Source organism: Sphingopyxis sp., from assembly GCF_035686825.1.
GTDB lineage: Bacteria > Pseudomonadota > Alphaproteobacteria > Sphingomonadales > Sphingomonadaceae > Sphingopyxis.
Window position 1 is genome coordinate 456,581 of record NZ_DASRYZ010000007.1, and the last position, 109,602, is coordinate 566,182.

Sequence of the window (109,602 nt, forward strand, 5' to 3'; positions counted from 1 at the left end):
CCGGGCCGCCCGCGACAAGGCTGGCGCCTTCCGCGATTCCGGCTTCGATCAGCTGCTGGACGCGCCTCCACTGCGTTTCGGAGACGACCGGGCCGATGGTCGCGTCCGTCGCCGGAGCGCCCACGCTGATCGCAGCAATAGTCTCGCGGACGATTTCGACCACCTCGACCATGCGCGCGGCGGGGACCAGCATACGGGTGGGCGCGTTGCACGACTGGCCTGAATTGTTCAGCACCTGCTTCAGGCCTGCCGCCGCGGCTTTCGGGAAATCGGCGCCGGGAAGCAGGATGATCGGCGATTTGCCGCCCAGTTCCTGCGCCACGCGCTTGACCGTCGGTGCTGCGGCGATCGCGACGGCGACCCCGCCGCGGGTCGAACCGGTGAAGGAGACCATATCGACCTCGCGATGCGATGCGATCGCCGCGCCGGTGGCCGCGCCGCCATTTACCAGGTTGAAGACGCCCGGCGGTACGCCGGCGGCGTCGAGGATCTCGGCAAAGATCACGGCGGAGAAGGGCGCGACTTCGGATGGTTTCAGCACCATCGTGCATCCCGTTGCAAGCGCCGGGGCGACCTTGCACGCGACCTGGTTCATTGGCCAGTTCCACGGCGTTATCAGCCCGCAAACACCGATCGGTTCCCTGCGGATCCGTGTCGTGCCGCGCTGGTCCTCGAACGAATAATCCTTCAATACCGTGATCGCGGCTTCCAGATGCGAGAGGCCGCTTTTGGTCTGGCCGCCCTGCGCCAGCGCCAAGGGAGCCCCCATTTCCAGCATGACCGCCTCGGCAATATCGCCTTCACGCCGCCGATATTCGGCCACGATCCGTTCGAGAACATCCAGTCGTTCCTGACGCGACGTCGCCGACCAGCCGTCGAAGGCGCGCCGCGCCGCGGCGACGGCACGGTCGACATCGATCGACGCTGCTTCGGCGACCTGGCCCGCAACCTGTTCGGTCGCGGGATCGATCACGTCGATCGATTGCACCGTGGCAGGGGAAACCCATTCGCCGTCGATATAGAATTTCAAATGCGCGCGCACGGCGGACTCCTTTGCTACTTGGGAGAGGGATTAGTTTGTAACGGGACTGGAACTGCGCCGCGCCGACCACAGCATGCTGATCGCTGCATAGGCGACGACCAGAATGACCAGCCAGCGCAGCCAATCGAGCGGCAGCGATTTGACGATATAGGCAGCGATCAGCACAGCGGGCACGCCGCCGAAGGCAAGGCCGAGCGCGGCGCGCAGATTATAGCGGCCGGTAGACACAAAGCGCGCGCCGCCGATCGGCATAAGGAAGGCGCAGCTTCCCATCATGATCGGGAATGCAACGAGCGGGTTCATGCCGAGCAGGCTGACGAGGATCAGGCAGGGGGCGTAGAGTCCGACGCCCAGCATCATCAGCGCGCCGAGCAGAAAGCTGGCGCAGATGGCCAGGGCAAGCTTCGCGCCGGCCAGTCCCTCGGCCGTGCCGCCACCGGGCATCCATCCCAGCAGGCTGACGAGGAACAGCAGCGCGGCAGCGAGCAGCGCCACGCCCATGCCAAGCTGGATCGCCCGGCGCGGCAGGCGCGCGACATAACCGACACCCAGCCATGCGCCCGCGACCGCGGCGGCGATCATTCCCACGAGCGTTAGCGGTTCGACCGAAACGATCGAGATGAAGATGAGCGCCTGCGCGATCGTCGGCAGCGCGTGGCCGACGTTGAGCGTGCCGGGGATATCCTCGTCCGCGACCCGGCCAGACAATTTGAACGCCGCGGTCGTCGGGGCGAAGGAACCGATCCCCAGCGTGTCGAAGAAATTGGCGACGAAGCCGATGAGAAGTTCGACAGATCCGGGCGTGCGGTTCCCGGCGGCTGTGGTGCGTCGTCGTTCCACTCGCCACCAGCGCCTGATGAACCACAGGCTTGCCACGACCAGCGCGGCAAGGATCAGGGTTGTGATCGACAGCTTCATGCGGGCGTCCCGTCGGGCAAAGCGGTGCGGGCGTGCTTGACGGGGGCGGTTTCGGGCAGCGCGAACATCGCCACCAGCCCGACGATGACACCGCCGATCATGTACCAGGCGGGTGTCATCGGGCTTCCGGTAAGCTGGGTCAGCCAGGCGACGAGGAACTGTGCCGATCCCCCGAAGACCGACACCGCGAGCGCATATATCAGGCCGAGCGCGCCGGATCGGACGCGTTGTGGCAGCGATTCGGCGATGACGACGAAAAACACCGATGACGCAAAGGTCGATGCGGTCGCGAGAATGGCGCAGGCCAGATAAAGCGCTGCTGCCGATCGCTGGTGCTCGAGCAGTTCGAAGCAGGGAAAGACCGCCAGCGCCAGCAGGATCCACGGCGTCAGCATGACCGGCCTGCGTCCGATGCGATCCGACAGCGCACCGGCAAGGGGGGCGCATATCGCGCCGCAAAGACCGACGACGACCGTCGCGCCGAACGCGAGCTGCGTCGACATGCCGAGCGTCGAGCTGGCATAGGTGGTCATATATTTCAGCAAATAGTTGGTCGTTGTCGCTGCGGCCACAAGGCAAACCCCCGCGATCGCGACGCGGCGATAGCTGATGCCGGGTGGAACATCGTCCGCGGCCTCCGCCGTCGGATGCAGTGTTTCAACCAGCGTACGGCGCAGGAGCAGGCCGACAGGAATGATCGCGGCCCCGAGAAGCAGCGCGATGCGCCAGCCCCACGCATCGAGCGCGGCGTCGCTCATCACGCTCGACAGGATCAGCCCGATCATGCCCGCCGTCAGGGCGGAAATATCGGCGCTCATCGCCTGCAGCGAGGTATAGAGGCCGCGGCGGTTGATCGGAGCGGCTTCCATCAGGAAGGCGGTGGCCGCGCCGACTTCGCCGCCGACTGCAAAGCCCTGGATCAGGCGGCACAGAACGACCAAGACCGGCGCTGCGATGCCGATTGCGGCATAGGACGGGATGAGGGGCAGCGCGAGCGATGCAAAGCCCATCAGCGCGAAAGACACGAGCATCGCGGGCTTCCGCCCGGCGCGATCGGCGAAACGACCGAGCAGGATCGCGCCCAGCGGACGCGTGAGAAATCCGACCCCGAAGGTCGCGAGCGACGCAAGCAAACTGAGGCCCGGCGTATCCGAAGGAAAGAAGGTGCGGCCGATCTGCGCCGCGAAATAGGCATAGGTCACGAAATCATAGAATTCGATGGCATTGCCAAGACATACGCCGCCGATCTGCCGTTTCGAGACGGGCAGCGTTGTTGTTGCGACCATGTTCCTATTCCCCCCAGACGGATTCGTAGACGCGCAGCCAGTTGTCGCCCATCAGCTTGCGTAATTCGCTGTCTGTCCAGCCGCGGGTGGCGAGGCCGTGCACGACGTTCGGAAGTTGGGCGATATTTTCGAAGCCCTTGACGTAGTACCAGGGTGTTTCCTGGCTATAGGCCTCGGGCGCCATCAATATCTGGTCCTCGGGGGGCAGTGTTCCGGCATCCCGGTTTCGACCTTCCAGAAAGTCGGGGCCGATCCCGATATGGTCGACGCCGACAAGGCGCTTCAGATAGTCATATTGGTCGAGATGCCGGTCGAGGCTGGCCTGCGGCGAGCGGGGAATCGCGGCATCGCTGGCCTTGCGAACATGAAAATCGCTGAAGGCGGATAAGCCAATGACGCCGCCCGTCTTGGCGATCGCCTCGAACATCGCGTCGCTGTTGCAGCGCGGATTGTCGTTGAGCGCGCGAACATTGCTGTGGCTGCAGATAACGGGCACGCCAGCCGACATCGCGATGGCCTCGAAAGAGGTTTTTTCGTTGGTATGCCCCGCGACGTCGAGGAGCAGGCGTGAGCGATGGACCTCTTCGACCAGCCGGCGTCCGGCACGGGTCAGGCCGACATCGGGATCGAGGCAGCCGCCGCCGAATGGATCGGCTACATTGTAGGATATGCCGCAAATCCTGAGGCCCAGCTCGTAATAGACGCGCAGATTGTCCAGAGCGGGCTCACCATCGACAAGCAGTCCGCTCGCCGATTGCCAGCCAGAAATATGCGCAATGCGCCCATCGCGGTGGAGGCTGCGGATGTCCCGGACGCTTCGCGCCGAAGCAATCTGCGTGCCATTGGCATCGAAGAACCGCAGCAGCCGGGAAAAAGCAGCGAAGCTGGTACCCACGCTCTGGTGCCAGCAGGTAACACCGCCAGCCTTCAGCATCGACAGATAGTCGGTCGTCAGGGCAGAAGGATCGAGCCCGTTGACGACTATGGCGTTGCGCGAAAGCGCCTTGCTTGCTGCGCGGGCAGAACGCGAACGGCCGAGTGTCGCGCCCATGGCTATTCCGCCCGCCAGGACCGCGCGGCGGCTCGGATCAACAGGCACTGGCAAGGTGCCGTCCCTCATCGGCGACGAAACCCATGGCGCGGCAGGGTTTGGGCCAGGCAAAGCCTATCAGCATCGACGTTTCCCGCCGCCGCGGACTGGGCATTCGAGTATATCGCCGCCCGTCAGGTCGAACGCCGCTCCTGATTGGAAGAACGCAGCCCGTATTGACATATGTATCCTACCTCCCGATCCGCCTGTGCCAATGCCCCGCTTCCTCGCGCTCTCTTGATACCTACCGTACGAAAAAGGCACCGGAGAAATTTTCGTTTGGCAATTGGATAAAATGTCCTAAATGACAGTTTGCGTTTTTCATAGGGGGATTGCCATGTCAAGTCTGCGCGAAATGAAATGCTCCGCCCGGCAGGCCGGATGGATGAGTTCGGTCGCGACAGCGGTGTTTTTAGCCGCCCTGATTCCGGGGCAGGCGGCGGCCCAAACCCCGGCAGACGAAGCCGAGGCGAGCAAGAATGAAATCGTCGTAACCGCGACGCGCCGCACGACGACGGTCCAGGAGGCTCCTATCAATATCGCGGCGGTGACCGGGGCCGAGTTGGAGCGGCAGGGCTTGGGCACAATTTCGGAAGCGGTGCGTTCGATCCCCGGCATCAATATCGTCGACCAAGGCGGACGTGGGGGTAGTCAGATCATCGTGCGCGGCCTCAACGCCGAACCTCTGGTGAGCAATGACAACAGCAATGACGGCGGCGGTACGGTCGCGACCTACCTTGGTGAAACGCCCGTTTTCATCGAATTGAAGCTCAACGACATGGAGCGTGTCGAAGTGCTCCTCGGCCCGCAGGGCACGCTTTATGGCGCGGGCACGCTGGGCGGCGCAATCCGCTATATCCCGCGGCGCCCTCAGTTCGACGCGCGCACGCTGGATTTTCGCGGCGACATCTATGGCTACAGCGCGGCTGGGTCGGCCAGCGTCGATGCGGGGGCGACGGCCAATCTGCCGATCACCGACAACTTCGCGCTCCGGGCGTCGGTCGACCGCCTCGCCGATTCGGGCTTTATCGACCAGCCCTATGTGGTGATCACCCCCGGGGTCTCGCTACCCAATGGGCTGGATAGCGAGGCATCCCGGGCCGCCAATTTCCGCCGCGTCAAGGATGTCAATTATGAGGACACCTGGTCCGGCCGCGTCGCGGCACGCTGGCAGCCGTCCGGCGCGATTGACCTCAACCTGACCTATTATTTCCAGTTGCAGGAAACGGGCGGGAGGCAGTCGTCTTCGCGGCGGCTGACAAATCTGCCGGTCACGCTCGGCAAATATGAATCGGCGCTCCGGATCGAGGAGCCCGCTAAACGGGACAACCATCTGGTCGCTCTGGAAGCCAGCTTCGATTTGGGCTTTGCCCAATTAACCTCGGCGACGAGCTATTCCAAATATCGCCTGCACGCAAACCGTGACCAGACAGACCTCGCGATCCAACTCGGCTTTGGCTACGAGAACTTCAATCCGCTGATCGACATGACCGACGAACGGATCAAGGAAGAACGGATCAATCAGGAAGTACGGCTTGTCTCGTCGGGGGACGGTCCGTTCAACTGGACGATCGGTGGATTCTACAATCGGTTCAAGCGCAGGGTCGATTATGCTGAACTGCTTCCAGGTTTCTACACTGGCGACCTGCGCGACTATATTTCCATCGATCAGAGCAGGCGCAGCGAATATGCCGCCTATGGCGAGCTATCCTATGACCTGACCGATGCCTGGACCGTGACGGTCGGCGGTCGCTATTACAAATATGATCTGGAGACCGCGTCGCAGTTTGCTTTCGGTCCGATCCCGCCTTCGGGGCCGACTTTTTTCCCCGCCACGCCGGGCGGGCAGAAGGACGACGGCGTGCTCGGCAAGTTCAACATGTCCTATGAATTTTCGCGCGATATCCTTGGCTATTTGACGATCAGCCAAGGTTATCGCGGGGGCAATTCGAACAGCGTCTCGGCCTGTCCGGTGCCGCTGCCGCCTAACACTTTCGTCTGCGGCCAGCCGAACGAGCTTCTCTATACTCCCGATACGACGACCAATTATGAGCTTGGGTTGAAAACGCAGTTCCTCGATCGCCGTGTGACACTGAACGGTTCGATCTTCTATATTGACTGGAAGGATGTGCAGGTCAGTTCAGCCACGCAGGTCGGGCAGGTCGGCATTACCGTCAACGGCAAGGGGGCGTCGAGCAAGGGCGTCGAGTTGAGCCTCGATGCGGAGGTAGCACAGGGGCTGCGGCTCCAGGGCAGCTATGCCTATACCGACGCGCAGCTTGACGAATTGTCGCCCGATCTCATCGCGACGATCTCGCCGCCGGGTTTCGGCACCGTCTATATCGATGGGCAGAAGGGCGATCGCCTGCCGGGTTCGGCGAAGCATCGCGGCAGCCTCGGCCTGTCCTATGTCGCACCGGTCAGCGACGGGCTCGATCTCGATCTTGGGTGGAACACCGTATTTTCGGGCAATGTGCTCACGACGGTTGGTGGCCGAGGTGGCGGGCTGGTGCTGCCGTCCTATTCGATCAGCAGCGCGCGGATCGGGCTAGTCAGCAAGGAGGAGGGCTATTCGGTCACGCTCTATGCCGACAATATCTTCGACGAATTTGCCGAGGTCGGCGTGCGTAATTCCCCGCTCTATAATCAGAATGTGATCAACGCGAGCGGCGACACGGTCTATTTCCGGCGTTTTTCGACCAGCGTGATGCCGCCGCGGCGTGTCGGCGTTCGCTTCACAAAATCTTTCTGAACATCGTCGCACCGGCCAGACCCTGACATTGGGCGGCCGGTGTGCCATGACCCGCCGAGGAGAAATTCGTGAAGCGCGGTACGGTCCTCATCTCGCTCGCAGCGCTCGTCGCTACCGGCGTAGCGGCGTTAGGGTTCGCACCCTATCTCTATGTCGAGAGCTGGCCCTATCTGAATACTCCCGCCGCGATGTCCGACGCGCCGGTCAGGCTTGTGAAGGGGCGGATGTTCGACGACTATTTCGCCATCCAGGATCTGGGCGACGGCGCCCATGCGATCGGCGAGCCGCGTTATTATCAGGCCAACTATTCCTATCTGATTGTCGGTGAAAAGCGGGCACTGCTGTTCGATGCGGGATCGGGAACGCGCGATATCCGGCCAGTGGTGAAGAGCCTGACGAATCTGCCCGTCACCATATTGCCCTCGCACCTTCATTACGATCATTTTGCCGGCCTTCACCCTTCCGACCGTCTGGCGCTTGTCGATCTGGCGTCGACGCGCGCGGATGTCGTCGGCGGGCGCTTCAGTCCGGGCCGGTACGAGTTTCTTGGCATGTTCGATGAACTGACCAGGCCGTCGGTTCCCGTCGCGGAATGGATCAAGCCCGGCGCGACGATCGACCTTGGCGGACGGACGCTGCGCCTCCTGTCGACCCCCGGGCACACGCCTCAATCGGTGTCGCTCCACGATCCGCAAGGACGGCGGCTGTTCACCGGCGATTTCATCTATCCTACCATGCTCTATGCCTTTCTTCCAGGCGCCGATCTCGGTGTGTATCGCCGTACCGCCGATCGGTTGCTTCTGGACTTTCCGCCGGACACCCGGCTGTGGGCGGCCCATTGCTGCCGCCGTAACGAAGGCTATGCGGCGCCTTGGCTCGGGATGAACGATCTTGCCGATCTCCATCGTGCGCTACAGGAGATCGAGGCGGGTGAGCGCGCGTCGACGGGCTTTTTTCCGCGCCGCTACCATGTCAACGATCAGATGGACATCGGCACCCCGCTTTTCTCGTTGGGGCATTGAGCGCCGCGCGTCAGAAGCGCGTGAGACTATATGGCGCCATATCGAAAGGCGTGTCTTCCCCGGCCATCAAATTGCCGACGAGTTTTGAGGTAATTGCAGCCTGTGTAATGCCCAGATGCTGATGGCCGAAAGCATAGCCGATCGCTGGCGCATCCTTGAGTATTCCGATTGCAGGAAGTGAATCGGGCAGGGAAGGGCGGCTTCCTATCCAGACCGTCGGGCTGGACGGTTGAAGGGGGGCGGCGAAATATCGCTGTGCCGCGACCGCCAGGCGATGCGCGCGGCGCCAGTCGGCTGGTGCGTCGGCAGCGGTGAATTCTACTGTTCCCGCGAGCCGAAGCGTGGACCCCATCGGCGTCGCGACGCAGGATTCGCGTTGGAAGGTAACCGGACAGCCCAGGCGGTTGCCCACGTTGTGCAGCGCGAGGTGATAGCCGCGCTCGGCTTGCAACGGGACTGCGGCGCCAAGCGGGCGCAACAGATCGCCGGAGGACAGTCCCGCCGCCACGATGATCTGATCGACGACCCGCTTGTCGCTTTCGATCAGAAGTTCGGCGCCGCGTTCGAGCGGCCGGATCGCCTTGGCGCGCTGTCCGATGACGGTGCCCCCCGCCGCACGAAAGCGTCGAAGCAATATCTGGCTAACGCCAAAGGGTTCACCGATATCGGCGTCGCTCTCGTGCAAGAGCCCGCCGATCACTGCATCGCTAAGCGCGGGTTCCAGCGTTTTCAATTCCTGCTCGTCCAAAAGGCGCGACGGCAAGCCATGCCGGGCCAGCCGTTCGCCCGTCTCGATCAGTTCGTCCAGGTCGCATTTTTCGCGGATTAGCCGGATCATGCCCTTTTCGCGCAGCCTGCCGGGCGCGCCGCAGAGAGTCAGCAGATCGCGCCATGCGTCGACCGCCGCGCCGTTAAGCGCGACCAATCCGTCCACAATCTTCCGCTGCCGGGCCGCGGAAAGCGTTGTCGCGGCGCGCAGCATCCAAGGCATAAACTGCGGAAGTCCGCGTAACCGGATAACGGCAGGTGCATCGCGCGCCACCAGCATTCGGGGCAGGCTGGCCAGCCGTGCTGGCGTGATCAACGGATAGATTTCCGACGCCGCGATTATGCCCGCATTGCCGAAGGAACAGCCCGTTCCGGGATCGGCATGATCGAGCAAGGTGACATGATGGCCGCGTCGCTGCGCATCAATCGCACAGGCGAGCCCGACGATTCCTGCGCCGATCACGAATATCTGCTTCTCACTCACCGAGTTTTTGCCAGACGAGCGTGGCGGCAGCGAGGTCGGCGAGGGCAGTGCCCACCGATTTGAATAGCGTCCGCTGGTCGGGGGAATGTGAAGTCGCGCCGGTGAGGAGATCGTGGATGTCGCCCGCGATTATATCCGGCCCGACGACTTTTCGTTCGATGGGCGACCGAATGTCGCCGGCTTCGGCGAGAACGCCTTCGATCGTGTCGACATAGACGAGGGATTGGGTGAGGCCCCGATCGTCGATTTCGCGCATGTCCGGGCGGTAGCCGCCGACCAGGTCGACGTGGGTGCCAGGGCTGACCCATGCGCCCTTGAGGAGCGGCTCCGTCGCGCGCGTCGCGACTGAAACAATGTCAGCCCGGGCAACGGCAGATGCGAGCGCTCCGGCGATCGTAACCGACAGATCGGGTCGGCGCCGTGATATATTCTTTCGGGTTGCTTCGACCTTTTCGGGTGTTCGGCCCCAGATCTCGATGTGGCTGATCGGACGAACTGCCGCGTGAGCCTCGGCCATATAAGGAGCAAGGTGCCCGCTTCCGACTATAAGCAGCCGGCTGGCATCCTCTCGCGATAAGGCGCGCGATGCAAGAGCCGACACGGCCGCGGTCCGGCGCGCGGTCAATTCGTCCGCTTCCATGAGTGCCAGCGCTGAACCGGTGCGCGTATCGATCAGCATGAAATGTCCGCCGATCACAGGCAGCCCCTTCGCGCCATTGCCGCTGGTCACGGTTAATATCTTCACGCCGGCGAACCGGTCATCCATCGCAGGCATCACGAGCAATTCCTGTCCCGTTGGCGCCGACAGGCGAAGGCGCAGTGGCGCCGCCGCCACTTCCGTCAGCGCGGCGCCAAGATGGTTGATAAGCGCCCAAAACGGTAATGCTGCCGCGACCTCGCGTGTCCCGATCGATTTGATAGTCACTGCTTCACGCCCCAGAATGCTGTCATCCAAAGGCTTTAGGGATTTTTGGATACAAAATCCAATAGCAATTTAAGTCGGTGTGAATGTTGCTCAGGCGACGGCCTCGTCAGCCTGAACCTCCGCACTTTCGCGTGCGTCGAGCATCCGCAGAAGATCGGCCCCGGTGCGTTCGATGTGATCGCGGGTCAACGCAACCGCCTGGTTGACCAAGCCTCGTCGGCAAAGATCAAGCAATCCGCCATGATCTTCCTGCGCCTTTTCAACGCCGTAACCGAGGGTGAGGACAAGCCGGGTATAGCGATCCGCGTTCACAAGCAAACCCCGAACGATATCCAGCGTTTTAGTCCGCCCGGATGGGGCATAGAGAGCCATGTGAAAGCGTCGATTCAGGTCGCCCCAACTGTCCACATCGTCGGTTAGCAATGCCGCGTCATACTCTTCCAAGATGGTTGCGGCGGTTGCGAAGTCGTCAGCGGTCATGTTCGGGATGGCGCGGCAGATCAGATCGGGTTCAAGCATGCCCCGCAGGTCGAACAATTCCTCGATGTCATTGCGCGACAGACCCGTGACGACATACCCCCGATGCGGGAAACTGGCGACAAGCCCTTCACTTTCGAGGCGCGATAGCGCCTCGCGTACCGGAATCCTGCTCGTGCCCATCTGTTCGGCCAACGCATCTTGCCTCAGGGGCGCGCCATCGACGATCTCGCCGGACAAAATGAGTTGGCGTATTTCATCGGCAACGGCGTCTGCAATCTTCAGCCTGGTCACCGCTTTCGGTCGCCTGCCGGACTCTTTCTCCACGTTCGCTCCCCGCACGTTTCTTGCTGCGAGGATAGGCGGTGATGCCCCCTTTCGCAATTGGATAAAAAATGATTGCTGTCTGACTTGCCGGCGACGGAGCCGGCTCATCTACTCGCGCGGCCTCGATCTCGCCGATCCGTCATGGGCGACGCCGATCGGCGCAGGGGTAAGGTCTGCGAGCGAGCGAACTGCTTGCAGCGGGCTGTTCCGCCGATCGGCAGGGCCGTGGCCATCGATCAGAACCGGAGCACCTTGGCCCCATATCCCGTGGCCTGACATGATCCCCCTTTTTCGCGGCGAACCGACTGGAAGGTCGCTGGTGCGCAGGGAGCCGATCGGCGAAGAAACGACGGGCGAGAGAAATCTTACCATCTCGGCTTCAGCGCTGCGCCACTCGCGATGAAAACCAAAAATATTGCGACAAGAGCCGCCAAAGCGAGCGGTCGAGGCCGTCGGGACAGCGCAAATTCTGGGGTGACGGCGCGAACGAGCTCGTAACCGGATACCGGTGCCTGCGTCGTTTGGCCGGTGATCCGAGCTGTCCGACTGGATTGACCCGGACGGCGTGCCTCGCCCCGCCGTCGTTTATGGTCTCGTGGCAACGGATTTCGAGGGCATCGAGCTCGATCTCCATCGCCACGCGAAGGGGCAGATCATGCTTGTCCAGCGCGGTGCGCTCAGCTGCGAAGTCGAGGGCGGGCTCTGGGTGGTTCCCCCCGGCAGCGCGGTCTGGATTCCCGGCGGGGCACTCCACAGTGTCAGGATCGCGGGCGCGATCGAGGGCTATAACGCCTTCGTCGCATCATCGATCGGGCTGCGCATGCCGGTGACCTGCTGCGCCGTCGCGGTGTCGCCGTTGCTTCGCGAACTCCTCGTCCGTTCGTCACAGCTACCGCTGCTCTACGATGAGGGCGGGGCCAACTCGCGGTTGATTGATGTGCTCGCCGACGAACTCGCGGTGGCCGAGATCGAGAACCTGCATCTGCCGATGCCGATCGATCCCCGGCTACGCCGAATCGGCGCCAAGATGCTGGAGCGCCCGGGAGAACGGGGGACGCTGGGAAGCTGGGCAAAGCACGCCGGAATGAGCGAGCGGACGCTCGAGAGGCGGATTGGCGAGCAAACCGGGATGAGCTTTGGCCGTTGGCGCCAGCAACTCGCTGTCGTCCTCGCGGTCAAGTGGCTCGCCGGCGGCGCTTCCATCCAGAAGGTGGCAGCCGATCTGGGTTACGAAAGCGTGCCGAGCTTCGTAACAATGTTTCGCAAGGCGCTCGGCACGTCGCCCGGCCGCTATATGGCGGAGCGTCACTCAAGCAGAAACTAAGTTCGGGTCAGTGCAAGCGCTTCGATATCAAGGCGTTCAACGCCGTCGTGCTGAACGATGGCGTCGTGCCGTTGGCGCTACTGCGCAAGAATGTGGAGGCATGGATCGCCAGTCAGAAACGATAGCTGAGCGCGATCCGTAGACGTCGACTGTTCGTATATCGCGCCGGGAGAAGACAGGCCGCAACTGGCCACTACCGCCCGCTGCAAGCTCGTGTCAGAATTCACTGGCAATCGCCCCGATCAGAACGGTCCAGACGCCCAGCGACAGCGCATGAGCCAGAATGCAATCTCCGCTTTCGCGAATGACAGCCCGCATAAATCGTCGTCTACGTCCCGCCTCGACATCGGTCCCGCCGTCTGGCGGTGGCCGGTCTTCGAGCCGCAAGGCGTATTTGCCCACAGCAGCAGGTCCCGATGCCGCCACCTTGTCACCCATTAAGGCGCATAACGAGCGTGAAATTCATCCCCGATTTGGTAGGGACTTGCTAGTAGGGCCGCGTAGTGGTGGTCGTCGACGACAGGAAACGCGATACGGAGCCAAATGGCTTGATCGTCACTCGGTGCGCTCGCAAGATGCCGCCATGGCACAGAATATTTACGACAACGCCAACTTCTTTGCTGGTTACAGCGGCCTTCCGCGGCAGGTTCGCGGCCTCGACGGCGCGCCGGAATGGTCAACAGTCAGCAGGCTATTCCCGAGCCTCGTTGGAAAGCATGTCCTCGATCTCGGCTGCGGTTTCGGTTGGGCATCGCGCTGGATGCGCGCGCAGGGAGCGGCATCGGTAATCGGAATCGACCTGTCGGACCGGATGATTTCGCGGGCCCGCGCGGACACGAACGACGCCGCGATCGACTATCGTATCTCCGATCTCGATGCGCTCGATTTACCCTCGGCCACCTTCGATCTGGCCTTCAGCTCGCTTGCCTTCCATTATGTCGAGGATTGGACGGTGCTCGTCAGCCGACTTGCCGCGGTCCTGAAACCCGGTGGCGACCTCATCTTCACCATCGAACATCCGGTTTATATGGCGCCCGCCCTTCCGGAATGGACCGTGGACGGCGATGGGCGCCGAAGCTGGCCGGTGAATGCATATTCCGTCGAGGGGGAACGACGCACGAACTGGTTCGCCGACGGTGTGATCAAATATCACCGGACTTTCGCCACCACGTTGAACGGGTTGATTGAGGCCGGATTTTTGCTGAACCGCATCGATGAATTCGTTCCCACGGCGGAGCAGATAGTGGCAGATCCCGCGCTATGCGAAGAGGTCGATCGGCCGATGTTGCTCATTGTCTCGGTATCGCTTCGGGAACGATGAGGCTAATCGCGTCGTGATCACGATTAGCCCACTAAAGCCTCCACGTTATGTCCTCAAAACCGCAAGCTGACTGACCGCTACCGGCCAGAAGTGCTAGAGTTCTGCTTCCATCACAGCTTTGAATTCAGTCCGCATCGGTTGGTCGCTGGACCCCGGCGATCACCCATGAACTTTTTCGTGTCGCTCGAGCATCGCGACGAACTCGGCGATTTTGCGCGCTCTCGTCTCCCTCTTCTTCACAGTTCCTATGCGATAGAGGATCGCATACCGGTTCGAACCGGTCAGCGTTGCAAAGAAGGCTGCCGCCCCAGGGCTCTGATCCAATGCTGCTTGGAGGTCGGCGGGCACCTCGGCCTTACTTGCGGGTGCGTAGGCGGCTTCCCACCTGCCGTCTGCCTTGGCAGCCTCGATCTGTGCCAGCCCGCGCGCATGCGTCCGTCCAGCTTCGAGAAGCTCGGTTGCGCGGGTGCGGTTTACTTGGGACCACTTGCTGTCCGCCTTGCGCGGTGTGAAGCGGACAAGCCAGTGTTTATCGTCGTATTTGTCGAGCTGCCCATCGATCCAGCCGTAGCAGAGTGCAGCGTCGATTGCCTCGGGCTTCGTCACGCTGGCGATGCCCGACCCCGCCTTGGCGAACTTGATCCAGAGCCCAGAAGAGTTTGCAGGCTGCGCCTCAAGCCAACGCTCCAAAGTTGCCGCATCGGTAAAAGCAATGACCGGCAGACCGCAGTGATCTTCGGCCATCGGACACTCTCCCTTTAAAATTTGAGCACGACGCTTTTCGAAATGCAAAGCTCGATATGAGCCACAAATTCTCAGCATGTCTGGCTCTATCGAACATTTTTTCATTCGCAATAAGCCAGCGGCCGCTTTCGAAGAATCCCTTCCCATGGGAGGCCGACCGCAACCGGCCACTGGCGACGCCCGCAATCATTGAGCTAGTGCGGAGTTGGATGGGCCCTTGTCCCGTATCGGTTCAAATATACCGAAACAACTTTGGCGTCTCGGGCGCGCGCGCCTTTTTTTGTACGAAATTGAAGGTGTTGTGATTGCCCTGCGCGTCTTGCGCCCTTAACCGGTCGGCCAAACAGAGGAGGCGGCATGATCGGGCAATTCTCAACGCACACACAAGCGACACGCGCTTCTCGCAGCCTTGGGAAACTATTCGCCTCCACAGCGATCGTCGCATGCGCGATGGGGCTGGTCTCAGGCGTACCCGTTGCATCGGCGCAGAGCGTGACGACGTCGGGCGACGTCAATCCTTCCCCTGCCACCTCACCGGACTGGGACGTCGGCGGGGTCCTCAACGTTGGCGACGCAGGCATCGGTAGCCTGACGGTGGCGGGCGGCGGAACGGTCACGAGTACCTTTGGCCAGATTGGCGTCGATAGCGGCGGCACCGGAACGGTCACGGTAACGGGGACAGGTTCGAACTGGACGAGCAGCAGTAGCGTCTACGTCGGCATGTTCGGTTCCGGAACGCTGAACATCGCGAACCGCGGCAGCGTGGACGTCGACACCAATAGCACGCTCGGCGAATATGGCGATTCCTCGGGAATCGCGACAGTGAGCGGCCCCGGCTCGCGCTGGACAACCGACAATCTCCTTTATGTCGGCGCGGCGGGTAACGGAACGCTGGGGGTCGAAAATGGCGGCTCGGTGTTCGCTGCGGATGCCATCGTCGGCGAGGATGCCGGCAGCGTGGGTCTGGTGACAGTCGCCGGGACGGGTTCGTCTGTCAGTCTCGACAGCAATTTGGTCGTCGGCCAGGCCGGTACCGGTACGCTGGAGATCGCCGGCGGAGGCGCCGTGACGACCGGCAACCAGGGGATCCTCGGATTTTTTGCCGGATCGGAGGGCGTGGTAACCGTCACCGGGCCGGATTCGGTCTGGAATCTGAGCAATTCGCTGCAGGTGGGCCGCGAGGGAAGCGGCGAGCTGACCATCTCCAATGGCGGTGTCGTTTCCACCGCGGCGGCGCACATCAGCGTGGATTTCCGAACGATCGGCTCGCGGCAGGGCGCGAGCGGAGAGGTGACCGTGACCGGGGCTGGCTCGGCATGGCTTGGGGATGCCAATCTCACAGTGGGCGGTGAAGGCACCGGCACGCTGACGATCGCTGCCGGCGGTCTGGCCACGAGCGGGACGGCCGTCATCGGCAGCTCGGTCGATGCTGTTGGCACGGCGACGGTAACCGGCGGAAATTCGGCCTGGACGAACAGCGACCAAATGTTGGTCGGCTTTTCGGGGAAAGGCGCGCTGACGATCTCGAACGGGGGAAGCGTAAGCAACGCGATCACCTCGATCGGCGAAGCTGCCGGTTCGACCGGCGCGGTATCGGTGACGGGCGCCAACTCGATATTGGCGAACAGCGCCGATCTTTTTGTCGGCAACGCGGGTTCGGGCACGCTGACCGTCACCGGCGGCGGCTCCGCCGCGGCGACGCAGATCATGATCGCCGCTCTGGCCGGAAGCACTGGCATCCTCAACATCGGCTCTGACGCCGGTCAGGCGGCGACGGCTGCCGGAACGCTTGGCGCCTCCGAGATTGCGTTCGGCGCGGGGGCGGGATCAATGATCTTCAACCACACCGACGCGGACTATGACTTCGACGTTGCGATTACGGGCGCGGGCACGATTCAGCAGGTGGCGGGTGTCACACGCCTGACCGCGGACAACTCGGGGTTCACCGGCTCGATCGCAATCTCGGGCGGTACGCTGCTCGTCGACGGCACGCTCGGTGACGCGGCTAGCGAGGTCGTCGTACTCGGCGGCGGCACGCTGGGCGGCACCGGCACGATCGGCGGTGACGTCACCGTCGGCGGCGGCGCCACGCTGGCGCCCGGCAATAGCCCGGGCACGCTGACGGTCGGCGGCGATCTGGAACTCACACCCAATGCGGTACTTGCCTTCGAGTTCGGTCAGGCGGGTATCGTCGGCGGCGCGCTCAACGACCTTGTCGATGTCGGCGGCAACCTCACGCTCGATGGCACGATCAACGTGTCGGCTTCTGCTGGGGGGTCGTTCGGTCCCGGCATCTACCGTATTTTCAATTATGGCGGCGCACTGACAGACGACGGGTTGGCGCTGGGGACGATCCCCGGCGGCACCGCCGGCGTTTCCGTGCAGACGGCCGTCGCGGGACAGGTCAATCTGGTCAACGCCGCGGGGCGGACGCTGGGCTTCTGGGATGGCAATGCCGGACCCAAGAATGACGGCATCGTCAACGGTGGGAACGGCGTGTGGCGCGTCGGCGGCGGATCGAGCAGCTGGGCCGATGCCGATGGCGCGCTCAATGCCGACTATACACAGGACAGCTTGGCGATTTTCTCCGGCGCACGGGGCACCGTGACCATCGACGATATTGGCGGGAATGTTCAGGCATCGGGTCTTCAGTTCGCGAGCAACGGCTATTCGATCACCGGTGACTCGCTGACCTTGACCGGGACACGGGCAACCGTTCAGGTCGGCGACGGCAGCGCCGCGAGCACGGCCTACACCGCGATTATCGCGAGCGAGCTCACGGGCTCGGCGCAGCTGGTCAAGACCGATGCGGGCAGGCTGATTCTGACCGGTAGCAACAGCTACACCGGCGGCACCGCGATCGACGGCGGCACGCTGCAGATCGGCAACGGCGGCGCGACCGGCAGCATCATCGGCGACATCGACAATGACGGCGCACTGGTGGTGAACCGTTCGGGCACGCTGTCGCTCGGCGGCACAATCTCGGGCAGCGGCTCGCTGGCCAAGTCCGGCAGCGGCACCCTCGTCCTCACCGGCACCAACAGCTATCGCGGCGGCACCACCGTTAGCGGCGGTACCGTGCAGATTTCGAGCGACGCCAATCTTGGCGATGCTGCGGGCAGGCTCTCGCTTCAGGGCGCCACGCTCCAGGCGGGCGCTTCCTTCACCTCGGCGCGCGACATCCTCGTCGGCAGCCCGACCGCGAACCGTATCGATACGCAAGGATTCGATGTCACGCTGACCGGCACGATCGGCAACGGGGCCAACAATCCGGCGAGCAACATCCTCGAAAAGACCGGCTCGGGAACGCTGACGCTGACCGGCGACAACATCTATGTCAACCGCACGGCCATCAGCGGCGGCACGCTGGCGCTGGCCGGCGCGGGCCGGGCGGGGGTCGGCAACTTCATCGTCGGCGCGGGCACCGTCCTCGACATCTCGCAGACCGACACCGGCGCGCGGGTCATCCAGCTGGGTAGCGGCCCGGCGGGCACCATCGCGCTGGGTTCCAGGATGCTGACGCTGGGCCTCGAGAATATGTTCAGCGACTGGTCGGGCACGATCACCGACGGCGGTATCGCCGGCGGCACCGGCGGCAGCGTCGTGATCGCCGGTCTCGGCGGAGGGGTCCGCTATCTCGAGGCCAACAGCTATACCGGCGGCACGACCCTCTTGTCGGGCCGATTCGAGCTGGTCGGCAACGGCTCGCTTCATTCGGGCGGCGCGGTGACGGTGCACGGCGGCGTGTTCGACATCTCCGGCATCACCGGCTCCGGTACCACAATCGGCGACCTTTCGGGCTCCGGCGGGGGCGCGGGCACGATCGTGCTCGGCGACAAGACTCTGACCTTCGGCGCTGACAACGACAGCTATTTCACCGGGACGATCGCCGGGGCGGGCGGCGCGCTGGTCAAGAACGGCGCCGGCGCCTTCACCCTCACCGGCGCCAACAGCTATACCGGGACGACGAGCGTCAACGCAGGCACGTTGCTGGTCAATGGCGACCAGTCGGCCGCTACCGGCCTCACCAGCGTCGCGGCGGGCGCAACACTTGGCGGATCGGGCACCATCGGCGGCGACGTATTCGTGGCCGATGGCGGCACGCTCGCGCCGGGCAACAGCCCCGGCACTCTGACAATCAACGGCGGACTGACGCTGTCGGGCGGATCGACGCTCGCTTATGAATTCGGCGCGCGCAACGCGGTCGGGAATCCGCTTAACGACCTCGTCGATGTCGCCGGGAACCTGACCCTGGACGGCACGATCAACGTCTCGGTAGCGGCAGGCGGCACGTTTGACGTTGGCCTCTATCGTGTCGCCAACTATGGCGGCACGCTCACAGATAACAGCCTCGCCATAGGCACGATGCCGGCGAGCGCCGATGCGTTCGTGCAGACTTCGGTCGCGGGCCAGGTCAATTTGATCAACACCGGCGGCGCGCTGCTCAACTTCTGGGACGGCAGCGCCGGGGCAAACAAGTTCAACAATGTGGTCGACGGCGGCAGCGGCATGTGGCGGACCGGGTTGGACAACAGCTGGACCGAGGCGACCGGCGCCGCGAACGCCGGCTATGCCAGCGGCGCCTTCGCGATCTTCGCGGGCACCGGCGGCGTGGTCACGATCGATAACAGCCTGGGTGCGGTGTCGGCGTCAGGCATGCAGTTCGCGGCGGCGAATTACCGGGTCCAGGGCGGTGCGCTGACACTGACTGGTCCGCAATCGGTGATCCGCGTCGGCGACGGTGGCAGTGCCGGGCTCGGCTATAACACGATCATCACCGCCGAGATCACGGGCAACTCCCAGCTGGTCAAGACCGATCTCGGCCGGCTCGAACTCACCGGGACCAACAGCTACACTGGCGGCACCGCGTTCAACGGCGGCGCGGTGCAGATCTCGAGCGACGCCAATCTCGGCGCCGCCTCGGGCGGGCTCAGCTTCAATGGCGGCACGCTCGCAACCACGACCGATATCAGCTCGGGCCGCACGGTCGATCTCGCGGGCCAAGGCGTGTTCTCCATCGACGCGGATACGACGCTCACGCTCACCGGCAATCTCACCGGCGCGGGTCTGATCGGGAAGCTCGGTGCCGGCACCCTCTTGCTTGCGGGTGCCGGCAGCCACAGCGGCGGCATCGAAGTCGTGCAGGGCACGCTACTGGTGAACGGCGACTATGGCGCGGCGACTGGCCCCGTGACCGTAAACCAGCTCACGACGCTGGGCGGCACCGGCACGATCGGTGGCGACATCAACCTCAGTGGCACGCTGGCGCCGGGCGCGGGCGGTGCGGGTACGCTGACGGTGGGCGGCGATCTGTTCATCCGCCCGACCGCGACGCTTGACTTCGAGTTCGGCGAGGCCGGCGTGGTCGGCGGCGCCCTCAACGATCTCGTGAACGTCGGCGGCGATCTGGTGCTCGACGGCGTACTCAACGTCGGCGTCCCGGTGGGGGGCGCCTTCGACGTCGGCATCTATCGCATGTTCAACTATGGCGGAACGCTCACCGATAACGGCGTGACGCTCGGAACCATGCCCGCAGAGTCCAACGCCGTCGTTCAGACCTCGATCGCGGGCCAGGTCAATCTCGTCAACTCGGGGGTCCTCGCGCTCAACTTCTGGGATGGCGCGGCCGGGCCTAAGAACGAGGGCGTGATCAACGGCGGCAATGGAAGCTGGCAGGCAAGCGGCGGCGACGACAATTGGACCGGCGAGAACGGTGCTGTAAACGCCGGCTATACCGACGGCGCCTTCGCCATCTTCGGCGGCACCGGCGGGACGGTCACAGTGGATGACGGTCTGGGCGCTGTTGCCGCTGTGGGCATGCAGTTCGCTGCCAATGATTATGTCATCGCGGGCGACGGCATCACGTTGACCGATCCCACCGCTACGATCCGCGTCGGCGACGGCAGCGCGGCGGGCGCGGACTTTACCGCGACGATCAATTCCGCGCTGGGCGGTGCTGCGCAGCTGATCAAGACCGACGCGGGCACGCTCGTGCTTGGCGGCACGAACAGCTACACTGGTGGCACGCAGATCGTCGGCGGGACGCTCCGCATTTCGAGTGACGCCAACCTCGGCGCGGCGAGTGGCGAAGTAACCTTCGATGGCGGCACGCTCGAGACGATTGCCTCCCTCACGAGCGCACGCGATATCGAGATCGCCAGCGCGGGAACGATTACACCTGCGGCCGACACGCGCTTCACCTACGATGGCCTCATCTCTGGCACCGGATCGCTCACCAAAGGGGGGGCGGGGACTCTGCTTGTGACGGCCGACAGCAGCGGCTTCGGCGGCAGCACGTCGGTCGCTGCCGGGACGCTCGTGGTGCAGGGCGGCCTTGGCGGTGCGGTCTCCGTCGGCGCAGCGGGCCGCCTCGAAGGCACGGGCCGCGTCGGCAGCCTCGCCAACGCAGGCGTCGTCGCGCCCGGCACCAGCATCGGTTCGCTCACTGTCGCTGGCGATTACACCGGGAACGGCGGCGTGCTCGAGATTGAAGCCGAACTGGGCGGCGACAGCTCGCTTGCGGATCGCCTGATCGTGGGCGGCGCGACATCGGGCAATACACGGGTGACGGTCACCAACCGCGGCGGTCTCGGCGCGCAGACCGTCGAGGGGATCAAGATCGTCGACGTCGCGGGCGCGTCGAACGGCAGTTTTGTCCTCGATGGCGACTATTTGTTCGACGGTGAGCAGGCGGTGATAGCGGGGGCCTACGGCTACCGCCTCTACAAGAATGGTGTGGCCACGCCGCAGGATGGCGACTGGTATCTGCGCTCTGCACTTCTCGCCAGCGAGAATCCGCAAGGTCCGCTCTATCAGCCAGGCGTGCCGGTCTATGAAGCCTATGTCGGGGCGCTGCAGTCGCTGAACCGCCTGCCGACCTTGCAGCAACGCGTCGGCAATCGCTCGTGGGCGGCCTCGCCGATTGCCGGCGCGGGCCTCTGGGGCCGGTTCGAATCCGAGCGCCAGCGTCCCGAGGCGCTCGTCTCGACGAGCGATGCCGACCGCAAGGTCGACCAGTGGCAGGCGCAGATCGGGCTCGACGCGGTGGTGGCGGAGCGGAGCGACGGCGCCGCGCTCGTCGGCGGGCTGACCGCGCATTATGGCAAGGCGGACAGCAGCGTCGCGTCGATCTTCGGCAACGGCACGATCGACACGCAGGGTTACGGCATCGGTGCGACGATGACCTGGTACGGGCCGAAGGGCTTTTATGTCGACGGACAGGTCAAGCTCAGCTGGTTCGACAGCGATCTGGAATCCAGCATCCTCGGATCGCTCACGCGCGGCAACAAGGGTGATGGCCAGGCGTTCAGCCTCGAAGTCGGCAAGCAGACCTCGATTGGCGGCAATCTGTCGATCACGCCGCAGGTCCAGATGAGCTATGCCAAGGTCGATTTCGACCGCTTCGCCGACCCTTCGGACGCCGCAGTGTCGGTTGCGAAGGGCGAAAGCCTGAAGACCCGCGGGGGTTTGGCAATCGATCATCAGACGAGCTGGAAGGGTGCTGCCGGCGATACGCGCCGGACCCGCCTCTACACGGTAGTGAACCTCAGCTATGAATGGCTCGATGGGGCCGAGGCCGATGTGTCAGGAACGCCGATCGCAAATCGCGACCACCGCCTGACGGGCGAACTGGGGCTTGGCGGCAGCTACAGTTGGGGCGACGACCGCTTTACCCTCTACACCGAGGTGTCGGGCGATACGGCGATCGCCGACTTCGGTGCGGGCTATAATCTGAAGGGCACAGCAGGCTTCCGGGTACGGTTCTGATCGCTGTCTAATCCGGCGGCGGAAAGCAAGTGAGCTCTTGAAAGATTGTGAGGGCGTCAGGTCAATTTGGGTCTGACGTCCGCTTCTTGCGATTTGTCGCCAAAAGCCGACTGACAGCAACCGGCCATAACGCGCTGTTCACATACGGTTCGGCTCCGCAACGCTATCTAAATCCACCATCAAAGGAGACGGGCCATGAAAAAATACATCGCCGCCGCGGTCCTTGCCGCGCTCACGGTTCCTGCGGGGCCAGCGCTCGCCGACCCCCCGCCATGGGCGCCGGCGCACGGCAAGCGCGCCAAGGATCGCGGCCTTTATGACGGATATGGCCGCTACTATGAGCCCCGCCGTCTGTCGCACGGCGATCGCATCTGGCGGAGCAAGGATGGCCGTTACCACTGCCGCCGCGAGAACGGAACCACGGGACTGATCATCGGCGCGGCCGTCGGTGCGCTCGTTGGGCGCGAACTCGATGGCGGGCGCGACCGCACAGTCGGGACGATCATCGGAGCGGCGGGCGGCGGCTTGCTCGGGCGGGCGATCGATCGCGGCGAACTTAAATGCCGCTGATATGAAAGGACGGCGCGAGAGGGACCAGTCTGCTCGCGCCGTCCTCATGACACCGCACGCTGTGGGGGAGCGCGCGGTGAGAAAGTCTATCCGATAATCCGGTTGCGCATGCTTCCTGCCTTTGTCACCCGCAGCCCAGCTATGCCCGCTCGGTCGAGCGTGCGGCGCCAGGATTCCAGCTCTTCGTCGCTGAGGCGATATCGGGCGCAAGCGTCTGCGAGCCCGATCAGCCCGCCGTCGATCGCGGCAAGCAGCTCCGCCTTGCGGTGCGCGACCCAATAACCTGCCGTCGGCGGCGGCAGATCGTCGATTGTGAGCGGCCCGGCCGGTCCGGCGACCGATGTAGGTCTTATCGTCGTTTCGAGCACTGCGAACTCTCCATCCGCACGGCCGCTGCCGCCTGTGTGCCCCCCGCAGCGAAAATGCGGTTTCGAGGTTAACAAAAGGTTGCGATGTGAGCGTCATTGCGCCGAACCGTTTGCCGCCGAGCATCGCTGCGCAGGCTTTGGTGGATGACACTGCGAAGCGACAGCGGGGCGTTCGTTAGTTGACGGCCTCTCTTGCTAGAGCGGGCAAATTGCGGCAGTTCCTTCCCCCATAGGGGGAAAAAGACCCGAACTGCGAATTAATTGATGGCACTGGCGCTGGCGCGGGTGCAGGCCCGGCTCAGGCTCAGACGATGCCGGACCTGCCCGCGAACCCGCTCAAGGCGATCGATGGCGAGTGGTACGGCGTCGACCGCAAAGATCAGGCTGTCCGTGGCAAACGGCATGGTGACGATCGGGGAAAACGACACGGCCGATCCCTGTTCAAGAAGATCGCGGCACCAGCGGGAACGGTCATTGCCCGTATCACGGCGGTGGAATCGGCCGGATCGAAGTCAGCGCGCTTTGTCGGCCGGTGCCTCGAGTTGATCGACACATCGCGTTCGGACACGATCGCATGTCCCGGCCGCGCATTTGTGCAATCCGCCGCTGATGGCGGCAAGCCCGGCTTGAAGATCAATTTCTGGACAGCCGCCGTCCTTCGCAAGGATAATATCCCCGAATATCAGTGGCAGTATCGCAAGTGAGTTTCGGGCGAAGCGGAGTTGCCGCTCCACGCGCTCCGTGACCGCTCGCGTCTATAGAATCGACGGTGTCCACTCCGCACCGGGCCATCTTCGACGTTATGCTCCCGGAATTCCTGCCAGCTCAGCGGGCGTGATCACTGGCTCATTGCGATCCTTCCGCTCCGAATAGCGGTCGACCAGCTGGTCGGAATGGCCACGCGTCAGCACGGTGAAGCGCACCAACTCCTCGGCGACATCGACGATCCGGTCATAATAGCTCGACGGCAGCATCCGGCCCGCTTCGTCAAACTCGGCGTAGGCTTTAGCGACGCTCGACTGGTTGGGGATGGTGATCATCCGCATCCAGCGCCCGAGGATGCGCAGCGTGTTGATGCTGTTGAACGACTGCGATCCCGCCGACACCTGCATCACCGCCAGCGTGCGCCCTTGGGTAGGGCGGAGCCCCTTGTAGGCGAGGGGCAGGTGATCGACCTGCGCCTTCATGATGCCGGTGATCTGGCCGTGCCGTTCGGGGCTGCACCAGACCTGCCCTTCGGACCAGAGCGAGTGCTGCCTCAATTCCTCGACCGCCGGATGATCGTCGCCGGGGATCAGATCAGGCAGGGGTAAATCGGACGGATCGAAGATGCGCGTCTCGCAGCCGAAGAGCTGGAGCAGGCGCGCGGTCTCCTCGACCACGAGACGCGAATAAGAGCGCTCGCGGAGGCTGCCGTAGAGTAGCAGGATGCGCGGTGCCGGATCGAGCGGGCCCAGACCGAGGGCCGGCTGGGCGCGCAGATATTCGGGACTGAGCGCCGGGAAATGGTCGGCATCGACGAGCGCGCGCAGGCGCGTGAATTCTGGGTCTGTCATATTCATGCTTCCGGAGGAGTGCTTGCGGGGAACCAACGGCGCCCGAGGCGAAATGCCACGCCGACGAGGAGGATGAGGACGGGGACCTCGACGAGCGGGCCAATCACCGCCGCGAAGGCGACGGGCGAGGCGAGGCCGAAGGCCGCAATTGAGACAGCAATCGCGAGTTCGAAATTATTGCCCGCGGCGGTGAAGGCGACCGCGGTCGTGCGCGGATAATCGGCGTCGATGAGCTTACCCATCCAGAAGCTGATCAGGAACTGCACGACGAAATAGATGGTGAGCGGCATCGCGATGCGGACGACGTCGCCGGGAATGGTGACGATCTCGCCGCCCTTGAGGCTGAACATGGCGACGATGGTGAAGAGCAGCGCGACAAGCGTGATCGGTGCGATCTTCGGCAGAAAGCGGATCTCATACCATTCCTCACCCTTCTTTCGGGTGAGGATAGTGCGCGTCAGATATCCGGCGAGGAACGGGATGCCGAGATAGATGAGCACGGCTTCCGCGATCGTCCAGAAGCTTACGTCGATGATGCTGCCTTCGAGCCCGAACAGCGGCGGGAGCACCGCGAGGAAGAACCAGGCGTAGACGCTGAAGAAGAGGATCTGGAAGATCGAGTTGAAGGCGACCAGCGCCGCGACATATTGATTGTCGCCTTTCGCGAGCTGGTTCCAGACGATCACCATCGCGATGCAGCGCGCGAGGCCGATCAGGATCAGGCCGGTCATATACTCGGGCTTGTCCGACAGGAAGAGGATGGCGAGAGCGAACATCAGCACCGGACCGATGATCCAGTTCTGGATGAGCGAGATTGCCAGTACACGCCGGTCGTCGAACACGCGCGGAAGCTCGTTATAGTGGACCCGCGCGAGCGGCGGGTACATCATCAGGATCAGCCCGATCGCGATCGGGATGTTGGTCGTGCCGATCGACAGCGCCTCGATCGCGCTCGGCAGGCCCTCGAAGACGGTTCCGAGAACCACGCCCAAGGCCATCGCCAGGAAGATCCAGAGCGTGAGATAGCGGTCGAGGAACGACAGGCGTTCGCGCTGGGTCTGCGGCACCGATCAGTCGCCGATGCGATTGCCGGCGGCGTCGACGACCTGCTCGCCGTCCTCTTTGGCGAAGGCGCCGAGCTGCCTCGCCGGAAGGATGTCGAGCACGGCTTCGGAAGGGCGGCAGAGCCTCACCCCGAGCGGCGATACGATGAGCGGGCGGTTGATCAGGACCGGATGCGCCATCATCGCGTCGATGAGCTCCGCATCGCCGAGCGCAGGATCGTCGAGGCCTAGTTCGGTGTAGGGCGTCCCCTTCTGGCGGAGGAGGTCGCGCGGCGCGATTCCGGCGCGGGCGATCAGTTGTTCGAGCAGCGCGCGCGATGGCGGCGTCTTCAGATATTCGACGACGTGTGGTTCGATCCCGGCGTTGCGGATCAGCCCGAGGGTGTTGCGCGACGTGCCGCAGTCAAGATTGTGATAGATGATGATATCGGTCACGGCCTTGGCTTCCTTCAGCAGCAGGCGAGTTCGGCGAGCAAGGGCTCGCAAAGCTCGGCGCGACCCTGGCAACAGTCCTTGGCGAGGAAGAGCATGAGGCCGCGAAGCGCATCGATGTCGGCGCGCTGAATGAAGTGGCGCCCGCGTTTTTCCGACTGAACGAGCCCAGCCTTGGCGAGCACCGCCAAGTGCGTGGAGAAGGTGCTCTGCGTCAGTCCAGCATGTTCGACGAGCTGCCCTGTCGAAAGTCCGTCGGGTTCGTGCTGGAGAAGCTGCCGGAAGGCATCGAGCCGTGTCGGATGCGCGAGCGCGGCGAGAGCGAGCAGGGCAGCGCCATTGGTCATACATCGGAATTATCCGATGGGTGTGAATCGGTCAATACTCATCGTATTTTTCCGATGGGTTTATGTTGCTCATCTCGCGCTGCGTCCGGGAGGGTGCCTTGATTGTCCGGCCGCGGCGGGTCAGTGTGTCCAGATTCTGATTTGATGTGGTGAAAACATGGATGTTCGTCAGATAGACTTGGAGGACGCGCCGGCGGTTCAGGCAATCTACGCACCCTATGTAACGTCCACCACCGTCTCGTTCGAGGAAGTGCCGCCCGATATTTCGGAGATGGAAAGGCGCATCGCCGCCATTCTGCTCAAATATCCTTATCTCGTTGCCGAAGTGGATGGGCAGATTGTCGGTTACGCCTACGCCAGCGAGCACAGGACGCGCGCGGCATACCGGACATCCGTCGATGTAACGGTCTATGTGGCGCCCGGCGCAAAGCGGAGCGGGGTGGCGCGCCGCTTGTAATCCCGTTTGCTGCCTGCCGCGGCGAACATGGGCTATCACGCCGCATTTGCTGGCATCGCGCTGCCGAACGACGCGAGCGTCGGGCTGCACGAAGCCATGGGCTTCGAACCGGTGGGCATCTACCGCGAGGTCGGACGAAAATTTGATGCCTGGCACGATGTCGGTTGGTGGCAACGACTATTGTGAGCGATCCGGAAGGGGCCGCGCGGTTAATGGATTTTCTCCGGTAGCAGGTAGCGAACGCCCGAATCACGACTTTCCGCGATTTTTTGTGCAGCAGCGGACCGTCTCAAACCGGCCAATCTAAGCTGTTTGTCCATCCGCGCCGTTTCCCTGACTTGAGCTACCGGGTGACCCACAAACGGGCACAGAAAAGCCCGCGCAACTCACTGCGCGGGCTTTCGCCGATCAGGGACGGATCAGTAGCTTGTTTCGAACTCGTCGATCTCGCGCTCGGCTTCGTCGCGCCCGCGGCCGTAACGTTCCTGTATCTTGCCGGCGAGAATCTTGCGATTTCCGTTGATCTCGTCGAGTTCGTCGTTGGTGAGTTCGCCCCATTTCTTCTGGACATGGCCCTTCACCTGTTCCCAATTGCCTTTGAGCGTATCGCTATTCATCTCGTTTCTCCAACTTCCGGTACGCGGAAACAACGCGGCGCTTTTCCGGATGTTCCGCAGCCGCGCCAGACGGCGGCCTTTTTTCGGAAAAATCTCTGCCTTGGACGCAGCACGAGGCTGTTCGGTCTGGCAGGACCTCGGTTCGCCTGCCCTTCGGCAAGGGCGTGAAAGGGACCGGCTTATCTGGCGCGATCTTCACCGGTGCGGGCTGGTTGTACAGTCGTAATGCAGTCAGCCTTTGGCCACGACCAGACCCTTGTCCGGGCGCACTTGAAAACACACACCGTCAGCCCCATCTTCCATACATCGCCGACTTCGTTTCTGCATGTCGGCGCCTGAGAGACGATCGCGCTCCCGCAAAAGGGAGGCGTACGTGGATCTCAATCAACTCCTTTATCATCACCAGATGGCGCTGTTGGCGGTAAGCCAAGCGCGGCGCGACGGTCATCTGCTGCCCAACTTCGATCTGCCACGCTATTATGCGAAGCGCATCGATCAATATCGCGAGCGCAGAGGGCTAATTGACTGCTTCGCGGCATTGACAGACGGTGCGTCCGGCGGACCCAGGGCTGATCCTCCGATTTCGGCGGCTGCGACGGATTATCCCATGTTCGTCGGCGACACGCTGATCGCCGAACTGCTCGTCAACGAGGCGCTCGCCATGACCGAGGAGGAGCGCGCTTCCTACGCGCTCGACGACGTCGTCGGCCGCTTGGCGGATATCCAGGAGGATATCTGGATCATCGGCCGCGATATCTACCGCGCGCTCGGCCTCGATGAGGAAAAACTCGCCGCGCTTGCGGCAAAGCTGCCGGTCCCGCCCGATCTGCACCGGGAAGGCGCGGTGGCTTTCCGGTCGCGGTCCGAAGAGGGCATCGAACATCTTTACGTCGAGCAGTTCCGGGTCGGACAGTTTCGATATTCGAACATCGAGGATGCACGCGCCGCCCTCGCTCGCCAACGCGGGGGCGCCGGTCCGACAAGGGAACAAGCCAATGACGCCTGATCCGAAGCAAACCCGCGCCGTGCCGGCGAATATGCGTACGAACCCGTTCCGGCGACATCGCAAGGTGCCGCCGCTCGCTCTACACGACGCACAGCGCCAGGGCGCCATAAGCGCCCTGGCCTTCCAGCTCCTCGGTGGGCGGGACCCGGCAGTCGATTTCCTCAACACGCAAAACGACCCGTTGGGCGGGCGGCCGATCGCCATCGCGACCCAAAGCGACGCGGGTTATGCGAGCGTCGAGCGGGAGATCCGTTCGCGGGCCCTGTCGAGAAGCGAACCCCATGCCGGATAGCCGGGAGCTCGCGAACCATATCGTTCGAAGCTGGTTCGAATGAGAGCTCGATGGCCTCGCGCGCAAGGTCATTCTCGTCGTCGAAACGGATCTTCCGATGCAGCCCGACGAAAGCGGTTATGACCCGATCATTCTCGATGAGCTGCGGGCCGTGGCGATCGCAAGGTCGCGTGCGTCCCCCCGGGCTATCGATCGCATCCGCATCGTACCCATTCGCTACTAGCGCTTTCCGACGAGAAGGCTGGATTCATCCGCCCATGGCCGATTATGAAATCATCGCAGTTCGCGAAGGGGCGGGTAACGGCCGGACGCATCATATCGCTGCGGTGAAAGTGGGAGACAGCCTGTTTCTTACCGACCAGATCGTCGACTGGATCGGTGCGGGAACCCACCGCTTCTGGATATGGTTCCAGAATGAGGAAGTGGACGTGATTGCGAGGGAGATCGGCACGTCACGGCGCTGTTATCTGACCATCGCGGACGGCGGCTTCCCGCCCATCGCCTTGCTATCGCTGCCGCGGGTCTGAGGTCTTTACCGGGCGAAGCGGGCTAAGCCGTCATTCTTTCATTCCGGGTTCGAGGGCAGGAACGGACGATCGACTGCTGCGCGTTTCCGATCATGGACGCCCGTCTTGGCTGCCCATCATCCTTCCGCCGTTTGAAACGGCATCGTGCCGGTCACACCCCGCCGCATCATTGCAGAGTGGGTTTGGGAGTGTAGCCGTTCTTGTGCTCGGTCGTGTCTGGAAGACGTCGCGCGGGATCGGGATGAGGCGGTAGGTCCGGCTCGGGTTTCACATAGCCTCCTTTGCCAGGCCCCTTCCTGCTATCGGTCATCGCAATCTTATCCATGCCTCCTCCTCCCATCTGCTTGCTCTCGGATTTGTCCCGGCCCAGGCCCGGTCCTATGCCCATGAGCCGGAAGAACGCGCCGACAGGGAACAAAGCGGCGCCCATCATCCGATGCCGGGTGCGGGTCCGCTATAACCGGCAAAGTCGGGCGGGAGCCCCCGGCTCTCGCGGAAGCGGTTGATACGCGTCACATAATGATGGGCCAGATTGAAGCCCGCGAGGGCCCGCCCCTCCTGCCGCGCACGGTTGGCGGTCATCAGCGCGATCTGATGATGGTGGAAGAGCTGGTTCATATCCATGATAAAGTCCTGAATGGAGCAAGTCCTCAACCGCTGTTGAGGAACGAAAGCCTGGGGCGTTCCCTGTCTCAAGGGCGCGGATCGGGCATCTCGAGCCGCCGCCGCACGACTTCTTCGAGCTTGCCGGCAGCCGCCGCCGCCATATCGGCGAGGAGCCAGGGAACGGCGCTGAGGTTGTTCTGTGCCGTGCAGCCAATGGCTTCGAGAAGAATCTTCTCGATATGGTCAGCGAGAGTGAGGGCCCGCAGCGGGTTGGGCCGCGTTATAAAGATATGGGGATGCAGCGTCTCGAGCGCGGCGCGAATGATCTCGCGCTGTTCATATGTCGTGATCTGCGGTTGCGGCGGGCCGGGCATGACAGGCTCGCTCGACCCCGCCATCTCAAATGACCCGAAGGTCGCTCATGCGAGACACCGCTGACGCACCGCCTCTGCTAAACGGTCCTTCTCGGCGCGCGCCTCTTCGGACTTCTGCTGCCTCGACGCCATGGCGTGCCATGCGGCCGCCGAGCGAAGGTTGCGATCGCGCACTTCCGTCAGGTCGGACGCGGCGGCGTCGGCCTCGCAGCGTTCGGCCTGCTCGCGACAATGGTCGCTCGTTGTGTTTGCGGCCATGCTGCTATCCTTTCGATCAGTCGATCATGTCGGCGATGAGCCGCCTGAGTTCGCGCCGCGAGAGTGTCGACGAGCGGCGCGCTCGCGCGCGCGTCTGCATCGGCTTTCCGGCGATCGGCAGAGCGGAGAGGCTCGGGAAGATACTGTTATTCTGAAACATATTGGTCTTCTTGAATTGAATGTCAGCGCCGCTTGCTGGCGGCGCCGGGACTGCCAGGTCCGCGATCGCGATAGACGATGCGGCCCTTGGTCAGATCATAGGGTGTCATTTCGACGCGCACTGCGTCGCCGACGACCGACCGGATGCGGAAACGCCGCATCCGGCCCGCCGTGTAGGCAATCAGCCGATGGCCATTTTCAAGTTCGACGCGAAAGCGCCCGTCGGGCAGAATCTCGTCGATCATGCCCTCGAAGGTGAGGACCTCTTCCTTGGCCATCTGAAAGCGTCAGGCCGCTTCGAGGTTCACGGCCGAAACCTTGCCGTCGCGGCCGGTCTCGAGCTCGTAGCTGACCCGCTGGTCTTTATTGAGGGTCGCCATTCCGGCGCGCTCGACCGCGGAGATGTGGACGAAGCTGTCGCCCGAACCATCCGCGTTCGCGATGAAGCCATAGCCCTTGTCGGAGTTGAAGAATTTGACGTTGCCGATCGGCATGGATGTTTCCTTTCACGAAAACAGGGTACCCGCCGGCAAAAACACCGGCAGAGCTGGAAGCGTGAGAAGGGAAGAATCGCCCCGAGAGGGGTATCAAAATTCCGTCGCAGGCGACGTTAGCAATCGACATATGGGCCGAGACCTTGAAAAAGTCAAGAATTTCTCGGGTTTTCCGCAAGGGCGTGGGCGCCCGGTGATTGTCGAGCGATTTGTCGCCACCATATTTGCCGGGTTGGCGAACGCCCGATAGCGACCGGTCGCCTGCGGCGCCGGCCCAGGCGGTCCCCGGAAGGTGGCAATCGGGTCGCCGGATTGCAGGCAATGCCGGCGCGGGCATGGGAATGGGGTCAAGCTTCACCATATCGATCGGGATCCATCGCATGCAACTTGTCACGGGTTCGCGAATTGATTGCCGACGGTGCCGTGTACACGGGTGCGAACGCTTCGGTCTCGCTTTTGTGATGCGCATCCCGAGCCGTCCGCATGCGGCGGACGTCATGCTGGAGGCGGCCACGATGCCGCGATATTTTTTCGACATTCGTGACGACGACACGACGATCGACAGCGAGGGCATGGAATTCGCCGATACGCATGCCGCGATCGCCTTCGCCTACAAGGCCGCGCGCGAAATCGCCGCCGAGACCGCGGTTGCGGGAAGGCTCGTCACCGGGCACCGGATCGAGATCGCCGACGCCGATCATCGCTTGATCGACACGGTGACGTTCGGCGAAGCGGTCGGCCTTGATCTGTAACGATCGCTTCAGCCTGTGGTGGGGCGCGCGATTCCGGATAGCTCATGCCGCGGCGGCGAGGCGCGTTGTTCGTCTTTCAGCGACGCCGACCTGCCAATGTCGCGCGGGTTTCCAAATGGATCGGAGCTGACGCTTTCGGATCGAAAGAGCAGGGCCGCTCGCTGAATAGCGAGCCCGGCTTCGCCAAGATGGAGATAATGCGGGTCGAAGCAGCCGATGGCAGCGAGCGCGGAAAAGTCGGGAACGAGCAGACGGCGTTCGCCAATCTCGATGGCCGCTCGCCGGCGCAGATGCTGTATCGTGCGATTGACGTGCACCGACGTTAGACCGGTGGCATCCGCCATCTGGCTCTGCGTGAGCGGAAAGTCGCATTCGCCGCCGCGCTTGTCGGCATGTTGCCGTACATAAAGTTCGCAGAGCAGATGGGCCACCCGCTCGAGCGCATTGCGTTGACCGATGCTCGTCATCCATTCGGCCTGAATGGCCGACGAGACGATTTCGCTCCAGCTCAAGACCTGGGGAAGGTGCGGACAGGCGGCGAGAAGGTGCGAGGCCTCGTCGCGGCCGATCTCGGCGACGGTCGCCCGGCTCGCGACGGCGAGACTGCTGGTGGTTCGCATCACCGTGAAAAGATCGAGGTCGCAAATCTGACCCGGCAGGAAAAAGGCCAGAATCTGACGCCTCCCGTCGGCAAGCTGCCGATGTTTCTGTACCCATCCCGAAAGAACGACATGCAGCGAACGCGGGGCGTCGCCCTCACGGACGAGGTCATAGCCCTTCGGAAAGTCCTTGGCGTTGCGGGCGAGGCTCGTTTCCCAGCGGGTTCGCTCGCTCGCGGGGAGCACCCGGTTGAGGATTTCATGAAACGGCATCGCAGCTCCTCACAGAGTATCTCGATATGCATTTCGTCGGCTTGGCAGTCCGCCCGGCCACCCGCGGCGGAAGAAATTTCCGCCTGTCCGAACGCCTATGGCCACGACAAGGTTCAACAGCGCACCGGAGCGGCGAGCGAAATCCAACCCATTTCTTCCGCTCATTCAGAAGCGTTGCGCGTCGGAAAACCCCTCCCCGATACGGGGCAGGGACCGTTCATCCCTGACAATTGGCCCGAAAGCAGATCGCCTGCATCCGGCCATATTTCTCAATGGCGCAAGCTTTTTCGGTCCAAATCCTTGAGAACCGCGTCCCAGAAAGCAATCTCTTGCTCATTACCGCGATCGCGCGCCCAGCGAACCTGCCGCTCGACCAGAAACTGTGCCTCCTTCCCGTGCCGCAGTTTCAGTTCCGACGCGCAATTCCGAACACTCTGGCCAGAGAATGGCATAGCGGATCTCCTTTTAACCTCTCCTTCGGCGGTCCGTGAACGAGTGAGGGCGGCGGGCTTCCCGCCGCCCTCCATGTGTCAGAAGTCCATCGCCGGCATCGGCGCAGCCTTCTCATCCTTCGGCAACTCGGCGACGAGTGCCTCGGTCGTGATCAGCAGCGAGGCGACCGACGCCGCGTCCTGCAGCGCGGTGCGCACGACCTTGGCGGGGTCTATGACGCCCGCCTTGACGAGGTCCTGATATTCGCCGGTCGCGGCATTGAAGCCCCAGCTATAGTCGCCGCTCTCGAGCAACTTGCCGACGATCCACGCACCATCTTCGCCGGCATTGTCGGCGATCTGGCGCGCCGGCGCGCGCAGCGCCCGGCGAACGATGTCGATGCCCGACTGCTGGTCGTCGTTCGCGGCCTTGAGGCCCTCGAGCGCCTTCAGCGAGCGAAGCAGCGCGATGCCGCCACCCGGAAGAATGCCTTCCTCGACCGCCGCGCGGGTCGCGTGGAGCGCGTCGTCGACGCGGTCCTTCTTCTCCTTGACCTCGACCTCGGTCGCGCCGCCGACGCGGATCACCGCGACGCCGCCCGCGAGCTTGGCAAGCCGCTCTTGGAGCTTTTCACGGTCATAGTCGCTCGTCGTAGTCTCGATCTGCTGGCGGATCTGCGCGACGCGGCCGTCGATGTCCGACTTCGCGCCGACGCCATCGACGATCGTCGTATTATCCTTGTCGATGACGACCTTTTTGGCGCGCCCGAGCATGTTGATCGTGACGCTCTCGAGCTTGATGCCGAGCTCTTCGCTGACGACATTGCCGCCGGTGAGCACCGCGATATCCTCGAGCATCGCCTTGCGGCGATCGCCGAAGCCCGGCGCCTTGACCGCCGCGACCTTGAGCCCGCCACGCAGACGGTTGACGACGAGCGTCGCGAGCGCGTCGCCCTCGACATCCTCGGCGATGATCAGCAGCGGCCGTCCCGACTGCACGACGCTTTCGAGCAGCGGCAGCATAGCCTGCAGGTTCGACAGCTTCTTCTCGTGGATGAGGATGTAGGGGTCGTCGAGTTCGACCTTGAGCTTCTCGGCATTGGTGATGAAATAGGGGCTCAAGTAGCCGCGATCGAACTGCATGCCCTCCACCGTTTCGAGTTCGGTCGCGAGGCTTTTGGCTTCCTCGACGGTGATCACGCCCTGGTTGCCGACCGTCTCCATCGCCTCGGCGAGGATGCGGCCAACCTCTTCGTCGCCATTCGCCGAGATGGTCGCGACCTGCGCGATCTCGCTGTTTGCCTCGACCGACTTCGCATGTGCCTTGAGGTCCTCGACGACTTTGGTCACGGCGAGATCGATGCCGCGCTTGACGTCCATCGGGTTCATGCCCGCGGCGACCGCCTTAGAGCCTTCGCGCACGATCGCCTGCGCGAGCACGGTCGCGGTCGTCGTGCCGTCGCCGGCCTTGTCGTTCTGCTTGCTGGCAACCTCACGCAGCATCTGCGCGCCCATATTCTCGAACTTGTCGGCGAGCTCGATTTCCTTGGCGACGGTAACGCCGTCCTTGGTGATGCGCGGTGCGCCGAAGCTCTTGTCGATCACGACGTTGCGGCCCTTGGGGCCCAGCGTGACCTTCACTGCATTCGCAAGCGTATCCACGCCGCGCAGCATGCGATCACGCGCGTCCGACGCAAATTTCACTTCCTTGGCAGCCATTTGTACCTCCTTCTTGATGTCCTTTCAGTTGCTGGATGAATGCGGCGTCAGGCCGCCTTTTTGAGCGCCTCGGCCTGCTCGATCACGCCGAGGATGTCGCTCTCCTTCATGATGAGCAGCTCCTCGCCGTCGATGCGGACCTCGGTACCCGACCATTTGCCGAACAGGATGCGGTCGCCGGCCTTGACGTCGAGCGCGGTGACTGTGCCGTCCTCGGCGCGGATGCCCGGACCGATGGCGACGACTTCGCCCTCCTGCGGCTTTTCCTTGGCGGTGTCGGGGATGATGATGCCGCCCGAGGTCTTCTCCTCGGCTTCGATGCGGCGGACGACCACATGGTCGTGCAAGGGACGGAAATGCATGCATAACCTCCATGTTGCATAACGATATGATAAACCGGCGCGCCTGTCCGGGACGCGCGGCGCCGATGAACTAGGAAGCGGATTTTTTCGCTTCAAGAGGTTTGGCGAGAAATTTTTTGGCGCTCGCGATCATCAGAAACAAATCCGCCTTATCAGGGGCGTGCACCCTCTTGACTCGACTCGCTTCGTTTCCAAAATCTGTCTCTGCGGCGCCTTGCCGCACGACGAGAAAGGAATGGCGACAAAGGAAGGAGGCACGATCATGTCCGAGCCATTTTCCCGTTTTCTTCACCCCTTCGACGTGGCGCGCCACCCGAGCCTCGAGCCCGAGGTCAAGCGCGCCCTCCTCGCATTCTGGGCGTCGGACCGCGCGTCGGTCCGCAACAAGCCTGCGCTTCGAAAACCGCCCGGGGCACGGCGCGCCGTGCCGGTCGACGAGGTGCTGGCGGCGCTTCGGTCACTCGACGGCGGCGCGGCGCGCGCGCCATGACCGACCGCGCCCTCGTCGCGCAGCTGGACGGCTATGGGCTGACGACCGCCGAAATTCATTATTACCGGCCCGATCATCCTTCGCTGCTCCAGCTGTACGTCTGGCAGGATTATGACCTCCCGCCGGACTTTCCGGTGCTGTTCGATTTTCTGGCCATGTGGCGGCGTCAGATCGAAGCCGCGCTCCATTCGGTGCGGATCGCGCACGACGCGCTGATCGGACCCGCCGAATGGCGTGCGGCCGATATCGTCCGGGCGATCGACTGACCGGGGGAGGGGCGCTGGTCGCCCGGCAATTTTCAGCTTCTTCTCATGTTTCAAAGAAGCGGGGCCGCTGCTGAACGGCGGCCCCGCAGCATGTCAGGCGTCCTCGGGCGCCTTTTCCTTCGACGATCCGATTCGGCGCGGTTCGGCAGCGTTGCTGCCGATCGCGATCTTGCGCGGCTTCATCGCCTCGGGAATGACGCGGTTGAGTTCGATCGCGAGCAGGCCATCGGCGAAGCTCGCCGCGCCGACCTCGATATAGTCGGCGAGTTGGAAGCGCCGTTCGAAGGCACGGCGCGCAATGCCGCGGTGGAGATAGGTGCGCTTCGCATCCTCTTCGGCCGGCTTGCCCGTGACGGTCAGCTGGTTCTGCTGCGCGACGATCTCGATCTCGTCGGGCTTGAACCCCGGGACCGCGAGCGTGATCCGGAAGCGGTCGTCGGCCTCGCGCACGATGTCGAAGGCGGGATAGCCGTCGGACGTCTCGCCGCGCTGGCCTTTTTCGAGCAGGTCGAAAAGATGATCGAAGCCCACCGTCGAGCGGCGATAGGGGGTAAAGTCAAAGTCGGTTCTCATTTCCAAATCCTCCTGATTGAGCAATTCGGGCATGAGATGCGCCGGTACATAGAGCCGGCGCTCTCTATGTCCTCAGGACCCGGGAAACCCGGCATCCGCAGAAAAATTAGGAAGGCATTTCCCTGTTTCAAGACCCGTCGCCGATACCGGACGGCAACTCGTCGCAGAGCCCGGAACGCCTGCCGCGATCAAGGTGCGGAGCCGCGGTGAGCGGCTCCGCGATGGATCAGGCAACGCGGCTCCCGCCGCTGTCGCTACTCCAGGCAGCGATCTGGCCTTTGACCGCCAGCTTCAGCTTCTTGAGCCGCGCGATCAGGACCTCGTCGGGCCGGCGCTGGCGCGCTTCCCGATCGATCTCGGCTTCGAGGCGGGCATGCTCGCGCCGGAGGTAATCGATATGTTTTCTGGACATCTTCTTCTCCATGCCAAGTTGAGGATGTTGCAGCCCGCTCGGCTGCGGCGCGGATATAGGAAAGGCAGTCGATTGATTTCAATGGGATGCCTATGGCTACACGATCCGTTCGCGACGGGGCCTCCGCTGCCGCTTGGACCATCTTGCGATCATTGCCGCATGCGCATCGTATCAACCTGCGCGCCGGCGCGCACTTTTGTTCTCACAATGACAGGTGAGGGCGATCGCCTCGCCCTTTTTGCGGGACGCGGCCGAGAGCGCGTCCGGCGTGGCTGCCGGGCAGCCCTGTCGCGGTTCGAGGGAGCCGCAGGGCGTGCGGCGCGCGAAGACATCTCCATTCCGGTGCCACCGCGACCGCCGGCGGCGTAATGTCCGCTGATTGGACGCAGCGCGAGGCAGACGCACAAAGCCTTCATTCTATTCGCGGATTTGGGGTCGGCCCGAACCGCTGCTTGCGGGTTATTGCCAATCTGGTAACAATAGCGGTCCGCAATGGATGATTAATAAGCAGTAACCACATTCAAACTGGGGCATATTGCAGTCGTCATTGCAGCCACGGGGGGTGGACTCATGCATGCAATTGTGGGCGGCGTTCCGGAAGACTCGGGCGCGCAGGACAGGGTTCAGCAGATCGAGGCCGAGGTTGGACGTCTGTCGCGCCTCGTTACTCAGTTGATGGCGGAATCGGGCAGCAGGTCCGAAACCATGGGACTTCCCGTGGGATCGCACCGATACGGCAGCCGGCTCGCAGCGGCGCCACTTTCCTTCGATCGCGCCAGGGCGCGGATGGTCAGGGAGATCATCCGCGATCGCCGCAAGCGCGAACAGCGCTTTTCCGCCCATTTGCTGGCTGATCCCGGCTGGGATATGCTCCTTGACCTTTATGCCGCACATTATGAGGGGCAGAAGGTGTCGATATCGAGCCTCTGCATCGCGGCCTCCGTTCCCGCGACGACCGCGCTGCGCTGGATGAAGACGATGGAGGAGGACGGGCATTTCGTGCGCGAGCATGATCCCTACGACCGCCGCAGGGTCTTCATCGCGATCAGCGACGATGCACGCGCCAGAATGGACGATTATTTCGACGACATTGGCGGCTAGTCGCTGAAGTGGCGGCGCTGCAGCGTCTCGATTTCCTCGGGGCTGGTCGTTTCGCCGAGGCGGTCGTTCAGCACCTCGATCGCGGCATTGACCTCATTGGCGGCCATCCGGATCCTGAGGCGATCGAGCTCGGCGAGTGCGAGCTTCAACTGGCTCCTGACCGCCCGGATCGCAATCTTGTTCTGCTCGCTGTCGGCCATGAGTTCCCCTCGCTGCCTCGCTTGTCTGGCGAACGCGGCGCAGCCGCTTAACAGATGACGGGGGATGGGGGAACCGGGATTTAGTTCCCGTTTCGGGGCGATGGTCCGCGGCGGACCATCGACAATTTTACGTCGTCGCCCACCAAGCTTGCCTCGATGAGGCGCTCGTCGGCCATGATGGCGGCAGTCCGGACGATCGTCGTCGCCGGCAGCGCCGTCGCACGGGAGAGCTCGGAAATGAGACTGATGCCGGCGTCCATGCTCTTCATGATCGCCATGGCCCGGAGAAGATAATCCGGCGACGGCTTCTCCCGTTCGGGGTCAAACATTCCGCGTCCGATCACCGGAAGGCGTGCGGCTCCGGATCCATTCGCGAAGGAGCTTGCGGCGCACGCTATGCATATGGGCCGCCGTCACGATCAGAAGAATCTGGTAATAGGACCAGTGGCCCTGCGCGGCGACATAGGCGCGCGGGATGATGTCCGGCGCGATCAGCTTCGCGACATGGGTGATGCATACGATTGCCTGCAAGGCCGGGAGGCAGAGCGTCCAGTAGCGGCGGCTGGCAAGCGATAACCATAGAAATACCCCGAGAATGGCAAAATCGACGAGCCCTACGAGTGCGTTTGCCGACTCATAATATTGGCCCGAATTATAGACCGCGACGATCGTGAGCACCGAACCGCCGACCAGCGTAAGGATCGCGAGACGTGCCTCCCGGTCTCCCGCGTAGAGGATATAGGCCGTTGCGGCAGCTATCAGCGCGATGAAGATATATCCCCAGATCATGGACGGCTTTCTTCTAGGATCGCTCCATGACCCGGGGAGGGAAAGTCAGGCCGCCCGCGCTTCGGAAGCGGCGGCGTTGTCGTCGTTGCGCCCCTGCGGTTCGAGGATCTTGACCGCATCGCCGGTCGCGGTGATGCGGAAGTTCCTGAGGCCGACACGATCCTTGATCCGATCCATTTCGTGATGGAAGGCGACGAGGCTCGAGCGTCCCGTGAACAGCGAAGCGACCGCGCCCTGGATGTGGCCGTAGGCGGCGTCGCCGACCACCGGCGAGAGCTTCGCGGCGGTCTGGGCATCGGGCAGCGAGGTCACAAGGGCTCCGAGTTTCGCGATCGCGAGATCGACTGCGGCCTCGGCTTCGGCGAGATCGGTCGCGACCTTGTTCGCGGCAGCAAGACGTTCCTTGAGCATGCTTATTCTCCCTTCACCGCCTCCGTCAGAAGCGGTCCCCCTCGGCGTATCGAGCAGTCGGGAAAGGGTGGCCAGTCCGTTGACCATCGTACCCACCGCCACGAGAAAGCCGAGCGCGATGGCGAGAATGATCAGGATGCGGCGCCCTGCCGAAAGCTTGTTGATACCCCAAAAGAATGTGGCGAACGGATGGTTTCGCTTGGGCCGTATCTTCCCCCGCCCGGAATCCCGAAGGGAAACCAGCCTGTGAAGTCGTTCGCGGCCATAGTCGTCGGGGCCGTTGCCTTCCCCCGCCGACGACCCCTTGTCGCGTGGATCGGAAGCGTCCGGAATCCCCGAATTTTGAGGCCTCAAAATTGAGGTGTCCTCAAAAGCCCCTGTTTTCGCGCGAGAAATTGCAGCCACATAGATTTGGGCCGCATGGGCGCGATTATTCGCCTTCAATTTGCTGCACGCCGAGCGAATCCGGTCGTCGACGGTATTGGGTTTGACGTCGAGTTGGCGTGCGATTTGTTTTGAGGATTGCCCTTCGGCGACGAGGAGCAAACAGGCGCGTTCACCGGCATTCAGTCGGTCTATTCCGGAGCCCGGTATACCCGGTTCTTCATTCATTATGCCTGACCCCCACGCACAGTCTCCTGCTCCTATACGTTGGTCCCTCCTGTCACTTAAGCGGTAGTTAAGGCGGTCGAAACCATTTTTTCTCCTCGTTGCCGCAGCTTAAATTTACCGGGCTGTTTTGTCTCGGTGATTCAGGTTTCCGTAACGCAAAGCGGGTTTTGGCCCGCCATGCGCCGGGACCGTGGTTGTCGGCTTCCGAGATCGGCGACCTTGCCTCGATGTCGTGAAGATGCGTCGCGGCGATGCGGTGGGGGGCATCACAGAGCCGATTTCCGGTCCTCGGCGACAACTGCTGCGCTTGGGCACTGGCGGCGGCGGCGTCCATCAGAGGCTGCGTCCCGCCCTGAGGTCTCGGCCCCGGCTCGCCGAACCGCCGTCGTCGCTCTTCACGCAAAGCCGCCCGTCATGGTCTTTGCTTAATTCTCGGCGATTGTTTCGTCGTCGATCGCCGCCGCTATCATTCGCTCCCAGACCGCCGCGTCGCCTGCGGCGGCCATCCGGCCGCTCGGTTCGCGGAGCGTGCGCAGGATGGCGAGCGCCACGGGCGTATAATCGGGCCAATGCGCGTTCACCGCCTCGCCAGCCGAGTGCATATCCCCGTCGGCATTCTTGCTGAGGTCATGCGCCGCGAGCACGCGCGCGATACGCTCGACCGGTGCGGTCGCGGCAACGTCCCAGTCTTCGCCCGCAGTCATCGTCCGGTCTTGAGATAGGCGCGGACATGACCGGCGTTATTGCCGACCGCGTCGACGGCTTCGCGCAATTCGGCTTCACTCACGCCGAGCGAATTCGTCCAGTCGCGAACCTCATAATCTTCCGAGAGACTGATGCGATCGCGATCGGGCGAACCGATGTTTCCCTTGTCGTCTGCCATGAACATGTTCCCTTTTGTCCTCGCACAGCGAAGCCGGGTCGCGCGGGAGCGGCGACCCGGCCCAGCGAGCGCAACCAGGCGCGCCCGTCTGTCGTGCTGGCGATCAGCGGTTCTGGCGATCTTCGTCGTCTCGGCGGGTCGGGTTGCCGCCCTGATCATCGTCTTGATCCTGCCCGGGCTGACGCCGGTTCGGGTCCTGCTGTTCCTGCTGGCGATCCTGGCCAGGGTTCTGGTTCGGCTGGTTGCCGCCCTGTTGGCTGTTCTGCGCCATAATGGCCTCTCCTATATTGACGAGCCCGGGGATGGGCATCAGGAAGACGCAGGGCGTTTTCCAATTGTTCCCGGAAAATCATCATCTTAACATAGGTTATGCAAATAGGTTCGAGGCTGATCGAGCGCCTCCGCCGCGGAACCAATTCCCTGTTCGCGGCGTTGAATACGGCATCCGGCATGGATGGATTTGGCGGCCCCGCCGAAGCCTTGTTGCGCGAGCAAACAGGGCATGCGGGGGCTCGCCCCGACGGGAGAATTTCGATGTTCAGATGGGCTATTATTTTCGCGGTCGTCGCGCTCGTTGCGGCACTGCTCGGCTTCGGCGGGATCGCCGGCCTTTCGGCTGATATTGCCAAAATCCTTCTCGTAATCGCTGCTGTGCTGTTCGTCGTCGCCTTCCTCTTCGGGCGGGGCCGCCGCACGCTCCCCTGATTGCTTGACCCCCACGGGACGGGCACTCCTCCGCCCCGACCCCTGCCTGATGCCGGCGACGTCACCGTTGCCGGCATCCGTTTGAGGAGGCTTCCTCGTGTCGGCCGGCCCGAAAGGCGCAAGTGCCAAGCTTCACGAGCATCCTCCCGTCATCCCTGACCGACGCTATTTCGGGTGAAGAGGCGGCTGGCAGTCTGTGCTCGCTGTACCCCAGCAACCATCGCGCAACATTGCTATGATCGCGCCACCAACTGCCCGATATACTCGTCAAGCGTCGTATCTCCCCGGACGGGTCTTTCGTCGTTATCGAACCCGCAGTCGAGGCTCACCGCGGTCATCCGGGCATAGGAACTTGCGGCCGAATCCGAAAAGCCGAGTTCGCGATAGGCCGCCTCCCACTGGTGGCGCGGCGTTACCACGACCTCGACCGGCCGGCCGAGTGCCTTGGCGAAAGCCTGCGCCACATCGTTCGACGAATAGCGATCGGGACCTTCGATATAAAGGACCCCGCCCTCAGCGGGCGGCGACAGCATCCGGTCCGCCGCCGCCCTCCCCAGATCGCGCGGTGCGGCCATGGGAAGCGCGAGATCGGCAGGGTACATCGTCCGCAGCTTTCCGGTGTCGCGAACCGGACCCAGCTGCTCGTCCCAATTGCTGAAATAGTAGGGCGCGCGGTTGATTGCCGCAGGAATGCTTTGGCTGCGAACGCCCTCTTCGAGCTCCCACAAGACATTGAGGTCGCCGATACGGTCGCCCGGCTGCGCTCCGGCGGTCGATTCAACGACGATTTTCTCGAGCCCGGAATCGGAGAGCGCGGCGAGGATATTGGCGGCCGTGCTCCGCTCCACCTTGTCGGTATCGGTCTCGATGCCGGCGGGCGGGTTGAGCACGAAGGCGCGGCGGCCGCGCTGAAAGGCCGCGCGCAACGATCGCACGTCGTTTACGTCCGCTTCGATGATCTCGGCTTTCGTGTCGCGCCAGCTATCGGCGTGGGCAGGATCGTGCGTGATGATTCCGACCGGTTGGCCCCGCGCGAGGAGCGTCTCCGCCACCGCGGATCCGACGTGGCCCGTGGCGCCCATGACAATATGCATCGATCTTCTCCAATCGACGATGCCAACGGATCATCATGCCCATGGTTTCCGGGCCTTGGCGGCACGTCGAACTTTGCCCGACCGGTAACGGGCTGGCCTGTGCATCTAGCCGGACAGTTTGAAACCTGCCCTGTCGCGCATTTCGCGCCCAGCCCGTCCGGGCGATGACCGGCGAAGCCACGTGGATGGAAGGCTGGGTCACCGGCGGATTGGCCTCCGATGCAACCAGCGCCGATTGGTGCGGGTTGAGGGCAGGGCAGGTGGATCGGCAGGATGTCGTCGGCGATCGAAGATCGCATGTCCGCACAGGGAACCCCTGCGAAATGGCGCAGCCGTGATCGGCCGGTCCATCATCGAAGGAGCGAGACGATGACACTCGGGAACGAGCTATACGAAATCGAAGAGGGCTTCTGGCTCGAGGGGAAGGAGCATTTCCTCGATCATGTCGATGAGAAATGCCTGCTTGCCTTTCCGCAGATGGGGGAGATGCACGGCGTGCATTCGCGCGCCGAAGTCGCGGCAACCGCGACCAGCGCCAACCGCTGGCAGGGCCTCACGATGAAGGATCGTCAGCTTCTGGAGGCCGGTGAGGATTTTGCGGTCATTAGCTACCGGGCCGAGGTGACGCGCGCGGATGGCGAACCCTATGCCGCTTTGGTGAGTTCGGCCTACCGGCGTCGCCCGGACGGTTGGAAGCTCGCCTTTCACCAGCATTCGCCGGTCTGAAGGCGGCTATTTGGCTTCCTTGATCGGAATGACGTCGCCTCCTTGCTCGACCGCGACGTCTGCCGCCTCGATCATCCGGTCGTGCTCGGCGAAGACGCGCTCGATTTCTTCGCGCTTGTCGAATAGCAGCTTCGCGACCCCCGCGGTCATGCCGCCTTCTTCGCCCACGCGGCCGAGAACGCCGGCGAGATCGGCGAGCGTCGCCTTCTCGGGCGTCGAGTGCAATCCTCCCTTGTCGTCGCGATAGGCGGTGCATTCGATGGCCATGGGGTCCTCCGGGAAATGCCGATCCGCCGATACTACGCGCGAGCTGGCCGAACGCTCCGCCATGGGCGATGGTTGGACGGCGCGCTAACTTGATGCTAGGATGTGCGGAGAAAATGGAGTCGCACCCATGGGAGCCAGGGCCGAACACGACCTTTGGGGACAGGCGCTCGCCATCGAAAATCAGCATGGCGATCGCGGACCGGATGTCCTTGCCGAGAGAGTCAGGAAGCTGCGCGAAGCCGGAGACCCGGCCGAAGCCGATTTCTGGCTGGAGGTGGCAGCGTGCCTGAACGACCTCCATGCCATCCGCCTCGATGGGCGTGCGATTAAAAAACCTTCCGCCCCGTCGGTCACGCGCCGGTCGTCGAACTTTTCCGGAATCCCCGCGATCCGGGACTAGGCTTGCTGGGGCCTTATTTCGAAACCCGAGACATCGTCATCCGCGGACCACAGGCGCGCGAGGTCCTCGGCACAAGCTTCGTCGTAACCGCCGACAATCGCGCTGAAGCTTTGTTTGTCGCCGTCGAGTTCCTGGTCGATCGTTATGAACTTGAGCTCCATGCTCGCGAGCAGGTCCCTGAAGGCGGACAGCGTCATCGCGGTGCCGCGTCGATAGCTGGCGCGGACATGGGCGATGCGACGCTGCGGGGCGTAGCGTTCGGTGATCGAGACCGCCGCGAGCACCACGAGCGTCGCGCCCGCGCCAAAAACCGCGAGCTCGTAGAAGCCGATTCCGAACAGCATGCCGAGGGTCGAAGTCGTCCAGAGCGAGGCTGCCGTGGTCAGCCCGCGAACATTGAATCCTTCGCGAAAGATGACGCCACCGCACAGGAAGCCGATGCCGGTCAATATTCCGTGCGCCATGCGCACCGGATCGATGCGGATCACCTCTATCGGGGCGTCGTTGAGCCATGCCATCTGATGCACCGCCGAGAGCATCAGCAGGCAGCAAGACAGGGCGACGAGAATATGCGTGCGCAGCCCGGCCGGGCTGGCCCGATATTCTCGTTCGGCACCGATAACGGCGCCGGCGAGCGACGCGCCGAGAACGGGCACGATGAGTTCGGACGTGAAGAATTCCATATTCTGTTACCGCGCGGCACAGCGGTTGGTTCCCCGGCTAGGACAAGAGGCGCCTGTCGGGATCGGGCCGGAATGGAGCCGATTTGCGGGTCGGGCGTTTTCCCGCCATGTACCGGAGCGACGAGTTTTTCACGATTGCCGAGCAGGAGCTTCGGTTCGTGTGCGACCTGATCCAGAGGATCGATTCCGGCGCACTCGTGCCCGTAGGCCTCGATCGCGAGCGCTCTGTCGCGTTTCTCGCCGAGGTCGCTGGAGGGCGGAAGCGCCTCCTGACGCGGCTCCATCCTTATGCAGCGGATAGTGACAAGGCCTGGACGGGCTCACCCATATAAGCGCGACCCGAGAGTTCCGTCGGTAAATCCGGATATGACGGTGCGTCTTCGGTGATCGGATGCGGGCGGCGCGGGCGGCAGTGTCGCCTCCTTCATCGCGATGTGTAGCGCCTATCTGAATTGGCGTTGCGCGCAGCTTCGGTCTCAATGCGGCGGCTGAAGCGCTTCGCGGTCGGCGCGCGTTCGCAACCCAATCTTCCGGCAACCGTTTTGCTGCCGATGGCCAAACCTCCGGCAGTTCCACCTCCCCGCAAGGGCATGCCGAGTCCGCGGCTGCGGAAGGCCGAGTTCCTGTCGCGCTATCTCGAGCAATTCATCGACGATGGGTTCGACGAGGTGCGCGGGCAGCTCGATCGGGTGGCCGAGGTCGCGTGGCAGGCCTATCGCGACGAGCGCAAGAGCCCGCATACGGTGAAGGCAGGCAAAGGCTTCGCCGATCCCGATTACGACCTCTCGGTCGATTGGCTTCGCGCGCGCGACGCGGCGAATGCCGCAAGGGACGAACATGACCGCGCAGACGGCATTTGCCGGATCCTGATCGTGAACGGCTCCCCGCGCTCGGAGCATAGTTGCCCCGGCGAGATGTCGAAAAGCTGGCGGATCGCCGAAATCGCCCGGCGTGTGCTCGATGCCGACGACACCGCGGTCGAGATGCTCGATCTCAGCCGGCTCGCATCGGAATATGGTCGCAATATTCATCCGTGCAAGGCCTGCTATTCGACGTCGGCGGCGCTCTGCCATTTCCCGTGCAGCTGCTATCCCAACCACTCGCTCGGGCAGACGCAGGACTGGATGAACGACATCTATCCGATGTGGCTGCGCGCGCACGGCGTGTTTCTGATCTCGCCGGTGAACTGGTTCATGGCCTCCTCGCCGCTCAAGCTGATGATGGACCGGATGGTCTGCATGGACGGCGCGAACTACGACCCCTCCTCGACGCACGGAAAGGACGCAGCCGAAGCCAAAGCGCTTGAGCTTGCCGGCTGGGACTATCACCGCGAACTCGAAGGCCGGCTCTTCGCGGTCGTGGTGCATGGCGATGTCGAGGGCGCCGAGAATGTGCGCCGCTCACTCTCCGACTGGATGACGTCGATCCACATGGCACCTGCAGGTCCGCGCGCCGAACTCGATCGCTACATCGGATATTTCGAGCCCTATGCCACGAGCCACACGGCATTCGACAAGGATCGCGCCGTGCAGGGAGAGGTACGCAATGCCGCCCGTACCCTGCTCGAGGCGGTTCGTGCGAAACGATCAGGCAAGCAGCTCATCGCCGGCGCGGGGCTTGAGGCGCCACGCGATAAATAGAAACTCCCGGGCCCGGCTATCGAGCAAGCTCCTGATCGTCTTCCTTGACGTCGCGACAGCATATTTTTGCCCGTCGCTATTGGAGCGGCGGACGATAGCCGGGCTAAGGAAGAACGATCGCGAAAAATCCTCATAACATAGATTTGGTCGATCGAATTGTTCGAAACAAACCGAGTTGCGAGGGCGTTTTTCCTGCGCCCGCCGTTTGGCGATCATGGAAAGAGGAATATGTCATGGCGAACAACCAGGACAAGAAGGGCGGCAGCCAGCAGGAGGGCGGCCGCGGCCAGCAGGGTGGCGGCAAGCAGGACAGCGACAAGAACAAGGGCAGCCAGAGCCGCTGACCCAGTTCGAGTAAACCGGGCCGTGCTCCGTCGCGGCCCGGTTCTGCTTGAGCCGATGCGCAACTTTCGCGGGAGGGAATGATTTCATCAGGGCGGGGCAAGGAAAGGGATCGACATGAAAACCCAGGATACCGACGCGACGCACATCCTCGCCGCCGACCATCGCGCGGTCGAGGCCTTGTTCGAGGAGTTCGAGAAGGCAAGCGGCAGCGACCGCAAGGCGAAGATCGCCGATCGCATCTGCACCGAGCTCAAGATTCATGCGCAAATCGAGGAAGAAGTCTTCTACCCGGCGCTCAAGGGCAAGATCGACGAGGATTTGCTCAAGGAAGCCTATGTCGAGCATGATGGCGCCAAGCTGCTGATCAACGAGATCGTCGCTTCGGGCCCCGACGACGAATTTTTCGAAGCAAAGGTCACGGTGCTGTCCGAAGAGATCAAGCATCATGTGAAGGAAGAAGAAAAGCAGCACGGCAACATGTTCCAGCAGGCGCGCGCCGCCGATGTCGACCTCGAGGCGCTCGGCGAAAGGATGCTGGCACGTAAGGACGAGCTGAAGCGCCAGGCCGAAACCGCCGGGCTGCCCCCCGCCGAATTCGCGACGATGTAAGCGGATCGGCCGAAAGATTTTCCGATGCGATTCATTCGGGACAATAGTCTCACGATCGTGCTGCTGCTTCTCTTCGCGGGGAGCATCGTCGGACAATTGCTGACCGGTTGGCGCGTCGCGGTTCTCGATGCGGCGCGCCACGGCTCGGAAGCGCTCCCGCTCGTGGCCTATATCTCGAGCCCCGAGTTTCTCTCGTCGGTCTTCGAAAATTGGGAGAGCGAATTTCTCCAGATGTCGGCCTATGTCGTGTTGACCGCAATTCTCGTGCAGCGCGGGTCGGCGGAATCGAGGGACCCCGACGCGCCGCCGCGCGATGCGGATCTCGGCGCGCAAGCGACGAACGGCGATGCGCCGGCCGTCCTTCGTCAGGGGCGCCTCGCGCGGGCTCTTTATGCGCGTTCGCTCGGCATCGCTCTGGCCTTGCTTTTCCTGCTTTCCTTCCTTGTGCACTGGACGCAGAGCGCGAAGGCTGCAGCGCAGGAAGCCGTCGAACATGGCGAGTCAGCACCCGGCCTGTTCGCCTATCTCGGCGATCCGCAGCTGTGGTTCGAATCCTTCCAGAACTGGCAGAGCGAATTCCTGTCGACGGCCGTGCTTGTCGTCTTGTCGATTTTCCTTCGCCAGCGCGAATCGCCGGAATCGAAGCCGGTCGCGGCGCCCCACTCCCGGACCGGCGATTGAGAGCGCCCGATGGAACGCAAGCCGCAAGATATGATGCTGTGGGATGCCGCAGTGAACCCGCCGGTCGAGCGCATCGCGCGCGTTCTCGCGGCGCAGGCGGTCAGTCGCAACGCGGAAGGCGATCTCGCGTCGGCGAGCGCCGCGGTCGATGCGATCTGGCCGGATTACAGCGGCGCGGCGCTCGCCGTTCTGCGGACGTTGCGCGAGCCGAGCGGGCGGATGCTCGCGGTCGGCGACGCGGCGATATGGGAGCGGATGATCGCGGCTGCGATCGAGGACGAAACCATAGTCGAATAGGAGGTCATAATGGAAAAGGAGCGGAAGGTGCATCGCGTACCCACCCAAAAGACGCGCAATCCGAACATTTCGACCGAGAACCAGCCCGAAGGTGCGGCACGGCGTCCGAGCGACACGCTCGATCGCGAGCCCAAGCGCGATCCGCTGAGCGGCGGCGCCGTGTCCGCGGATTATAATCCCGAAAGCGGAACGCGGGTAGGCGAAGAGGATGACACGCGCGCCGGCCGCGACGACGCGGGCCATCGCCGCTGAAGCTCGCGCCCGCCACCGGCGCCTCAAAACATAGGTTATCGGAAGGTAAAAAAACCGTCGGCGCGGCACGGGTGAGGGCAACTGCTGCGGCGCAGCAATCGTTTGGTTTTACGGCGACACCGCGCTTCGTAGCCGCCCCGATGGTCGATGGAGCGCGTGACGAGTTGCGTGAACCGAACGAGAGGCCAGACGATGAAATATGAAGCGGACAGCGTCTTTTGCCCGGCATATTGCGAGGATGACGCGACACGGGTCATGCGCCACCCTGTCGCGCGCGAATTTTCCAGTCATATTGCATTGATCGGCTGTTTCCGTCCCCGCCAATGCGGTATCGCGACTTTCACCGCCGACACCTATGATCAGCTGACCCGCACGCATCCGGAGATCGCCGTCGACGTCTATGCGATGCGCGCTTCGCCCGCGCAGCCCGGCGACGCTGCGGTCCGCCAGACGATCGACGAAGCCAATCCCGCCTCCTATCGGGCGGCCGGCGAAGCCATCAACGCCAGCGGCGCGGACGCGGTCTGGCTTCAGCACGAGTTCGGTATCTACGGCGGCGCGGCGGGTGAGATGGTTTTTGAACTCGTCGACCGGCTCGCCGCGCCGCTGATCGTAACGCTGCACACGGTGCTCGCCGAGCCGGACGATGCGCAGCGGCGCGTGATGGAACGGCTTGTCGCCCGCGCGTCGCGGCTCGTCGTGATGAGCGATTTCGGGCGCCGAACGCTCGTCGACGTCTATGGTGCATCGCCCGAAGCGGTGGTCCATATCGAGCATGGTACGCCCGACCGGCCCTATCTGGAAAGGTCGCCGCTGCGCGGAAATCTCGGGATCCGCAACCGGCCGGTGCTTTCGACTTTCGGGCTGATCGGGCCGGGGAAAGGCCTCGAAACGGCCATTCGCGCGTTGCCGGCGATCGCCGCGCAATATCCCGACATCCTCTACCGCATCGTCGGCGCGACGCATCCCAATCTGGTCGCGGCCGAAGGCGAAGCCTATCGCGAAAGCCTCGAGGCGCTCGCCGAAAGCCTCGGCGTCGCGGGCAATATCGCGTGGGAAAACCGCTTTCTCGACACCGGGGCACTGCTCGACCAGATCGAGCTTTGCGACATCTATCTCGCGCCCTATCCCAATCTTGCCCAGGTCACCTCGGGAACGCTCGCCTATGCCGTCGCGCTCGGCCGCGCGGTGGTTTCGACGCCGTTCGTGCATGCGCGTGAGCTGCTGGCGAACGATGTCGGGATCCTCCTGCCGCAGGTCGACAGCGACGCGATCGCCGAAGCGGTGTTGCTGCTGCTCGCGGTCCCCGAAGAGCGCAGCGCGCTTCAGGCCCGCGCCTATGCGCGCGGACGCCGCACTGCCTGGCCGGTGATCGCCGAACAGTTCGTGACGCTGATCGGCGAGGCGATCGCCAAGCCTGCGATCGCCGACACGCGTGCGATGCCGTCGCTGGAAGCCGTCGCAGCGATGAGCGACGATGTCGGTATATTGCAGCACGGATGCGGGATCGTTCCCGACCGCAATCACGGTTATTGCATCGACGACAATGCTCGCGCGCTGATGCTGATCACCTGCCTTGGCGAGCGAAGCGGCGACCGTGACCGGCTCGCGCTGCGCTATGCGAGCTTTCTCCAGCATGGCTGGAACACCGACGCCCGCCGTTTCCGCAACTTCATGAGCTACGACCGGCGCTGGCTCGAGGACCAGGGCTCCGAAGACAGCAACGGCCGCGCGCTCTGGGCGCTCGGTCATTGCGCGGGACGCTCGCCTGAGAAAGGCTTGGCCGACTGGGCGCTCGCCTGGTTCGACAGAGCAGCCGAAATGGCGGCTGAGTTGAAGAGTCCTCGCGCCGTCGCCTTCGCGATGCTCGGGGCCGACGGGCTGCTCGACAGGCACCCCGGACACATGGGCGCGCAGGCAATTATGGAGCGCGGCAGCGCCTTGCTGTACGCGCTCTGGAAACTGTCGCGGCGCCCTGGCTGGGACTGGTTCGAAGCGGGCCTGTCATACGACAATGCGCGCCTTGCCGAGGCGCTGATCCGCGCCGGCCGGCGCGCCGGGTCGGTGCCGTTCGAAGAAGCGGGCATCGCCGCGCTCGACTGGCTTTGCGGCCGGCAGACCTCGGCGAAGGGATTTTTTCGCCCCGCCGGATCGGAGGGCTTTGGCCGTGAGGAAGAAGCGCTGCCATTCGATCAGCAGCCACTCGAGGCATGGGCGACGATCGCGGCGTGCGGGCAGGCTTTCGGGTCGACCGGCTCGGCGCGCTGGCGCGAGAGTGCGAACGCCGCCTGGCGCTGGTTTTTCGGCGCGAACGATCGCGGGGCGATGCTCGGAAGCGTACGGAGCGGCCGTTGTTTCGACGGCCTTACGCCGCGCGGAGTCAATGCGAATGTCGGAGCGGAATCGACCCTCGCCTTTCATCTCGCCTGGCAAGAGATGCAGGCACATTTCTGGAATGGGGCTCGCGCAAAGACCAGCGAAAGCCGCCCCGACGCCGTTCGCGAACTGGCCTAGCGCCCGGCGCCGGCGGCGCAGGCGCGGTGCGGGACGCTGCTTTAACCCTTGGCATCCACCGCGAGAATAATCACCGCGAAGCAGAGCGCGCCATCCTCGTCCACCGCTTCGACCCGCAGGCCATGGTCGTTTGACAGCATATCGGGATCGTCGTTCAGCAGACTGCCTCCGAAGCGCACCGCCTCGCGCCGCGCGGCGCCGGCATCGGGAAGCTCCATTCCGTCGTCGTCGAGATCGCGCTTTCCGTCCCGGGTGTGGAAAAAATAACGCGGCATGGCGGTCTCCTGTCCTGCTAGTTTCCGTGATTTCCGCGGTGCAGATAGGTGGGCGAAAAACCCGAGATGCGGCAAAGCGCGGGCAAGTCGGCGACATGGACACGGCGCCCGCGGCGCGCGATGAGCCCCATCCCGTCGAGCGCGCGAAGCGTCCGGTTCACGTGCACCGGCGTCAGCCCCAGCATGTCGGCGAGCTGTTCCTGCGTCATCGGCAGCGCGAGTTGGTCGCCGAGTTCGGGCTGGGTGATCTGCATGCGATGGACGAGTTCGCACAGGAAATGGGCGAGCCGTTCGAGCGCATGACGCCGGCCGAGGTTGAGCTGCCATTCGCGGCCGATCGACGCCTCGATCAATATGTCGACGAGTACCGCCCGCGCGATGGCGGGGCGTGCGATGACGAGCCCTTCCAGAGCGGGCAGCGGCACCATCGCCAGTTCGACTTCGGTCATCGCCTGGATGCTGTGATCCGCGGTGCGCATATAGATCGACTGGAAATCGAGCGGATCGCCCGGAATCTTGAGCATCACGATCTGTCGCCCGCCGTCGGCCGCGATCTTCTGACGGAAAACGAAGCCCGAGAGGAGGATCGGGCAGACATGCGTCGGATCGCCCTCGCGCAGAATATATTCGTTGGGCTCGATCCGCCGGAGCTGAAACGGCACCGATGCAAGCAGGCGTTGATCCTCGGCCGACAGCAAGCTGTGGCTCAATAGCTTGCGAAGGAAGATTCCGAGCCGCGGATCCGGCGCGGGGGCGCCGACCGGCGCTTCGGCGATCGGCGTGTTTCCGGTCATGGTTTCGCGATCCTCGCCATCACGCCGCGGCAAAGCCCGCCTTGTTGACGACGGAGGTCACATGCGCATTGCCTTCCTCGCCGAGCGCGTCGCGAAGCGCGGGGAACAGCTCTTCCTCTTCCTCCCGAATATGTGCTTCGAGTTCGGAGCGGAATTCGCGCAGCTTTGCGATCCATGTCGGATCGGCGGGGTCGAGTTCGGATAGGTCGAACAGATATTGCTTCACATAGCCATGGTCGTGGACAAGCTTGTCGGCTTCCTCGACCTGACCGTGATCGCGCATCGCCGGATAGATGACATTTTCCTCTTCGAACGCATGTTTCGACAGCGCGTGCTTGAGCTGGACGAGCAAAATCTTGCGCTTCTTCACATCCCTGGCACCGGTCTTTTCGATGAGATCGAAGATCCCGAGCGCCATGCGATGCTCGGCCTTGAGCCCCGCATCCCATTCGCCCTGCGCAGCACTGACGCCCTGAACGATCGCCTTGCGTCCAAAATTGGCGGCGAGCCCGACGATGAAGCCGGCGGCGGCGGCGCCGATGAGCCCCGCCGGGTGGGTGAGCAATTGGCTCTGCGGGCGGCTTGTCATGATGATCTCCTTTTCGCTCAGGGATGTTCGAGGCGCGTTTCGACACGGATCAGCGAAACGGCGGTTCGGCGCGGCTGCGTGAGCATGAAGTGCGCCGCGACCGCGATATCCTCGGCCCGCAGCATCTGATCGGCATGGATCAGCTCGCGCTGTTTCTCGGGCGGGAACTCGGGATATTGGAAATCGGCGCCGGTGAAGCCAGGCTCGATCAACCCGACCTTGATGTCCTGCTCGGCGAGTTCCTTGCGGAACGCCTGCGCAAAACCCTGTATCCCCGATTTCGCGGCGATATAGATCGAGCTGCCCGGCGAGCGCGAGACCGCGGACATCGACCCGATGAAGATGATGTCGCTTCCCGCGTCCATCCGCCGCGCCGCTTCCTGCGCGCAGATCAGATAGGCGGTCAGATCGGTGTCAATCTGGTATCGCGCCTCGCTTTCGCCTGCGTCGGCGAGCGCGTCGGCGGGGATGGCGGCATTGATCACCGCAATGTCGATTCCGCCAAGATAGTCTTCCGCGGCCTCGAAGAAGCGGTCGACATCTTCGGCGATCGAGAGGTCGACGTCGATTCCGCCGCCTTCACCGACCTCGGCGATGCGTTCGAGCGCGTCGTCGAGGTGCTCGGGCGTGCGCCCGCAGACATAGACTTTAACGCCATAGCTCGCGAGCAGCACAGCGATCGCTCGGCCGATGCCGGTGGTGCCGCCGGTGACGACCGCGCGGCGGCCCTTGAGGTCAGGTATTTGGGTATGGGCGTCGCTCTCGTCGAGCATGGCACATCCTTTCGCTGCCGGTCAGTAGGAGGGCGGGTCGCTTGCCGGGAAGGACTCGTCGAGCGCCTGGTCGATCGGTTCCCACGCCCGGCGCGGCTCGTCGCGCATCGCATCCGGACCCGCGGAGCGGGTCTGGTCGAAATTTTCCAAATCGGTCTCGCGGTCGCAGAAGGCGGCCGAATGATCGTCGCCCTTTTCAGCGGGCGATGGCGTTCGCATCGCGCGGCCCGCAATCCAGACGAGCGAAAGACCGCCCAGCATCTTGGTGAAGGCCCAGAGTCTCGAAGGCTCCCGGGGTGATCCTATCGAACCGGCCATCCGTTGTTCCTTTCTAACAAGGTCAACGGGAGGCGGCGGCGATAGTTGCCCGGCACGGCGATCTGGCCGGAGTTTCTTTCGCGCTCCTTATCACAGGTTTATTTGTCCGTGCGCGCCCGCCCGCTGATCGTCCCGCGATCATCGAGCTTTGGTGACAAAGCCCCCATCGCCTAGTCCCAGCCGAGGATGAGGCGCCCGTTCGCAGGAACGATAAAATCGATGCGATCGACCGATCGCCTATGCGGGCGGAGCGCATCGCCATCGATCGCGGCGACGCGCGTTTCGGGCAATTTGCGCCGCTTGCGCCGCACGAAGCTCAGGCGCGCCTGACATGTATCGCCGCCGTCGAGCGTGATCGCGATCCGTTTGTCGTCGAGCCGCTCGCTCGCGCGCACGAAATGGTCGCAGAACAGCAGGAAGGGCGCGCCTTCGACCGGGTGGAAGGCGCGCGTCGCGAAGATGAAGGCGGCGCCCGCGCCGTAGATTTCCTGTCCGACCTGGCCCGCAGGCTGGCCGTCGGCGTAAAGGTCTTCCAGCGGGAAGGAGAGCGCCCGGTCGACATGACCATTCTTCTCGCGCTGCTTTTCGGCGATCGCTCCCTTGGGTAGCGCGTCGGGATAATAGTACCAGGCGCGGTCGAGCGCGTATCGGCAATATTCCGCAATCAGCATCCGCGCCGCGGGCTCGAGGTCGGGGCCGCTGTCGGCGAAATAATGTTCGAACGCGGCAAAACTGTCGAAACATTCGTAGAGCGCCATATAGGGCGCGTCCTGCAGCGCGGTGACGCCGAGGAAATTGCGATAATGTTGCGCATGTCCGATGCGGCTTTCCCAGATTTCGCAGTGATGGAAGAAGCTCGCGAGATAGACATAGCTTTGTTCGAGATAGACCTCGCGGTTGGTCACGCGCCACAATCGCATGCACGCCGCGGCGCCCCAGGCGGTGAGATTGGCCTGATAGTTGATCCCGAAGCCGAGCCCGATCGCGGCGTCGATCGCCGCGCAGGCCTCGTCGAGAAAACGTTTCTCGTCGGTGAGCTCGAACGCCTGCAGCATCACCCAGGCATAGATGCCGCCGACGTCGGTTTGCCCGCGCCCGTCGGCGCCCGCGGTTTCCTCGATCACCGAAAAATCGCCGACCTTGTACTGGATCGGCCATTTATAGGCGAAATGGTGCGCCGAGCGGATGCCGTAGCCGAGCGAGTCCAGGAACAGTTTTTTCGCCTTGGTGTCGCCATGCAGCGCGAGTTTTCCGAGATTGAGCAGCGGGTGGTAGAGATACCAGCTGTCGACCGCGTCGGCGTCCTTGTCATCGCCGACATTGGGCAGGTAGCGGCGCAGCGTCTCGAGCTTTGCGTCGTAGAAGCGCGAAAGGCCCGCCTTGAACTCGGCCTCGAGCGGATGCGGCGTGCCTGCCCAGCGGCCCCATTCGTGGATCGCCTGGACCATCGACACCTGCACCATCGCATCGGGATATTCGGCCGCGGTGTAAGGATGGACATAGCTATGTCCATAGTGCCGGATCGTCGCCTCGGGCGCCTCGCCGAGATCGCGGAGCGTGCGTTCGGCGCGCGCCGGCCAGTCATGATAGTCGGTCTCGGGCCGCCCGATGCGCTGATAGACGGCGCCTAGCATCTGCAGGAACTGGCGCGCGGAATCGCGCTCGTCGTTCGGCGCGCCGGGGCGCGTGACGAGGATCGCGTCGGACAGGATGATCTCGCGGCCCGCCGGCAGCGGCGCGACCTCGTGTTCGTCGCCGGGCTCGGGCACGGGGAGGCGGAAGCCGAGCTCGGGCCAGGCCCCGCCGACGGTCTCCTCGGGCGTCGTGCCGGTCGCGTCGAAATAATCGGCGAGCGCGGTGAAATTCTGGAAATAGAGGAAATTGCCCGCAGCGGGCTGTTCCATGCGAAAATAGAGCAGCCCGGCGTTGAGGCCGCATTGCGCGGCCTCGATATGCCCTCGCGCGCCGAGCGGATCGCCCGCCGCGCCGATCGCGTAGCAGTCGCGCGGCACGAAGGGCAGCCGCGTGGCCGCGGCCGGCCGGAAGCGCGTTATGATCCGCACGAGATCGAGCGCGTCGCTTGCCGCATGGATTGACACGATATGCTCGCCGAGTAGGCTCCGCACGCGCACACGCGCGGTTTCCCTTTCATCGGCGGCCATCAGGCGAACCTTTCCGTCCTCCGACCAGATCGCGGCCCGCAGCGCCGCGCCGCCCCGGTTGCCGCGGCGGACGATAAGCCACAGCGCGTCGCCGAGGACGCGAAGCTCGGCGTCCAGCGCGCCGATCCGGAACCGGCTGAGCGGCTTGGCCGATGCGTCGCGAAGCGCGGCGCGGAACGCCAGCAGCTCGGGTGTAACCGAGGCTTCGAGGTCGCCGGTCCGGGCCGCGGTCAACGCGCGGCCTCCGTCGATCCCGCGAAGACCGATTTGGGAACATGCGTGATGCGGCAGGCGAGATCGGCCTCGCCCGAGGCAACGATATAATGATCGCCCGCATCGGCGATGCCGGTGGTGAAGACGACGTCGCGGATATAGAGCTTGTCCTCGATCGGGCGGGTGAGCTCGGCATTGGCCTCGATCAGCGGGCGGTGATCGCTGCGGACGACCTTCGCCGGATCGTCGCGGTCGAGCAGCGACCAATAGGTGCGATAGATGCCGACGATCTCCTTGGGCTCGACGCCGTGCCACAGCGTCAGCCAGCCCTCGTCGGTCAGGATCGGTGGCGTGCCGCCCCCGATCCGCGCGGTCGCGACGGTGTCGGCGTGGGGACGGATGCCGGGCGCGATATGCGGCTTCCAGTGGAGCGCGTCGGGCGAGGTCGCGAGGTTGATCGAGGGACCGGCACGCCATTCGGAACCCGGCGGATAGGCGAAATAAAGATCGCCGAGCGGCCGCGTCTGCGCCCAATATCGACCGTCGATCCGGCCCTCGAAGATCAGCATGTCCTTGTTCTGATGATCGAGCACGATCGCCTCGAAATTCCAGTCGAGGCCATTGCCGGAGCTGTAGAGCGTCGTCGAATGGCGCTCGGGGCTGACCGAGCAGGTCGTCATCAACCAGCGGTCATCGACCTGCGAGATGCGCGCATCCTCGACGCCATAGCATTGGAAACTGCCCTGCGGCGCGACGGCGCGGTCATAATGGGCCGCGACGATCTCCAGCCCGTCGGGGGTGAGCTCGACCGGAAGCAGCCACGACAGCGAGGTCAGCGCCATCACCCGCCATGCCCCGCCGCGGACGAGGAATTTGCGCGGGTCGGCGGTGTCGCACAGCTCGAGTGGCCAGGCGTCGAGCCGGTAGCGGCCATCGGCCCAGCGGATCGCGCGGACATGGCCGTCCGCGATCGGGGTGCGGAGCGCCTCGGCGATGCGGACCATGATCAGGAGATTGCCGTTCGGCAGCCGCGTCAGCCCGGGATTGAAGGCGCCGAGGACATAGGTTTCGGCATCCAATTGCCCCGCGAGCGGCGAGCGCGCGAGATCGACGTCGTCGGGCGTGAAGACGAGCCGGTCGACGGCGAAATCCATCAGGTGGGCTTCGCGTCGAGATCGACCGCCGCTTCGCGCGGCCAGTGACGGAGCGCACGGCAGCGCTCGACGAAGCCCGCCGCATCGCCGGGTTTCGCGAGCGCGATGCACGCCTCGTCGAGACTGTCGGCAAGGCCGGCCGCGGCAAAGAGCCCTTGCGCTTCGGGCGAATGGCCGATGAACTTGCAATGCGCAAAGGCGTCGGTTGCGAAATCCTTCGCCGCGGCGTCGCCCGCGAGCAGGGCCGCGCCTTCCTCGGATACAAGGATCGCGACGGCGTCGAACAGCACCGACGGCCCGCCATCGATCTTGTGGCGCGCCGCGACGGTCGTTCCGTCAGACAGCGTCACGCCGCCGATCTTCGGCGCCACGACCTCGAACAGCGCGCCTTCGCTATCGACCGCCTTGGTCAGCGCCTTGAACAGCCGAGAATCGGCGCCGTCGCTGAGCAGGATGCCGAGCTTGCGCCCGGCAAAAGTCTCGGGTCCGTTGCGGATGATGCTGAGCGGCGCCGAGGCGGGCAGGTCGGCGAACGGCTCGCGCGCGGCGGTGGCGGGATCGGGGAGGGCGATGCCCAGCCCACCCGCGACCTGTGCCGCAAGGCCTTCGTCGATATGGATCAGATGCGAGACGGTGCGCGAGCGAATGTCGGGCCGCTCGACCTTCGACAGCTCGAAGACGAGCGCGTCGGCGATATGCTTCCGCTCGATCGGTTCCTGGCTTATGAAGAACTGCCGCGCTTGGCTATAATGGTCGGCAAAGCTTTCGGGCCGGATACGCAGCTTCGGCGCCTCGATCTCCTCGGCAAAGCTCGAAACGCCGCGCGCCGCATCCTGTCGCGGGCCGCCGCTCGCCGGACCCCAGCTGTTCGGCTCGTAATTCGCGCGGCCGAGGGGATTGCGCATCGCCATGTGGCCGTCCTGCTGGAAATGCGCCATGGGGCATTTCGGCGCGTTAATCGGGATATGGGTGAAATTGGGCCCGCCGAGCCGTTTGATCTGCGTGTCGAGGTACGAGAAATTGCGCCCCTGCAGCAGCGGGTCGTTCGAGAAATCGATTCCCGGCGGCACGTTCTGGGTGCAGAAGGCGACCTGCTCGGTCTCGGCGAAGAAATTGTCGACGACGCGGTCGAGGACGAGGCGCCCGACGATACGCACTGGCACCTGCTCCTCGGGAATGATCTTAGTCGCGTCGAGCACGTCGAACTCGAAGCGTTCGGCGAATTTCTCGTCGAAAAGCTGGACACCCAAATCCCATTCGGGGAAATCGCCGCCGTTGATCGCGTCCCATAGATCGCGGCGGTGGAAATCGGGATCGGCGCCGTTGATCTTGACCGCTTCGTTCCAGACCACCGACTGCAGCCCTTGCCTGGGCTTCCAGTGGAATTTGACGAAGGTCGCGCGTCCCTTCGCGTCGAGCAGGCGGAAGGTATGGACGCCGAACCCTTCCATCGTACGGAACGATCGCGGGATCGCGCGGTCCGACATGATCCACATGATCATGTGGAAGCTTTCGGGCATCAGACTGACGAAATCCCAGAAATTGTCGTGCGCCGACTGCGCCTGCGGAAAGGCGCGGTCGGGTTCGGGCTTCACTGAATGGACGAGGTCGGGGAACTTGATCGCGTCCTGGATGAAGAAGACCGGGATATTGTTGCCGACGAGATCCCAGTTTCCTTCCTTGGTGTAGAGCTTGACCGCAAAGCCGCGCACATCGCGCGCGAGGTCGAACGAACCCTTCGACCCCGCGACGGTCGAAAAGCGCACGAAGGCTGGAGTGCGTTCGCCGACACGCTGGAAGATGTCGGCGCGGCTGACGTCGGCGAGGCTGTCGGTGAGCTCGAAATAACCGTGCGCGCCATAGCCGCGTGCGTGCACGACACGCTCGGGAATGCGCTCATGGTCGAAGTGGAAGATTTTCTCGCGGAAATGGAAATCCTCGAGCAGCGTCGGGCCGCGCGCGCCGGCCTTGAGGCTGTTCTGATCGTCGGCGACCGGCGCGCCCTGCTGCGTCGTCAGCGCCGGCCGGTCCTCCTCCGCGACTTGCGTGGTTTCGCCGCCCGGGCCTTGGGGTTCGGCATAGGCTGGCGCAATCTCGGCGTCGGACGGAAATTTCGAAGTCTTGCGCGGCGACTCCCCTCCCAAATCGGTACCGGCGATGTCTGCGGCGGTCTGTCCGCGAGGCGGCTTCGATTTGGAATTGTTACGCGACGTCGCCATGATGCACCTCGGTTTCCAGCAGGGAGAGTGACGGCAGAATCCGCCGCCCGGCAAAGCAACGGGCGGGGGCAGCCGAAGTTGCCCGAAAAGCGCCCAGGTTAACCTCGGTTACGAAGAAAGCCCGCGCCGCCGAAATGCTGGTCTCCAGATTCGAACCTGGATCAAGTTTCGCGAATATTTCACCCGCTTCGATCGGACGCCGGGGAGCCGGGGGCGATTTCATACGTTGCGCACCCATGCCCGATATGACCCGTTTCGATCCTTCAAGCGCCTTTTCCGATTTCATAGACGATCCCGAATTTCCTTGCGTCGGCGCCAAATCGGCGCTGGCGGGCGACGGTATCCGCATCGTGCCCGCGCGCGACCTCTCGAGCGCTTGGAACGATCTTGAAATCCATCATGCGCTGTTGGACTGGGTGCGCGACTATCGCGCCGATCCCGACGGATTTCGCAGCCTCGCGGTGATTTTCGAACAGCCTCGCGACCTCGACGAGGAGGGGTTTGAGCGCGCGCTCTGGGAGCGGCTCCAGTCGCTGGCCGACAAGGACGCCTGGAAAGGCATTGATTCCGACCCACGTGTCTCCGCCGATCCCGCCAATCCCCATTTCTCGCTGAGTTTCGGCGGTGAGGCATTCTTCGTCGTCGGTTTGCACCCGCGCGCTTCGCGGCCGGCCCGCCGGTTCGCGTGGCCCGCGCTCGTCTTCAACCTTCACGACCAGTTCGAACGGCTGCGCGCCGAGGGGCGCTATGAACGAATGCGCGAGCGTATTCTCGCGCGCGACGAGGAACTCGCGGGGAGCGTCAATCCGATGCTGGCGCGTCACGGCGAAGCGAGCGAAGCTGCCCAGTATAGCGGCCGCGAAGTGGAGGATGACTGGACGCCGCCATTTCACGATCCGCGAGCGGCCCCATGAGAGTGGTCATTCCCCCTCGCAGCGGCACCGCCTTTCGCTTGCGCAAGGGTGGCGTGCTGCGCGTCATCGATGCCGAAGGCGGACAGGTAAGCGACCTCGTCGCCTTCATGGCCGACGATATCCGTGAGCTTATCTCGAACGGACGGACCTTCGACTATGAGGAGACGATCCGGCTTACCGAGGGCCATCGCATCTGGTCGAACCGTTCGAACCCGATGCTCGAAATCTTGGAAGACCGTAATGGCACGCATGATTTTCTTCTCACGCCGTGCAGCGAGGCGACGTTCCGGCACTTCTATCCGGGCAAGCCCGTCCACCGCGGCTGCTTCGGCAATCTCGCGGAAGCGCTCGCGCCCTTCGGCGTCGACGCCGATGCGATTCCGGTTGCCTTCAACATTTTCATGAATGTGCCTGTCGGGCAGGAGGGTAGTATCCGGGTGTTACCGCCCATCAGCCGAGCCGGCGATTATATCCGGTTGCGGGCGCTCGCGGACCTCGTCATCGGCCTCACGGCGTGTTCGGCGTACGACAGTTGCGGCGGCAGCTTCAAGCCGATTCACTATCTGGTCGAGGAGCCATAGGCGGGTTCAGCGCCGGAGCGGCGCGTGCGCTGCCAGATCGTTGCGGACCGTCGTCGCCGCGACGCCGCCTTCGCCCATCGCATGACTGATCTGGTCGAGCCCGAGCACGACGTCGCCCGCCGCGTAGAGACCCGTTATATTGGTGCGCTGATGCGCATCGACGATCAGGCATCCCTCGTCGGTCAGCGCGGCGCCGACGCCTCCGGCGAGTTCGGATCGCACGTCCGAGCCGAGCGCGGGATAGAGCGTGTCGAAGCGTAGGGACCCGCCGCCGAAATCGAGTTCGATCCCGTCGCCGTCCGGACGCACATCGTAGCAGTCGCGGCCGATCGCAATTCCCGCTGCGGCGAGTTCCTCCCTTTGTTCGTCCGGGAGGTCGGGATGGCCGGCGGGTGCGATCAGCGTCACGTCGCGCGAGTAGCTGCGCAGGAATATCGCCTCGCGGCAGCCGCGCTCGCCCGAGCCGAGCACGGCGATCCTCTTGTCGGTCGCCTCATAGGCGTCGCAGATCGGGCAGTAGCGGAGCACCCCGGACTGAAGCGCCGCGCCGTGTAGCGCCATGTCCATCATCGGCGGCGGGCGGTTTCGCACGCCCGTCGCGAGCAGGATGCTTCGCGCGGCAAGTGTCCGATTTCCGACGTCGACGACAAAGCCGTCCGGCGTTCGCTGCAATGCTTCGGCGACGGCTTCGACAGTGGACGCACCATATTGCTGCGCCTGGCGGCGCATGCGTGCGAGCAGCTCGCCGCCGCCGATGCCGTCCGGAAAGCCGGCATGATTGCGCGTTTTCGTGATCAGCGCCGCCCGGCTTTCGCCGGCATCGACGACACAGACCTTGAGATGAAATCGCGCGAGATAGATGGCCGCGGTGAGCCCCGCGGGCCCGCCGCCGACGATGACGCAGTCATGCGTGCCGGCGGCGATCACCGTTCCCCGTCCGGGCCGAGAACCGGATCGCCGGGCATCGGCAGCGACGCGATGCGTCGGCGTGCTTCTTCGGAAGGGGCATCGCGGCAGATGTCCCATTGCTGACCCTTCGGATAGGCGCCGACGACGAGAAAATCCTCGCTGGCGTCCATCCGGCAATGGCCGGTACCCGCCGGCAGCAGCAGTGCGTCGCCCGCAGAGACAGTAGTCGCAAGCCTGTCCGGCCCGCCGAGCATGAGCTTCGCCGATCCGCACGCGATCCCCAGCGCTTCGTGCGCGGACGAATGATAATGATGATAGTCGTAGATCGTGTCGCGCCAGTCGGGAGGCCAGCCATGGTCGGCAAAGAGGCGTTCGAAGCGCTCTGCGGGATCGGGGCCTTCCGGCAGCGCGCTGCGATAGATGACGACCGGATGGGCGGGATTATTCGGCACCCAGCCATTCCCGCCCAGAAAATGCACTTCACGTTCCATCCTGTTTCTCCCGGCGAGCGAGTAGGAGCTTGACCGGCACTGGCCGCGCAAGCGGCTGCCATCGCTTGATCGCGATAGCATCGTGTCTTCGCCTCTTGGCCGGGCCCGACCTGATGAAGCGATAATGCCCGCCGTCGCCGCGCTCGTAGCGCGCCGGAAAACCGCGCGGCAGGCCTCGGCGTTCGGTTGCGGGCAGCCTCCAGTCGGCGATCGATCGGGTCATGGGCGTTTCATTTCAGTTCGATCCAGACGGGCGCATGATCGCTCGTCTTGTCCCATCCGCGCGGCCGGCGATCGACTTCGGCGGCAGCGAGGCGCCTAGTCGCCGCCTTGTTGAGCAGCAAATGATCGATCCGCAGACCCGCGTCGCGCTCGAAAGCGCCGCGCCAATATTTCCAGAAGGTGTAGATCGTGGCGTCGGGATGGAGATGACGGATCGCATCGGTCCAGCCCTGATCGAGAAGCTTGCGGTACGCCGCCTTGACTTCGGGAGCGAAGAGCGCGTCGTCGCGCCAGCGCTCGGGTGCATAGACGTCCTTGTCGGTCGGCATGACGTTGAAATCGCCGGCGATCACGACCGGCGCGTCGAGATCGACGAGCGTCGCGAGATGGGCGTAAAGCCGCTCGAACCAGGCGAGCTTGAAATCGAAACGCGGACCCGGGCGGGGATTGCCATTGGGAAGATAAAGCCCTGCAATCAGCAGGCCGCCGATCGCCGCTTCGATGTAACGGCTCTGGTCGTCGTTCGGATCGCCGGGCAGCCCGCGACGCGTTTCGTGGATCGTCCCTGCGCGGCTGAGCAGCGCGACACCGTTCCACCGGCTTTGGCCGTGCCAGATCGCCTCATAACCTGCCGCCGCGAGTGCGGTCTCGGGGAACTTCTCCTGCGGCGCCTTGAGTTCCTGAAGCGCGACGATGTCGGGCTTCGCGAGCTCGAGCCAGCGTAAGAGGACGGGTAGACGCCCATTGATCCCGTTCACATTATAGGTGGCGATCTTCATCGTGCCGTCTCTCGGCAGGGGCGGGCACAACGGCGTGCAGGATGAAGAAGCGGATCGCGCATAAAATCCGAACCCGCGCGCCGGCACTTCGTTGCGAGATCGCTGCGCTCAGGAAATCACCCAATAATCGCCCGCGCCGGTGCCTGCGCGGCCGATGCGGCAGACAGGTTTGCCATCGATGCAAAGTTCGGCCCATCGGCCTTCGGCTTCGCCTTGCGCGATCCCCAAGGCTCTAGCGGGGCTGTCCGCATCGAATTCGACACGCTTTTCGACGCCGAGACCATCGTCCTGATAACGGAGCGTATATGTTGCCACTTGTCGCCCTTTCGAACATCAATTTGTTCGAGCCAACGTAGGACGCGTATCCGGAGTTGCGCGGGCGGACCGCGCCGCGGCGCGAAATCCACACTCGCTTATCACAGGTTAGGGTCTTTGAAGCCGGCGTTGAGTGCGCGCGTCGGGAAACGGAACTCCATGCCGCGCTCGTCGTTGCGAAGAGAGCGGGCCGGGCGTGCTTCCAAGGGAATGATGCCATGAAGAATGCCTCTCTGTTCACTCTCGCTTTGCTCCTCGCCGGTTGCGGCGAAGGCGCGGATACGACGGCGCCCCCGGAGAATAGCGCTACGACCGACACGATGGCGGCGCCGGTCGATGCGGCCCCTGCCGCGGCAACTCCGGCGGCCCCGACCGATGCAGCGACTTATGTGACGAAGGCTGGCGCCGGCGATATGTGGGAAATCGAATCCTCGAAAGCGCTGCTGGCGAAGTCGGGCAAGGCCGACGTCAAGACATTCGCGCAGATGATGGTCGACCAGCACGGCCAGTCGACAGCGAAGATCAAGGCGGCGGCATCGTCGGCAAATATCGAGGTGCCGGCGCCCAAGCTCGATGCCGACCAGCAAAAGATGCTCGACGAGATCAGGAATGCCGATGCGGCCGCGATCGATGCGATCTATCTCGCGCATCAGCGAGCGGCGCATGATTCCGCGCTCGCGCTCCACCGGGCTTACGCGACGAACGGCGACACCGAAGCACTCAAAAAGGCAGCGGGCGAAATCGCCCCCGTCGTCGAAAAACATATCGCCGAGCTCGACAAGCTCGCGCCAGCGCGCTGAGGAGACAGGCAATGTCGATCGACGATGTACCGCGCGGCCCGTTGGGCGAAGCCTATCCGGAAAAGGCCGGCGACAAGGGCAAGACGCCCGGCTCGCTTCCTCCCGAAAAAGTCGAGGATCGAGACAATGTCGGGACGGCGACGCCCGACGATTATCCGCGCGAAGATCGCGACGCGGGCGATCCCGCGGCCGCGAACCGCGGCAAACGCGCCGGCGGCGGTAGCGGGCCAGTCTCGGGTAGCGGTGCCGGGGCAGGCGGCAAGGGTAATCCCGAGGATTTCGATAGCGATCCGCAGGGCGGTGGGGGTTCTGCTCCAATCCGAACCGACAATGGTCCGAAGCACGGCGCCGATGCGCCGGTCGGTGGTAGCCGCTAGCTCGCGCACGCCGGGGAGGCGAGGGCCTTTCCGGCGCGCGTGGCGGACATCAGTAGATCGAGCGCTGCGGCCACGGCGTGATCGAGCACCTGCTCGCGCCCGATATCGCCGAAATGGCATTCCTGGCGCATCACGCTGCCGCCGCGAACGGCGCAGGCAAGGTGGACGAGCCCGACCTCTTCCGCGTCCTGCTGCGGGCCGCAAAAACCCGTGATTGCGATCGTCAGATCGGCGTGGCTATACATCAGCGCACCTTTTGCCATCGCTTCGGCAGCCTCGGCGTTGACGGCGTCATCGCGTTCCGCGGCCTCGACCGACACGTCCAGAAGTTCGCATTTCGCCGCTTTCGAATAGACGACAAATCCGCGTTCGAGATGTGGTCCGAGCTTCACGTCGCCGGCGAGCAGCGCGGCCAATTGGCCGCCGGTGCAACTCTCCGCCGTCGCGAGGCTGAGGCCGGTGGCTTCGAGCGCTGCGGCGAGACCGCGCTTTCGTCGGGTAAAGTCGATCCGGTGCGCCATGATCCGACCGCTATTCGTTGCCCGATCCCGGCTCGGCCTGCTTGCGATGCATCTCGGCCGTCGCCGCCTCGCTCAGCACGCCCGAGGCGAGAACCTGCGCCTTGTTCCTGAAGCCGTGGACGACCGAATGTTCGCCTTTCAACATCGCATCCCAGCCCGTCCTGGCGACATCGGCCGGATCGTCCTTTTCGGATTGCCCCACTTTTGTGTCGAGCATGCCGGCGCGTTCGAAGAAGCGCGTCTCGGTCGCGCCGGGCTTGAGGCAGGTGATGGTGACGCCGCTGTCCTTGAGCTCGTTGCCCACCGCGGCGGCGAAGCTGTCGACGAAGGCCTTGGTACCGTTGTAGACGGCCTGGAACGAGCCCGCGAGATGCCCCGCGATCGAGCCCGTAATCAGGACCTTGCCGTTTCCGCGCGCGACCATCTGCTTGAGCACCGGCTGGAGCAGGAGCAGGGTGCCGGTGATATTGGTATCAATCACATGGCGCCACTCGGCCGAATCCTGTTCGAGAAACCCGCGCCCGAGGCCGTGACCGGCGTTGGCGACAAGCACGTCGACCGGGCGGCCGCGCGCGGCGGCGAGCAGGCGTTCGATGCCGGCCGGAGTTGCAAGGTCGGCTTCCACTGCTTCGACGTCAACGCCCTTGGCGACAAGACCCGCGGCGGCGTCGACTAGCGGCTCGTCGGCAGCAACGATCAGGTCATATCCGTCCTGCGCGGCCAGTATCGCGATCTCGCGGCCGATGCCGCTCGATGCGCCGGTGACGATGGCGAGTTTGCGTTCAGACATGTTCCATCTCCTGCATCGCCTGCACCGCGCCTTTTTCCAGGCCGGGCTTGAGGACGATCTTGGTGTAAAGGTCCTGCTCGTCGTGCCAGTGCCGATACATTTCGGCGGCATCCTCGAGCGGCGCGTGGTGCGAAATCAGCGAGACGGTGTCGAACTTGCCGTCGCGGATCATATCGAGCAGCTCACCCGTATAGCGCTGCACATGCGTCTGCCCGCTCTTCACGGTCAGGCCCTTCTCCATCAGCTGGCCGAGCGGGAACTTGTCGGCAAAGCCGCCATAAACGCCGGGGATCGAAAGCCGTCCGCCCTTGCGGCACGCGAGGATTGCCTGCCGCAGCGCGTGCGGACGTTCGGTGGTGAGATAGAATTTGGCTTTCACCTGATCGAGCACATTGTCGACCGTAAAGCCGTGGCTTTCCATGCCGACGCAGTCGATGCACGCATCGGGACCGATCCCGCCGGTCATTTCGTCGAGCGCCTCGCGAATGTCCACCTTCGTATAGTCGAGCACCTCGGCCCCATATTTGCGCGCGAGTGCGAGGCGGGTCGGGAAATGGTCGATCGCGATCACCCATCCGGCGCCGAGCAGCAGCGCCGACTGGATCGTGAAAAGCCCGACCGGGCCGCAGCCCCAGATCGCGACCGTATCGCCGGGTTCGATGTCGGCATTGATCGCCGCCTGCCAGCCGGTGGGAAGAATGTCGGAGAGAAATAGGACGTCATCGTCGGCGAGGTCGTCGGGGATCACGACCGGGCCGACATCCGAATAGGGCACGCGCACATATTCGGCCTGTCCGCCGGCATAACCACCGGTCAGATGCGCATAGCCGAAGGCCGCCCCCATCGCATGGCCCATCAGCAGTTCGGACGCATCGCGCGTCTCGCTGGGGTTGCTGTTGTCGCATGCGCTATATTGCTGCCGTTCGCAGAAGAAGCATTGGCCGCAGCTGATCGTGAAGGGGACGACGACGCGCTGTCCCTTCTTCAGCGTCGATCCGGCGCCGGTTTCGACGACCTCGCCCATGAACTCGTGACCGACGATGTCGCCCGCGCGCATGCCGGGAATATAGCCATCGTAAAGATGTAGGTCCGAACCGCAGATAGCAGTCGAGGTGACACGAAGGATCGCATCGCGCGGGTTGACGATTTCGGGATCGGGGACGGTTTCGACGCTGATCTTGTGGCGTCCCTGCCAGGTTACGGCGCGCATGGCCTTCTCCTTAGATATGGGGTTCGGTGGGGGTTTCGGACGCGCGGGCCGATGGCGACGCGTTGCTCGTCACCTCGCCCGTTTCCATCAGCTGTTTGAAGCGGTGGAGGTCGCGCCGTGCCTGCACTTCGGGCTCGCGCTGCAGCAGCTTCGCGCCGAGACGGCCGACCTTGCCGCCCGGCGGATCATAAGCGAGGATGAGGCTGACATAAGTGCCGCGCCCGGCGGGTGCATCTTCGAAGCGCACTTTTCCGCTATTGGCGATCTCGCTGTCGTCTTCGCTTTGCCAGCTGATCGATTCATTCTCCACGCGCTCGGTAATGCGGTTGACCAACACGACCTTGCGATCCGCCGGCGCCTTGATCGTCCAGCGCGAGACCTGGTCGTCCAGCGATTGAACCTCGACGACATTTTCCATGAATTCGGGAAAGCGCTCGACCTGCCACGCCGCGAAAAGTTCGTCGCGCGGCCGGTTGATGAGCAGCGATTTGCCGAAGGTGGCGCGTGAGCCGTTCTTGCCGAGCGTCCAGCGCGGCGCGTCGATCCGCTCTTCGCCATTGCGATCCGCCTGCCTGCGCCGCCGGGCCAGCGCGAAGCCGATCCCGGCGGCGGTCAGCGCTAGTCCGGCGCCAGCGATGTAGGCCGGCGTCAGATCCTTTTTGCGTTCGAAGAACATCGTCTCGTCTCCCGAATTGGTTGCGGCGCGCCGCGGCGCGCCCTCGAGCAACGTCAGGGAGACGCACGGTCGAAGGTCACTGTTCCGAAAATTCCGACCGCTTGATCCAGGTTAGGATGATTTACGCGGGCGACGCGGCAAAAGGCGAGTTACCCGGCTTCGGTCTGCCCCCGCTCGAGGCCGCGGGTGTCCGGGCGCAGCGCGTCGTAGCGGGGAAGCAGTGCGTTCATCACCATCCACGCGGGTGCTTGGGCCGCATAGAGATGAAATGCGGGCGCAACGGCATCGGGATCGTCGAGCGTGCCGGCGGCCACGTCGATCTCGCCTGGTTGATGGTCGACATGGATGGTGAGCGGCGAGCCGCAATCCTTGCAATATGTGCGCGAGCCGAAGGGCGTCGAAAGAAAGCGGCCTACGGACGCTTCGCCTTTGACGATCCGGTAGCTTTCCTTGTGAACGGTTGTGAAGACCATTCCGCCCGAACCCGACACATGCTGGCACAGGCAGCAATGACACCATCCGGTGTCATAGGGCTTTTCATCGAGGCGGTACCGCACCGCGCCGCAGGCGCAGCCGCCTTCGAGCGGAAGGAACGCGTCGTCATCGCGCACCGCGTTCGTGTCGATGGATTGTTGGGAGGCCATGGATTCCAGACGCCGGGGGGACGGCGTTCGTTCCTTGTCAGCTGAAGCAAGATCCTCCTTCCTGCGTCAGGGCTTTTTTCTTCGGGGGCGCCGCTCGTGCCGACGGCATGGCTTCGCAAAATCTCCGACCGTGCTTCGAAGGGCGGCGATGTCGGAATTTTCCGGCTCGCGCCTGCAATGCTCCAGCCTTTTCGAGGTTCTGGTTCCAGTATCCTATTCGCCGAACGGCCAGGTTTCGGGTACGCCGCGGTGATCTTCGGGGCCGAGCGGGATGACAGCGCGCGTTTCATCAAACCAGACGAAGGCATCGAACTGTTCGGGCAAGATGGCCTGGCTATAGTGGCTCTGGAGTTCGGTGTCGGGACGATAGATCACGCCGATGAAGCGTTCGAGCCGCGGTTCGGCGAGCCGCCGGCGCAGTGCTTCGTGGCGGCCCAGGGCGAGATCGAGAAGGAAGCGCGGCGTACCGCTGTCGTGGAACTGGCGCTCGTAACTGTCGGACCGCGACGGGTTGACGCGCTTCACCTCCATGTCGCCGTCCAGTCGGTCGCCGCCGCGACCGTTCCTTTGTGCGTGCCGAACCCGATCAGGGCCGCGTCGCGGCCGAAGGCTTCGCGGCAAAGCTGCCCGACATTGAGCTCGCCGCGGCTTATGCCCATGTCGGTGCTTCGCGCATCGCCGATGTGGCTGTTGTGCGCCCAGACGATCGCCTTGGCGTTCGGGCCCTTCGCGTCGAGCAAATTTTGCAATGTGTCGAACATATGCGTGTCGCGCAGGTTCCAGCTCTCGGCGCCGCCATAATACATGATCCGGTAATAGCGTTCGGCCGAAGCGATCAGGCGGGCATTCTGCGCCGCGTCGAGGAAGGCATCGTCATCGCCCCCCGCGTAGTCGAGCTGTTTGCGCAAGAGTTCGCCGAGCTGGTCGACGACCGCCTGCTCGCACTCGGCATAGCCCTTGCTGAGTGCTGCGCGGCCGTAGGTGGCGGGGTTGCTCTGCCACGGCGTCAGGCAACCATAGCGCTCGCGCGCGATCGACGCTGCTTCGGGATCGACCCGATCGAGATAGTCGAGGACAGCGCCGATCGAGCCTGACATATTATAGATGTCGAGGCCGTAGAAACCGGCGCGCTTTTCCATCTCTGCAATGTCTTGATTGTGATCGCGCATCCAGTCGATCAGCGCGGCGACGTCGGTGTTGCGCCACATCCAGGTCGGAAATCGCTGAAAGGGCTTGGCGGCATCGGCGCGATGCGGCCGGTGGCGAACGTAGCGATCGATCGCGGCAGCGTCGGGCCAGTCGGCCTCAACCGCAACGATGGTAAAGCCGTGCTTCTCGATGAAGTGCCGCGTGATCGCGGCGCGCCCCCGGTAGAATTCGCTCGTGCCGTGGCTCGCCTCGCCGAGCAGGACGACCCGGGCCCCGGCAAAGCGATCGAACATGGCGCCAAAGGCGGGATCGGCGAAATCGGGAAGCGCTTCGGCCGCGGCGGCGATCATCTCGGTGAGCGAATGTTGCGCGCCGCCGGGGACGTGATTGCTTGCAGTGCGGCGCCCGTCTTCGCGCCAGCCCTGTTCGCCGATCAGCGGCACGAAACGGACCGCGCCGAGATTTTCGGTTTCATATTCCTTTTCGCCCAGCCGCGTAATCTTGAGCAGTTTCTGTTCGGCGAGGTCGCCGACCGGAATGACGAGGCGGCCGCCGATCGCGAGTCGCTGCTTGAGCGGCTCGGGCAAGACAGGCGCGCCCGCGGCGACGAGAATCGCATCGAACGGCGCGTCTGCCGCCGAGCCCGCCGTACCGTCGCCAATCCGGATATCGATATTGTCATAGCCCAGCGCGGCGACACGTCCGCGCGCGAGTACCCCGAGCATCGCGTGCCGCTCTATCGCGACAACATCGCCTGCAAGCCTGCCGAGCACGGCGGCGGCATATCCCGAACCCGCACCGATCTCGAGAACGCGATCGCCGGGCTCGATCTCCGCCGCCTCTGCCATCGCCGCGACGATATAGGGCTGCGAGATCGTCTGCTCTTCCTCGATCGGGAGCGCGCTATCCTCATACGCGAACTCTTCGAGGCCCTCGCGCACGAAGCGCTCGCGCGGGATTTCCCGCATCGCTGCGAGAACGCGGCGATCACGGACTCCGCGAGCGGCGATCTGGACTTCGACCATATGGTCGCGACGCGCTCGGAAATCATCCTCATCCAGCATGGCGGCCACACTTTCGCGGCGGTCTAGCCTCGTGCCCGGCGTCGGCGCGTTTCCCAGCCTTTCTTCGCGGCGGCGGAACGTTTCTCGCTACTCTGGCTCGAACTGCTCTTGCGGCCGCCCTTGCGCGAGGACTCGTGCGTATCCTTCTTGCCGCGGCCCGAACCCGACTTGTTGCCGCCGCCCGATTCCTTGTTCACCGTCGCCCAGGCGCGGCTTTCGGCTTCCTTCTTGCCGACGCCGCGCTTCTCGTAACCTTCCTCGATATGCTCGGCCTTGCGCTTTTGCTTGTCGGTGTAACTCGACTTGTCGCCTCGGGGCATGATCCGTCTCCTCGATCCCCCTCGAATATGCGGCGGTCAGAAGGGGTAGGTTACGCCGTAATAGCCATAGACGCCGCGGCCATAGTCGCGGTCGAACGCGGGTTCCTCGTCGGCGCGATAGCGCGGCGCCTTTTCGAGAAGGCTCTTGTCGAGATTGACGACATAGCCGCCCTGGCTGGTCTCATAGGTAAGCACCTCCCACGGGAGCGGGTAATAGTCGCTGCCGAGGCCGAAGAGCCCGCCGAACTGGAGGACGGCATATTCGACACGGCCCGAGCGCTTGTCGACCATGAAATTGTAGATCGATCCGAGCTTCTCGCCGTTCTGGTTATAGACGGCGGTGCCTTCGACCTTGTTCGAGGCGATAAGGCGATTGGTCTCGTCGGTGGCGATATCGGTTGTCATGGAACATCTCCTTTGGTGGGGGATATCCTTGGCAACGCGCGGAGGGCGGCATCTATCCGACCGCTTTGCCTCGGTTCGTCGCAAATGCCCGATTGTCAGGCTCAGATCGGCGTCGTGGTCGCCTTCATGTCGGCGGGGATCAGTTCCTTCAGCCTGTCGATCGTGCTCGCGGCATCCTTGTGGTGAAGGAAGATACCGCCGGCGGCTTCCCAGAGATGAGCGTGCCTGAGCTGGTCGTCGACGAGAATGTCGCCTTGCTGTGCATGGTTGCGCTTGTCGACTGCCATCACGGTCAGGATCTGCGTTCCCGGGAAATGCTCTGCCGCCCAGCGAATCTTCTGCGCGGCGGCCCAGTTGCCGCGCGGCAGGCCGGTCAGGATGACCGGAACGAGGTGGCGCACGGCGGCGAACAGCTCCATCGCATCGGGCATGAGCGGTAGCGTGCCGTAAAAGTCGGGATGGCGCGCAATCTCGCGCCAGAAGGCGGCGATGCCGTGGCGCTTTTCGTAAGCGCGCGGCGCCATACCGAGAAGGTCGGTCGCGCCGCGGTCGAAATCGGCCAAAACGCCGTCGCAGTCGAGATAGAGTTGCATTCAGGGCTGCCAGTGCGCAGGTTCGAGCATGACCGCCACGGGCGGGTCGATCGGCTGCCAGCCGCGTTCGGCAATGACGTCGTTGCTCTCCTTGGCCTTGCGGCCTTCGGCGAGCGACCAGGTGAGGTGGAAATGGCTGCCGTCGCCGCGTTCGCTTCTGCCGCCGATCGCGACGACGAGCGCCTGGACGCCCGCACCGTCATCGGCCTCGCCGATCACCGCGCCGGCATGCTCGGCCGGAAGTTCGGTCCGGGCGTCGGTGCCGTAGCGAAGCGTCACATGATCGGCCACGACGTTCGGGTAGCGCGGCGGGAAGCGCATCAGGAGGGTCTCGCGCTCAGCCTCGGGAAGCCGCCAGCCGGCAATGCTGCGTCCCACGGCTCAGCTCCGCTCGCGCGCTGGATGCGCGCGCTCGCGGCGAATGCTGACGAGGATGCGAACAATGGCGCCCCAGAGCAGACCGACCGCAATGAGCAGCGGGGCCATGGCTTCGAGAAAGGGTAACAGCGACATTGGCGGTTCCTTGGATGACGTCGTTGATTAAATCCGGGAGACGGGAGAAGGATGCCCGCCGAACGGCAGCGTTGCGCCAAAGCCATTGGAATGGGGTAGCGCTGGCGGCACCGCCGCCGCTCGGCACCGGCATCAGTCGAGCTTCGGGCTCACCACTCCCGAGGTGTAGCGCAGATTATTCTGCACATGCTTGACGCCGGATACGGCATCGGCGCAATCTTCGGCGCGCCGCTTTGCGCGGCGATCCTCGACCGTGCCCGAAAGCGTGACCTCGCCCGCCTCGACCGCGACTTCGATCTCCGACGCGTCGATCCAGACATCCTCGGTGAGCCGATCGTTCACATCCTCGCGGATACGTTCGTCCGAGCGCGCATAATTTTTCGGCCCGCGGCCGCGATGGTCCTGCTCGCGGCGGCGCCGCGCATCGCAATCGCCGAACCACGACATCACCTCGTCGCCGGCACGGTCGAAAAAGCCGCGATCCTCGTCATCGCGGACATAGCGCGAGGTGTAGGACCGGCGTCCCCCGCCATAGGGGGAATAGCCGCCTGCGGGAGGATAGCCGAGTTCGGCGGGCCACCATCCACCTTGCTCGCGCGCGCCACGTGCCTCGCCGACTGCGCGCTCATAGCGTACGTCGCGCTCGCGCGGTCGCCAGTTCTCGCGCGGGTCATAGTTACCACGTTCCCCCTCGCTCCCGGCCCATCTCTTGCGCCGGGCGCCCTCGCGGTAACGCCGCGGGGCTTCACGCTGGCGCGAATCCTCCTCGATCGCAGTGTATGCGCGGGACGCGTCCTCGGCGCGCCCGCGGTCCCAGCCGCCCGAGCCGCTGCCATCGCCTGGATCGCTATTGTCGCTATAGTCCCAAAGCGGGGTGCGATCGCCATATCTGTCCATTTTCGGTCTCCTCGATGAGGGCCGGTGGACAGGCTGCCGGGGAAGGTCGACAGCCCCCCGGCCTGTAAAGGGGACGTTCGGGACGCACCGGAAGTTCCGGCGGCGTGTGAACGCTTCGCCGCAGCGGGCGTTCGGGACAGCATGCAACTCGCGGCGCCCGAACCCTATGTCCTCTGGCTGACCGGCGCCGGTGTGTTGATCGCGCTCGTCGCTTGGCTGCCGCTTGCGCTCCGCCGCCTGCCGCTTTCGCTTCCGATCATCTGCATCGCGCTCGGCGCGATCATCTTCTCGCTTCCCGGTGTGTCACTACGCCCCGACCCGCTCGAGCATCCCGATATTACCGAACGCGTGAGCGAGCTCGTCGTCATCATCGCGCTCATGGGGGCCGGTCTGAAACTCGACCGCGCCTTCGAATGGCGCCGCTGGATCGTGACCTGGCGGCTCCTTGCGATCGCAATGCCGCTGACGATCATCGCCATTACGGCGATCGGGGGCTGGTGGATCGGCCTGCCGTGGATCGCCGCTTTGCTCCTCGGCGCCTGCCTCGCACCGACCGATCCGGTGCTCGCCGCCGACGTCCAGGTCGGCCCGCCGAAGAGCGGCGAGGAGGATGAAGTACGCTTTGGCCTGACGTCGGAGGCGGGGCTCAACGATGGCCTTGCATTCCCCTTCGTCAATCTCGCGATTGCTCTCGCGCTCGCCGCTGCAACGGGCGAACCTTGGCTCGGCGACTGGCTGCTCCACGACATCGTGTGGGAAATCGGCGTCGGCACCGCCGGCGGCTGGCTGGTCGGGTGGCTTTTCGGTTGGCTGACCTATCGCACCGACGCCGAGACGCGCTTGTCGCACACGGGGGACGGGCTCATCGCGGTCGCCGCGACCTTGCTGTCCTACGGGCTTACCGAAGTTGCCAATGCCTATGGGTTTCTGGCGGTCTTCGTCACCGCGCTGACGCTCCGGCGAACGCATCGCGAGCACCAATTCAACATCGAGATGCACGACTTCACCGAGCAGGTCGAACGCATCGGCATGATGCTCGTGCTCCTCCTGTTCGGCGGCGCGCTCGCGGGCGGACTGCTCGCGCCGCTCGGCTGGATCGATGTTGTCGCAGCAGCCGCGATCATCTTTGCCGTCCGGCCAGTGGCGGGACTGATCAGCCTTGCGGGGTGGAAGGCGCCGCTCGAGGAGAAGATGACGCTCGCCTTCTTTGGTATCCGCGGCGTCGGTTCCTTCTATTATCTCGCTTATGCGCTCAATCACGCGCCGATCGATGGCGGCGACTATCTCTGGGCCTTCGTCGGCCTCGTCGCGCTGATGTCGATCCTGCTCCACGGATTGACGGTTACGCCGGTCATGCGGCTGCTCGACAAGAGTCAGGGGCGCGATCCTGACGCGCCCGTCGATCCCACACCGAAAGCTGGCGAAAATCAGAAGGCCATCGAACGTGACTGCCGGCATCGTTGAAGGCAGAGGGATCAGTCGATGGAGAAGGCCGCTTTCGCGCTGACCAAATGCGGCCGGCCCGCAACCGGCCAAACAACGGATGATTCTTGAATAGCTGCTCGCATACGAGTCCGTGAATGTCGGCTAAGCGCCTCGACGACGTTCAGATTGACCCGATTTATGGGCGAACCGGATGCAATTGATGGCCTTACTCACCCCTATCTTCGGTGCTCGCGGCGTGCGGTGAGCCAGCCGCCAGCGGGCGCTCATCTACCAAAGCGGATCTGTATTGTGGTTCGATTAATCGGCGCTAAGCGATCATAATGTGGGGGAAAGTGTGGGGGTAAGAATTTTTAACTAAGCTCTAAGCTATGATAATTATTAAGTAATATATTGAGTTCGATACAAGCCCTGCCACCAAGGGGTCGTCCCCAAGCATCCGTGAATATCCAGAGACTGGCGCGAGCATATTGTGCTTTTGACCGATCATGCTTGTCGGATCGCCGAGCGCTGAATGGGGCTCCGCTGCGTCGGTACCAACCTGCTGTTCTTTGTGGTAATCGCCCGCGCGATCCCATGTCCGATATGACGGCTTGTGGAGGTGCTGAGAGATATGGGTTAGACCGATACGGCTCACGGCGTTCGATCGGCTTTTCTGGATTGGGCAAGCGAGACGACCGACTTTCCGGACCGGGTTGTCGAGGCTGCGCTCGCGCATGCTGGGCAGCTCGAAATTTCGTGCTGAAGATGAGCTGGACCCGATAAGCTCACCGCATGTGCTGCCGGGCAAATGTGAAGGGGGGAAACTCGGCGCCGTCGGATTCTTGTTCGGGGACACATCAATTTTTCGGACGGAGGTTTATCATGTCGGCATGGTCGGCCTAGAACGTCCGGGCCCAACATATACTGCGGGGATATAGTTCGAGATGCATAAGGGACAGCGAGACACTTTTGCTGCGCGGGGTGGGTCTTGATCGGTATGCAATCGAGCCGTCAGCTTGAATCGCTTTCCCGCAGCGCGACAATTTCCGCACAGGAAACAGGCGTCTTCGCCGAAAGGATTGCGGCGGGATGACGACCCGCAAAAAAGGTTTCCCCCGCGCGTGCGCGGCGCTGCTCGTTCTTCTCGCCGCCGTGCCGATGTTGATCGTTACAGTGCCCGGCGCATCGGATTATCCCAATCATCTCGCGCGTCACCATATCTTCGCGACGATCGGGCAGGGAACGGCACTCGACCGATATTTTATCGTCGACTGGCGCTGGGTCGGCAACCTTGGCGTCGACCTTCCGGTCCTGGCGCTTTCGTCCTGGCTTGGGGTGGAGTCCGCCACGCGCATCGTGAGCGCGCTGATCGCTCCGCTGACCGTCGCCGGCATCCTCTCGCTGTCCCGTTTCGCGCACGGCCGTGTGACGGGGGGCGCGATGCTCGCGCTGCCATTCGCTTTCGCGCAGCCCTTTTTGTTCGGTTTCCTCAACTATTGCCTGTCGGTGGCGCTGGCGCTGCTCGTCGCGGCGGCGTGGCATGCCAACCGGCGGGCGAGCCTCTATACGTCGCTTGCCTTCGGTCTCGGCGCCGTCGCGGTATGGACCGCCCATATCATGGGGTGGGCGATCCTGCTCCTCCTTGTCGCCGGCGCAGAGTTGGCGATGGTGCGAAGCTGGCGCGATCTGGTGCATCGCGCCTTGCGCGCTGCACCGTTGATTTTGCCGCTCGTTCCGCTCCTGGTCTGGCGCGCCGAAGGCGACGGCCGCTTGTTCTGGTATGCGCCTCACCTCCTGCAGGCGAAGGCCATGAATTTCGTCACGGCGCTCAAAGGCCTGTCGATGCCATTCGACCTCGCGATAACGGCGAGCATCTGCCTCGGCGCGGTCCTTGCGTTCCTGTGGGCGAGCGGGCGCCGGCTGGAGCCTCGTCTCGCCGCGGGCGGCGGATTGCTGCTGTTCGCGACGCTCTTGTTGCCGACGACGGTTTTGGGAAGCTGGGGTGCGGACCTGCGCCTGGCCCCGGTGGCGATGATGGTGATGGTTATGGCGATCCGCCCCGCTGAAAGGCCCGAACGCGAACGGCTGATGATCATGCTGGGCGCGAGCCTGTTCGTACTGCGCGCCGGATGGACATCCGCGCACTGGTGGCAGGCCGACCGCGCGCTGCAAAAGAGGCTGGTCTTGCTCGACGAGGTGCCACGAGGGAGCCGGCTTGGATTCCTGTCGGCGGAAGCAGCGTGCGACAACTGGACATTGACCCCGAACCGCAAGCTCGGCGCCTATGCGATCACGCGGCGCGACGCTTTCAGCAATACGCTGTTCCAGATCCCCGGGTCGGACGTGATGACGATCCGGCAATCGTCGGATCGCGCCCGCTGGTTCGACGGCTCGCAGGACATTCCGGCCCGCTGCCCCGAAGGCGCGCCGGACCGAAATGTCCTCGGCGAGCGAATGAGAAGCATGGCACAGGCGGATTTCAACGCATTGTGGATCGCGGGGCTCGATGCCAAGAGCGTTCCCCGCTTGCCGGGCTATGCGATAGCCTACAGCCGCGGGATCGATACGCTGTTGATCAAACAGGCATCCGTACTCCCCTGAGTCTCGGCTCGATTCCGCGCCCTCAGTCGGCGATCAGCTGGACGGCCGCCGGTCCGTAGAGGGCGCCCAGGAAAATGCAGGCCGTCACGGCGCCGACGAAGAGGCTCCGTCCGTCCTTTATCGCGAAAGCCACCGGGTCGCCCTCGACCTCGCCGCGCCGCGCCATCATCCAGATGCGGTTGAGCCAGTAGATCAGCGGCAGGCAGAGCAGCCACAGCATTTCGGGCAGCGCATAATGTTCGGCGGTTTCCGGATCGTGCGCAAACAGGGCGAGCACGAGGATCGCAACCATTCCGGCCGAGATCCCGGACATCATCACCACGTCAAGGTCGCCGCCGACATAGCCGCGCCCGCTCAGCAGGCGTTCCGGTTCGATCGCGTCGCGCATCTCGACATAGCGTTTCAGATAGGCGAGGCTCAGGAACAGGAAAACCGAGAAGAGCAGCAGCCAGAAGCTGAGTGCCACGCCGATCGCGATCGCGCCGATCCAGATACGGATCGTGTAGAGCGAGGCGAGGACGATGGCGTCGCCGACCATCACCGCTTTCAGCCGGAACGAATAGGCGGTCGTGATCGCCATATAGGCCAGAAGCCAGAAGGTCAGTTCCGGGCCGCCCAACAGCCATCCCCCGGCAAGACCCACGGCCGCGAGAAGCAGGGACAGGCCGAGAGCGGCGGGGATCGGGAGATCGCCATAGGCAAGCGGCCGTTTCCATTTGGTCCGATGCGCGCGATCGGAGTCGATATCGAGCAGGTCGTTCAGCAAATAGATCGACGAGGCGATCAGCGACATGAGCAAAGCGGCGGCCACCGCCGTGAGCAATACGGCGGGTTTCGTGAATTCGCCCGACGTCAGCGCGGGAACGATCACCAGCGCGTTTTTGGCCCATTGATGGGGCCGCATGGCCTTGATAATGGCCCGGGCAGGGCTGGGACGCAGGTCGCCGAGACGTTCGACCGCCGATCGCGGCGGGACGTGGCCGACGGACCAGCCGCGCCGCGCTTCGCGCCACAGGCAGCTGTCGGCGCGGCTGTCGCCCACATAGTCGAAAGGCGTATCGGAACCGATACGTGCACGGATGGCGGCGAGCTTGGCGGCGCCTTTCAGATTGGAGCGGCCGCGCGTTGCGATGACTGGATCCGAAAGCGCCAGATGATCGGCGATGCGGCGGATGTGCCGCCAATGGCTTGCGCTCGCGAGGATCACGGGACGGCCTTCGGCCCTGGCCTGCTCGATGAGATGGAGCACCTCTTGCCGATAAGGCAGTCGCGCGGCGTCGATGCGGTCGCGCCGCGCCGCCATCGTCTTGGCGACGGCGCGGCCCGCGATCAGCCATGCCAGCACCGCGATCAGCGCGGCTATGCCCGATCGCCCGATCCGCACGAAGCTTTCGAGCGAGATATCCGCGCGCGTCAGCGTCCCGTCGACATCGACGAACAGCGGGACGGCCTCGTTGGCGCGGCCGGGCGCGCGGTCAGGTTGTTCATGCAGCATCGCGTAACACCCTTTGCGCCGCGAACCGCTCGATCCAGGCGGCGACCGGGACGGCTGCCATGACGATCAGCAGCGGAATCGCCGGATCGCGGTAACGGGTGATGATATAGGCGGCGGCGTGGATCAGCCAGAAGCCGGCGATCATGGCGGCAAAAATCCATTTGCCGTCGCTTGCGATCTGCCGCGAACGAAAGGCGAGCAGCCCGATCAGCAGGATCAGCCCATATTGCGCAACCTCGAAGAGCCGGATCGAGGCGATGGCCTTCGACGCCGCGAAGTCGTTCGCGTCGGGAAGATTGGGTTGCCAGAAATAGGCGAGTTTGAACGCGGCCAGCTCCGCCGCCCTGCCGGGATTTGCTTGGATCCAGTCGAGCGCTTCGGCTTGCAGGCGGTCGGCATTGCCGACCTCGCCAAGGCGCAGGCGCGTGGCGTCCCAATCCTTCGCCAGCGGCGTGTCGGCGATGCTCACGAACTTGCCTGTCGCGGCGGGGTTGTTGCCGAGATACAGGTTGAACGCGGCGTTGGTGGTGAGGACCGGGCGGCCGACCATCTGGTTGGTCGCGTAGAGCCACGGCGCCAGCATCAGCGTGGCGCCGACGATGAAGCACAGCCCCGCGGAAAAGGCCGGCGCAAAGCTGCCCCGCGCGCGCCAGAGCATCAGCAGCGCGGCGGCGACGCCGAAGCAGAGCAACAGTGCCGAACCGCCCGTGACCAGCGCCGCGCCCCATAACAGGCCGGCGACCAGCGCGGTGCCCGCCGGGCGTTCGCCGCGCGCGATCCCGATCGCGCACAGGGCAATGCCAAGCAGCAAGGGAGTCGAGAGATTTTCCTTTGCCAGCATCGTCGCGTTCCAGAGGCCGGGGAACCACAGGGCATAGACGGCGGCGGCGATCAGGCCCGCGCCGCGATGTCCGGACAGCGCGATCGTGAGCCTGTAGATCAACCCGATGCTGGCCGCGCATAAAAGCAGATTGACCGCTATCGCCGCGCCAACCGAACTGCCCAACGCCTTGAAAAAGGGAGCCAGCAGCAAGGGGTAGCCGGCGCTGTAGAAAGCCTTTTGGCCGTACATATCCGCGAGCTCGCCACGTTCGGCGAGGCCTTGGGCCATCGTGAAATAGGCGAGCGGATCGCTATCGAGCGGATGCTGCAGGACCCACGCGCCCGCCACTCTCAGAACCACGGCGACGAGGACGATCACGGCGAGCAGGGCCGAGCAGGCTCGCGGTGACAGCTCCAGTGTCGCGGGCTGAAAACTTGGGGCCGGTGGAGTCACGGGATTACGCCGAGCGCGCGACCAGCACGCAGCCGATGGCGATCAGCAGGGTTCCAGCAACGCGGGCGACGCTGATGCTTTCGTTCAGCCAGAAGGCGCCCGCGAGCATCGTCAGGATGAAGCCGATCCCGACGAAGGGATAGGCGAGCGACAGCGGGGCGCGGCCGAGGACGAAAAGCCAGAGCAGCGCTCCGATGCCATAGAGACCGAGGCCCAGGATGATCATCGGCGATTGGGCGAGGCCGCCTATTTCTCCGCCGATTCCCGTCGATCGGCCGCCGGCCGCGGCGGTGGTGCCGATCTTGAGGGCCAGCTGCGCAAGTGCGGAGAGGCTTACGCTTGCGAGGATCAGAAGGAGCAGGCGCACTGTCATGGACAATCTTTCGGTCTGTCAGCGGTTTGCCACTAGTCGCGGCGATTCAAGATAAGGTTAATGTTGAGGCAAATGTCGAGCCAATTCCTTTGGAACAGGCCGCATCGCAGCCTTTCCGGTCTGGGCTTGAGCGTTGTCGCGGATGTCGGCGCGCGGCGGCTGAACGACGCTTGCCGGATCGATCGTGACCCACTGCGGCTTACGATTGAGCCGCGCATTGAACAGCTTGTTGAAGCTCACGGGATCGTGCGAAGCTTCGTTCAGCGCCCGTCCGTAGCGCTTTTCAATGGCGCTCGGATCATAACCCATCAGTTCCAGCAGAGTGGGGAAAATCATATAGTGGCTCGACCGGTTACGGTTATGCGCGACATCCCGGTCCCAATCCGCGTTTGAACCCCGGTTACCGTCGAGCACCACCAGAGGAACGACGCCTTCTTCGTGGGCGGGGTCGACGCTGCAATGGGTGGAAAGTCCGGGATTTCCCCGCTCATGCAGATTCTGGCCATGGTCGGACGTGTAGATCATCGTCGCATGCGAGAGATCGGCCTCATCGCGAAGCGTTTCGAAGAACGCCCCCACATTCCACAGCAACGTATTGCGATAAGAATTGCGGTAGCGGACCCAATCCTCCGCTCCGCCGGCGAAGCCCGCGCGGCTGCCGGTATCGGAAATATTCCGGTATCGCCCGCGCGGCAGAACCGGATGATAGCGCAGATAGGCCTCCGGAAACTTGTCATGCACGGGGAAATGAGCACCGACCTTGTTCACGAAAATGAATTTCGGGCGGCGATCAGCAAGTTCACGGATGAGTTCCCTCGCCGCCGCCTGGTCGCGCTGTTCCACGGGCACGTCGTCGAATTGCACGAAGTGGTCGATCAGCGCACGCTCTTCATCGGTCATCATGTTTTGCAGCGCGCCGCCGGTTCGCTGGCTGTCGATATACACGGTGCGCAGTCCAGCCTTGCGGGCATAGGCCCAGATCGACGGCTGCGTGCCGTTGATCCGCTGATAGTCGTTGCGCGTGCCGCCATAGCGAAGAGTGACATTGCTGCCGACGCTGCAATTGGTGACCGACGCGGCGAGACCGTAGTTATAGATGCGGGCGAAAGGCCAGATGCCCGAGAGGGGGGTGGGCACGCCAGCCGGCGAATTGATGTCCAGATATTGGCCAGCGACGCTTTCGTCGACAATGAGGACGATATTCCGGCTGAGCGGCCGGCGGGCTTGCCGAAGGCGAACGGACTGGCGCTTGCCAATGTTGCCCGTTGCCTTCTCATATCCGGCTAGCGTCAGATAAGCGATCGGCGTGAAGCTCGGCGGCTGTCCGCGCGCACCATCGCCGCCGCGAAGGAAAAGCAGTCCCGTCAGTGCGAACATGGCCAGCCAAGGCGTCCCGGCGACCAGCCATCGCGGCAGCGGAAGGTGTCGCCGCGGGGCCATTCCGATGGCCGCTAGCAGGAGCAGGGCGGGGGGTGCCGCCTCTACAAACGCGGTCTGATTCTGCGCCAGGGCATCGTCGATGAACGCCGCCGAGTTCATCATGTTGATGAAGGCGTCGTAGGTCATGAATTCGGTCGTAACGCGCTCGAACACGATCATGTAATAGGCCGCCCCGGCCAGCAGGACCGCGGTCGTCCAGCGCAAAATTGCCGGCGGAGAGTAGGCGGCCCCAAGGAGTCCGCCCCACAATATGATGAGGAGAACCAGATAGCCTGTGTGGGGAACAGCGCCTACGAGATCGGCGGAGCGATTGAAGACGGCAGGCAGCGCCGAAAGAAAACAAAGTGCCAGCAATACCTCTTTAAAGTAAGGCCGCACATCGGAATATCGTATCATATCGCCCCCGGAACCTGTCCTATAGCTATTCCTTCCCCCCTAAGAGGATGTTAAATCGAAGTTGTTGTCGGCTCGTCTGGCCAATCGACTGCCCCCGAACCGGGTTTGACCGAAAGGGCCTGTTGGAGATGCACGTAGCGGATCTTGCCGTCAGGGTCCGGCGCAGCGGCCTGTGTCGTTTCCATGTCAGCCGGTAAGCAGTCGATCACATCGTTGGGACTTGTCGCGAATATCCGCTTGCCAAGGGGAGAAGCGCATCGGTGGCAAACTGCTCGGCGATTTCGGCGAGCGCCGAAATAGCAAGGGTTGCGGGATCGCGCGTTGACGGGATGAGGCCCACCGGCGATCGCAGCGACCCGATGGCTTCGGCCGCCACGTCGGCGGCTTCGAGCATGATCTTTCGATCGGCGTGCGTCCGGCGGCTGCCAAGCGCGCCGACGTAGAAGCGCGACTGTTCCAAGGCCCAGGGTATCAACTCTTCTTCCCAGTCCCGGTCGTGGAAAAGGAAAAGAAATGCGGTCCAGGGGTCGGAGGCGATGCCGGGGCGCCAGCTTCGATAGGGAAGAAGCTCCGCGTCGACCCCGGCCGCGCGAAGCGCCGCGATGTCGCGCGCGTAGGGCGAGAAGGCGGCGGTGGTGGCACCCGACGCCGCGGCCAGCGCTGCCGCAGCCGTCAACTCTTCGCCCTGGCCGAACGCCAGGATGCGAAGCTGCGGCACATAGGTGACGACGAAGTTGTCGCCCCGCCAGCCGGTCGGCGCAAGCGCGTCGGTGAGGCTGAGTCCCGTCGGCGCAAGCGCAAGCGCGGCTGGTTTCCGCCTGTCGAGGAGCGCGATCGCGGCTTCGATCGCCGCGCGATCGGGCCGCGGGGTAAACAAGAGGTCGATACCCCCGCCGCACGGCAGCCGGATGTCGAGATAGGGCGAGCCGAGGCCGAACCGCACGAGGCGCGGGACACCCGCTGCGAGAGCGTCGAGGGCTTCGGCGACGACGGCAGCCTCGATGCAGCCGCTCGAGAGCGAGCCGGCATAATCGCCGTTCGCCGCGATGGCCATCTGCGCGCCGAGGGCGCGCGGGGACGTCCCCTCGATGCCGGTAAGCGTCACGAGGACGCAGGCGTCGCCGGACTCGCTCCCACGGCGCAGAAAGTGCAATATGTCGAGCGAAGACGTTGCCAAGCCGGTCATTACGATCGACCTGCCGAATTGCCTGGCCGCCGCGCGACGGGAGATAATGCCGTGATCGAAGCCAATCGCATCGCCGCCATTCTGCTTGCGGCCGGCCGTTCCGATCGCTTCGGAAGCGATAAGCTGCTTGCACTGGTGCGCGACGAACCGGTCGCGGTCGTTGCGGCGAAAAGCCTGCTCGCGATTGAGCCCGGCCGCCTGCTCGCCGTCTGCCGCGCGGGAAGCGACATCGCCGCGCTTCTGTCGGACCTCGGGTTCGAAATCGTCACCAACCCCGACCCCGCGCGCGGACTGTCTTCGTCGCTCGCCCTCGCGATCGAGCGGGCCGGGGAGTCGAACGTCGATGCGGCGCTGGTGGCGCTCGGCGACATGCCGTTCGTCGGACCGCAGCATATCAAATCGCTGCTGGCAGCGTTCGACCCCGCAAAGGCGCCAATCGTCGCGTCGGGACGTGACGGCATTGCCATGCCGCCGGCGCTTTTCGCACGTTCGCATTTCGCGGCGCTGCGCAACATCGAAGGCGATCGCGGGGGCCGCGCGTTGCTCGCCGGCGCCCTTCTCGTGGCCGGGGATCCGCTCGAACTCGCCGACATCGACCGTCCCGAAGACCTGCGCTGAGCGAAGCCGCTCGTCACGCGAGGTCCGGCAGCTTGTCGATCAGCTTGTCGAGCGTGACCGGGTAGTTCCGCACCCGAACGCCCGTCGCATGATAGACGGCGTTGGCGACCGCGGCCGCGACGCCGCAGATGCCGAGTTCACCGACGCCCTTGGCTTTCATCGGCGACGTCGTGGGATCGACTTCGTCGAGGAAGATCACCTCCTGGTGCGGAATGTCGGCATGGACGGGGACTTCGTAGCCGGCGAGGTCATGATTGACGAAGAAGCCGAACCTCTTGTCGACGGCCAGCTCCTCCATCAGCGCCGCACCGGCGCCCATTGTCATCGCGCCGATGACCTGGCTGCGCGCGGCCTTGGGGTTGAGGATGCGTCCGGCGGCGCAGACCGCGAGCATACGGCGCACCCGTATCTCGCCCGTCGCCGCGTCGACGCCGACTTCGCAGAAATGCGCGCCGAAGGTCGATTGCTGATATTTTTGGGCGAGGTCGCCATATTCCATCATATCCTCGGCGACGAAATCGCCGTCGGCCGCGGCCTTCGCGAGCGCGACGCTCTTGCCGCCGGCGCGGACTTTACCGTTATCGAAGACCGCGGTCGCGGGGTCGAGGCCGAGCTTTTCGGCGATGGTCGTGCGCAACTTGGCACATGCCGCATAGACGCCGGCGGTCGAACTGTTCGCTCCCCACTGGCCGCCCGAGCCCGCCGATACCGGAAAGACCGAGTCGCCGAGCCGCACGTCGACCCGGTCGAGCGGCACGCCGAGCATCTCGGCGGCGGTCTGCGCGATGATCGTGTAGCTGCCCGTGCCGATGTCGGTCATGTCGGTTTCGACCGTCACCATGCCGTGTCGGTCGAGCCTCACGCGCGCCGCCGATTTTTCGTTGAGATTGTTGCGGAAGGCGGCAGCGACGCCCATGCCGACCAGCCAGCGTCCGTCGCGCGTGACGCCGGGTTTCGCCTTGCGGCCCTTCCAGCCGAATTTCTCGGCGCCGAGCTCGAGGCACTCATTGAGCCGGCGCTGCGAAAAGCGCCGCTCGGGCTTTTCGGGGTCGACCTGCGTGTCGTTGAGCACGCGGAAAGCGACCGGATCGAGGCCGAGCTTTTCCGCCATTTCATCGATCGCGATTTCGAGCGCCATCATCCCCGGTGCTTCGCCGGGCGCGCGCATCGCATTGCCTTCGGGAAGGTCGAGCGTCGCGAGGCGCATCGCGGTCATCCGGTTGGGCGCGGCGTAAAGCAGCCGGGTTTGCGCGACCGCGGTTTCGGGGCTGCCGCCCTTCAGGTCGCCCGACCAGCTTTCGTGCCCGATCGCGGTGAGCTTGCCGTCGGTCGTCGCGCCGAGGCGGATGCGCTGGATCGTCGCGGGGCGGTGCGTCGTGTTGTTGGTCATGAGCGGCCGCTGCAGCGCCACCTTCACCGGACGACCCGCGGCTTTGGCGCCGAGCGCGGCGAGCAGCGCGTCGGAGCGGATGAACAATTTTCCGCCGAAGCCGCCACCGATGTAGGGCGAGACCAGCCGGACATTCTCCTTGGGAATGCCCAGCGTCTTCGCCATGTCGCCGACCGACCAGGCGACCATCTGGTTCGACGTCCACAGCGTGAGCTTGTCGCCGTCCCAGCTCGCGATCGACGCGTGCGGTTCCATCATCGCATGGCTGTGATCGGGCGTCGTATAGCGCGCGTCGAGCTTGACCGGCGCGCTCGCGAAGGCCGTATCGAAATCGCCGAAGCGCGTGTCGGCCTCGGTGCCGAAGGCGGCGGCGGGTTTGACCGCGCCGTCCATCGATTTCGCGAGGTCGAAATTCCCCTTCGCGCGATCATATCGGACGCGAACGAGCGCGGCGGCCGCGCGCGCCTGCTCGAAGCTTTCCGCGACCACCAGCGCGACGGCTTGGTGATAATGTTCGATGTCGGGGCCGCCGAGCAGGCGGGCGGTGTTGAAGTCGCCCTTGCCAAGCTTCCCCGCATTTGCCGCCGTCACGACGGCGAGGACGCCGGGAGCGGCTTTCGCGGCGTCGAGATCCATCGAGGCTATGCGGCCCTTGGCGATCGCCGAGCCGACGACATAGCCATAGGCCTGGTTCGGCACGACATCGTGCCGCTCATAAGCATAGGGTGCGGTGCCGCTTGTCTTGAGCGGGCCGTCGATGCGGTTCGTGGGCTTGCCGACGATCTTCAGCCGGTCGATCGGATTGTCGGTTGCGGGCGTGTCGAACTTCATGGGCTCAACCCTTCGCTTGCGTCAGCACCGCGGCGAGCGTTCGCTCGACCAGCGGCAGCTTATAGGCATTTTCGTGGCTCGTTTTCGCGCCGGCGAGGAGCGCCGAAGCGGCGGCCTTGGCGCCGCGTGGCAACTCGGCGTCGGCGGCCGGGACGCGCCACGGTTTGTACCCGACCCCGCCGAGCGCGACGCGCCCGCTGCCGTCGCGCTGGATCACCGCGCCGACCGAGATCAGCGCGAAGGCATAAGAGGCGCGGTCCCGGACCTTGTGATAGATGTGGGTACCCCCGAGCGGTTTCGGCAGCGTCACCGCGGTGATGAGCTCGCCCGGCGCGAGCACCGTTTCGAGATGCGGAGTGTTGCCCGGCGCGCGATAGAAATCGGCGAGGGCGATGCTGCGGGCCTTGCCCGCCGCGTCGACCGTCTCGACCGCGGCGTCGAGCGCCTGCATCGCGACCGCCATGTCGCTGGGGTGGGTGGCGATGCACGCCTCGCTTGCGCCGATCACGGCATGCAGGCGGCTGAACCCGCCGATCGCGGCGCAGCCGCTGCCGGGCTTGCGCTTGTTGCACGGCTGGTTGGTGTCGTAGAAATAGGGGCAGCGTGTGCGCTGGAGCAGGTTGCCGGCGGTGGTCGCCTTGTTGCGGAGCTGCCCCGAAGCCCCGGCGACGAGCGCGCGCGACAAGAGGCCATAGTCGCGCCGGACGCGGGGGTCGGCTGCGAGATCGGTGTTGCGCACCATCGCGCCGATGCGCAGCCCGCCCGCGCTGGTCGCCTCGATCTTGTCGAAGCCGAGGCGGCTCACGTCGACCAGATGCGCCGGCGTTTCGATCTCGAGCTTCATCAGGTCGAGAAGGTTGGTGCCGCCCGCGATGAAGCGTGCGCCCGGAGTGCGCGCGAAGGCGGCGGTTGCCGCGGCGGGCGTCGCGGCGCGTTCGTAGGTGAAGCTTTTCATGCCTTCACTTCCGCGACATCGGCGATCGCATCGATGATGTTCGAATAGGCGCCGCAGCGGCAGATGTTGCCGCTCATCCGCTCGCGAAGTTCGCTTGCCGTAACCTTGGGCGCTTCGCTCAAATCCGCCGTGACATGGCTGGGGATGCCTGCTTCGATTTCGCCCAGGACCGCGACCGCCGAACAAATCTGGCCGGGGGTGCAATAGCCGCATTGATAGCCGTCGTGGACGACGAAGGCTTGCTGCATCGGATGGAGATTGCCGGGAAGCCCAAGCCCCTCGATCGTCGTGATCTTGTCCCCGTCGTGCTGCACGGCGAGGGACAGGCAGCTGTTGATCCGGCGGCCGTCGGCGATGACGGTGCAGGCACCGCATTGACCATGATCGCAACCCTTTTTGGTCCCCGTCAGCCGCAGATGTTCGCGAAGCGCATCGAGCAGCGTCGTGCGCGTGTCGAGTTCGAGCTCATGTGCTGCGCCGTTGACCTCGAAGCTGACACGTGCGGTCGGCGGTCGCTCCTTCGTTCTTGCGGGTTGAGCTTCGGCCGCCGGCGCACCCGCCGCGGTGGTGGCGGCGACCGATACGGCGCCACCGGCGAGCAGCCCGCGACGCGAGATGGGGAAATTCTCGGATGTCGACATTGCAGTTCCCATCATCTTATTTCCGCGCGACGGCTCCGCCGCGCTTGTTCTTACAAATGAATGCAAAGCGGGACGATGCGTTGCCACGCCCCAGACGATTTCGGGTCGCCAAAAGGATAGCATAAGCTGCGAGGTTTCTTCAATCGGCGAGCCATGGCCTTCCGGTTGCTCCATCGCGCGTTGCCCGAAGAAGCGTTGCAGCTTGTCGAAAGGGATTACGTCCACACGGTCGTAGAGATCGACGCGACCGGCGCCAGGGAGGATTAGCAGTTCCTTCGGCTCGTTGGCTGCTTCGTAAGCGGTTTCGCTGAAATAGCGCGAGTGTGCTTCTCGCCATTGATGATTGGCCGCGTGTCCCGCATTCTAGGGGCATGAACAGGACATCTCGCCAAAGCCCAAAGGGGCTGCGCCAATTTATGGATCCCGACCAGCAGGACGAATGGCTGGAGGGGCGGGGGAAATCGACCGACGCCGAAGAACGGCAGGATTCGATCGAGCAGCGGATGAAATATGCGCCGCGTTTCCAGAAGCTGCTTCGCCGGCCGCAGGCGCCCGAACTCTTCGCGATTCTGGAGCTATACGGCCGGATCTGCCTTCCCATGCCGCGCACGACCGAGCGATATTATTGGTCGGTTTCCTGCCTGCCATCCACATCCGACAAGCCCTTGGTCCGCGTCAACGCAAGCTGGATGGAGCTGTTCACCCTCTATGCCGACGGCGACGATCTTCGCGCCCGGTTCATTGTCCACCTTTCGGATTGCACGACCGACGGGTCGCTCGCGCCGGAAAGGGTCGACCGGAGCTTTCTCGAGCGGAGCGTGCGCGCGCCCGAGAATCTGAGCTATTCCTTTTCAAGCGGTGCGGACATTTTCATCGTCAAGATACGCGGCTCGGCCTCGATCCGCGAATTCCTCGCGGTCCCGCGCGCGCTACGCGCTGTCCGGCGATTCAACCTGACCCATATGAACCGCGGCAGGAACGCCTATCAGGCCAGCCATTCCTATAGCGTGGCCGATTTTATGCTGGGCGAGGGCGTTCCCTGACATGCGATGATCCGCGCGGGCGGCGGCGGCGGCCGCCCGCGCGCGGCATCAGTGGCGTCCGAGCTCGTCGCGGCCGACGACCATATAATGGACCTCGTCGGGACCGTCGGCGAAGCGCAGGTGGCGGACGTCGGCATAAAGGTCGGCGAGCGGGGTCCAGTGCGAGATGCCCGTCGCGCCGTGGATCTGGATCGCCTGGTCGATGATCTGGCAGACGCGTTCGGGAACCATCGCCTTGGCCATGCTGACCCACACGCGCGCCTCGCGGTTGCCAAGCAGGTCCATCGCCTTTGCCGCCTTCAATACGATCAGCCGCATCGCCTCGATCTCGACGCGCGCGCGGGCGATCACTTCCAGATTCTTGCCGAGCTGCGATAGCGGGCGGCCGAAGGCGGTGCGCGAATTGCCGCGCTTGACCATCAGGTCGAGCGCGACCTCGGCCTTGCCGATCGTGCGCATGCAGTGATGGATGCGGCCCGGGCCGAGGCGCATCTGCGAAATCTCGAACCCGCGGCCCTCGCCGAGCAGGATATTCTCGCGCGGCACGCGGACATTGTCGAAGCGCATGTGCATGTGACCCTGCGGCGCGTGGTCGGCACCGAACACGCGCATCGGGCCGAGCACCTGCACGCCCGGCGTGTCCATCGGCACCAGAATCTGCGAATGCTGGCCCTTGCGTGAGGCTTCGGGGTTGGTCTTGAGCATGCAGATCAGGATTTTGCAGCGCGGATCGCCCGCGCCGCTGATGAAATATTTCTCGCCGTTGATGACCCACTCATCGCCTTCGAGGTGCGCGCTCGTCTCCAAGTTGCTCGCATCGGACGAGGCGACGCCGGGTTCGGTCATTACATAGGCCGAACGGATTTCGCCGTTGAGCAGCGGCTTGAGCCAGCGGTCCTTCTGCTCGGGCGTGCCGACCATTTCGAGCACTTCCATATTGCCCGTGTCGGGTGCCGAGCAGTTCAGCGATTCGGACGCGAGCGGCGACTTGCCGAGTTCGGCGGCGATATAGGCATAGTCGAGGTTGCTGAGCGGGGTGCCGGTGTCGCCGTGCGGCAGGAAGAAATTCCACAGGCCCGCCGCCTTCGCCTTGTTCTTTGCGCCTTCGAGCAATTCGAGTTGCCCGGGCGCCCAACTCCAGCGGTCGGCGCGGCCTTCGCCCAGCCGGAAAAATTCCTCGGTGATCGGATCGACATTGTCGGCGATGTGGCGCTTCACCGCATCGAAGAGCGGCTGCGCTTCCTTCGACATGCGCAGGTCGTTGAGTTCGGCCTGAAGTTCGATTTCGGTCATTTGGGTCTCCAGCAGATTTTCGCCGGAGAAGGTAACGGCACTATGTCATCAAGGAAAATGATAGGGTCGAATAATCCATATTCATTTGACGAATGTCATTCGGCTTTTGCGAATTCATCGACGATGATCGCGCGCAGCCAGCCAAGTCCGGGATCGGCCTGCGCCGCCTGATGCCAATAGAGGTAGCTGCCGCCGGGTTCGACCGGCAGCGGCAGGTCGAGAAGCTGCATCGGCCACATCGCGTCGAGCACCGCGGCGTGCGATTTGGGGAGCGCGAAGAGCATGTCGGACGCGGCGACGATCTGCCAGGCGGTGATCGCGTGCTGGCAGCGCACCGCGACGCGCCGCGCGAGGCCCATGCGGTCGAGCGCCATATCCTCGATCCCCGGGCCATAGGGCCGCGCCGTCGCGACGATATGGTCGAGCGTCAGATAGGTATCGAGGTCGATCGCGCCCGCGACGCGCGGATGCCCCTGGCGCGCGACGACGACAAGCGGTTCTGCGCCGAGATAATGGCGGCATAGCCGGTCATCGGCGGGCAGCGCGACGTCGAGCGCGAGGTCGAGGTCGCCGTTCGCGAGCATCGTCACGAGTTCGCGGCGCCGGAAGGTCACGCTGGCGAGCGCGACATGCGGCGCCTCGGCGCGCACGCGCGCGACCAGCGACGAAAAGCGTGGCATTTCGCCCGACAGCCGCACCCCGATGCGGAACTCGCGAGTGGTTTGTGCAGGCTCGAACGCGGTGGCGGCGTCGAGCGCGGCGTCGAGCCCACGCAGCGCCTCGCGCACCGGCCCCGCGATGGCGCGCGCGGCGGAGGTCGGAACGAGGCGATTGCCCTGCCGCACGAAGAGCGGATCGTCGAACTGGGTGCGCAGCCGTGCGAGGGCGTGACTGATCGCCGGCTGCGACAGGTTGAGGTGCCGCGCCGCGGCCGACACCCCGCCCTTGGCGAAGATCGCGTCGAAAATGCGCAGCAGGTTGAGATCGAACCGGGCGAGATGCCGCAAGGCCTGCTCCTAGGCGGAGCCAGCGCGGGATCGATAGCCGATCCCGGTGCGATCGCGTCGATCAGTCAATCGTGCTCGCCAGTTCGCGGTTGAGCCACAGCGCGACGAGTGTACCGAGCGCGCCCGACAGCAGATAGGCGCCCGCCGCGATCAGCCCGAACTGGCTCGACAGCCAGAGCGCGACCATCGGCGCGAAACCGGCGCCGAACAGCCAGGCGAGGTCGGATGTGAAGGCCGATCCGGTATAGCGGTGGCGCGGATGGAAGTTCGACGAGAGCGCACCCGACGACTGGCCGAACGACAGGCCGAGAAGCGCGAAGCCGAGAATCATGAACGTCGCTTCGCCGAATTGGCCCGCGTCGAGCAGTTGCGGCGCGAAGCCGCTGAACGCCGCGATGCCCGCGGCCGTGACCGCGAGCAGGTTACGGCGGCCGACACGGTCGGCGAGGATACCCGACGCGATGATCGCGATGACGCCGACGACCGCAGCGATCGCTTCGATCACCAGAAAGCGCACCGGGCTTTCGTCGGTGAACAGGAACACCCACGACAGCGGATAGACGGTGACCATGTGGAACATCGCGAAGCTGGCGAGCGGCGCGAAGGTGCCGATGACGATCGTCTTCCATTCCGAGCGCACCGTTTCGAGCAGGGGTGCGGGCTGGAGCGCGCGGTTCTCGAACAGTTCGGCATATTCGGGGGTCACGACGATGCGCAGCCGCGCGAACAGCGCGACGACGTTGATCGCGAAGGCGACGAAGAAGGGATAGCGCCAGCCCCACGCGAGGAAATCCTCGGCCGGAAGCGCCGAGATCAGGAACATGAAGAGCAGGCTGGCGACGATGAGGCCGAGCGGCGCGCCGAGCTGCGGGATCATCGCATACCAGCCGCGGCGGTTTTCGGGAGCGTTGATCGCGAGCAGCGAGGCGAGGCCGTCCCACGATCCGCCGAGCGCGACGCCCTGGCCCATGCGGAACAGCGCGAGGAACAGCGCGGCGCCGATGCCGACCGATTCGTAGCTCGGCAGGAAGGCGATCGCCGCGGTCGAACCGCCGAGCAGGAAGAGCGCGATGGTGAGCTTGGCGCCGCGGCCGTAGGCGCGGTCGATTGCGGTGAAGATGATCGTCCCGACCGGGCGCGCGACGAAGGCGAGCGCGAAGATCGCGAAGGACCAGAGCGTGCCCGTCAGCGGGTCGAGATGCGGGAAGACGAGTTTCGGGAACACCAGCACCGACGCGATGGCATAGACGAAGAAGTCGAAGAACTCCGACGTCCGCCCGATGATGACGCCGATCGCGATCTCGGCGGGATCGATGCGGTGGCTGCCGTCCTCGGCGCCGTGGAGGGCGCGGGCATCGCGTTCGGCCTCGGTGGTGGGGACGGTGTCGGCAGCCATGGTAACAATCCTTGAGCTGGCGCCCTCCGCAGGACAGGATGCGGCGGCACGAGTCGGTCATAGGGCAGAATCGCCCCGAATGAAAATGCCCCTGCGCGATGATGGACGATCGCGGGATTGGACAAAATGTCCTATGTGCAGTGCAACAAAGGAGGCCTAGGCGCGCATCATGCCAAGCAATCTCCCCCGTTTTTCCGCCCGATTGCGGCTGTTGCCGCTGCTCGCCGCGCTGCCCCTTTTGTCGGGGTGCGGGCTGATCGTGCTCGATCCCGCCGGCGACGTCGCGCGCCAGCAGGGCGATCTGATCGTCCTGTCGACGGTGCTGATGCTGCTGATCATCGTGCCGGTGATGGCGCTGACGATCTTCTTCGCGTGGAAATATCGCGCGTCGAACAAGGAGGCGACCTACAAGCCCGACTGGGATCACTCGACCCAGCTCGAACTCGTCATCTGGTCGGCGCCGCTGCTGATCATCATCTGCCTTGGCGCGGTGACGTGGGTCGCGACGCATTTGCTCGACCCCTATCGCCCGCTCGCGCGCACCGCGCCGGGCCAGCCGGTCGCGGCGGAGGTCAAGCCGCTCGACGTGCAGGTCGTCGCGCTCGACTGGAAATGGCTGTTTATCTACCCCGAACAGGGCGTCGCGACGGTTAACGAGCTGGCGCTGCCGGTGAACCGGCCGGTGCGGTTCCGTATCTCTTCTTCGTCGGTGATGAACAGCTTTTACGTGCCAGCGCTCGCGGGGCAGATTTACGCGATGCCGGGCATGGAAACCAAGCTGCACGGCGTGTTCGACAAGACCGGCGAGTTTGAGGGTTTTTCGGCCAATTATTCGGGCTGGGGCTTTTCGAACATGCGCTTTGCGGTGAAGAGCCTGCCCGCGGGCGAGTTCGACAAATGGGTCGCGGCGACGAAAGCCTCGGCCGAAGGCGACCTCAGCCGCGCCGAATATCTGAAGCTCGAAAAGCCGACGCACAAGGAGCCGATCCGCCGTTTCGCCGCGAGCGATCCGCAATTGTTCGACGCGGTCGTCAACATGTGCGTCGAGCCCGGCAAGATGTGCATGCACGACATGATGTCGCTCGATGCCGCGGGCGGCGCGGGCATCGCGGGCATCGGCAATGTCCGGCAGGTCACCTATGACAAGTTCGCCGCGCGCGGCACCGTCGAGGCTGCACGCTGGAGCATGCGCTATGTCGCCGCCTATTGCAGCTCGCCGGTGATGTCGAACGACCGGCCCGACGCGAAGCCCGTGGCGCCGGAAATGCTGAAGGGCGAGGGGCTTCCGGTCCCGGCCAGGCCCGAACGCACCGCGCTCAACGCGCCCGCCGCCCGCCCGATGTCCTGAACGAGCCGAGACCCTTATGATCCCGCATCCCGCACCCGAAACCGGTCCGATCCTCGGCAAGCTGTCGCTCGAGGCGCTGCCGCTCCACGAGCCGATCCTCGTCATCACCTTCATCGGCGTCGTCCTTGGCGGCATCGCGGTGCTCGGCCTGATCACCAAATTCCGCCTGTGGGGCTATTTGTGGACCGAATGGTTCACCACCGTCGACCACAAGCGCATCGGGATCATGTACATGATCCTCGGGCTGATCATGTTCCTGCGCGGCTTTGCCGACGCGATCATGATGCGTTTGCAGCAGGCGATGGCGTTCGGCGGGTCCGAAGGTTATCTGACCCCGCACCATTATGACCAGGTGTTCACCGCGCACGGCGTGATCATGATCTTCTTCGTCGCGATGCCGTTCATCACCGGGATCATGAACTATATCGTCCCGCTCCAGATCGGCGCGCGCGACGTCAGCTTTCCCTTCCTCAACAATTTCAGCTTCTGGATGACGACCGCGGGCGCGGTGCTGACGATGATCTCCTTGTTCGTCGGCGAATATGCACAGACCGGCTGGCTCGCCTATCCGCCGCTGTCGGGGATCGCCTACAGCCCCAATGTCGGCGTCGACTATTATATCTGGGGCTTACAGATAGCCGGCGTCGGCACCACCCTGTCGGGCATCAACCTGATCGTCACCATCCTGAAGCTGCGCGCGCCGGGCATGGGATTGATGAAGATGCCGGTGTTCACCTGGACCTCGCTCTGCGCGAACATCCTGATCGTCGCCAGCTTCCCGATCCTGACCGCGACGCTCGTGCTCTTGAGCCTCGACCGCTATGTCGGCACCAATTTCTTCACCAACGACCTCGGCGGATCGCCGATGATGTATGTGAACCTGATCTGGATCTGGGGGCACCCCGAGGTTTATATCCTCGTGCTGCCGCTGTTCGGGGTCTTTTCAGAAGTCACCTCGACCTTCTCGGGCAAAAGGCTCTTCGGCTATACGTCGATGGTCTATGCGACGATCTGTATCACGATCCTGTCGTATCTCGTCTGGCTGCACCATTTCTTCACCATGGGGTCGGGGGCCAGCGTCAACAGCTTCTTCGGCATTACGACGATGGTGATCTCGATCCCGACCGGGGCCAAGCTCTTCAACTGGCTGTTCACCATGTATCGCGGCCGCATCCGCTTCGAACTGCCGATGATGTGGACGGTCGCCTTCATGCTGACCTTCGTCATCGGCGGCATGACCGGGGTGCTGCTCGCGGTGCCCCCCGCCGACTTCGTGCTCCACAACTCGCTCTTCCTGATCGCGCACTTCCATAATGTGATCATCGGGGGCGTCTTGTTCGGCCTGTTCGCGGCGATCAACTATTGGTGGCCCAAGGCGTTCGGCTACAAGCTCGACGTCTTCTGGGGCAAGATCAGCTTCTGGTGCTGGGTCGTCGGCTTCTGGGTCGCCTTCACGCCGCTCTATATCCTTGGCCTGATGGGCGTGACGCGGCGGATGCGCGTGTTCGACGATCCGAGCCTGCAAATCTGGTTCGTGATCGCGGGCGTCGGCGCGCTGATCGTCGCGGCGGGCATCGGTGCGATGCTGGTCCAGTTCGGTGTCAGCATCTGGCGCCGCAAGGAGCTGCGCGACACCACGAACGGCGATCCGTGGGACGGCCGCACGCTCGAATGGGCGACCAGCTCGCCGCCGCCCGACTATAATTTCGCCTTCACGCCGGTGATCCACGACCTTGACGCATGGTACGACATGAAGACGCGCGGGGCCCGGCGGCCGGTCGATGGCTATCGCGACATCCATATGCCGAGCAACACCGGGACGGGGATGATCCTGTCGGGCTTCTGCCTCGTCATGGGTTTCGCGCTGGTCTGGCACATCTGGTGGCTGGTCGCGCTGAGCTTTGCGGCGACGATCGTCGGCGCGATCTATCACACCTTCAACTACAAGCGCGATTTCGACATTCCGGCGGCGACGGTCACCGCGGTCGAGGACGCGCGGACCCGCCAGCTGGCGGCCGGAGCCTGATGCGATGAGTGCCAAGACCATCACCGCCGACGCGCCCGTCCAGTTCTACGACCTCGACGAGCATGCGCATCCCGAGGGGCACAGCACGATGCTGGGCTTCTGGATCTATCTGATGAGCGACTGCCTCATCTTTGCGATCCTCTTCGCCTGCTACGCCGTGCTCGGCGGCAGCTATGCCGCGGGGCCGGCGCCGAAGGATCTGTTCGACCTCAAGCTCATTGCGCTCAACACCGCGATGCTGCTCTTCTCGTCGATCACCTATGGTTTTGCGGTGCTGCAGATGCAGCAGGGCAAGGTGAAGGGGGTCCAGCTCTGGCTCGCGGTCACCGGACTGTTCGGCCTCGCCTTCCTTGGAATCGAGCTTTACGAATTCCACCATCTGATCGAGATCGGCGCGGGGCCACAGCGCAGCGCCTTCCTGTCGAGTTTCTTCACGCTTGTCGGCACTCACGGGCTGCATGTCACCTTCGGCATTATCTGGCTCGTGACACTGATGTTCCAGCTCTCGAAGCACGGGCTGATCGCCGCGAACAAGCGCCGCGTGATGTGCCTGTCGATGTTCTGGCACTTCCTCGACGTCGTGTGGATCGGCGTCTTCACCTTTGTCTATCTGATGGGAGTGCTGCGATGAGCGCCGATCCTCACGCTACGCACCACGAGATCGAGATGCCGCACGCGTCGATGCGCGACTATGTCATCGGGTTCGTGCTGTCGGTGATCCTGACCGCGATCCCCTTCTGGCTGGTGATGACGATGCCGCTCAGCGCAGGCGCGACGGGCGCGGTCATCATGGGCTTCGCGGTGGTGCAGATCGTCGTCCACATGATCTTCTTTCTCCACATGACGCCCAAGGCCGAGGGCGGCTGGTCGCTGACCTCGCTCGTCTTCACGATCATCGTCGTGGTGATCATGCTCGCGGGGTCGCTGTGGGTGATGCACCATCTCAACACCAATATGATGCCGATGCCGCACGAGCCGACCAGTCAGACGACGAGTCAGGTGCCTTGACACGCACCCGCCGCGCGGCCTTTGCCGCGGCGGCGCTGATCGCGGCGATCGGTCTCGCGGCGCTCGGCGTCTGGCAGATCGAACGGCGCGCGTGGAAGCACGAGCTGATCGCGGCAGTCGAGACGCGCATTCATGCGCCGCCCGTCGCGGCACCGGGGCCGGATCGATGGGATGCGGTCAATGCGAAGGACGACGCCTATCGGCGGGTCACCGCGTCGGGGACATTCCGGCACGATCGCGAGACGCTGGTGCAGGCGGTGACCGAGCGCGGCGCGGGCTATTGGGTGGTCACCCCGCTCGAAACGCCGGGCTTCGCTTTGCTCGTCAATCGCGGCTTTGTGTCCAAGGACCGGCAGGATGCGACAGCGCGCGCGGCGGGCAATGTCGCGGGTCCGGTGACGGTGACAGGCCTGCTGCGCGTAACCGAACCCGGCGGCGCCTTTCTCCGGTCGAACGATCCGGCGGCCGGTCGCTGGTTTTCGCGCGATGTCGCGGCGATCGCGCGGGCGAGGGGACTGGGCCGGACCGCACCCTATTTCGTCGATGCCGACGCTTCGCCGAACCCCGGCGGCTATCCGGTCGGCGGGCTGACGGTGGTGCGTTTTCGCGACCATCACATGGTCTATGCGCTGACCTGGTTCGCGCTTTGTGCGCTCAGCCTCTTTTTTGCGTGGCGGCTGTGGCGTATTCGCGAATGATGACCGACCCGACGATCCTGCCGGCGGCGCCCGCCCGGGTTCCCGCGGGCCGCCGTAACATGACGCTGCTGATCCAGCTGCGCTGGCTCGCGGTCGGTGGGCAGCTCGCGACGATCGGGGTCGTCAGCGGGCCGATGGCGATTTCGCTGCCGCGCGCGCCCTTGCTCGCGGCGATCCTCGTGCTGATCGCGATCAACTTCGCGAGCGCCGCCTTGCTCCGCCGCGGTCGCGGCGTAACCAATGCCGAGCTCACCGCGGCGCTGCTGTTCGACGTCGCGGCGCTCGGCTGGCAGCTCCACCATAGCGGCGGCCTCGCCAATCCCTTCGCCTCGCTCTTCCTGCTCCAGATCGTGATCGGCGCGATCCTGCTCACCCCGCGCTCGTCGTGGGCGATCGTCGCGGCGGCATTGGCAGCGCTCGCGGCGCTGCGCGTCGATCCGACGCCGCTCGTCCTGCCGCCCGCCTATGCGGACGATCCGATGGGGCTTTATCTGCAGGGCAGCTTCGTCTGCTTCCTGCTGATCGCGGTGCTGCTCGTCGCCTTCGTGACGCGGATCAGCCGCAACTTGCGCGACAGCGATGCCGCGCTCGCGGCGAGCCGTCAGCGCGCGGCGGAGGAGGATCATATCGTGCGTATGGGCCTGCTCGCATCGGGTGCGGCGCACGAGCTGGGCACGCCGCTGTCGACGCTATCGGTGCTGATCGGCGACTGGCAGGCGGCGCCGCGGCTGAAAGACGACCGCGAGCTTCAGGAAGATCTCGCCGACATGGATGCGGCGGTGCAACGCTGCAAGGCGATCGTGAGCGGCATCCTGATGTCGGCGGGCGAGGCGCGCGGCGAGGCGCCGCGGCTCACCACGATCCGCGCGGCGTTCAACGAAATCGTCGCGCACACGCGCGCGGTGCGCCGTCCCGGCACGGTCGAATTCAACGACCGCTTCGGCGCCGACGTCGCGATCGTCTCCGATCCGGCGCTGCGGCAGGTGATCGGCAACGTCCTCGACAATGCGGCCGAGGTGTCACCCGACTGGACCGGCTTCACGACCTCGCGCGACGGTGACATGCTGGTGATCGAGATCGCCGACCGCGGGCCCGGCTTCAGTGCCGAGATGCTCGAGAATTTCGGCCAGCCCTATCGTTCGACCAAGGGACGCCCCGGCGGCGGGCTCGGCCTGTTCCTGCTCGTCAATGTGCTGCGCAAGCTCGGCGGCGGCGCCAGCGTTTCCAATCGCGATGCCGGCGGCGCGCTGGTGCGGATGTTCCTGCCGATTTCGGCGCTCGCCCCGCCCGGTGGAGGCAAGGCATGACCCACACCCCAAGCGACCCGCGCCAATTGCTGATCGTCGAGGATGACGACGCCTTCGCCCGCACGCTGAAACGCTCGTTCGAGCGGCGCGGCTATGTGGTCGAGGCCGCGCGCAGCCCCGAGGAGATGGACGCGCTGCTCGCGACCTTCCGGCCGGGCTATGCGGTGGTCGATCTGAAGCTCGGCGGCGCGTCGGGGCTCGCGTGCGTTCAGACGCTGCGCGCGCTCGATCCGGCGATGCGGATCGTCGTGCTCACCGGCTTTGCGAGCATCGCGACCGCGGTCGAGGCGATCAAATTGGGCGCGTCCTATTATCTCGCCAAACCGTCGAACACCGACGATATCGAGGCGGCGTTCGAACGGTCGGAGGGCAATGCCGAAACGCCGGTGGGCGACCGCCAATCGTCGATCAAGACGGTCGAGTGGGAGCATATCCACCAGGTGTTGGTCGAGACCGATTTCAACATTTCGGAGACGGCGCGCCGGCTGGGGATGCACCGGCGGACCTTGGCGCGAAAGCTGGAGAAACGGCAGATACGTTAGGGCGAAGGGCGCCAACCATGATCCGTTCGCCCTGAGCCTGTCGAAGGGCCGTTCTTTCTTTTGACGCCGCAAGAAGGACGGTGCTTCGACAAGCTCAGCACAAACGGATTTTGCTGTTGTTGCGGGCTATTTCTTCTCCACCAACTCACGCAACAAGAAGCCGTGGAGCATTGCGGCGCGCACCGCATCCTCGGCATGGTCGGCGCCGACCGAATGGCCGCCCTCGATATATTCGTGATAATAGACGCGGTTGCCATTCTCCATCAGCTTCGCGGCGAATTTGCGCGCGTGGCCGGGGTGGACGCGGTCGTCCTTGGTCGAAAGATAGAGGAAGATCGGCGGATAGGTCACGCCCTTGCGGATGTTATGATAGGGCGAATATTTCGACAGGAACGCCCAGTCTTCGGGCACGTCGGGATCGCCATATTCGGCGACCCACGAGGCACCCGCGAGCATCTTGTCATAGCGCCACATATCCTTGATCGGCGAGCCCGAGATCACCGCGCCGTAAAGGTCGGGGCGCTGCGTCATCGCCGCGCCGACGAGCACGCCGCCGTTCGAGCGGCCCGAGATCGCGATCTTGCCCTTGGCGCTGACGCCGGTCTTGACGAGATCCTCGGCGACCGCGTGCAGGTCGTCGAAGCTGTTCTGGCGCTTTTCGCGCAGCGCCGCCTGATGCCAGGCCGGACCATATTCGCCGCCGCCGCGGATGTTGGCGAGGACATAGGCGTTGCCGCCCTCGACCCAGAATAGCCCGAGCGGGCCGGCGCGATAGGGCTGGCCGGTGAGATAGCCCGGCGTCTGCGCGGCGCGGAAGCCGCCATAGGCGTGGATCAGCGCGGGGACGGGTGCTTCGCTGTCCGATTTCTTGCGGACGAGGAAATAGGGGATTTTGGTGCCGTCCTTCGACGTCGCGAACCGTTTTTCGACCAGCATGTCCTTCGCGTCGAAGGTGGCGGGCAGGCTCTGCACCGCTTTCGGCGCGCCGGTTTCGGCGGCGGCGTAGAGCGTCGGCGGCATCAGCATCGTCTCGGCGGTGGCGAGGACGATGTCGCGCTTGCCGACCGTTCCGGCGATGCTCACCGTGGCGTTGTCGGCGAGCGGAACCGCCTTCTGGCTCCATTTGCCGGTCGCGGGGTCGCGGCGCAGCGCGAAGAGCTTGCCCTCGACATCGTCGAGCGCCTTGACCCACAGGATATTGTCGGTCGCGACGACATCTTCGATCGCCTGCGCCTTCGTCGGGGTCATCGCGGTGACGATCGGCACCTTGCGGTCGGCCGACATGTCCTCGATCGAGAGCGAGACGAGCGAGCCCGCCGGGATGTCCGCCCAGTCCTGGTTGAGGAAGATGATAAGCTGTCCGTCGACGATGTCGCGGATGCTCGCGGTATCGGGGATGATCGTCGAAATATAGCGCGAGGCGTCGATGTTCGGCAGCAGATAGTCGGCGGTGTAGAAGGTCTTGCCGCGGCTGATCATCGGCCAGCGCGTGTCGCCGTCGACGAGCGCGAAGACATTCATCCCGACATCCTCATGCTCGCCCTCGGCCAGCGTTTCGGCGGCCGAAAGCGGCGTGCCGCGTTTCCAGCGCTTGACGATGCGCGGATAACCCGACGCGGTCATGCTGCCCTCGCCATAGTCGGTCGCGACGAGCAATGTGTCGGCGTCTTCCCACGTCACGCTGCTCTTCGCTTGCGGCAGGGTGAAGCCGCTGGTGACGAAGCTTTTTGTCGTGCGGTCCCATTCGCGGACGATGTCGGCGTCGGTGCCGCCGGGGCTCAGCGACACGAGGCAGCGTTTATAGTCGGGCGCGAGGCAGTCGGCGCCGTGCCAGACCCAGCTCTGTTTCTCGGCCTTGCCGAGCGCATCGACGTCGATCAGCGTCGTCCATACGGGCTTGCCGGCGAGATAGGCGTCGAGCGGGCTTTGCCGCCACAGCCCGCGCGGATTGGCCGCATCGCGCCAGAAATTGGTGATCGTGTCGCCCATAACCTCGCCCGGCATCGCGATCTGGCGGTCGTCGTCGAGGATCGCGCGCGCGCGCTTGCGGTCGGCCTCGAAACCGGGGCGGCCGGTGATCAGCTTGTCAGTCGCCGCATTTTCCTTTTTGACCCAATCGAGCGCCTTCGCGCCCTCGATATCCTCAAGCCAGAGCCAGGGGTCTTTGTCCTGCGCGGCCGCCGCCACGGCGGCGAAGGAACAGCTGAGGGCAAGCGCGGCGAGGCTGGCGCGGATCATTCGATAATCTCCCCTGGGGTGTGGTGGCGCTGTGCTAGCAGCATTACACACCCCGAGGGAAGACGGCGAAGGACTATTGATCGATGATGATCGTGCCCGGATGATGCTTGTCGAGATGCTTCTTGATGATCCGGAGGTTGCGGGTGTTCGAGCGAAAGAAGAAGTCGAACGCGTCGCCGACGAGCGGGACCGCGCCGAGCGCGGTATCGACGCCGAGATTGCCGATCATGCGCCAGATCTTCCATTTCGGCATGCCGAGGTTGCGCGCTTCCCAGATCAGGTAGGCACCCATCGTCGCGGCGATCACGTCGCCGACGACGGGGACGAGGCCGACGATCGCGTCGAGCCCGACGGGGCGGTTGATGCCCGGAATGACGAAGCTGCGCTCGAGCAGGATTTCAAGCGTTTCGACCCGCTTGCGCAGCGCGGCGGGATCGTTGCGGTTCTGGATCAGCGCGTCGAAAATCGCGTCGGGATGCGGGGGCGAAGGGGCCATCGGGGTCCTTTCCGGCAGCGCCCGGGGTTTGAGCGCCACTGTATTAGTTAGGTAAGTCGATCAGATGATTCAATGGGTGCTGCGCGCGGCCGTTGGCGCGCAGGCCCGTCAGGCGCTGCGACGCGACCGACCAGCGCAGCGGTGTCGCGAGCGGAATGAAGGGGGCGTAGCGCACGAGTACCGCCTCGGCATCGCCGATCTGCTGGCGGCGCTGGCCGATGTCGATGTTGGCGGTCGCCAGAGCGATCAGATCCTGCGCTTCGCGATTGCACAGCGTGTCGGGCCGGCATGACAGACGGCGGAGCGCCCATATGGGATCGTCGTTCGGCGCGACCTCGTCGATCAGGCGCAGGTCGGCTTTCGACGCCATCGCGACGCGCCGGCTCGGCACGCCGATCGCGTTGAAGTCGGCGGCGACATAGGCGTATAATATGCGCCCGCCCGGGGTGTCCGGAACCGCGATGCGCAACGGCTCGATCTCGCGCCCCGCGGCGCGCCACGCATCGACCACGCGCTTCGCCTGCGCGAGCCGCGAGGCTTCGTCGAACTCGGCCCAGACGGGAACCAGCGGCACCGGGCCGCCGTCGCGCGTGTAGAGCGCGGGGCGTAGCGTGACCTGCGCCTGCCATTCGGTCAGGCCAAAGGCCTCGATCAGCCGCTCGCGTCGGACTGCGCGGACGAGCGCGTCGCGGTTGACGTCGGTCGCGAGAAACCCCTCGGCGCGGACGAACGACAGGCCGAACAGCCCGGGCACCGGATCGACGACGAGGCGCGAGCGCCCGATGTTCGACGCGACGAAATAGGGCAGGGTCGAAAAGCGGCCGCCGATCACCCCGTCGGCATAGCCATTCTTGAACCGTGCGAGCGCGCCCTCGGGCGAGGTGCCGACGAGTTCGATCGCGGCGGCGGGGTCGTTCGCCGCCGCCTCGGCCGCTTCGGGATCCTCGGCGAGCGGGTCGGGAACGGGCGAGAGCAGTACCGCATTGCCGATCTTGCGCGCGCGCATCGGGCCCCAGCCCATGCCCTTGTTGACGATCGCCATCGACGGCTGGGCAAGCAGTTCGAGGATCGCGGGTTGCGGCACCGTAAGACGGATTTCGATGACGGTATCGGTCATCGCCTTGATCGTCTCGACCTCCGGAAAATCATCCTTGAGGATGTGGCGGCTGGCGGGCGCGAGATAGTCGCGCAGGATTTCGGCGACATCCTCGGCCGTCACCTTGCGCCCGTTGGTCCATTTTGCTTCGCGGAGGCGAAAAATATAGCTGCGCCCGTCGGTGGTGACGGTCCAGCGGTCGGCGAGGCCGGTGTCGATCTGACCCTCGTCGTCATAGCTGACGAGGCCTTGTGATGTCGCGTCGAGCAGCGCGGCGTTGGCCGCCGACAACTCGCCGGAAAGCGGCGTCGCGGCGAGATTGAGCGTGCCGATGGCGGCAACCTTGACCGGACCGCGCTCACCAAACAGGCCGCAACTGGCGAGCGACAGGGCGATCAGGACGGCGCCGCCAACAAGACGGCCGCGGCGCGGCCCTGGCTTTCTGCTGGCCCGGTGATCGTCCTGAGGGTGCGGCATGGGAGGCATCATAAGGATAAGCGGCAAAACCGGAAGTGGTCATCCGGACTGTTTTGCCGGTGGAAGGGGAAGGCGGTCGATATGGCGGGGCGGGTTTCGGGCAAATTTCGACCCGTCGGACGTCATTTCGTCGTTGCGGGGGGCGTTATTTCGGCATCGCCATATTCGGACGCGAGCGGCGCGCCCTTGGCATAGTCGATCAGCAACCGGAAATAGCCCGGCGTGAAGCGGGTCGACACGCGCGATCCGTCGGGCGCGGTCTCGAATTCGGTCATGCCATGTTCGGCCTTGGGAAAGACGGCGAGGGTGATCGGCTGGCCTGCCGTGATCAGCCCCTTGATCCGCCTCGCGGTTTCGCCCGCCGGCGCGTCGATATCCTGTCCGCCGAGCGCCCAGAGCTGCGGCACGTCGACCGCGCGGAGCGTTGGCATCGGGTCGTAGTGGACGGGCGTGCCGAAACGGTAGATCTGCCCCTTGGTCCTGATCTCGTCGGCGGTCATGCCGAGGATGAGGTGGGTGTAATTGCCGTAAACATCCTTGTACCACGGTTCATCGCGATAGCGCGCGCGCACCGCGTCGAGTTCCTCGATCCCGTCGGTCATGCCGCTTGCGAAGATGCGGGTCGTCGCGGCGCCGATCTCCTGCGCCTTGGCGATCACGTCGGAGCCATAGCCTTTGAGCCCCATCTGGAACGCGATGGCTTCGCGATCCTCGTCGGCGACCGACACCGCGAGGCCGAAGCTGACGATCAGAAAGTCAACCTGCGTCCGCGTCGCCGCGAGCGGTGCGATCCAGCCGCCCTGGCTCGGCCCCTGAAAGCCGAAGCGCGTGCCGCGCGCGCCCGCCATCCGCCGCGTTTCGGCGAGCGCGGCGACGGCGTCGTCGGCGAGCAGCGAAAAGACCTGCGTATATTTGTCGCCCGACGCGCCGGTGCCGCGCTTGTCATAGACGAAGGCGCCGATGCCCGCGGCGGGAAGCATGCGCTGCAGCGAATTGGTGTCGCGCGCGGACGCGAATTCCGCGCCGTGTAGCAGCACGACGATCGGGACGGGCTCGTCGCCGGGCGGCATCACCAGCCGGCCGACAAGACGGGTGCCGTGGCTGGTGAAGCTGGTCTCGCGTGTTTCGAGCGCGATCCGCTGCCCCTTGCGCTCGCCGAACTCCATGGTCTTTGCCGCGCAGTCGAAACGGACCGTCAGGCCATCGGCGCGCCCCGTCCAGCCCGCGGTGCCCGCCCAATGATCGCCATCGCGTTTCAACTCGCCGCTCGCCCCGTCGAGGCCGCGCCAGCGCAGCGCGCCTTCGCTCGCCGCGGCGACATCGATGACGCCGCCGTCGGCCAGGCGATATGCACCCAGCGCGCAGTCGCTTTCGGCCGCGGCGGCCGGGGTTGCGACGAGCAAAGCGGCGATCAGGGCTGCCAGATGCCGGGAAATGGCGTCGCCGCCGCGAAACATGGATTTGGCTGTCAGCATGGGGCCTCGTGCGTGAAAGATGCGGAGGATAGGCAAAGCTGCGCTTTCCGAGTTCAACATGGTGCGGACGGCGGGACTTGAACCCGCATGACACTAGGCCGGCAGATTTTAAGTCTGCTGCGTCTACCGATTTCGCCACGTCCGCGCGGGGCTTGGTCAAGCCGATGGGCCGGTGGAGGTCAAGCGATGTTTGGCGCTTCACGCGATGCGGCGGCTCGGCTAAACGCATGGCATGACAGTGGTTCTCCAGATTTCCGGCCTCGGAAAAACCTATAAAAGCGGTCACAAAGCGCTGAGCGATGTCGACCTTTCGATCAACAAGGGCGAGATTTTCGCGCTGCTCGGGCCGAACGGCGCGGGCAAGACGACGATGATCAGCATCGTCTGCGGCATCGTCACGCCCAGCGCGGGAACGGTGACCGTCGGCGGGCACGATCATGCCCGCGACTATCGCGCCGCGCGGGCGATGATCGGACTGGTGCCGCAGGAGCTCCATACCGATGCGTTCGAAAGCGTGATGGCGACGGTCAGCTTCTCGCGCGGCCTGTTCGGCAAGCCGCGCGACCCGGCGTTCATCGAGCAGCTGCTCAAGGACCTGTCGCTGTGGGACAAGCGCGATTCCAAGATCATGGAATTGTCGGGCGGCATGAAGCGCCGCGTGATGATCGCCAAGGCGCTTTCCCACGAACCCGAAATCCTGTTCCTCGACGAACCCACCGCGGGCGTTGACGTCGAGCTGCGCCGCGACATGTGGAATATGGTGCGCGGTCTGCGCGAGCGCGGGGTCACGATCATCCTCACCACCCACTATATCGAGGAGGCCGAGGAAATGGCCGACCGCGTCGGGGTGATCACCGGCGGGCGGTTGATTCTGGTCGAACAGAAGGACGAACTGATCAAGAAGCTCGGGCGCAAGACGCTGACGCTCAATCTCGTCGACCCGTTGACCGCCATCCCCGACGAGCTGGCGCAGTGGAAGCTCGAGCTGGCGGGTGAGGGCAATGAGCTGGTCTATGAATTCGACAGCCGCGCCGAGGCCACTGGAGTGCCGTCGCTGCTGCGGCGGATGACCGACATCGGCGTGCAGTTCAAGGATCTGCACACGAGGCAAAGCTCGCTCGAGGATATTTTCGTCGGGCTGGTCCACGAATCGAACGGTGCGAAGGGAGAAGCCGCATGATCGCGAACTGGCGCGGCGTGCGCGCGATCTACGCTTTCGAAATGGCGCGCTTCGGCCGCACCTTCTGGACTAGCCTGATGCTGCCGGTGATCACCACCGCGCTCTATTTCGTCGTCTTCGGATCGGCGATCGGCAGCCGGATGACCGAGGTTAGCGACGTCCCCTATGGCGCCTTCATCGTCCCCGGGCTGATGATGCTGACGATGTTCACCGAAAGCATCAGCAATTCCTCGTTCGGCATCTATATGCCCAAATGGACGGGGACGATTTACGAAATGCTGTCGGCGCCGCTGTCGCCGCTGGAAACGGTGATCGCCTATGTCGGCGCGGCGGCGACCAAGTCGGTGGTCATCGGGTCGATCATCTTCGCGACCGCGCATCTGTTCGTCGATGTGCAGGTGGCGCATCCGCTGTTGATGGCGGCGTTCATGATCCTGATGGCGGTGACCTTTTGCCTGTTCGGCTTCATCATCGGCATCTGGGCGCAAAGCTTCGAACAGCTTCAGGTCATCCCGATGCTGGTCGTCTATCCGCTGACCTTTCTGGGCGGCGCCTTCTACTCGCTCGACATGCTGCCCGCCGCATGGCGGATGGTGACCCTGTTCAACCCCGTCGTCTATCTGATCAGCGGGTTCCGCTGGACCTTCTTCGGCAAGGGCGACGTCGGGATCGAGGTGAGCATGGGCGCGGTCACGCTTTTCCTGGCGCTGTGCCTCGGCGTGATTTTCTGGATGTTCCGCACCGGATACCGGCTCAAGAACTGAGGAAGGCTGGATTCGCGCCGCAATGCGGCGCGTCGTGTCCTAGCCGTTCAAACGCTCGCGCATTTCCTTGCCGGGTTTGAAATAGGGCACGTTTTTCGCCTTCACATCGACCGCGGCCCCGGTGCGGGGATTGCGGCCGGTGCGCGATTCGCGCGCGCGGGTGGAGAAGGCGCCGAAGCCGCGTAGCTCGACGCGGCCACCCGCCGCGAGCTGATCGACGATGGAATCGAAGAAAGCGTCGACGATGCGCTCGACTTCTTCAATCCGCAAATCGCTGTTTTCGCTCGCGATCTTCTGAACCAGTTCTGACCGGATCATGTGCTTCCCCTAATATATACAGCCACGCGTTTCCCGCCGAAACGGGTTTCCGGTCGTTGCCGGATTTTGTGCGTGAGACCCCTCCCAACGCGCGGCGAAGGTATCACGAATCGCGGTCCGGTCAAAAATATATCACGACAAGAAAAAGGCCCGCAGAGGGACACTCTGCGGGCCTTTTCTGTAGCCTGTCGGCGGAAGGAGGATCAGTCCTTCTTGCCGGCCTTCAGCGCCTCGCCGAGGATGTCGCCGAGCGACGCACCCGAGTCCGACGAACCGTACTGCGCGACGGCTTCCTTCTCTTCGGCGATCTGCATCGCCTTGACCGAGAAGTTCGGCTTTTTCGAACGGTCGAAACCGATGACCATCGCGTCGAACTTCTGGCCGACCTGATAGCGTTCGGCGCGCTGTTCGTCGCGGTCGCGGCCAAGGTCGGCGCGCTTGATGAAGCCGGTGGCGCCATCTTCGCCGGCCTGCACTTCGAGGCCGTTGTCGCGGACTTCGAGGACCGAGACGGTGACGACGTCGTTCTTCTTCAGCGAACCGGCAGCGGCAACGCCGCCGCCGACGGCCGGAGCACCCTTTTCAAGCTGCTTGATGCCGAGGCTGATGCGTTCCTTCTCGACGTCGACGTCGAGAACGACGACCTGCACGGCCTCGCCCTTGCGGTGGAGGTGCAGCGCTTCTTCGCCCGAGATGCCCCACGCGATGTCCGACATGTGGACCATGCCGTCGACGTCGCCTGGCAGGCCGACGAACAGACCGAATTCGGTCGCGTTCTTGACTTCGCCTTCGACGACCGAGCCGACCGGGTGGGCTTCCGCAAAGGCGCCCCACGGGTTCGACTGGGCCTGCTTGAGGCCAAGCGAGATGCGGCGCTTGTCGCTGTCGACTTCGAGGACGATGACGTCGACTTCCTGGCTCGTCGAAACGATCTTGCCGGGGTGGACGTTCTTCTTGACCCACGACATTTCGCTGACGTGGACCAGGCCTTCGATGCCGGCTTCGAGTTCGACGAACGCGCCGTAATCGGTGATGTTCGTGACCGTGCCGGTGAGCTTCGCTCCGACCGGGTACTTGGCGGCGACGCCTTCCCACGGATCGCTTTCGAGCTGCTTCATGCCGAGGCTGATGCGCTG

Annotated in this window: 117 protein-coding genes, 1 tRNA gene and 2 pseudogenes (2 of these 120 only partly in view); 42 read left to right on the plus strand and 78 right to left on the minus strand. The window is 64.2% G+C overall.

The window, feature by feature from the left end; translation table 11 throughout:
- The 4 genes in view from VFG17_RS20010 to VFG17_RS20025 are tightly spaced (at most 30 nt apart) and all read right to left on the minus strand, a layout consistent with a single transcriptional unit that may run on beyond the window.
- On the minus strand, positions 1 to 1,042 hold the 5' portion of the coding sequence (locus tag VFG17_RS20010) for an aldehyde dehydrogenase family protein (protein ID WP_325031126.1). The gene continues 374 nt to the left of window position 1, outside the view; only the first 1,042 of its 1,416 coding nucleotides appear in the window; it begins with the start codon at positions 1,040 to 1,042; its stop codon lies off the left edge, out of view.
- 30 nt (positions 1,043 to 1,072) lie between these two features.
- Positions 1,073 to 1,960 carry a sulfite exporter TauE/SafE family protein gene (locus VFG17_RS20015; RefSeq protein WP_325031127.1) on the minus strand — a complete coding sequence of 296 codons (888 nt, stop codon included), beginning with the start codon at positions 1,958 to 1,960 and terminating at the stop codon, positions 1,073 to 1,075.
- The gene (locus VFG17_RS20020) at positions 1,957 to 3,246 is read right to left on the minus strand and encodes an MFS transporter (RefSeq protein ID WP_325031128.1); all 1,290 of its coding nucleotides are present in this window, start codon (positions 3,244 to 3,246) and stop codon (positions 1,957 to 1,959) included. Before VFG17_RS20020 ends, VFG17_RS20015 begins: the two co-directional genes overlap by 4 nt.
- 4 nt (positions 3,247 to 3,250) lie before the next feature.
- A complete protein-coding gene (locus tag VFG17_RS20025) occupies positions 3,251 to 4,366 on the minus strand; it encodes a dipeptidase (RefSeq protein WP_325031129.1) in 1,116 nt (371 codons plus the stop codon).
- A gap of 376 nt (positions 4,367 to 4,742) precedes the next feature.
- On the opposite strand from VFG17_RS20025, the gene VFG17_RS20030 reads away from it, so the two are divergent.
- Both VFG17_RS20030 and VFG17_RS20035 read left to right on the plus strand, forming a co-directional pair.
- Positions 4,743 to 7,088, plus strand: coding sequence for a TonB-dependent receptor (locus VFG17_RS20030; protein ID WP_325031130.1), 2,346 nt, complete (start codon positions 4,743 to 4,745; stop codon positions 7,086 to 7,088).
- Between the two features lie 68 nt (positions 7,089 to 7,156).
- A complete protein-coding gene (locus VFG17_RS20035) occupies positions 7,157 to 8,110 on the plus strand; it encodes an MBL fold metallo-hydrolase (protein ID WP_325031131.1) in 954 nt (317 codons plus the stop codon).
- A gap of 10 nt (positions 8,111 to 8,120) precedes the next feature.
- On the opposite strand, the gene VFG17_RS20040 is transcribed toward VFG17_RS20035, so the two are convergent.
- The 3 genes from VFG17_RS20040 to VFG17_RS20050 all read right to left on the minus strand — a co-directional run bounded on the left by VFG17_RS20040 (position 8,121) and on the right by VFG17_RS20050 (position 11,091).
- Positions 8,121 to 9,362 (minus strand): FAD-dependent oxidoreductase, encoded by a 1,242-nt coding sequence (locus tag VFG17_RS20040; protein WP_325031132.1) that lies wholly within the window; start codon positions 9,360 to 9,362, stop codon positions 8,121 to 8,123.
- Entirely contained in the window at positions 9,355 to 10,287 is a 933-nt protein-coding gene (locus tag VFG17_RS20045; protein ID WP_325031133.1) for an ornithine cyclodeaminase family protein, read from the minus strand. Before VFG17_RS20045 ends, VFG17_RS20040 begins: the two co-directional genes overlap by 8 nt.
- Before the next feature lie 90 nt (positions 10,288 to 10,377).
- Entirely contained in the window at positions 10,378 to 11,091 is a 714-nt protein-coding gene (locus tag VFG17_RS20050; RefSeq protein ID WP_325031134.1) for a GntR family transcriptional regulator, read from the minus strand.
- A 141-nt stretch (positions 11,092 to 11,232) separates the two neighbouring features.
- Here VFG17_RS20050 and VFG17_RS20055 point away from each other — a divergent pair, with 141 nt between their 5' ends.
- Both VFG17_RS20055 and VFG17_RS20060 read left to right on the plus strand, forming a co-directional pair.
- Entirely contained in the window at positions 11,233 to 11,367 is a 135-nt protein-coding gene (locus VFG17_RS20055; RefSeq protein WP_325031135.1) for a short-chain fatty acyl-CoA regulator family protein, read from the plus strand.
- Positions 11,368 to 11,656: 289 nt separating this feature from the next.
- Complete coding sequence (locus VFG17_RS20060) at positions 11,657 to 12,415, plus strand: helix-turn-helix transcriptional regulator (protein WP_325031136.1); 759 nt, start codon at positions 11,657 to 11,659, stop codon at positions 12,413 to 12,415.
- 216 nt (positions 12,416 to 12,631) lie between these two features.
- Here VFG17_RS20060 and VFG17_RS20065 read toward each other — a convergent pair whose 3' ends face one another.
- Positions 12,632 to 12,853, minus strand: coding sequence for a hypothetical protein (locus VFG17_RS20065; protein WP_325031137.1), 222 nt, complete (start codon positions 12,851 to 12,853; stop codon positions 12,632 to 12,634).
- Positions 12,854 to 12,998: 145 nt separating this feature from the next.
- On the opposite strand from VFG17_RS20065, the gene VFG17_RS20070 reads away from it, so the two are divergent.
- Positions 12,999 to 13,736 carry a class I SAM-dependent methyltransferase gene (locus VFG17_RS20070; RefSeq protein ID WP_325031138.1) on the plus strand — a complete coding sequence of 246 codons (738 nt, stop codon included), beginning with the start codon at positions 12,999 to 13,001 and terminating at the stop codon, positions 13,734 to 13,736.
- A 159-nt stretch (positions 13,737 to 13,895) separates the two neighbouring features.
- Here VFG17_RS20070 and VFG17_RS20075 read toward each other — a convergent pair whose 3' ends face one another.
- Complete coding sequence (locus VFG17_RS20075) at positions 13,896 to 14,480, minus strand: YdeI/OmpD-associated family protein (RefSeq protein ID WP_325031139.1); 585 nt, start codon at positions 14,478 to 14,480, stop codon at positions 13,896 to 13,898.
- Between the two features lie 450 nt (positions 14,481 to 14,930).
- Between VFG17_RS20075 and VFG17_RS20080 the strand changes: the two genes are divergently transcribed.
- Together VFG17_RS20080 and VFG17_RS20085 are read left to right on the plus strand one after the other, a co-directional pair.
- Positions 14,931 to 22,247, plus strand: coding sequence for an autotransporter outer membrane beta-barrel domain-containing protein (locus VFG17_RS20080; RefSeq protein WP_325031140.1), 7,317 nt, complete (start codon positions 14,931 to 14,933; stop codon positions 22,245 to 22,247).
- Positions 22,248 to 22,442: 195 nt separating this feature from the next.
- On the plus strand, positions 22,443 to 22,817 hold the full coding sequence (locus VFG17_RS20085) for a glycine zipper 2TM domain-containing protein (RefSeq protein WP_325031141.1): 375 nt from the start codon (positions 22,443 to 22,445) through the stop codon (positions 22,815 to 22,817).
- Positions 22,818 to 22,903: 86 nt separating this feature from the next.
- On the opposite strand, the gene VFG17_RS20090 is transcribed toward VFG17_RS20085, so the two are convergent.
- Positions 22,904 to 23,185 (minus strand): DUF1153 domain-containing protein, encoded by a 282-nt coding sequence (locus VFG17_RS20090; RefSeq protein ID WP_325031142.1) that lies wholly within the window; start codon positions 23,183 to 23,185, stop codon positions 22,904 to 22,906.
- A 311-nt stretch (positions 23,186 to 23,496) separates the two neighbouring features.
- On the opposite strand from VFG17_RS20090, the gene VFG17_RS20095 reads away from it, so the two are divergent.
- A complete protein-coding gene (locus tag VFG17_RS20095) occupies positions 23,497 to 23,889 on the plus strand; it encodes a hypothetical protein (protein ID WP_325031143.1) in 393 nt (130 codons plus the stop codon).
- A 96-nt stretch (positions 23,890 to 23,985) separates the two neighbouring features.
- Here the strand turns inward: VFG17_RS20095 and arsH are convergent, their stop codons facing one another.
- From arsH to VFG17_RS20115, 4 genes are read right to left on the minus strand one after another with little or no spacing between them, the layout of a single operon-like run.
- Complete coding sequence (gene arsH / locus VFG17_RS20100) at positions 23,986 to 24,741, minus strand: arsenical resistance protein ArsH (protein WP_325031144.1); 756 nt, start codon at positions 24,739 to 24,741, stop codon at positions 23,986 to 23,988.
- A 2-nt stretch (positions 24,742 to 24,743) separates the two neighbouring features.
- The gene (arsB, locus tag VFG17_RS20105; protein WP_325031145.1) at positions 24,744 to 25,808 is read right to left on the minus strand and encodes an ACR3 family arsenite efflux transporter; all 1,065 of its coding nucleotides are present in this window, start codon (positions 25,806 to 25,808) and stop codon (positions 24,744 to 24,746) included.
- 3 nt (positions 25,809 to 25,811) lie between these two features.
- A complete protein-coding gene (arsC, locus tag VFG17_RS20110) occupies positions 25,812 to 26,240 on the minus strand; it encodes an arsenate reductase (glutaredoxin) (protein WP_325031146.1) in 429 nt (142 codons plus the stop codon).
- Between the two features lie 14 nt (positions 26,241 to 26,254).
- Entirely contained in the window at positions 26,255 to 26,584 is a 330-nt protein-coding gene (locus VFG17_RS20115) for a metalloregulator ArsR/SmtB family transcription factor (RefSeq protein ID WP_325031147.1), read from the minus strand.
- Positions 26,585 to 26,741: 157 nt separating this feature from the next.
- On the opposite strand from VFG17_RS20115, the pseudogene VFG17_RS20120 reads away from it, so the two are divergent.
- Positions 26,742 to 27,227, plus strand: a pseudogene (locus VFG17_RS20120) (arsinothricin resistance N-acetyltransferase ArsN1 family B).
- Positions 27,228 to 27,460: 233 nt separating this feature from the next.
- On the opposite strand, the gene VFG17_RS20125 reads toward VFG17_RS20120, so the two are convergent.
- The gene (locus VFG17_RS20125; RefSeq protein ID WP_325031148.1) at positions 27,461 to 27,658 is read right to left on the minus strand and encodes a CsbD family protein; all 198 of its coding nucleotides are present in this window, start codon (positions 27,656 to 27,658) and stop codon (positions 27,461 to 27,463) included.
- Between the two features lie 406 nt (positions 27,659 to 28,064).
- On the opposite strand from VFG17_RS20125, the gene VFG17_RS20130 reads away from it, so the two are divergent.
- From VFG17_RS20130 to VFG17_RS20140, 3 genes are all read left to right on the plus strand, one after another.
- The gene (locus VFG17_RS20130) at positions 28,065 to 28,664 is read left to right on the plus strand and encodes a hypothetical protein (protein ID WP_325031149.1); all 600 of its coding nucleotides are present in this window, start codon (positions 28,065 to 28,067) and stop codon (positions 28,662 to 28,664) included.
- Positions 28,654 to 28,956 (plus strand): hypothetical protein, encoded by a 303-nt coding sequence (locus tag VFG17_RS20135; RefSeq protein ID WP_325031150.1) that lies wholly within the window; start codon positions 28,654 to 28,656, stop codon positions 28,954 to 28,956. The genes VFG17_RS20130 and VFG17_RS20135 overlap by 11 nt, the downstream gene beginning before the upstream one ends.
- A 257-nt stretch (positions 28,957 to 29,213) precedes the next feature.
- The gene (locus tag VFG17_RS20140; protein WP_325031151.1) at positions 29,214 to 29,483 is read left to right on the plus strand and encodes a hypothetical protein; all 270 of its coding nucleotides are present in this window, start codon (positions 29,214 to 29,216) and stop codon (positions 29,481 to 29,483) included.
- Positions 29,484 to 29,912: 429 nt separating this feature from the next.
- On the opposite strand, the gene VFG17_RS20145 is transcribed toward VFG17_RS20140, so the two are convergent.
- The 6 genes from VFG17_RS20145 to VFG17_RS20170 all read right to left on the minus strand — a co-directional run bounded on the left by VFG17_RS20145 (position 29,913) and on the right by VFG17_RS20170 (position 31,374).
- Positions 29,913 to 30,107, minus strand: coding sequence for a hypothetical protein (locus tag VFG17_RS20145; protein ID WP_325031152.1), 195 nt, complete (start codon positions 30,105 to 30,107; stop codon positions 29,913 to 29,915).
- 68 nt (positions 30,108 to 30,175) lie between these two features.
- A complete protein-coding gene (locus VFG17_RS20150; protein ID WP_325031153.1) occupies positions 30,176 to 30,463 on the minus strand; it encodes a hypothetical protein in 288 nt (95 codons plus the stop codon).
- Positions 30,464 to 30,508: 45 nt separating this feature from the next.
- A complete protein-coding gene (locus VFG17_RS20155; protein WP_325031154.1) occupies positions 30,509 to 30,721 on the minus strand; it encodes a hypothetical protein in 213 nt (70 codons plus the stop codon).
- Positions 30,722 to 30,737: 16 nt separating this feature from the next.
- Positions 30,738 to 30,881, minus strand: a complete 144-nt coding sequence (locus VFG17_RS20160; RefSeq protein WP_325031155.1) for a hypothetical protein — start codon at positions 30,879 to 30,881, stop codon at positions 30,738 to 30,740.
- Between the two features lie 22 nt (positions 30,882 to 30,903).
- Positions 30,904 to 31,158, minus strand: a complete 255-nt coding sequence (infA, locus tag VFG17_RS20165) for a translation initiation factor IF-1 (protein ID WP_192648894.1) — start codon at positions 31,156 to 31,158, stop codon at positions 30,904 to 30,906.
- A 9-nt stretch (positions 31,159 to 31,167) separates the two neighbouring features.
- Positions 31,168 to 31,374 carry a cold-shock protein gene (locus VFG17_RS20170; protein ID WP_079640318.1) on the minus strand — a complete coding sequence of 69 codons (207 nt, stop codon included), beginning with the start codon at positions 31,372 to 31,374 and terminating at the stop codon, positions 31,168 to 31,170.
- 515 nt (positions 31,375 to 31,889) lie between these two features.
- Between VFG17_RS20170 and VFG17_RS20175 the strand changes: the two genes are divergently transcribed.
- Positions 31,890 to 32,126, plus strand: coding sequence for a DUF6894 family protein (locus VFG17_RS20175; RefSeq protein WP_325031156.1), 237 nt, complete (start codon positions 31,890 to 31,892; stop codon positions 32,124 to 32,126).
- 8 nt (positions 32,127 to 32,134) lie between these two features.
- On the opposite strand, the gene VFG17_RS20180 is transcribed toward VFG17_RS20175, so the two are convergent.
- The 3 genes from VFG17_RS20180 to groES all read right to left on the minus strand — a co-directional run bounded on the left by VFG17_RS20180 (position 32,135) and on the right by groES (position 35,510).
- Positions 32,135 to 32,998 (minus strand): Crp/Fnr family transcriptional regulator, encoded by an 864-nt coding sequence (locus VFG17_RS20180; protein ID WP_325031157.1) that lies wholly within the window; start codon positions 32,996 to 32,998, stop codon positions 32,135 to 32,137.
- A gap of 530 nt (positions 32,999 to 33,528) precedes the next feature.
- Positions 33,529 to 35,148, minus strand: a complete 1,620-nt coding sequence (groL, locus tag VFG17_RS20185; RefSeq protein WP_325031158.1) for a chaperonin GroEL — start codon at positions 35,146 to 35,148, stop codon at positions 33,529 to 33,531.
- 47 nt (positions 35,149 to 35,195) lie between these two features.
- Positions 35,196 to 35,510, minus strand: coding sequence for a co-chaperone GroES (gene groES, locus VFG17_RS20190; RefSeq protein WP_325031159.1), 315 nt, complete (start codon positions 35,508 to 35,510; stop codon positions 35,196 to 35,198).
- A 262-nt stretch (positions 35,511 to 35,772) separates the two neighbouring features.
- Between groES and VFG17_RS20195 the strand changes: the two genes are divergently transcribed.
- Together VFG17_RS20195 and VFG17_RS20200 are read left to right on the plus strand one after the other, a co-directional pair.
- Entirely contained in the window at positions 35,773 to 36,000 is a 228-nt protein-coding gene (locus VFG17_RS20195; RefSeq protein ID WP_325031160.1) for a hypothetical protein, read from the plus strand.
- Positions 35,997 to 36,266 (plus strand): usg protein, encoded by a 270-nt coding sequence (locus tag VFG17_RS20200; RefSeq protein WP_325031161.1) that lies wholly within the window; start codon positions 35,997 to 35,999, stop codon positions 36,264 to 36,266. Before VFG17_RS20195 ends, VFG17_RS20200 begins: the two co-directional genes overlap by 4 nt.
- Before the next feature lie 93 nt (positions 36,267 to 36,359).
- Here VFG17_RS20200 and VFG17_RS20205 read toward each other — a convergent pair whose 3' ends face one another.
- Both VFG17_RS20205 and VFG17_RS20210 read right to left on the minus strand, forming a co-directional pair.
- On the minus strand, positions 36,360 to 36,839 hold the full coding sequence (locus VFG17_RS20205) for an Hsp20 family protein (protein WP_325031162.1): 480 nt from the start codon (positions 36,837 to 36,839) through the stop codon (positions 36,360 to 36,362).
- A gap of 226 nt (positions 36,840 to 37,065) precedes the next feature.
- Complete coding sequence (locus tag VFG17_RS20210) at positions 37,066 to 37,251, minus strand: YdcH family protein (RefSeq protein ID WP_325031163.1); 186 nt, start codon at positions 37,249 to 37,251, stop codon at positions 37,066 to 37,068.
- A gap of 570 nt (positions 37,252 to 37,821) precedes the next feature.
- Here VFG17_RS20210 and VFG17_RS20215 point away from each other — a divergent pair.
- A complete protein-coding gene (locus tag VFG17_RS20215) occupies positions 37,822 to 38,352 on the plus strand; it encodes a MarR family winged helix-turn-helix transcriptional regulator (RefSeq protein ID WP_325031164.1) in 531 nt (176 codons plus the stop codon).
- On the opposite strand, the gene VFG17_RS20220 is transcribed toward VFG17_RS20215, so the two are convergent.
- The 7 genes from VFG17_RS20220 to VFG17_RS20250 form a co-directional block, all read right to left on the minus strand.
- Positions 38,349 to 38,552: a hypothetical protein gene (locus VFG17_RS20220; protein WP_325031165.1), complete on the minus strand. Its 204-nt coding sequence runs from the start codon at positions 38,550 to 38,552 to the stop codon at positions 38,349 to 38,351. The two genes, VFG17_RS20215 and VFG17_RS20220, sit on opposite strands and share 4 nt — an antisense overlap.
- An 80-nt stretch (positions 38,553 to 38,632) precedes the next feature.
- On the minus strand, positions 38,633 to 38,881 hold the full coding sequence (locus VFG17_RS20225) for a hypothetical protein (protein ID WP_325031166.1): 249 nt from the start codon (positions 38,879 to 38,881) through the stop codon (positions 38,633 to 38,635).
- Positions 38,874 to 39,341 (minus strand): hypothetical protein, encoded by a 468-nt coding sequence (locus VFG17_RS20230; RefSeq protein WP_325031167.1) that lies wholly within the window; start codon positions 39,339 to 39,341, stop codon positions 38,874 to 38,876. Before VFG17_RS20230 ends, VFG17_RS20225 begins: the two co-directional genes overlap by 8 nt.
- A 45-nt stretch (positions 39,342 to 39,386) precedes the next feature.
- On the minus strand, positions 39,387 to 40,364 hold the full coding sequence (locus VFG17_RS20235; RefSeq protein ID WP_325031168.1) for a helix-turn-helix transcriptional regulator: 978 nt from the start codon (positions 40,362 to 40,364) through the stop codon (positions 39,387 to 39,389).
- Positions 40,365 to 40,789: 425 nt separating this feature from the next.
- Complete coding sequence (locus tag VFG17_RS20240) at positions 40,790 to 41,068, minus strand: hypothetical protein (protein ID WP_325031169.1); 279 nt, start codon at positions 41,066 to 41,068, stop codon at positions 40,790 to 40,792.
- Positions 41,065 to 41,247, minus strand: coding sequence for a DUF3606 domain-containing protein (locus tag VFG17_RS20245; RefSeq protein ID WP_325031170.1), 183 nt, complete (start codon positions 41,245 to 41,247; stop codon positions 41,065 to 41,067). Before VFG17_RS20245 ends, VFG17_RS20240 begins: the two co-directional genes overlap by 4 nt.
- A gap of 103 nt (positions 41,248 to 41,350) precedes the next feature.
- Complete coding sequence (locus tag VFG17_RS20250; protein ID WP_325031171.1) at positions 41,351 to 41,518, minus strand: hypothetical protein; 168 nt, start codon at positions 41,516 to 41,518, stop codon at positions 41,351 to 41,353.
- Between the two features lie 263 nt (positions 41,519 to 41,781).
- On the opposite strand from VFG17_RS20250, the gene VFG17_RS20255 reads away from it, so the two are divergent.
- Positions 41,782 to 41,952 (plus strand): DUF1328 domain-containing protein, encoded by a 171-nt coding sequence (locus tag VFG17_RS20255; protein WP_325031172.1) that lies wholly within the window; start codon positions 41,782 to 41,784, stop codon positions 41,950 to 41,952.
- A gap of 233 nt (positions 41,953 to 42,185) precedes the next feature.
- On the opposite strand, the gene VFG17_RS20260 is transcribed toward VFG17_RS20255, so the two are convergent.
- On the minus strand, positions 42,186 to 43,046 hold the full coding sequence (locus VFG17_RS20260; RefSeq protein WP_325031173.1) for an NmrA family NAD(P)-binding protein: 861 nt from the start codon (positions 43,044 to 43,046) through the stop codon (positions 42,186 to 42,188).
- 273 nt (positions 43,047 to 43,319) lie between these two features.
- On the opposite strand from VFG17_RS20260, the gene VFG17_RS20265 reads away from it, so the two are divergent.
- On the plus strand, positions 43,320 to 43,772 hold the full coding sequence (locus VFG17_RS20265) for a hypothetical protein (RefSeq protein WP_325031174.1): 453 nt from the start codon (positions 43,320 to 43,322) through the stop codon (positions 43,770 to 43,772).
- A gap of 6 nt (positions 43,773 to 43,778) precedes the next feature.
- Here VFG17_RS20265 and VFG17_RS20270 read toward each other — a convergent pair whose 3' ends face one another.
- Positions 43,779 to 44,039, minus strand: a complete 261-nt coding sequence (locus VFG17_RS20270; RefSeq protein ID WP_325031175.1) for a hypothetical protein — start codon at positions 44,037 to 44,039, stop codon at positions 43,779 to 43,781.
- Between the two features lie 127 nt (positions 44,040 to 44,166).
- On the opposite strand from VFG17_RS20270, the gene VFG17_RS20275 reads away from it, so the two are divergent.
- Positions 44,167 to 44,439, plus strand: a complete 273-nt coding sequence (locus VFG17_RS20275) for a DUF6961 family protein (protein ID WP_325031176.1) — start codon at positions 44,167 to 44,169, stop codon at positions 44,437 to 44,439.
- Here VFG17_RS20275 and VFG17_RS20280 read toward each other — a convergent pair.
- Positions 44,436 to 45,122, minus strand: a complete 687-nt coding sequence (locus VFG17_RS20280; protein ID WP_325031177.1) for an MgtC/SapB family protein — start codon at positions 45,120 to 45,122, stop codon at positions 44,436 to 44,438. The genes VFG17_RS20275 and VFG17_RS20280 overlap by 4 nt on opposite strands.
- Before the next feature lie 590 nt (positions 45,123 to 45,712).
- Between VFG17_RS20280 and VFG17_RS20285 the strand changes: the two genes are divergently transcribed.
- From VFG17_RS20285 to VFG17_RS20310, 6 genes are all read left to right on the plus strand, one after another.
- Positions 45,713 to 46,762, plus strand: coding sequence for a flavodoxin family protein (locus VFG17_RS20285; protein ID WP_325031178.1), 1,050 nt, complete (start codon positions 45,713 to 45,715; stop codon positions 46,760 to 46,762).
- 459 nt (positions 46,763 to 47,221) lie between these two features.
- Positions 47,222 to 47,716 (plus strand): hemerythrin domain-containing protein, encoded by a 495-nt coding sequence (locus VFG17_RS20290; protein WP_325031179.1) that lies wholly within the window; start codon positions 47,222 to 47,224, stop codon positions 47,714 to 47,716.
- A 24-nt stretch (positions 47,717 to 47,740) separates the two neighbouring features.
- Positions 47,741 to 48,397 carry a DUF6766 family protein gene (locus tag VFG17_RS20295; RefSeq protein WP_325031180.1) on the plus strand — a complete coding sequence of 219 codons (657 nt, stop codon included), beginning with the start codon at positions 47,741 to 47,743 and terminating at the stop codon, positions 48,395 to 48,397.
- A gap of 9 nt (positions 48,398 to 48,406) precedes the next feature.
- The gene (locus VFG17_RS20300) at positions 48,407 to 48,694 is read left to right on the plus strand and encodes a hypothetical protein (RefSeq protein ID WP_325031181.1); all 288 of its coding nucleotides are present in this window, start codon (positions 48,407 to 48,409) and stop codon (positions 48,692 to 48,694) included.
- A 9-nt stretch (positions 48,695 to 48,703) separates the two neighbouring features.
- The gene (locus tag VFG17_RS20305; RefSeq protein ID WP_325031182.1) at positions 48,704 to 48,946 is read left to right on the plus strand and encodes a hypothetical protein; all 243 of its coding nucleotides are present in this window, start codon (positions 48,704 to 48,706) and stop codon (positions 48,944 to 48,946) included.
- A 192-nt stretch (positions 48,947 to 49,138) separates the two neighbouring features.
- The gene (locus VFG17_RS20310) at positions 49,139 to 51,460 is read left to right on the plus strand and encodes a glycosyltransferase family 4 protein (protein ID WP_325031183.1); all 2,322 of its coding nucleotides are present in this window, start codon (positions 49,139 to 49,141) and stop codon (positions 51,458 to 51,460) included.
- A gap of 41 nt (positions 51,461 to 51,501) precedes the next feature.
- Here the strand turns inward: VFG17_RS20310 and VFG17_RS20315 are convergent, their stop codons facing one another.
- From VFG17_RS20315 to VFG17_RS20350, 8 genes are all read right to left on the minus strand, one after another.
- Positions 51,502 to 51,735: a DUF6894 family protein gene (locus tag VFG17_RS20315; protein ID WP_325031184.1), complete on the minus strand. Its 234-nt coding sequence runs from the start codon at positions 51,733 to 51,735 to the stop codon at positions 51,502 to 51,504.
- 17 nt (positions 51,736 to 51,752) lie between these two features.
- Complete coding sequence (locus tag VFG17_RS20320) at positions 51,753 to 52,529, minus strand: Crp/Fnr family transcriptional regulator (protein ID WP_325031185.1); 777 nt, start codon at positions 52,527 to 52,529, stop codon at positions 51,753 to 51,755.
- Positions 52,530 to 52,548: 19 nt separating this feature from the next.
- On the minus strand, positions 52,549 to 53,118 hold the full coding sequence (locus VFG17_RS20325) for a hemerythrin domain-containing protein (protein WP_325031186.1): 570 nt from the start codon (positions 53,116 to 53,118) through the stop codon (positions 52,549 to 52,551).
- 17 nt (positions 53,119 to 53,135) lie between these two features.
- Positions 53,136 to 53,891 (minus strand): SDR family oxidoreductase, encoded by a 756-nt coding sequence (locus tag VFG17_RS20330; protein ID WP_325031187.1) that lies wholly within the window; start codon positions 53,889 to 53,891, stop codon positions 53,136 to 53,138.
- Between the two features lie 21 nt (positions 53,892 to 53,912).
- Entirely contained in the window at positions 53,913 to 54,152 is a 240-nt protein-coding gene (locus VFG17_RS20335; protein ID WP_325031188.1) for a hypothetical protein, read from the minus strand.
- Positions 54,153 to 54,379: 227 nt separating this feature from the next.
- Positions 54,380 to 56,605 carry a hypothetical protein gene (locus tag VFG17_RS20340; protein ID WP_325031189.1) on the minus strand — a complete coding sequence of 742 codons (2,226 nt, stop codon included), beginning with the start codon at positions 56,603 to 56,605 and terminating at the stop codon, positions 54,380 to 54,382.
- Complete coding sequence (locus VFG17_RS20345) at positions 56,602 to 57,738, minus strand: glycosidase (protein ID WP_325031190.1); 1,137 nt, start codon at positions 57,736 to 57,738, stop codon at positions 56,602 to 56,604. Before VFG17_RS20345 ends, VFG17_RS20340 begins: the two co-directional genes overlap by 4 nt.
- Entirely contained in the window at positions 57,738 to 59,957 is a 2,220-nt protein-coding gene (locus VFG17_RS20350; protein WP_325031191.1) for a catalase, read from the minus strand. The genes VFG17_RS20345 and VFG17_RS20350 overlap by 1 nt, the downstream gene beginning before the upstream one ends.
- 236 nt (positions 59,958 to 60,193) lie before the next feature.
- Between VFG17_RS20350 and gntA the strand changes: the two genes are divergently transcribed.
- Both gntA and VFG17_RS20360 read left to right on the plus strand, forming a co-directional pair.
- Positions 60,194 to 60,871 (plus strand): guanitoxin biosynthesis heme-dependent pre-guanitoxin N-hydroxylase GntA, encoded by a 678-nt coding sequence (gene gntA, locus VFG17_RS20355; RefSeq protein ID WP_414712975.1) that lies wholly within the window; start codon positions 60,194 to 60,196, stop codon positions 60,869 to 60,871.
- A complete protein-coding gene (locus tag VFG17_RS20360) occupies positions 60,868 to 61,452 on the plus strand; it encodes an urea carboxylase-associated family protein (RefSeq protein WP_325031192.1) in 585 nt (194 codons plus the stop codon). Before gntA ends, VFG17_RS20360 begins: the two co-directional genes overlap by 4 nt.
- 6 nt (positions 61,453 to 61,458) lie before the next feature.
- Here VFG17_RS20360 and VFG17_RS20365 read toward each other — a convergent pair whose 3' ends face one another.
- From VFG17_RS20365 to VFG17_RS20380, 4 genes are all read right to left on the minus strand, one after another.
- On the minus strand, positions 61,459 to 62,379 hold the full coding sequence (locus tag VFG17_RS20365) for an NAD(P)/FAD-dependent oxidoreductase (RefSeq protein ID WP_325031193.1): 921 nt from the start codon (positions 62,377 to 62,379) through the stop codon (positions 61,459 to 61,461).
- Positions 62,376 to 62,852, minus strand: a complete 477-nt coding sequence (locus VFG17_RS20370) for a cupin (RefSeq protein WP_325031194.1) — start codon at positions 62,850 to 62,852, stop codon at positions 62,376 to 62,378. The genes VFG17_RS20365 and VFG17_RS20370 overlap by 4 nt, the downstream gene beginning before the upstream one ends.
- Positions 62,853 to 63,082: 230 nt before the next feature.
- A complete protein-coding gene (gene xth / locus VFG17_RS20375; RefSeq protein ID WP_325031195.1) occupies positions 63,083 to 63,853 on the minus strand; it encodes an exodeoxyribonuclease III in 771 nt (256 codons plus the stop codon).
- A gap of 108 nt (positions 63,854 to 63,961) precedes the next feature.
- Entirely contained in the window at positions 63,962 to 64,168 is a 207-nt protein-coding gene (locus tag VFG17_RS20380; protein WP_325031196.1) for a hypothetical protein, read from the minus strand.
- Positions 64,169 to 64,386: 218 nt separating this feature from the next.
- Here VFG17_RS20380 and VFG17_RS20385 point away from each other — a divergent pair, with 218 nt between their 5' ends.
- Positions 64,387 to 64,968 carry a DUF4142 domain-containing protein gene (locus VFG17_RS20385; RefSeq protein ID WP_325031197.1) on the plus strand — a complete coding sequence of 194 codons (582 nt, stop codon included), beginning with the start codon at positions 64,387 to 64,389 and terminating at the stop codon, positions 64,966 to 64,968.
- Between the two features lie 11 nt (positions 64,969 to 64,979).
- Positions 64,980 to 65,345, plus strand: a complete 366-nt coding sequence (locus VFG17_RS20390) for a hypothetical protein (protein ID WP_325031198.1) — start codon at positions 64,980 to 64,982, stop codon at positions 65,343 to 65,345.
- Here the strand turns inward: VFG17_RS20390 and VFG17_RS20395 are convergent.
- The 12 genes and pseudogenes from VFG17_RS20395 to VFG17_RS21630 form a co-directional block, all read right to left on the minus strand.
- Complete coding sequence (locus VFG17_RS20395) at positions 65,342 to 65,866, minus strand: CinA family protein (protein ID WP_325031199.1); 525 nt, start codon at positions 65,864 to 65,866, stop codon at positions 65,342 to 65,344. The genes VFG17_RS20390 and VFG17_RS20395 overlap by 4 nt on opposite strands.
- Before the next feature lie 10 nt (positions 65,867 to 65,876).
- Positions 65,877 to 66,656, minus strand: a complete 780-nt coding sequence (locus VFG17_RS20400; protein ID WP_325031200.1) for an SDR family NAD(P)-dependent oxidoreductase — start codon at positions 66,654 to 66,656, stop codon at positions 65,877 to 65,879.
- Positions 66,649 to 67,866, minus strand: a complete 1,218-nt coding sequence (locus VFG17_RS20405; protein WP_325031201.1) for a zinc-dependent alcohol dehydrogenase — start codon at positions 67,864 to 67,866, stop codon at positions 66,649 to 66,651. The genes VFG17_RS20400 and VFG17_RS20405 overlap by 8 nt, the downstream gene beginning before the upstream one ends.
- Before the next feature lie 10 nt (positions 67,867 to 67,876).
- On the minus strand, positions 67,877 to 68,542 hold the full coding sequence (locus VFG17_RS20410) for an SRPBCC family protein (RefSeq protein ID WP_325031202.1): 666 nt from the start codon (positions 68,540 to 68,542) through the stop codon (positions 67,877 to 67,879).
- Positions 68,543 to 68,691: 149 nt separating this feature from the next.
- On the minus strand, positions 68,692 to 69,186 hold the full coding sequence (locus tag VFG17_RS20415; RefSeq protein ID WP_325031203.1) for a GFA family protein: 495 nt from the start codon (positions 69,184 to 69,186) through the stop codon (positions 68,692 to 68,694).
- Positions 69,187 to 69,399: 213 nt separating this feature from the next.
- A pseudogene (locus VFG17_RS20425) lies at positions 69,400 to 71,399 on the minus strand (protein-L-isoaspartate(D-aspartate) O-methyltransferase).
- A gap of 23 nt (positions 71,400 to 71,422) precedes the next feature.
- On the minus strand, positions 71,423 to 71,719 hold the full coding sequence (locus tag VFG17_RS20430) for a plasmid stabilization protein (RefSeq protein WP_325031206.1): 297 nt from the start codon (positions 71,717 to 71,719) through the stop codon (positions 71,423 to 71,425).
- Positions 71,720 to 71,755: 36 nt separating this feature from the next.
- Entirely contained in the window at positions 71,756 to 72,124 is a 369-nt protein-coding gene (locus VFG17_RS20435) for a PRC-barrel domain-containing protein (RefSeq protein WP_325031207.1), read from the minus strand.
- A 101-nt stretch (positions 72,125 to 72,225) separates the two neighbouring features.
- Positions 72,226 to 72,717: a 5' nucleotidase, NT5C type gene (locus VFG17_RS20440; RefSeq protein ID WP_325031208.1), complete on the minus strand. Its 492-nt coding sequence runs from the start codon at positions 72,715 to 72,717 to the stop codon at positions 72,226 to 72,228.
- Positions 72,718 to 73,095, minus strand: coding sequence for a hypothetical protein (locus VFG17_RS20445; protein WP_325031209.1), 378 nt, complete (start codon positions 73,093 to 73,095; stop codon positions 72,718 to 72,720). It abuts the gene before it with no gap.
- Positions 73,096 to 73,098: 3 nt separating this feature from the next.
- Positions 73,099 to 73,230: a hypothetical protein gene (locus VFG17_RS20450; RefSeq protein WP_325031210.1), complete on the minus strand. Its 132-nt coding sequence runs from the start codon at positions 73,228 to 73,230 to the stop codon at positions 73,099 to 73,101.
- A 132-nt stretch (positions 73,231 to 73,362) separates the two neighbouring features.
- On the minus strand, positions 73,363 to 74,127 hold the full coding sequence (locus VFG17_RS21630; RefSeq protein WP_414712976.1) for a BON domain-containing protein: 765 nt from the start codon (positions 74,125 to 74,127) through the stop codon (positions 73,363 to 73,365).
- Positions 74,128 to 74,268: 141 nt separating this feature from the next.
- Between VFG17_RS21630 and VFG17_RS20460 the strand changes: the two genes are divergently transcribed.
- Entirely contained in the window at positions 74,269 to 75,591 is a 1,323-nt protein-coding gene (locus tag VFG17_RS20460; protein ID WP_325031211.1) for a cation:proton antiporter, read from the plus strand.
- Positions 75,592 to 76,641: 1,050 nt separating this feature from the next.
- The gene (locus tag VFG17_RS20465) at positions 76,642 to 78,153 is read left to right on the plus strand and encodes a hypothetical protein (RefSeq protein ID WP_325031212.1); all 1,512 of its coding nucleotides are present in this window, start codon (positions 76,642 to 76,644) and stop codon (positions 78,151 to 78,153) included.
- 22 nt (positions 78,154 to 78,175) lie between these two features.
- Here the strand turns inward: VFG17_RS20465 and VFG17_RS20470 are convergent, their stop codons facing one another.
- From VFG17_RS20470 to VFG17_RS20490, 5 genes are all read right to left on the minus strand, one after another.
- Positions 78,176 to 79,648: a UbiA family prenyltransferase gene (locus VFG17_RS20470; protein WP_325031213.1), complete on the minus strand. Its 1,473-nt coding sequence runs from the start codon at positions 79,646 to 79,648 to the stop codon at positions 78,176 to 78,178.
- A complete protein-coding gene (locus VFG17_RS20475; RefSeq protein WP_325031214.1) occupies positions 79,638 to 80,924 on the minus strand; it encodes a hypothetical protein in 1,287 nt (428 codons plus the stop codon). Before VFG17_RS20475 ends, VFG17_RS20470 begins: the two co-directional genes overlap by 11 nt.
- A gap of 4 nt (positions 80,925 to 80,928) precedes the next feature.
- Positions 80,929 to 81,297 carry a hypothetical protein gene (locus VFG17_RS20480; protein ID WP_325031215.1) on the minus strand — a complete coding sequence of 123 codons (369 nt, stop codon included), beginning with the start codon at positions 81,295 to 81,297 and terminating at the stop codon, positions 80,929 to 80,931.
- A gap of 57 nt (positions 81,298 to 81,354) precedes the next feature.
- Entirely contained in the window at positions 81,355 to 83,133 is a 1,779-nt protein-coding gene (locus VFG17_RS20485; protein ID WP_325031216.1) for a sulfatase-like hydrolase/transferase, read from the minus strand.
- Positions 83,134 to 83,338: 205 nt separating this feature from the next.
- A complete protein-coding gene (locus VFG17_RS20490) occupies positions 83,339 to 84,319 on the minus strand; it encodes an XdhC family protein (protein ID WP_325031217.1) in 981 nt (326 codons plus the stop codon).
- A 51-nt stretch (positions 84,320 to 84,370) separates the two neighbouring features.
- Here VFG17_RS20490 and VFG17_RS20495 point away from each other — a divergent pair, with 51 nt between their 5' ends.
- Positions 84,371 to 84,937, plus strand: coding sequence for a nucleotidyltransferase family protein (locus VFG17_RS20495; RefSeq protein WP_325031218.1), 567 nt, complete (start codon positions 84,371 to 84,373; stop codon positions 84,935 to 84,937).
- A gap of 13 nt (positions 84,938 to 84,950) precedes the next feature.
- Here the strand turns inward: VFG17_RS20495 and paoC are convergent, their stop codons facing one another.
- Genes paoC through paoA form a run of 3 tightly spaced genes read right to left on the minus strand, consistent with a single transcriptional unit; the run spans position 84,951 to position 88,754 of the window.
- Positions 84,951 to 87,158, minus strand: a complete 2,208-nt coding sequence (gene paoC / locus VFG17_RS20500; RefSeq protein WP_325031219.1) for an aldehyde oxidoreductase molybdenum-binding subunit PaoC — start codon at positions 87,156 to 87,158, stop codon at positions 84,951 to 84,953.
- Positions 87,159 to 87,162: 4 nt separating this feature from the next.
- Positions 87,163 to 88,113 (minus strand): xanthine dehydrogenase family protein subunit M, encoded by a 951-nt coding sequence (locus VFG17_RS20505; RefSeq protein ID WP_325031220.1) that lies wholly within the window; start codon positions 88,111 to 88,113, stop codon positions 87,163 to 87,165.
- Complete coding sequence (gene paoA, locus VFG17_RS20510; protein WP_325031221.1) at positions 88,110 to 88,754, minus strand: aldehyde dehydrogenase iron-sulfur subunit PaoA; 645 nt, start codon at positions 88,752 to 88,754, stop codon at positions 88,110 to 88,112. The genes VFG17_RS20505 and paoA overlap by 4 nt, the downstream gene beginning before the upstream one ends.
- Before the next feature lie 416 nt (positions 88,755 to 89,170).
- Here paoA and VFG17_RS20515 point away from each other — a divergent pair, with 416 nt between their 5' ends.
- Positions 89,171 to 89,797: a hypothetical protein gene (locus tag VFG17_RS20515; RefSeq protein WP_325031222.1), complete on the plus strand. Its 627-nt coding sequence runs from the start codon at positions 89,171 to 89,173 to the stop codon at positions 89,795 to 89,797.
- 48 nt (positions 89,798 to 89,845) lie between these two features.
- Here the strand turns inward: VFG17_RS20515 and VFG17_RS20520 are convergent, their stop codons facing one another.
- From VFG17_RS20520 to VFG17_RS20530, 3 genes are all read right to left on the minus strand, one after another.
- A complete protein-coding gene (locus VFG17_RS20520; protein ID WP_325031223.1) occupies positions 89,846 to 91,090 on the minus strand; it encodes an acyl-CoA dehydrogenase family protein in 1,245 nt (414 codons plus the stop codon).
- A 95-nt stretch (positions 91,091 to 91,185) separates the two neighbouring features.
- Positions 91,186 to 92,097, minus strand: coding sequence for a LysR family transcriptional regulator (locus VFG17_RS20525; protein ID WP_325031224.1), 912 nt, complete (start codon positions 92,095 to 92,097; stop codon positions 91,186 to 91,188).
- Positions 92,098 to 92,158: 61 nt separating this feature from the next.
- Complete coding sequence (locus VFG17_RS20530; protein WP_325031225.1) at positions 92,159 to 93,493, minus strand: MFS transporter; 1,335 nt, start codon at positions 93,491 to 93,493, stop codon at positions 92,159 to 92,161.
- Between the two features lie 169 nt (positions 93,494 to 93,662).
- On the opposite strand from VFG17_RS20530, the gene cyoA reads away from it, so the two are divergent.
- The 7 genes from cyoA to VFG17_RS20565 are packed head-to-tail and all read left to right on the plus strand — an operon-like array spanning position 93,663 to position 100,422.
- Positions 93,663 to 94,841 (plus strand): ubiquinol oxidase subunit II, encoded by a 1,179-nt coding sequence (gene cyoA, locus VFG17_RS20535; RefSeq protein WP_325031226.1) that lies wholly within the window; start codon positions 93,663 to 93,665, stop codon positions 94,839 to 94,841.
- A gap of 16 nt (positions 94,842 to 94,857) precedes the next feature.
- Complete coding sequence (cyoB, locus tag VFG17_RS20540) at positions 94,858 to 96,867, plus strand: cytochrome o ubiquinol oxidase subunit I (RefSeq protein ID WP_325031227.1); 2,010 nt, start codon at positions 94,858 to 94,860, stop codon at positions 96,865 to 96,867.
- A 4-nt stretch (positions 96,868 to 96,871) separates the two neighbouring features.
- On the plus strand, positions 96,872 to 97,498 hold the full coding sequence (gene cyoC / locus VFG17_RS20545; protein ID WP_325031228.1) for a cytochrome o ubiquinol oxidase subunit III: 627 nt from the start codon (positions 96,872 to 96,874) through the stop codon (positions 97,496 to 97,498).
- Complete coding sequence (gene cyoD / locus VFG17_RS20550; protein ID WP_325031229.1) at positions 97,495 to 97,875, plus strand: cytochrome o ubiquinol oxidase subunit IV; 381 nt, start codon at positions 97,495 to 97,497, stop codon at positions 97,873 to 97,875. Before cyoC ends, cyoD begins: the two co-directional genes overlap by 4 nt.
- Positions 97,872 to 98,573, plus strand: coding sequence for an SURF1 family protein (locus VFG17_RS20555; RefSeq protein WP_325031230.1), 702 nt, complete (start codon positions 97,872 to 97,874; stop codon positions 98,571 to 98,573). The genes cyoD and VFG17_RS20555 overlap by 4 nt, the downstream gene beginning before the upstream one ends.
- Complete coding sequence (locus VFG17_RS20560) at positions 98,573 to 99,880, plus strand: ATP-binding protein (RefSeq protein WP_325031430.1); 1,308 nt, start codon at positions 98,573 to 98,575, stop codon at positions 99,878 to 99,880. Before VFG17_RS20555 ends, VFG17_RS20560 begins: the two co-directional genes overlap by 1 nt.
- On the plus strand, positions 99,877 to 100,422 hold the full coding sequence (locus tag VFG17_RS20565) for a response regulator transcription factor (protein WP_325031231.1): 546 nt from the start codon (positions 99,877 to 99,879) through the stop codon (positions 100,420 to 100,422). The genes VFG17_RS20560 and VFG17_RS20565 overlap by 4 nt, the downstream gene beginning before the upstream one ends.
- Before the next feature lie 126 nt (positions 100,423 to 100,548).
- Here VFG17_RS20565 and VFG17_RS20570 read toward each other — a convergent pair whose 3' ends face one another.
- The 5 genes from VFG17_RS20570 to VFG17_RS20590 all read right to left on the minus strand — a co-directional run bounded on the left by VFG17_RS20570 (position 100,549) and on the right by VFG17_RS20590 (position 106,349).
- Positions 100,549 to 102,660, minus strand: coding sequence for a prolyl oligopeptidase family serine peptidase (locus VFG17_RS20570; protein WP_325031232.1), 2,112 nt, complete (start codon positions 102,658 to 102,660; stop codon positions 100,549 to 100,551).
- Between the two features lie 73 nt (positions 102,661 to 102,733).
- Entirely contained in the window at positions 102,734 to 103,156 is a 423-nt protein-coding gene (locus tag VFG17_RS20575) for a DUF4112 domain-containing protein (protein WP_325031233.1), read from the minus strand.
- Between the two features lie 43 nt (positions 103,157 to 103,199).
- Positions 103,200 to 104,729, minus strand: a complete 1,530-nt coding sequence (locus tag VFG17_RS20580; RefSeq protein ID WP_325031234.1) for an ABC transporter substrate-binding protein — start codon at positions 104,727 to 104,729, stop codon at positions 103,200 to 103,202.
- 122 nt (positions 104,730 to 104,851) lie between these two features.
- Complete coding sequence (locus tag VFG17_RS20585) at positions 104,852 to 106,204, minus strand: alpha/beta hydrolase family protein (RefSeq protein ID WP_325031235.1); 1,353 nt, start codon at positions 106,202 to 106,204, stop codon at positions 104,852 to 104,854.
- 59 nt (positions 106,205 to 106,263) lie between these two features.
- Positions 106,264 to 106,349 (minus strand) — tRNA-Leu (locus tag VFG17_RS20590).
- Between the two features lie 87 nt (positions 106,350 to 106,436).
- On the opposite strand from VFG17_RS20590, the gene VFG17_RS20595 reads away from it, so the two are divergent.
- On the plus strand, positions 106,437 to 107,384 hold the full coding sequence (locus VFG17_RS20595) for an ABC transporter ATP-binding protein (RefSeq protein ID WP_325031236.1): 948 nt from the start codon (positions 106,437 to 106,439) through the stop codon (positions 107,382 to 107,384).
- A complete protein-coding gene (locus tag VFG17_RS20600; RefSeq protein ID WP_325031237.1) occupies positions 107,381 to 108,148 on the plus strand; it encodes an ABC transporter permease in 768 nt (255 codons plus the stop codon). The genes VFG17_RS20595 and VFG17_RS20600 overlap by 4 nt, the downstream gene beginning before the upstream one ends.
- A 39-nt stretch (positions 108,149 to 108,187) precedes the next feature.
- On the opposite strand, the gene VFG17_RS20605 is transcribed toward VFG17_RS20600, so the two are convergent.
- Together VFG17_RS20605 and rpsA are read right to left on the minus strand one after the other, a co-directional pair.
- A complete protein-coding gene (locus VFG17_RS20605; protein WP_325031238.1) occupies positions 108,188 to 108,466 on the minus strand; it encodes an integration host factor subunit beta in 279 nt (92 codons plus the stop codon).
- A gap of 203 nt (positions 108,467 to 108,669) precedes the next feature.
- Positions 108,670 to 109,602, minus strand: the 3' portion of a protein-coding gene (rpsA, locus tag VFG17_RS20610) for a 30S ribosomal protein S1 (protein WP_325031239.1). It continues 780 nt past the right edge of the window; 933 of the gene's 1,713 nt are visible here — the last part of the coding sequence; the start codon falls outside the window, past its right edge; its stop codon occupies positions 108,670 to 108,672.

Coding starts and splice junctions, on each gene's coding strand:
- VFG17_RS20015 (WP_325031127.1), bottom strand. CDS start 1,960: ATGAAGCTGTCGATCACAACCCTGATCCTTGCCGCGCTGGTCGTGGCA.
- VFG17_RS20020 (WP_325031128.1), bottom strand. CDS start 3,246: ATGGTCGCAACAACAACGCTGCCCGTCTCGAAACGGCAGATCGGCGGC.
- VFG17_RS20025 (WP_325031129.1), bottom strand. CDS start 4,366: ATGAGGGACGGCACCTTGCCAGTGCCTGTTGATCCGAGCCGCCGCGCG.
- VFG17_RS20055 (WP_325031135.1), top strand. CDS start 11,233: ATGGGCGACGCCGATCGGCGCAGGGGTAAGGTCTGCGAGCGAGCGAAC.
- VFG17_RS20065 (WP_325031137.1), bottom strand. CDS start 12,853: ATGGGTGACAAGGTGGCGGCATCGGGACCTGCTGCTGTGGGCAAATAC.
- VFG17_RS20070 (WP_325031138.1), top strand. CDS start 12,999: ATGGCACAGAATATTTACGACAACGCCAACTTCTTTGCTGGTTACAGC.
- VFG17_RS20075 (WP_325031139.1), bottom strand. CDS start 14,480: ATGGCCGAAGATCACTGCGGTCTGCCGGTCATTGCTTTTACCGATGCG.
- VFG17_RS20080 (WP_325031140.1), top strand. CDS start 14,931: ATGGGGCTGGTCTCAGGCGTACCCGTTGCATCGGCGCAGAGCGTGACG.
- VFG17_RS20085 (WP_325031141.1), top strand. CDS start 22,443: ATGAAAAAATACATCGCCGCCGCGGTCCTTGCCGCGCTCACGGTTCCT.
- VFG17_RS20095 (WP_325031143.1), top strand. CDS start 23,497: ATGCCGGACCTGCCCGCGAACCCGCTCAAGGCGATCGATGGCGAGTGG.
- arsH (WP_325031144.1), bottom strand. CDS start 24,741: ATGACAGACCCAGAATTCACGCGCCTGCGCGCGCTCGTCGATGCCGAC.
- VFG17_RS20115 (WP_325031147.1), bottom strand. CDS start 26,584: ATGACCAATGGCGCTGCCCTGCTCGCTCTCGCCGCGCTCGCGCATCCG.
- VFG17_RS20125 (WP_325031148.1), bottom strand. CDS start 27,658: ATGAATAGCGATACGCTCAAAGGCAATTGGGAACAGGTGAAGGGCCAT.
- VFG17_RS20130 (WP_325031149.1), top strand. CDS start 28,065: ATGGCGCTGTTGGCGGTAAGCCAAGCGCGGCGCGACGGTCATCTGCTG.
- VFG17_RS20135 (WP_325031150.1), top strand. CDS start 28,654: ATGACGCCTGATCCGAAGCAAACCCGCGCCGTGCCGGCGAATATGCGT.
- VFG17_RS20140 (WP_325031151.1), top strand. CDS start 29,214: ATGGCCGATTATGAAATCATCGCAGTTCGCGAAGGGGCGGGTAACGGC.
- VFG17_RS20145 (WP_325031152.1), bottom strand. CDS start 30,107: ATGGATATGAACCAGCTCTTCCACCATCATCAGATCGCGCTGATGACC.
- VFG17_RS20150 (WP_325031153.1), bottom strand. CDS start 30,463: ATGCCCGGCCCGCCGCAACCGCAGATCACGACATATGAACAGCGCGAG.
- VFG17_RS20155 (WP_325031154.1), bottom strand. CDS start 30,721: ATGGCCGCAAACACAACGAGCGACCATTGTCGCGAGCAGGCCGAACGC.
- VFG17_RS20160 (WP_325031155.1), bottom strand. CDS start 30,881: ATGTTTCAGAATAACAGTATCTTCCCGAGCCTCTCCGCTCTGCCGATC.
- infA (WP_192648894.1), bottom strand. CDS start 31,158: ATGGCCAAGGAAGAGGTCCTCACCTTCGAGGGCATGATCGACGAGATT.
- VFG17_RS20170 (WP_079640318.1), bottom strand. CDS start 31,374: ATGCCGATCGGCAACGTCAAATTCTTCAACTCCGACAAGGGCTATGGC.
- VFG17_RS20175 (WP_325031156.1), top strand. CDS start 31,890: ATGCCGCGATATTTTTTCGACATTCGTGACGACGACACGACGATCGAC.
- VFG17_RS20180 (WP_325031157.1), bottom strand. CDS start 32,998: ATGCCGTTTCATGAAATCCTCAACCGGGTGCTCCCCGCGAGCGAGCGA.
- groL (WP_325031158.1), bottom strand. CDS start 35,148: ATGGCTGCCAAGGAAGTGAAATTTGCGTCGGACGCGCGTGATCGCATG.
- groES (WP_325031159.1), bottom strand. CDS start 35,510: ATGCATTTCCGTCCCTTGCACGACCATGTGGTCGTCCGCCGCATCGAA.
- VFG17_RS20195 (WP_325031160.1), top strand. CDS start 35,773: ATGTCCGAGCCATTTTCCCGTTTTCTTCACCCCTTCGACGTGGCGCGC.
- VFG17_RS20200 (WP_325031161.1), top strand. CDS start 35,997: ATGACCGACCGCGCCCTCGTCGCGCAGCTGGACGGCTATGGGCTGACG.
- VFG17_RS20205 (WP_325031162.1), bottom strand. CDS start 36,839: ATGAGAACCGACTTTGACTTTACCCCCTATCGCCGCTCGACGGTGGGC.
- VFG17_RS20210 (WP_325031163.1), bottom strand. CDS start 37,251: ATGTCCAGAAAACATATCGATTACCTCCGGCGCGAGCATGCCCGCCTC.
- VFG17_RS20215 (WP_325031164.1), top strand. CDS start 37,822: ATGCATGCAATTGTGGGCGGCGTTCCGGAAGACTCGGGCGCGCAGGAC.
- VFG17_RS20220 (WP_325031165.1), bottom strand. CDS start 38,552: ATGGCCGACAGCGAGCAGAACAAGATTGCGATCCGGGCGGTCAGGAGC.
- VFG17_RS20225 (WP_325031166.1), bottom strand. CDS start 38,881: ATGTTTGACCCCGAACGGGAGAAGCCGTCGCCGGATTATCTTCTCCGG.
- VFG17_RS20230 (WP_325031167.1), bottom strand. CDS start 39,341: ATGATCTGGGGATATATCTTCATCGCGCTGATAGCTGCCGCAACGGCC.
- VFG17_RS20235 (WP_325031168.1), bottom strand. CDS start 40,364: ATGAATGAAGAACCGGGTATACCGGGCTCCGGAATAGACCGACTGAAT.
- VFG17_RS20240 (WP_325031169.1), bottom strand. CDS start 41,068: ATGACTGCGGGCGAAGACTGGGACGTTGCCGCGACCGCACCGGTCGAG.
- VFG17_RS20245 (WP_325031170.1), bottom strand. CDS start 41,247: ATGGCAGACGACAAGGGAAACATCGGTTCGCCCGATCGCGATCGCATC.
- VFG17_RS20250 (WP_325031171.1), bottom strand. CDS start 41,518: ATGGCGCAGAACAGCCAACAGGGCGGCAACCAGCCGAACCAGAACCCT.
- VFG17_RS20255 (WP_325031172.1), top strand. CDS start 41,782: ATGTTCAGATGGGCTATTATTTTCGCGGTCGTCGCGCTCGTTGCGGCA.
- VFG17_RS20260 (WP_325031173.1), bottom strand. CDS start 43,046: ATGCATATTGTCATGGGCGCCACGGGCCACGTCGGATCCGCGGTGGCG.
- VFG17_RS20265 (WP_325031174.1), top strand. CDS start 43,320: ATGTCGTCGGCGATCGAAGATCGCATGTCCGCACAGGGAACCCCTGCG.
- VFG17_RS20270 (WP_325031175.1), bottom strand. CDS start 44,039: ATGGCCATCGAATGCACCGCCTATCGCGACGACAAGGGAGGATTGCAC.
- VFG17_RS20275 (WP_325031176.1), top strand. CDS start 44,167: ATGGGAGCCAGGGCCGAACACGACCTTTGGGGACAGGCGCTCGCCATC.
- VFG17_RS20280 (WP_325031177.1), bottom strand. CDS start 45,122: ATGGAATTCTTCACGTCCGAACTCATCGTGCCCGTTCTCGGCGCGTCG.
- VFG17_RS20285 (WP_325031178.1), top strand. CDS start 45,713: ATGCCGAGTCCGCGGCTGCGGAAGGCCGAGTTCCTGTCGCGCTATCTC.
- VFG17_RS20290 (WP_325031179.1), top strand. CDS start 47,222: ATGAAAACCCAGGATACCGACGCGACGCACATCCTCGCCGCCGACCAT.
- VFG17_RS20295 (WP_325031180.1), top strand. CDS start 47,741: ATGCGATTCATTCGGGACAATAGTCTCACGATCGTGCTGCTGCTTCTC.
- VFG17_RS20300 (WP_325031181.1), top strand. CDS start 48,407: ATGGAACGCAAGCCGCAAGATATGATGCTGTGGGATGCCGCAGTGAAC.
- VFG17_RS20305 (WP_325031182.1), top strand. CDS start 48,704: ATGGAAAAGGAGCGGAAGGTGCATCGCGTACCCACCCAAAAGACGCGC.
- VFG17_RS20310 (WP_325031183.1), top strand. CDS start 49,139: ATGAAATATGAAGCGGACAGCGTCTTTTGCCCGGCATATTGCGAGGAT.
- VFG17_RS20315 (WP_325031184.1), bottom strand. CDS start 51,735: ATGCCGCGTTATTTTTTCCACACCCGGGACGGAAAGCGCGATCTCGAC.
- VFG17_RS20320 (WP_325031185.1), bottom strand. CDS start 52,529: ATGACCGGAAACACGCCGATCGCCGAAGCGCCGGTCGGCGCCCCCGCG.
- VFG17_RS20325 (WP_325031186.1), bottom strand. CDS start 53,118: ATGACAAGCCGCCCGCAGAGCCAATTGCTCACCCACCCGGCGGGGCTC.
- VFG17_RS20330 (WP_325031187.1), bottom strand. CDS start 53,891: ATGCTCGACGAGAGCGACGCCCATACCCAAATACCTGACCTCAAGGGC.
- VFG17_RS20335 (WP_325031188.1), bottom strand. CDS start 54,152: ATGCTGGGCGGTCTTTCGCTCGTCTGGATTGCGGGCCGCGCGATGCGA.
- VFG17_RS20345 (WP_325031190.1), bottom strand. CDS start 57,738: ATGGATTTCGCCGTCGACCGGCTCGTCTTCACGCCCGACGACGTCGAT.
- VFG17_RS20350 (WP_325031191.1), bottom strand. CDS start 59,957: ATGGCGACGTCGCGTAACAATTCCAAATCGAAGCCGCCTCGCGGACAG.
- gntA (WP_414712975.1), top strand. CDS start 60,194: ATGCCCGATATGACCCGTTTCGATCCTTCAAGCGCCTTTTCCGATTTC.
- VFG17_RS20360 (WP_325031192.1), top strand. CDS start 60,868: ATGAGAGTGGTCATTCCCCCTCGCAGCGGCACCGCCTTTCGCTTGCGC.
- VFG17_RS20370 (WP_325031194.1), bottom strand. CDS start 62,852: ATGGAACGTGAAGTGCATTTTCTGGGCGGGAATGGCTGGGTGCCGAAT.
- xth (WP_325031195.1), bottom strand. CDS start 63,853: ATGAAGATCGCCACCTATAATGTGAACGGGATCAATGGGCGTCTACCC.
- VFG17_RS20385 (WP_325031197.1), top strand. CDS start 64,387: ATGAAGAATGCCTCTCTGTTCACTCTCGCTTTGCTCCTCGCCGGTTGC.
- VFG17_RS20390 (WP_325031198.1), top strand. CDS start 64,980: ATGTCGATCGACGATGTACCGCGCGGCCCGTTGGGCGAAGCCTATCCG.
- VFG17_RS20395 (WP_325031199.1), bottom strand. CDS start 65,866: ATGGCGCACCGGATCGACTTTACCCGACGAAAGCGCGGTCTCGCCGCA.
- VFG17_RS20400 (WP_325031200.1), bottom strand. CDS start 66,656: ATGTCTGAACGCAAACTCGCCATCGTCACCGGCGCATCGAGCGGCATC.
- VFG17_RS20405 (WP_325031201.1), bottom strand. CDS start 67,866: ATGCGCGCCGTAACCTGGCAGGGACGCCACAAGATCAGCGTCGAAACC.
- VFG17_RS20410 (WP_325031202.1), bottom strand. CDS start 68,542: ATGTTCTTCGAACGCAAAAAGGATCTGACGCCGGCCTACATCGCTGGC.
- VFG17_RS20415 (WP_325031203.1), bottom strand. CDS start 69,186: ATGGCCTCCCAACAATCCATCGACACGAACGCGGTGCGCGATGACGAC.
- VFG17_RS20430 (WP_325031206.1), bottom strand. CDS start 71,719: ATGCCCCGAGGCGACAAGTCGAGTTACACCGACAAGCAAAAGCGCAAG.
- VFG17_RS20435 (WP_325031207.1), bottom strand. CDS start 72,124: ATGACAACCGATATCGCCACCGACGAGACCAATCGCCTTATCGCCTCG.
- VFG17_RS20440 (WP_325031208.1), bottom strand. CDS start 72,717: ATGCAACTCTATCTCGACTGCGACGGCGTTTTGGCCGATTTCGACCGC.
- VFG17_RS20450 (WP_325031210.1), bottom strand. CDS start 73,230: ATGTCGCTGTTACCCTTTCTCGAAGCCATGGCCCCGCTGCTCATTGCG.
- VFG17_RS21630 (WP_414712976.1), bottom strand. CDS start 74,127: ATGGACAGATATGGCGATCGCACCCCGCTTTGGGACTATAGCGACAAT.
- VFG17_RS20460 (WP_325031211.1), top strand. CDS start 74,269: ATGCAACTCGCGGCGCCCGAACCCTATGTCCTCTGGCTGACCGGCGCC.
- VFG17_RS20465 (WP_325031212.1), top strand. CDS start 76,642: ATGACGACCCGCAAAAAAGGTTTCCCCCGCGCGTGCGCGGCGCTGCTC.
- VFG17_RS20470 (WP_325031213.1), bottom strand. CDS start 79,648: ATGCTGCATGAACAACCTGACCGCGCGCCCGGCCGCGCCAACGAGGCC.
- VFG17_RS20480 (WP_325031215.1), bottom strand. CDS start 81,297: ATGACAGTGCGCCTGCTCCTTCTGATCCTCGCAAGCGTAAGCCTCTCC.
- VFG17_RS20485 (WP_325031216.1), bottom strand. CDS start 83,133: ATGATACGATATTCCGATGTGCGGCCTTACTTTAAAGAGGTATTGCTG.
- VFG17_RS20490 (WP_325031217.1), bottom strand. CDS start 84,319: ATGACCGGCTTGGCAACGTCTTCGCTCGACATATTGCACTTTCTGCGC.
- paoC (WP_325031219.1), bottom strand. CDS start 87,158: ATGAAGTTCGACACGCCCGCAACCGACAATCCGATCGACCGGCTGAAG.
- VFG17_RS20505 (WP_325031220.1), bottom strand. CDS start 88,113: ATGAAAAGCTTCACCTACGAACGCGCCGCGACGCCCGCCGCGGCAACC.
- paoA (WP_325031221.1), bottom strand. CDS start 88,754: ATGTCGACATCCGAGAATTTCCCCATCTCGCGTCGCGGGCTGCTCGCC.
- VFG17_RS20515 (WP_325031222.1), top strand. CDS start 89,171: ATGGATCCCGACCAGCAGGACGAATGGCTGGAGGGGCGGGGGAAATCG.
- VFG17_RS20520 (WP_325031223.1), bottom strand. CDS start 91,090: ATGACCGAAATCGAACTTCAGGCCGAACTCAACGACCTGCGCATGTCG.
- VFG17_RS20530 (WP_325031225.1), bottom strand. CDS start 93,493: ATGGCTGCCGACACCGTCCCCACCACCGAGGCCGAACGCGATGCCCGC.
- cyoA (WP_325031226.1), top strand. CDS start 93,663: ATGCCAAGCAATCTCCCCCGTTTTTCCGCCCGATTGCGGCTGTTGCCG.
- cyoB (WP_325031227.1), top strand. CDS start 94,858: ATGATCCCGCATCCCGCACCCGAAACCGGTCCGATCCTCGGCAAGCTG.
- cyoC (WP_325031228.1), top strand. CDS start 96,872: ATGAGTGCCAAGACCATCACCGCCGACGCGCCCGTCCAGTTCTACGAC.
- cyoD (WP_325031229.1), top strand. CDS start 97,495: ATGAGCGCCGATCCTCACGCTACGCACCACGAGATCGAGATGCCGCAC.
- VFG17_RS20560 (WP_325031430.1), top strand. CDS start 98,573: ATGACCGACCCGACGATCCTGCCGGCGGCGCCCGCCCGGGTTCCCGCG.
- VFG17_RS20565 (WP_325031231.1), top strand. CDS start 99,877: ATGACCCACACCCCAAGCGACCCGCGCCAATTGCTGATCGTCGAGGAT.
- VFG17_RS20570 (WP_325031232.1), bottom strand. CDS start 102,660: ATGATCCGCGCCAGCCTCGCCGCGCTTGCCCTCAGCTGTTCCTTCGCC.
- VFG17_RS20575 (WP_325031233.1), bottom strand. CDS start 103,156: ATGGCCCCTTCGCCCCCGCATCCCGACGCGATTTTCGACGCGCTGATC.
- VFG17_RS20580 (WP_325031234.1), bottom strand. CDS start 104,729: ATGCCGCACCCTCAGGACGATCACCGGGCCAGCAGAAAGCCAGGGCCG.
- VFG17_RS20585 (WP_325031235.1), bottom strand. CDS start 106,204: ATGCTGACAGCCAAATCCATGTTTCGCGGCGGCGACGCCATTTCCCGG.
- VFG17_RS20595 (WP_325031236.1), top strand. CDS start 106,437: ATGACAGTGGTTCTCCAGATTTCCGGCCTCGGAAAAACCTATAAAAGC.
- VFG17_RS20600 (WP_325031237.1), top strand. CDS start 107,381: ATGATCGCGAACTGGCGCGGCGTGCGCGCGATCTACGCTTTCGAAATG.
- VFG17_RS20605 (WP_325031238.1), bottom strand. CDS start 108,466: ATGATCCGGTCAGAACTGGTTCAGAAGATCGCGAGCGAAAACAGCGAT.